This is a genomic window from Bifidobacterium sp. KRGSERBCFTRI (assembly GCF_025908335.1).
Window position 1 is genome coordinate 2073295 of the sequence record NZ_CP109653.1, and the last position, 115343, is coordinate 2188637.

Annotated in this window: 96 protein-coding genes, 3 tRNA genes and 3 pseudogenes (2 of these 102 only partly in view); 26 read left to right on the plus strand and 76 right to left on the minus strand. The window is 58.9% G+C overall.

The features are described 5' to 3' along the window. The 7 genes from OGI63_RS09010 to glgA form a co-directional block, all read right to left on the minus strand. Positions 1-2168: the 5' portion of a bifunctional [glutamine synthetase] adenylyltransferase/[glutamine synthetase]-adenylyl-L-tyrosine phosphorylase gene (locus OGI63_RS09010; protein ID WP_004217884.1), read on the minus strand. It extends 967 nt beyond the left edge of the window; 2168 of the gene's 3135 nt are visible here — the first part of the coding sequence; it begins with the start codon at positions 2166-2168; its stop codon lies beyond the left edge, outside the window. 42 nt (positions 2169-2210) lie between these two features. Then, positions 2211-3059 carry a methylenetetrahydrofolate reductase [NAD(P)H] gene (metF, locus tag OGI63_RS09015; RefSeq protein WP_014483164.1) on the minus strand — a complete coding sequence of 283 codons (849 nt, stop codon included), beginning with the start codon at positions 3057-3059 and terminating at the stop codon, positions 2211-2213. 134 nt (positions 3060-3193) lie between these two features. Continuing rightward, the gene (gene metE, locus OGI63_RS09020; RefSeq protein WP_004217882.1) at positions 3194-5497 is read right to left on the minus strand and encodes a 5-methyltetrahydropteroyltriglutamate--homocysteine S-methyltransferase; all 2304 of its coding nucleotides are present in this window, start codon (positions 5495-5497) and stop codon (positions 3194-3196) included. A 146-nt stretch (positions 5498-5643) separates the two neighbouring features. Next, a complete protein-coding gene (locus OGI63_RS09025) occupies positions 5644-6198 on the minus strand; it encodes a SixA phosphatase family protein (protein ID WP_004217881.1) in 555 nt (184 codons plus the stop codon). A gap of 100 nt (positions 6199-6298) precedes the next feature. Further along, positions 6299-7357 (minus strand): tRNA (adenine-N1)-methyltransferase, encoded by a 1059-nt coding sequence (locus OGI63_RS09030; RefSeq protein ID WP_004217880.1) that lies wholly within the window; start codon positions 7355-7357, stop codon positions 6299-6301. A 97-nt stretch (positions 7358-7454) separates the two neighbouring features. Further along, positions 7455-8297, minus strand: coding sequence for an ABC transporter ATP-binding protein (locus OGI63_RS09035; protein WP_004269094.1), 843 nt, complete (start codon positions 8295-8297; stop codon positions 7455-7457). 73 nt (positions 8298-8370) lie between these two features. Further along, positions 8371-9615 (minus strand): glycogen synthase, encoded by a 1245-nt coding sequence (gene glgA / locus OGI63_RS09040; RefSeq protein ID WP_014483165.1) that lies wholly within the window; start codon positions 9613-9615, stop codon positions 8371-8373. A gap of 251 nt (positions 9616-9866) precedes the next feature. On the opposite strand from glgA, the gene OGI63_RS09045 reads away from it, so the two are divergent. Then, on the plus strand, positions 9867-10352 hold the full coding sequence (locus OGI63_RS09045) for a peroxiredoxin (RefSeq protein ID WP_004217876.1): 486 nt from the start codon (positions 9867-9869) through the stop codon (positions 10350-10352). A gap of 83 nt (positions 10353-10435) precedes the next feature. Here OGI63_RS09045 and OGI63_RS09050 read toward each other — a convergent pair whose 3' ends face one another. The 5 genes from OGI63_RS09050 to lepA all read right to left on the minus strand — a co-directional run bounded on the left by OGI63_RS09050 (position 10436) and on the right by lepA (position 20569). Beyond that, on the minus strand, positions 10436-10894 hold the full coding sequence (locus OGI63_RS09050; RefSeq protein ID WP_004217875.1) for a hypothetical protein: 459 nt from the start codon (positions 10892-10894) through the stop codon (positions 10436-10438). 143 nt (positions 10895-11037) lie between these two features. Continuing rightward, positions 11038-12573: a glutamate synthase subunit beta gene (locus tag OGI63_RS09055; protein ID WP_004217873.1), complete on the minus strand. Its 1536-nt coding sequence runs from the start codon at positions 12571-12573 to the stop codon at positions 11038-11040. A 1-nt stretch (position 12574) separates the two neighbouring features. After that, positions 12575-17095, minus strand: coding sequence for a glutamate synthase large subunit (gene gltB, locus OGI63_RS09060; protein WP_004217872.1), 4521 nt, complete (start codon positions 17093-17095; stop codon positions 12575-12577). Positions 17096-17367: 272 nt separating this feature from the next. Continuing rightward, positions 17368-18681 (minus strand): radical SAM family heme chaperone HemW, encoded by a 1314-nt coding sequence (gene hemW, locus OGI63_RS09065; RefSeq protein ID WP_004217870.1) that lies wholly within the window; start codon positions 18679-18681, stop codon positions 17368-17370. Positions 18682-18688: 7 nt separating this feature from the next. After that, a complete protein-coding gene (gene lepA, locus OGI63_RS09070) occupies positions 18689-20569 on the minus strand; it encodes a translation elongation factor 4 (RefSeq protein ID WP_004217869.1) in 1881 nt (626 codons plus the stop codon). A gap of 147 nt (positions 20570-20716) precedes the next feature. Between lepA and rpsT the strand changes: the two genes are divergently transcribed. Next, positions 20717-20977, plus strand: a complete 261-nt coding sequence (gene rpsT, locus OGI63_RS09075; protein WP_004217863.1) for a 30S ribosomal protein S20 — start codon at positions 20717-20719, stop codon at positions 20975-20977. A gap of 90 nt (positions 20978-21067) precedes the next feature. Here rpsT and OGI63_RS09080 read toward each other — a convergent pair whose 3' ends face one another. The 3 genes from OGI63_RS09080 to OGI63_RS09090 all read right to left on the minus strand — a co-directional run bounded on the left by OGI63_RS09080 (position 21068) and on the right by OGI63_RS09090 (position 23940). After that, positions 21068-21853 carry a trimeric intracellular cation channel family protein gene (locus OGI63_RS09080; RefSeq protein ID WP_004217862.1) on the minus strand — a complete coding sequence of 262 codons (786 nt, stop codon included), beginning with the start codon at positions 21851-21853 and terminating at the stop codon, positions 21068-21070. 119 nt (positions 21854-21972) lie between these two features. Then, positions 21973-23100, minus strand: a complete 1128-nt coding sequence (locus OGI63_RS09085; protein ID WP_004217861.1) for a branched-chain amino acid aminotransferase — start codon at positions 23098-23100, stop codon at positions 21973-21975. A 213-nt stretch (positions 23101-23313) separates the two neighbouring features. Further along, positions 23314-23940, minus strand: a complete 627-nt coding sequence (locus OGI63_RS09090) for a 50S ribosomal protein L25/general stress protein Ctc (protein ID WP_004217860.1) — start codon at positions 23938-23940, stop codon at positions 23314-23316. 245 nt (positions 23941-24185) lie between these two features. Here OGI63_RS09090 and OGI63_RS09095 point away from each other — a divergent pair, with 245 nt between their 5' ends. Next, a complete protein-coding gene (locus tag OGI63_RS09095) occupies positions 24186-25187 on the plus strand; it encodes an alpha/beta hydrolase (RefSeq protein ID WP_004217859.1) in 1002 nt (333 codons plus the stop codon). Positions 25188-25296: 109 nt separating this feature from the next. On the opposite strand, the gene OGI63_RS09100 is transcribed toward OGI63_RS09095, so the two are convergent. Genes OGI63_RS09100 through OGI63_RS09110 form a run of 3 tightly spaced genes read right to left on the minus strand, consistent with a single transcriptional unit; the run spans position 25297 to position 28180 of the window. After that, positions 25297-26712: an NAD(P)(+) transhydrogenase (Re/Si-specific) subunit beta gene (locus tag OGI63_RS09100; protein ID WP_004217858.1), complete on the minus strand. Its 1416-nt coding sequence runs from the start codon at positions 26710-26712 to the stop codon at positions 25297-25299. Further along, positions 26712-27023 carry an NAD(P) transhydrogenase subunit alpha gene (locus OGI63_RS09105; RefSeq protein WP_004269096.1) on the minus strand — a complete coding sequence of 104 codons (312 nt, stop codon included), beginning with the start codon at positions 27021-27023 and terminating at the stop codon, positions 26712-26714. The genes OGI63_RS09100 and OGI63_RS09105 overlap by 1 nt, the downstream gene beginning before the upstream one ends. A 2-nt stretch (positions 27024-27025) precedes the next feature. Next, entirely contained in the window at positions 27026-28180 is a 1155-nt protein-coding gene (locus tag OGI63_RS09110) for an NAD(P) transhydrogenase subunit alpha (protein ID WP_004217856.1), read from the minus strand. A 266-nt stretch (positions 28181-28446) separates the two neighbouring features. Here OGI63_RS09110 and OGI63_RS09115 point away from each other — a divergent pair. Then, positions 28447-30506 (plus strand): annotated as a pseudogene (locus tag OGI63_RS09115) (AMP-dependent synthetase/ligase). Between the two features lie 73 nt (positions 30507-30579). On the opposite strand, the gene era reads toward OGI63_RS09115, so the two are convergent. From era to OGI63_RS09145, 6 genes are all read right to left on the minus strand, one after another. Next, positions 30580-31575: a GTPase Era gene (era, locus tag OGI63_RS09120; protein ID WP_004217854.1), complete on the minus strand. Its 996-nt coding sequence runs from the start codon at positions 31573-31575 to the stop codon at positions 30580-30582. Between the two features lies 1 nt (position 31576). After that, the gene (locus OGI63_RS09125) at positions 31577-32965 is read right to left on the minus strand and encodes a hemolysin family protein (RefSeq protein ID WP_004217853.1); all 1389 of its coding nucleotides are present in this window, start codon (positions 32963-32965) and stop codon (positions 31577-31579) included. 17 nt (positions 32966-32982) lie between these two features. Then, a complete protein-coding gene (gene ybeY / locus OGI63_RS09130) occupies positions 32983-33528 on the minus strand; it encodes an rRNA maturation RNase YbeY (RefSeq protein ID WP_004217852.1) in 546 nt (181 codons plus the stop codon). Beyond that, on the minus strand, positions 33518-34681 hold the full coding sequence (locus tag OGI63_RS09135) for a PhoH family protein (protein ID WP_004217851.1): 1164 nt from the start codon (positions 34679-34681) through the stop codon (positions 33518-33520). The genes ybeY and OGI63_RS09135 overlap by 11 nt, the downstream gene beginning before the upstream one ends. Before the next feature lie 54 nt (positions 34682-34735). Then, positions 34736-35071, minus strand: a complete 336-nt coding sequence (locus OGI63_RS09140) for a histidine triad nucleotide-binding protein (protein ID WP_004217848.1) — start codon at positions 35069-35071, stop codon at positions 34736-34738. A gap of 91 nt (positions 35072-35162) precedes the next feature. Then, complete coding sequence (locus tag OGI63_RS09145) at positions 35163-35960, minus strand: 16S rRNA (uracil(1498)-N(3))-methyltransferase (protein ID WP_004217847.1); 798 nt, start codon at positions 35958-35960, stop codon at positions 35163-35165. A gap of 140 nt (positions 35961-36100) precedes the next feature. Between OGI63_RS09145 and OGI63_RS09150 the strand changes: the two genes are divergently transcribed. Further along, positions 36101-36191 (plus strand) — tRNA-Leu (locus tag OGI63_RS09150). Between the two features lie 54 nt (positions 36192-36245). Then, positions 36246-37118, plus strand: coding sequence for a TrmH family RNA methyltransferase (locus OGI63_RS09155; RefSeq protein ID WP_004217846.1), 873 nt, complete (start codon positions 36246-36248; stop codon positions 37116-37118). Between the two features lie 237 nt (positions 37119-37355). Here OGI63_RS09155 and OGI63_RS09160 read toward each other — a convergent pair. Further along, a pseudogene (locus OGI63_RS09160) lies at positions 37356-37704 on the minus strand (IS256 family transposase); the annotation flags it as partial. 437 nt (positions 37705-38141) lie between these two features. Here OGI63_RS09160 and glgC point away from each other — a divergent pair. Beyond that, the gene (gene glgC, locus OGI63_RS09165) at positions 38142-39389 is read left to right on the plus strand and encodes a glucose-1-phosphate adenylyltransferase (RefSeq protein ID WP_004217843.1); all 1248 of its coding nucleotides are present in this window, start codon (positions 38142-38144) and stop codon (positions 39387-39389) included. A gap of 77 nt (positions 39390-39466) precedes the next feature. Here the strand turns inward: glgC and OGI63_RS09170 are convergent, their stop codons facing one another. From OGI63_RS09170 to OGI63_RS09245, 16 genes are all read right to left on the minus strand, one after another. Further along, the gene (locus tag OGI63_RS09170; protein WP_004217842.1) at positions 39467-40039 is read right to left on the minus strand and encodes a metal-sulfur cluster assembly factor; all 573 of its coding nucleotides are present in this window, start codon (positions 40037-40039) and stop codon (positions 39467-39469) included. Between the two features lies 1 nt (position 40040). Next, positions 40041-40616 (minus strand): Fe-S cluster assembly sulfur transfer protein SufU, encoded by a 576-nt coding sequence (sufU, locus tag OGI63_RS09175; RefSeq protein ID WP_004217841.1) that lies wholly within the window; start codon positions 40614-40616, stop codon positions 40041-40043. An 89-nt stretch (positions 40617-40705) separates the two neighbouring features. After that, entirely contained in the window at positions 40706-41977 is a 1272-nt protein-coding gene (locus OGI63_RS09180) for a SufS family cysteine desulfurase (protein WP_004217840.1), read from the minus strand. 30 nt (positions 41978-42007) lie between these two features. Then, a complete protein-coding gene (sufC, locus tag OGI63_RS09185) occupies positions 42008-42787 on the minus strand; it encodes a Fe-S cluster assembly ATPase SufC (protein ID WP_004217839.1) in 780 nt (259 codons plus the stop codon). Further along, the gene (gene sufD, locus OGI63_RS09190; protein WP_004217838.1) at positions 42787-44013 is read right to left on the minus strand and encodes a Fe-S cluster assembly protein SufD; all 1227 of its coding nucleotides are present in this window, start codon (positions 44011-44013) and stop codon (positions 42787-42789) included. Before sufD ends, sufC begins: the two co-directional genes overlap by 1 nt. Positions 44014-44016: 3 nt before the next feature. Beyond that, positions 44017-45471 (minus strand): Fe-S cluster assembly protein SufB, encoded by a 1455-nt coding sequence (sufB, locus tag OGI63_RS09195; RefSeq protein ID WP_174719385.1) that lies wholly within the window; start codon positions 45469-45471, stop codon positions 44017-44019. A gap of 248 nt (positions 45472-45719) precedes the next feature. Then, positions 45720-47387, minus strand: coding sequence for a L,D-transpeptidase family protein (locus OGI63_RS09200; protein WP_004217836.1), 1668 nt, complete (start codon positions 47385-47387; stop codon positions 45720-45722). A 145-nt stretch (positions 47388-47532) separates the two neighbouring features. Further along, entirely contained in the window at positions 47533-49218 is a 1686-nt protein-coding gene (locus OGI63_RS09205) for a CTP synthase (RefSeq protein WP_014482910.1), read from the minus strand. Between the two features lie 127 nt (positions 49219-49345). Continuing rightward, on the minus strand, positions 49346-49894 hold the full coding sequence (locus OGI63_RS09210) for a hypothetical protein (RefSeq protein ID WP_004217833.1): 549 nt from the start codon (positions 49892-49894) through the stop codon (positions 49346-49348). Between the two features lie 45 nt (positions 49895-49939). After that, positions 49940-51055, minus strand: coding sequence for a pullulanase (locus tag OGI63_RS09215; RefSeq protein ID WP_072633049.1), 1116 nt, complete (start codon positions 51053-51055; stop codon positions 49940-49942). Further along, complete coding sequence (locus OGI63_RS09220; protein WP_014482912.1) at positions 50979-51431, minus strand: pullulanase; 453 nt, start codon at positions 51429-51431, stop codon at positions 50979-50981. Before OGI63_RS09220 ends, OGI63_RS09215 begins: the two co-directional genes overlap by 77 nt. Then, on the minus strand, positions 51432-51962 hold the full coding sequence (locus OGI63_RS09225) for an alpha-amylase family glycosyl hydrolase (RefSeq protein ID WP_014482913.1): 531 nt from the start codon (positions 51960-51962) through the stop codon (positions 51432-51434). A 74-nt stretch (positions 51963-52036) separates the two neighbouring features. Further along, the gene (locus OGI63_RS09230) at positions 52037-52201 is read right to left on the minus strand and encodes a hypothetical protein (RefSeq protein ID WP_014483167.1); all 165 of its coding nucleotides are present in this window, start codon (positions 52199-52201) and stop codon (positions 52037-52039) included. Positions 52202-52633: 432 nt separating this feature from the next. Next, positions 52634-53323: a hypothetical protein gene (locus tag OGI63_RS09235; protein WP_004217829.1), complete on the minus strand. Its 690-nt coding sequence runs from the start codon at positions 53321-53323 to the stop codon at positions 52634-52636. Positions 53324-53340: 17 nt separating this feature from the next. After that, positions 53341-54543, minus strand: coding sequence for a hypothetical protein (locus OGI63_RS09240; protein ID WP_004217828.1), 1203 nt, complete (start codon positions 54541-54543; stop codon positions 53341-53343). 34 nt (positions 54544-54577) lie between these two features. After that, complete coding sequence (locus tag OGI63_RS09245; protein ID WP_014482916.1) at positions 54578-55810, minus strand: hypothetical protein; 1233 nt, start codon at positions 55808-55810, stop codon at positions 54578-54580. Positions 55811-55914: 104 nt separating this feature from the next. Here OGI63_RS09245 and OGI63_RS09250 point away from each other — a divergent pair, with 104 nt between their 5' ends. The 3 genes from OGI63_RS09250 to OGI63_RS09260 all read left to right on the plus strand — a co-directional run bounded on the left by OGI63_RS09250 (position 55915) and on the right by OGI63_RS09260 (position 58103). Then, positions 55915-56340 (plus strand): hypothetical protein, encoded by a 426-nt coding sequence (locus OGI63_RS09250; protein WP_004217825.1) that lies wholly within the window; start codon positions 55915-55917, stop codon positions 56338-56340. Positions 56341-56644: 304 nt separating this feature from the next. Next, positions 56645-57097 carry a hypothetical protein gene (locus OGI63_RS09255; RefSeq protein ID WP_004217824.1) on the plus strand — a complete coding sequence of 151 codons (453 nt, stop codon included), beginning with the start codon at positions 56645-56647 and terminating at the stop codon, positions 57095-57097. 40 nt (positions 57098-57137) lie between these two features. Beyond that, a complete protein-coding gene (locus tag OGI63_RS09260; RefSeq protein WP_004217823.1) occupies positions 57138-58103 on the plus strand; it encodes a GIY-YIG nuclease family protein in 966 nt (321 codons plus the stop codon). A 121-nt stretch (positions 58104-58224) separates the two neighbouring features. On the opposite strand, the gene OGI63_RS09265 is transcribed toward OGI63_RS09260, so the two are convergent. The 3 genes from OGI63_RS09265 to aroC form a co-directional block, all read right to left on the minus strand. Continuing rightward, positions 58225-58689 carry a type II 3-dehydroquinate dehydratase gene (locus OGI63_RS09265; RefSeq protein ID WP_004217822.1) on the minus strand — a complete coding sequence of 155 codons (465 nt, stop codon included), beginning with the start codon at positions 58687-58689 and terminating at the stop codon, positions 58225-58227. 125 nt (positions 58690-58814) lie between these two features. Next, the gene (locus tag OGI63_RS09270) at positions 58815-60470 is read right to left on the minus strand and encodes a bifunctional shikimate kinase/3-dehydroquinate synthase (RefSeq protein ID WP_004217820.1); all 1656 of its coding nucleotides are present in this window, start codon (positions 60468-60470) and stop codon (positions 58815-58817) included. A gap of 13 nt (positions 60471-60483) precedes the next feature. Continuing rightward, positions 60484-61674 carry a chorismate synthase gene (gene aroC, locus OGI63_RS09275; protein WP_004217819.1) on the minus strand — a complete coding sequence of 397 codons (1191 nt, stop codon included), beginning with the start codon at positions 61672-61674 and terminating at the stop codon, positions 60484-60486. 44 nt (positions 61675-61718) lie between these two features. Between aroC and OGI63_RS09280 the strand changes: the two genes are divergently transcribed. Then, on the plus strand, positions 61719-62204 hold the full coding sequence (locus OGI63_RS09280) for a prepilin peptidase (RefSeq protein ID WP_014483169.1): 486 nt from the start codon (positions 61719-61721) through the stop codon (positions 62202-62204). A gap of 50 nt (positions 62205-62254) precedes the next feature. Here the strand turns inward: OGI63_RS09280 and mltG are convergent, their stop codons facing one another. The 6 genes from mltG to OGI63_RS09310 form a co-directional block, all read right to left on the minus strand. After that, positions 62255-63436 carry an endolytic transglycosylase MltG gene (mltG, locus tag OGI63_RS09285; protein ID WP_004217817.1) on the minus strand — a complete coding sequence of 394 codons (1182 nt, stop codon included), beginning with the start codon at positions 63434-63436 and terminating at the stop codon, positions 62255-62257. A 1-nt stretch (position 63437) separates the two neighbouring features. Further along, a complete protein-coding gene (gene ruvX / locus OGI63_RS09290; protein WP_004217816.1) occupies positions 63438-63929 on the minus strand; it encodes a Holliday junction resolvase RuvX in 492 nt (163 codons plus the stop codon). After that, entirely contained in the window at positions 63929-66628 is a 2700-nt protein-coding gene (gene alaS, locus OGI63_RS09295) for an alanine--tRNA ligase (protein ID WP_004217815.1), read from the minus strand. Before alaS ends, ruvX begins: the two co-directional genes overlap by 1 nt. Before the next feature lie 55 nt (positions 66629-66683). Continuing rightward, complete coding sequence (locus tag OGI63_RS09300; RefSeq protein WP_004217814.1) at positions 66684-66920, minus strand: hypothetical protein; 237 nt, start codon at positions 66918-66920, stop codon at positions 66684-66686. Further along, positions 66920-67321, minus strand: a complete 402-nt coding sequence (locus OGI63_RS09305) for a DUF948 domain-containing protein (protein ID WP_004217813.1) — start codon at positions 67319-67321, stop codon at positions 66920-66922. The genes OGI63_RS09300 and OGI63_RS09305 overlap by 1 nt, the downstream gene beginning before the upstream one ends. Before the next feature lie 74 nt (positions 67322-67395). After that, complete coding sequence (locus OGI63_RS09310; protein ID WP_004217812.1) at positions 67396-68073, minus strand: histidine phosphatase family protein; 678 nt, start codon at positions 68071-68073, stop codon at positions 67396-67398. Positions 68074-68146: 73 nt separating this feature from the next. Between OGI63_RS09310 and OGI63_RS09315 the strand changes: the two genes are divergently transcribed. Continuing rightward, the gene (locus OGI63_RS09315) at positions 68147-68512 is read left to right on the plus strand and encodes a phage holin family protein (RefSeq protein WP_004217811.1); all 366 of its coding nucleotides are present in this window, start codon (positions 68147-68149) and stop codon (positions 68510-68512) included. A gap of 103 nt (positions 68513-68615) precedes the next feature. Here the strand turns inward: OGI63_RS09315 and rpsD are convergent, their stop codons facing one another. Together rpsD and OGI63_RS09325 are read right to left on the minus strand one after the other, a co-directional pair. Beyond that, positions 68616-69236 (minus strand): 30S ribosomal protein S4, encoded by a 621-nt coding sequence (gene rpsD, locus OGI63_RS09320; RefSeq protein WP_004217809.1) that lies wholly within the window; start codon positions 69234-69236, stop codon positions 68616-68618. A 229-nt stretch (positions 69237-69465) separates the two neighbouring features. Continuing rightward, positions 69466-72189: an ATP-dependent helicase gene (locus OGI63_RS09325; RefSeq protein ID WP_014483170.1), complete on the minus strand. Its 2724-nt coding sequence runs from the start codon at positions 72187-72189 to the stop codon at positions 69466-69468. A gap of 177 nt (positions 72190-72366) precedes the next feature. Between OGI63_RS09325 and OGI63_RS09330 the strand changes: the two genes are divergently transcribed. The 4 genes from OGI63_RS09330 to OGI63_RS09345 all read left to right on the plus strand — a co-directional run bounded on the left by OGI63_RS09330 (position 72367) and on the right by OGI63_RS09345 (position 76832). Further along, a complete protein-coding gene (locus OGI63_RS09330) occupies positions 72367-72948 on the plus strand; it encodes a xanthine phosphoribosyltransferase (RefSeq protein WP_004217806.1) in 582 nt (193 codons plus the stop codon). A gap of 144 nt (positions 72949-73092) precedes the next feature. Then, positions 73093-74562: a nucleobase:cation symporter-2 family protein gene (locus OGI63_RS09335; RefSeq protein ID WP_004217804.1), complete on the plus strand. Its 1470-nt coding sequence runs from the start codon at positions 73093-73095 to the stop codon at positions 74560-74562. A gap of 206 nt (positions 74563-74768) precedes the next feature. Then, on the plus strand, positions 74769-75614 hold the full coding sequence (locus tag OGI63_RS09340; RefSeq protein ID WP_004217803.1) for a DUF3737 family protein: 846 nt from the start codon (positions 74769-74771) through the stop codon (positions 75612-75614). A 105-nt stretch (positions 75615-75719) separates the two neighbouring features. Continuing rightward, entirely contained in the window at positions 75720-76832 is a 1113-nt protein-coding gene (locus OGI63_RS09345; RefSeq protein ID WP_014482931.1) for a MalY/PatB family protein, read from the plus strand. Here the strand turns inward: OGI63_RS09345 and OGI63_RS09350 are convergent. The 7 genes from OGI63_RS09350 to OGI63_RS09380 form a co-directional block, all read right to left on the minus strand. Then, positions 76829-77686, minus strand: coding sequence for a hypothetical protein (locus OGI63_RS09350; protein ID WP_004217799.1), 858 nt, complete (start codon positions 77684-77686; stop codon positions 76829-76831). The two genes, OGI63_RS09345 and OGI63_RS09350, sit on opposite strands and share 4 nt — an antisense overlap. Positions 77687-77927: 241 nt before the next feature. Further along, complete coding sequence (locus OGI63_RS09355; protein WP_004217797.1) at positions 77928-79430, minus strand: alpha-amylase; 1503 nt, start codon at positions 79428-79430, stop codon at positions 77928-77930. A gap of 120 nt (positions 79431-79550) precedes the next feature. Further along, complete coding sequence (locus tag OGI63_RS09360; protein ID WP_014482933.1) at positions 79551-80261, minus strand: gamma-glutamyl-gamma-aminobutyrate hydrolase family protein; 711 nt, start codon at positions 80259-80261, stop codon at positions 79551-79553. Positions 80262-80428: 167 nt separating this feature from the next. Then, the gene (locus tag OGI63_RS09365) at positions 80429-80908 is read right to left on the minus strand and encodes a prolyl-tRNA synthetase associated domain-containing protein (protein ID WP_004217795.1); all 480 of its coding nucleotides are present in this window, start codon (positions 80906-80908) and stop codon (positions 80429-80431) included. A gap of 97 nt (positions 80909-81005) precedes the next feature. After that, the gene (locus OGI63_RS09370; protein ID WP_004217793.1) at positions 81006-81626 is read right to left on the minus strand and encodes an ABC-2 transporter permease; all 621 of its coding nucleotides are present in this window, start codon (positions 81624-81626) and stop codon (positions 81006-81008) included. Next, positions 81623-82501 carry an ATP-binding cassette domain-containing protein gene (locus OGI63_RS09375; protein WP_004217792.1) on the minus strand — a complete coding sequence of 293 codons (879 nt, stop codon included), beginning with the start codon at positions 82499-82501 and terminating at the stop codon, positions 81623-81625. Before OGI63_RS09375 ends, OGI63_RS09370 begins: the two co-directional genes overlap by 4 nt. Further along, a complete protein-coding gene (locus tag OGI63_RS09380; protein ID WP_004217790.1) occupies positions 82498-82917 on the minus strand; it encodes a GntR family transcriptional regulator in 420 nt (139 codons plus the stop codon). Before OGI63_RS09380 ends, OGI63_RS09375 begins: the two co-directional genes overlap by 4 nt. 341 nt (positions 82918-83258) lie before the next feature. Here OGI63_RS09380 and OGI63_RS09385 point away from each other — a divergent pair, with 341 nt between their 5' ends. Then, positions 83259-84266, plus strand: a complete 1008-nt coding sequence (locus tag OGI63_RS09385; RefSeq protein WP_004217789.1) for a helix-turn-helix transcriptional regulator — start codon at positions 83259-83261, stop codon at positions 84264-84266. Positions 84267-84333: 67 nt separating this feature from the next. After that, a complete protein-coding gene (locus tag OGI63_RS09390; protein ID WP_004217788.1) occupies positions 84334-85359 on the plus strand; it encodes an adenosine deaminase in 1026 nt (341 codons plus the stop codon). On the opposite strand, the gene OGI63_RS09395 is transcribed toward OGI63_RS09390, so the two are convergent. Next, on the minus strand, positions 85360-86121 hold the full coding sequence (locus tag OGI63_RS09395; RefSeq protein ID WP_014482938.1) for a hypothetical protein: 762 nt from the start codon (positions 86119-86121) through the stop codon (positions 85360-85362). Between the two features lie 234 nt (positions 86122-86355). Here OGI63_RS09395 and OGI63_RS09400 point away from each other — a divergent pair, with 234 nt between their 5' ends. Both OGI63_RS09400 and OGI63_RS09405 read left to right on the plus strand, forming a co-directional pair. Beyond that, positions 86356-86661, plus strand: a complete 306-nt coding sequence (locus OGI63_RS09400) for a chorismate mutase (protein WP_004217786.1) — start codon at positions 86356-86358, stop codon at positions 86659-86661. A gap of 267 nt (positions 86662-86928) precedes the next feature. Further along, the gene (locus OGI63_RS09405) at positions 86929-87585 is read left to right on the plus strand and encodes a hypothetical protein (protein ID WP_004269100.1); all 657 of its coding nucleotides are present in this window, start codon (positions 86929-86931) and stop codon (positions 87583-87585) included. A gap of 12 nt (positions 87586-87597) precedes the next feature. Here OGI63_RS09405 and OGI63_RS09410 read toward each other — a convergent pair whose 3' ends face one another. Both OGI63_RS09410 and OGI63_RS09415 read right to left on the minus strand, forming a co-directional pair. Further along, a complete protein-coding gene (locus tag OGI63_RS09410; RefSeq protein ID WP_014482940.1) occupies positions 87598-87984 on the minus strand; it encodes a GNAT family N-acetyltransferase in 387 nt (128 codons plus the stop codon). Then, positions 87959-88558, minus strand: a complete 600-nt coding sequence (locus OGI63_RS09415; RefSeq protein WP_014482941.1) for an adenylate kinase — start codon at positions 88556-88558, stop codon at positions 87959-87961. The genes OGI63_RS09410 and OGI63_RS09415 overlap by 26 nt, the downstream gene beginning before the upstream one ends. A gap of 182 nt (positions 88559-88740) precedes the next feature. On the opposite strand from OGI63_RS09415, the gene OGI63_RS09420 reads away from it, so the two are divergent. Continuing rightward, complete coding sequence (locus OGI63_RS09420) at positions 88741-89112, plus strand: DUF4143 domain-containing protein (protein ID WP_014482942.1); 372 nt, start codon at positions 88741-88743, stop codon at positions 89110-89112. 603 nt (positions 89113-89715) lie between these two features. On the opposite strand, the gene tet(W) is transcribed toward OGI63_RS09420, so the two are convergent. Both tet(W) and OGI63_RS09430 read right to left on the minus strand, forming a co-directional pair. Then, on the minus strand, positions 89716-91635 hold the full coding sequence (gene tet(W) / locus OGI63_RS09425; protein WP_004217777.1) for a tetracycline resistance ribosomal protection protein Tet(W): 1920 nt from the start codon (positions 91633-91635) through the stop codon (positions 89716-89718). Between the two features lie 348 nt (positions 91636-91983). After that, a complete protein-coding gene (locus OGI63_RS09430; protein ID WP_004217774.1) occupies positions 91984-92949 on the minus strand; it encodes an IS5-like element ISBian1 family transposase in 966 nt (321 codons plus the stop codon). 69 nt (positions 92950-93018) lie between these two features. On the opposite strand from OGI63_RS09430, the pseudogene OGI63_RS09435 reads away from it, so the two are divergent. Further along, positions 93019-93381, plus strand: a pseudogene (locus tag OGI63_RS09435) (transcriptional regulator); the annotation flags it as partial. A gap of 195 nt (positions 93382-93576) precedes the next feature. Here the strand turns inward: OGI63_RS09435 and guaA are convergent. Then, the gene (gene guaA / locus OGI63_RS09440) at positions 93577-95139 is read right to left on the minus strand and encodes a glutamine-hydrolyzing GMP synthase (protein ID WP_004217770.1); all 1563 of its coding nucleotides are present in this window, start codon (positions 95137-95139) and stop codon (positions 93577-93579) included. Between the two features lie 479 nt (positions 95140-95618). Here guaA and OGI63_RS09445 point away from each other — a divergent pair, with 479 nt between their 5' ends. From OGI63_RS09445 to OGI63_RS09455, 3 genes are all read left to right on the plus strand, one after another. Continuing rightward, positions 95619-98096 (plus strand): phosphoketolase, encoded by a 2478-nt coding sequence (locus OGI63_RS09445; protein WP_012754421.1) that lies wholly within the window; start codon positions 95619-95621, stop codon positions 98094-98096. Between the two features lie 240 nt (positions 98097-98336). Next, positions 98337-100019, plus strand: coding sequence for a phosphate acetyltransferase (gene pta, locus OGI63_RS09450; protein WP_004217766.1), 1683 nt, complete (start codon positions 98337-98339; stop codon positions 100017-100019). Between the two features lie 155 nt (positions 100020-100174). Then, on the plus strand, positions 100175-101407 hold the full coding sequence (locus tag OGI63_RS09455) for an acetate/propionate family kinase (RefSeq protein WP_004269103.1): 1233 nt from the start codon (positions 100175-100177) through the stop codon (positions 101405-101407). A gap of 74 nt (positions 101408-101481) precedes the next feature. On the opposite strand, the gene aroA is transcribed toward OGI63_RS09455, so the two are convergent. Both aroA and OGI63_RS09465 read right to left on the minus strand, forming a co-directional pair. Next, entirely contained in the window at positions 101482-102864 is a 1383-nt protein-coding gene (aroA, locus tag OGI63_RS09460) for a 3-phosphoshikimate 1-carboxyvinyltransferase (protein ID WP_171021306.1), read from the minus strand. Between the two features lie 94 nt (positions 102865-102958). Next, positions 102959-103032, minus strand: a tRNA-Pro gene (locus OGI63_RS09465). A gap of 103 nt (positions 103033-103135) precedes the next feature. Between OGI63_RS09465 and OGI63_RS09470 the strand changes: the two genes are divergently transcribed. Beyond that, positions 103136-104365: a hypothetical protein gene (locus OGI63_RS09470; protein ID WP_004217762.1), complete on the plus strand. Its 1230-nt coding sequence runs from the start codon at positions 103136-103138 to the stop codon at positions 104363-104365. A gap of 62 nt (positions 104366-104427) precedes the next feature. Here the strand turns inward: OGI63_RS09470 and glgX are convergent, their stop codons facing one another. From glgX to OGI63_RS09515, 9 genes are all read right to left on the minus strand, one after another. Continuing rightward, the gene (gene glgX, locus OGI63_RS09475; RefSeq protein WP_004217761.1) at positions 104428-106545 is read right to left on the minus strand and encodes a glycogen debranching protein GlgX; all 2118 of its coding nucleotides are present in this window, start codon (positions 106543-106545) and stop codon (positions 104428-104430) included. A gap of 72 nt (positions 106546-106617) precedes the next feature. Beyond that, positions 106618-107271, minus strand: a complete 654-nt coding sequence (locus OGI63_RS09480) for an NUDIX hydrolase (RefSeq protein WP_004217760.1) — start codon at positions 107269-107271, stop codon at positions 106618-106620. A 3-nt stretch (positions 107272-107274) separates the two neighbouring features. Further along, entirely contained in the window at positions 107275-108210 is a 936-nt protein-coding gene (locus tag OGI63_RS09485; RefSeq protein ID WP_004217759.1) for a Nif3-like dinuclear metal center hexameric protein, read from the minus strand. Positions 108211-108244: 34 nt separating this feature from the next. Beyond that, positions 108245-111127 carry a DNA polymerase I gene (gene polA, locus OGI63_RS09490; RefSeq protein ID WP_004217758.1) on the minus strand — a complete coding sequence of 961 codons (2883 nt, stop codon included), beginning with the start codon at positions 111125-111127 and terminating at the stop codon, positions 108245-108247. Positions 111128-111206: 79 nt separating this feature from the next. Continuing rightward, the gene (locus OGI63_RS09495) at positions 111207-111965 is read right to left on the minus strand and encodes an ANTAR domain-containing response regulator (RefSeq protein ID WP_004217756.1); all 759 of its coding nucleotides are present in this window, start codon (positions 111963-111965) and stop codon (positions 111207-111209) included. A gap of 132 nt (positions 111966-112097) precedes the next feature. Then, entirely contained in the window at positions 112098-112727 is a 630-nt protein-coding gene (locus OGI63_RS09500) for an NUDIX domain-containing protein (protein WP_004217753.1), read from the minus strand. Positions 112728-112862: 135 nt separating this feature from the next. Then, a tRNA-Leu gene (locus OGI63_RS09505) sits at positions 112863-112936 on the minus strand. 147 nt (positions 112937-113083) lie between these two features. Then, complete coding sequence (gene pyk, locus OGI63_RS09510) at positions 113084-114526, minus strand: pyruvate kinase (RefSeq protein WP_004269104.1); 1443 nt, start codon at positions 114524-114526, stop codon at positions 113084-113086. A gap of 167 nt (positions 114527-114693) precedes the next feature. Next, positions 114694-115343 carry the 3' portion of a TerC family protein gene (locus OGI63_RS09515; RefSeq protein WP_014482953.1) on the minus strand. 364 nt of this gene lie beyond the right edge of the window, so the window shows 650 of its 1014 coding nt (coding positions 365-1014); its start codon lies beyond the right edge, outside the window; its stop codon occupies positions 114694-114696.

Consider the following 115343-nt stretch of genomic DNA (forward strand, 5'->3'; position numbering starts at 1 on the left):
ATACCATTCAGGGCCTGCGCCGAATCGATCACATCGGTCATCCAGCCGATCCCGATGCGCTCGATCTCATGGCGGCGCAGTGCACGCAGCATGTTCGCCGCGTCGGCCAGTGAATCATCATATCGTGTGATGATCGCCTGACAGCCCACATCCAACGATTCACGTGTGCGCGCATGCAATTGGTCGTCATCGCCGAGCCAGCGGATCGACTCCTGCGACTTGTTGAGCGCGTCGCCGAGGAATCTGGAATTCGACAGCACGTGACACAACCGCTGTGCGGCCGACTGCGAGTCGCGCAGGAACCCCAGGTAGTCGCTGCCGGAACCGAACCGTTCCTCGAGGTTGCTCCAGCCCAGCAGTCCCATGTCGGGGTTCTGCCCTTCACCGAGCCAGCGCAGCACCGCGGGGAGCAGTATGCCATTGATCTTCGCGGCACGGGTGATGCCGGCGGTGAGCGCCTGCACATGCCGCAGCGCCGCCTGCGGGTCGGCGAAACCGATGGCGGCGTAACGATCCATCACCGCCTGCTCGCTCAGTTCCACGCGTTCGTCGCCCGAGACCGCGCTGATCGGCAGCATCGGCCGGTAGTAGATTTCGTTGTGGAGCCGACGGATCTGCCTGCGTGTCTCGTCGAAATTGTCCACCAGCTCCTCGTTGTGCCAGCCGAACACGCGGGCGAGCCTGTGCAGTTCGGCATTGCGCGAGAGCTCCTCCACATTGACCGTGCGCTTCTTCTCCAATCCGCCGGCGTTCGCATTGCCCATGTCGGGGAACAGATGGGTGCGTTTGAGCTGCCACATCTGCTGGCGGTGTTCAAGCACCCGTTCGAAACGGTAGTCGTGGGAGAGCACGCGGGCATGGCGGCGCGAGACATAGCCGCCATCGGAAAGCGCCTGCAACGCCTGCAACGTGGAGCGAACATGCAGGGTCTCATCGGCGCGGCCGTGCACCAGCTGCAGCATCTGCACGGTGAACTCCACGTCGCGAAGACCTCCGCGGCCCAGCTTGATCTCACGGTCGCGCAATGGCACTGGGATGAGGCTCTCCACACGTTCGCGCATGCGCTGGCAGTCGGAGACGAAGTTCTCGCGCCGCGAGGCCTGCCAGACGAATTCGGATGCCATCTGCATGTATGCCTCGCCAAGAGGCACGTCACCGGCCACAGCCCTTGCCTTGAGCAGTGCCTGGAACTCCCAGCTCTCCGCCCACTGCCGGTAGTAGGCCTTATGCGAGTCCAGACGGCGCACCAGCGGACCGTCCTTGCCTTCGGGTCTCAATGCCCCATCGATCTGCCACAGTGCGGGCTCCATCACATTGGGCATCACCGATTGGCAGATCTTCTGCATGAGCATGGCGATCTTCGAACCGACCTTGACCAGCTGCGGTTGCGACATGGTCTCGGCCATCGGCTCCACCACGTAGATGAGATCGACATCGGAGACGTAGTTGAGCTCCTGTGCGCCGAGCTTGCCCATGCCAATGATTGTGAAGCGCAGGAGTTCGGACTCCTCCGTGTTGCTCTGCGCAATGGCCAGCGCGCTTTCCAGGGCGGCGTCCGCCAGATCCGACAACGCGCGGGACACCGCCGGTTGAATCGCGATCGGGTCGTCGTGCGAAACATCGTAGGCCATGATCGCAGCCAGTTGTTCGTAATAGTTCCGTCGTAACCTATTGGTCGCCTCCGCCAACGGCACGTCGGTGATCAGGCGCCGGAACGAGGAGTCCGAAGAGTCCGCGGCGCCGAGCTGCTCTTCATGGGCATCGATCGCCGCCAACATGGTCGCACGTCTCGCCTCGCCGTCAAACCCCGCGCTGTGGAGGGAATCGACAGCCGCCGCCTCGACGAGTTCGGGTCGCGACCGCATGAGCACGCCAAGTTGCCGGCTGGCACCGAGCACCTGCAGCAATGTGCGCGGAGACCTACCGTGCAGCAGTCCGTGCAGTTTTCCGGGACGGTCGGCAAAGCTGATGATCAGTTCATGCAATGCGTCCAATGCCACGTCCGGATCCGCGCAATGCGCCAGTTCGCCGAGCAGTTCCCGCTGGGTGAGTTCGAGATCCCCCGCCGAGCACACCTCGCTGAGCAGTTCCTTCGCACGGCCGAGATTCTCGAATCCGGCATGAATGATGTCTCGTGTGCTTGGGGTGGTGTTCTCGTCGATCTCCATGCCTGTCAATCTAGCGTGTTTTTGTTGCGCTGGGAAATTGGGTCACGCTTTTTCGAACAGATTGCCCACGTTCTGCCATATTCTGCGCGAGACCGACGGATGGTTCATCGTGTACAGGTGCACGCCATCGACTCCCTGAGCCACGAGGTCGCTGATCTGCTCGCTCGCATAGATGATGCCCGCCTCGCGTAGCGTCCTGGGATCGTCTCCCCACTTTTCGAGCATGCGTTCGAGCTTGCGCGGGACCCGGGATGAGCACATGTTCGTCATGCGCCGCACCGATTTCGCATTGGTGACCGGCATGATGCCCGCCTCTATGGGCACATCGATGCCCGCGGCCCGTGCTTTGCCGAGGAATGCGATGAAATCGTCGTCGTCGTAGAACAGTTGGGAGATCAGATGCGAGGCGCCTGCATCCACCTTGGCTTTGAGATTCGCCACATCCTCGTCGAGCGTGGCCGCCTGCGGGTGCTTCTCCGGATAGCAGGCGCCATAGATCTTCAGATTCGGCCTACGTTCGCGAATGTAACACACCAGATCACTGGCATGGGTGAACACGCCGGCCGGTTCGCGCTCGCTGTTGCGGTCTCCGCGCAATGCGAGCACGCCGCTCACTTTCGCCTCATCGAACATGGCGAGCGCCTCGTCGACATCCCGGGCGGTGAGGTACTGTGCGGTCAGGTGGGCGACCGCGTCTATGCCGTATTCCGAGTGTATGGTGTGCGCGATGCGTGCGGTGGCCGTGCGGTCCGCTGATTTGCCGGTGCCGTAGGTGACCGAGATGAAGTCGGGTTTCATGTCGTTCAGCCCGTCGAGGGTGTCGTAGATCGTGCCGACCGGCGATGTGCGTTTGGGTGGGAATACTTCAAGGGAGAACATTGGCGTGTGCATTTGCTGGGTCTCGTGCTGTGTGATGCGTGCATTCTGATGGGATACGCAGTATGTATGCCACAGTGGGCGGATATGCCGCCATGGCATGCATACTGCGATTATGGTGTCCTGCGGACTGTTTGGAGGAGCCCGAATCAGTCGAGGTTGGCGCGCATGGCTTTCGCCGCCTGGACCATGTGCGTCAGACTCGGCCAGGTTTCGTCATTGCCTCGGGTCTTGAGGCCGCAATCGGGATTGATCCACACCTTGTTCACATCCATCTTCGCAAGAATCTCGCCGATGCGCTCCTCGGTCTCTTCGACCGAGGGGATGCGCGGGGAATGGATGTCGTACACACCCGGACCGGCCTCGGTTTCGAAGTGGGCGTCGTGGATGGCGTCGAGCACCACCAGATCGCCGCGGGAGGCTTCGAATGAGATGACATCGGCATCCATGGCGTCGATGTCCGAGATGATGTCGTTGAACTCCGAATAGCACATATGCGTGTGGATCTGCGTGCTTGGCTGCACGGCGGAATGCACGAGACGGAATGCGGGAATCGCCCAGTCGAGGTATTCACGATGCCAGTCGGATTCACGCAGCGGCAGTTTCTCACGCAAGGCGGCCTCGTCGATCTGGATGATCCTGATGCCGGCTTTCTCGAGGTCAAGGACCTCGTCCCGAATCGCCAGGGCCAACTGCTTGGTCTGCTCCTCATGGGTGATGTCCTCACGGGGCCACGACCAGTTGAGAATGGTGACAGGGCCGGTGAGCATGCCCTTCATCGGCTTGGCGGTGCGCGATTGGGCATAGGAGCTCCATGCCACGGTGATCGGCTGGGCACGGCTCACATCGCCCCAGATGATCGGAGGCTTGACGCAGCGGGTGCCGTAGGACTGCACCCAGGCGTTCTTCGTGAACAGGAAACCGTTGAGGTTCTGACCGAAGTATTCGACCATGTCGTTGCGCTCAAACTCCCCATGCACCAGCACGTCGAGTCCGATCTGCTCCTGCTTGGCCACCACATCGTCGATCTGACGTCGAATGAATTCGTCGTATTGCCCCTGGGAGATCTCACCCTTGCGAAGGCGGGCGCGTTCGGCACGCACCTGCTTGGTCTGCGGGAAAGAGCCTATCGTCGTAGTGGGCAGCAACGGCAGGCCAAGCGCCTCACGCTGGAGCCGCTGGCGTTCGCCACGCTCGGGTCGGCGCACATAGTCCGCATCGGCAAGGGCGGCGATGCGGGCGCGCACAACTTCGTCGGCGACCACACGGCTGCCATCGAACAGCGCCTGGTTGGCGGCGAGCGCAGTGGACTGACGCTTCGCATCGTCGTCGAGCTGCATGAGGTCTGCGATCTCGCGAACCTCCTCGAGTTTCTCCACAGCGAAGGCGAAATGGCGCAGCACCTTGTCGCCAAGCTGTTCCTCCCCCTTGGTGCTGAACGGCACATGGAGCAGCGAACAGGCCGAAGCGACTGCGACGTTGGCGGTCACCTGCTGGAGTGCCTCCACCAGTGCGATGCTTTCCGCATAGTTGTTGCGCCAGATGTTGCGGCCATTGACCACGCCTGCGAAGAGCGTGGTGCGTGCTGCTACACCATGGTGTTCGACGGCCTTGAGGTTCTCGTCACGCCCTTCGATGAGGTCGAGTCCCACCCCGTCGAATTCGAAGAGCTTCACTGTTTCGTAAATATCGGCTATGTTGCCGAAATACGTGTTGAGCAGCACCCTGACACCGCTGTCCCGCGCCGGCAGCAGACGCGAATAGAGCGATTTGAACAGCGAGACGTCACCCTCGTGCTTGTCGAGCACCAGATATGGTTCGTCGAGCTGCACCCATTGCGCGCCCAGCTTGGCGAAGCGCCGGAGAACCTCGGCGTACACGTCGGCCACGGCATCCACGAGCCCCTCGTCGATGGTGAGCTCCTGGGCCTCGGCATCGCGGGAGAGTTTGAGGAAGGTGTATGGGCCGATGAGCACCGGCTTCGTCTCTATGCCCAGCGACTTCGCCTCCAAGTACTCATCGAACGGTTTCGTGCCGTTGAGCCGCACCTCGGTGGAGGAGTCGAATTCGGGCACCAGGTAATGGTAGTTCGTGGTGAACCATTTCTTCATGGGCAATGCGGTCACATCGCCACGCTCACCCTGGTACCCGCGGGCCATGGCGAACAGTGTCTCCTCAGGGTTGTCAAAACCAAGACGACGGTATCGGGCCGGAATCACATTGAGCAGGACCGCGGTGTCGAGCATCTGGTCGTACAGTGAGAAATCGTTACTCGGGATCAGATCAATGCCTGCGTCCTTTTCCAACCTCCAATGCCGAACACGAAGCTCGCGGCCGGTCTCACGCACATCGTCGAGCGTGGCATTGCCTTTCCAATAGGCTTCGATGGCCTTCTTGAGTTCACGGTCGCGTCCGATGCGGGGGAAACCCGAGATGGATGTGGGAATGGTCATGGATCCTCCAGTCGTGTCGATGCAATGGAGACCACGTTAGCAAACTGGAACCGGTGCAAGCCCGAAATTCTTAAAAACGGCGCATAGGAGTTTTCTTTCAAAGGCTATAAGGCACACTTATAGCCTGCCGTCGACGCCTGCGCCTGCTACTTTTCGAACTCCTTCGGCGTGAGCACCGCAATGAGATTCGCCTCATGGGTCCCCCATTTTCTGAACGGCGCATTCGAACCGAATATCGCCACGCCGGCAGTCGACATGCCAAGGTTCAGCAGATCGAGCTGGCCCGGATCACTTTGTTCGCCTGCCAGCCACTGGCTCGCCAGCGAGACGGTGGGCTCATGGCCGAGCACCAGCAGCGCATGGCGTTTGTCCTTGCAGGCAGCGAGCATGTCGAACACCGCCTGCATACCTTTCGCATAGAGATCCTGGTAGTAGTCGACTTTCGGAGCGTCGCCGAACACCTTGAGCATGCGCTCGCATGTCTGCATCGCCCGGGTGGCGCTTGAACAGTCGATCTGATCCGGCACCAATCCCATGTCGCGCAGACCCTTCGCCACGCGCTTGGCCTGCTTGAGTCCTTTGTCGGTGAGCACACGCTCAAAATCGCCCTTCGCGTTGAAGGCCTCCGTCTTCGCATGGCGCATGATGATGAGCACGTGCTTGTATTCCTTGGCCCTCTTCGCCACTTTCTTCAGATTCACGCTTCCTCCATGCATCCCGCCGGGCCTGACCGACCCGCACCCTTCCCATTCTAATTCCAGCCATGCTGTAGTGCATCGTGTCGCGCCCGGCGATAATCGGTCATTGAGAATCCAAATGACTGCGTTGTTCGTCCAGATCCCTGAGCACCTTGCGCAGCTTGCGGTCGGAGATGTCACGAAGCTCAAGCTCCTCGAGCGATGCCTCGCGCTCCTCTACGGAGAGTGAGTCGATATCCGTCGTCGTGTCCTTCGTGGCACGGTCACGCTTGCGCAACGCATCGTATCCGGGAGCCATCGCCCGGGAGACGATGAGGAAACCGGTGTGGCCGATCATCTGATGGTCGGGACGCACTGCAAGACCCTGCGCTTTCCAATTGCGCTCCATGGTCTCCTGGATCTGCGGTGCGGTCCAATGCTCACTCTCCCGCAGCGCTTCGGCCATACGGCTCATCTGCGTGGTCGTCGTCACATAGGCGACGAGCACGCCACCTGGCGCGATCACCCGATACGCCTGTTCCAGTCGGTTCCAGGGATCGAGCATGTCGAGCATGATGCGGTCGAATCCTTGTTCCGGCAACGTGGAGGCCACCGAATCGAAATCGCCGACCAGAAGATTCCACCAATCCGGTCGGCGCCCGTAATACAATGTGGCGTTCGCCTCGGCGATCCTCGCGAAATCAGGGCGCATCTCGATCGTGGTCAGGCAGCCGCCCTCACCCACCGCGTCGAGCAGGTGCAGGCTCATCGCACCCGAACCGGCCCCGGATTCCAGCACGCGGGCGCCCGAACGTATGTCGCCGAGCTCAATCACCTGCGCGATGTCCTTCGGATACATGATCTGTGCGCCACGCGGCATCGACAGAACATAGTCGGCCATGCGCGGCCGCATCACCGCGAACTGCCAGCCGCCGATTGCGCGCGCAGCCTTCCATGGTTTCGCCGTATCGCGTTCCGGGTGCTCCCTGTTGAATTGGTCCTCACGCTTGGCGGTGACGGTGGTGACCACGCTGCCCTCGTTCCTGCCGATCACATCGTCATGCAGGATGATGCCATGTGAGGTCTGTGTGACGCCGCCCGCAACCAATTGGTCGGTGATCTTGTTCGACTTGCGGTCGGTGAACTGCACTTTCTCACCGGATTGCAACGGACCTCTGCGCATACGCTCTCGACTCCATGCTCTGCTTGCTCATTGGACGTAAATCCACTGTAGCCAAGCTCGTCTACACCATCCGTCGGCCTTCCCGTCGCCGACATGCTCATATTCGGGCGAAGGCGCTCCATCGGTCGTCGATGTGGTGCACGTCGAGCGGCATGCCGAACAGTCGGCTCAGCCGTTCGGCGGTCAACCCGTGTTCGAGGTCACCCGCATATTCGATCGTTCCCGGTGCTGGATCGGCAGGGTCGGGTTGCGACGTGACGGTTGACTGGCGTCCCATGATCGCAATATGGTCAAAACCCTGAGGGATCTCCTCGAGATGATGCGTGACGACGATAATCGTACGTGGGTCGTCATGCAGCGACGACAACGCGCGAATCGTGATCTCGCGCGCGCCGAGATCGAGTCCGGTTGTCGGCTCGTCGAGAATGAGCAGTTCGGATTGGGCCATGAGCGCACGACAGATCAGTGTGCGTGTCCGCTCCCCCTCGGAGAGTCGACCGAACTGCTTGCCGGCAAGGTATGCGATGCCGAAATCTTCCATGAGTCTGCGCGCGCGGGCGTATTCGTCGGATGTATAGGTGTCCTTCCAACGGCCGGTCGTCGCGCTGAGCGCGGTGACCACGACGTCAAGCGGGTCTTCGAACGGCGGAAACGCGCGCGACAGCTCCGCCGAGCTCAGTCCGATCAGGTGGCGGTACGAGAACACGTCGACCTTGCCAAGGCGCCGTCCGAGCACGTCGATGTCGCCGGATGTGGGGAACGCGCGTGTGCTCATCATCGAGATCAGGCTCGATTTGCCAATGCCGTTCGGCCCGAACAGAATCCATTTCTCGCCGCGTCCGATCTCCAGATTCACGTCATCCACGATCACACGGCCATACCGTCGCAGATGCACGTTGTGCATGGCCAACGCCCGTGTTTCGCAGTCCAGTCCTTCCATTGCACCCCCATATGAGAGCTGGATCCCGTTGCATGGGATCCAGCCCGCTTCCTCTTGCTTGCCGTGCCGCGAATTATTCGTGCTGCGCCGCACGCTCCTCGAGCACACTGCGGTACACGGCGACGGTCTGGTCCGCGATCGACTCCCAGCTGAACTTGTCGCGTGCGCGTTCGCGCCCACGTTCACCCATGTCCTTGGCCCGCTGCGGGTCGGCGAACATCTCATTGATCGCATCCGCCAGATCGTGCACGAACCGTTCGGGATTCGTCGGCGTGCCGGTGCCGTCGTGCTTCTGTTCGATGGGCACGAGATACCCGGTCACCCCGTCGACGACGACCTCAGGAATGCCACCCGTCGCGGTGGCGACCACCGGCAGACCGCAAGCCATCGCCTCGAGGTTCACAATGCCGAGCGGCTCGTAGATGCTCGGGCAGATGAACGCATCGCAGCCGTGTTCGAGCGCGTTGAGCTCGTGCTTCGGCAGCATCTCCTCGATCCAGATGATGTTGCCGCGCTCCTCATTGAGCCTAGCCACCGCCTCCTTGACCTCCTTGCCGATTTCCGGGGTGTCGGGCGCGCCCGCGCATAGCACCACCTGGATGTCCGGGTCGACGAAATGCAATGCCTGCAGCAGGTACGGCAGCCCCTTCTGCCGGGTGATGCGCCCGACGAACAGCAGGGTCGGCTTGTCGCGGTCGATGTGGTAGCGGTCGAACACCGCCCAGCCGGCATCATCGGGGGCCGGCGTCTCGAAATCGGCAAGCGTGATGCCGTTGTGCACCACGACCACCTTGTTCGGGTCCACATTCGGGTAGGCGGCGAGAATGTCCTCACGCATGCCGCCGGACACGGCGATGATGCGGTCGGCATGCTCATAGGCGTCACGTTCGGCCCAGGAGCTCAGATTGTAGCCGCCGCCGAGCTGCTCGCGCTTCCATGGGCGGAATGGTTCCAGCGAATGGGCCGTGATCACGAGCGGGATGTCATGCAGCAGCTGCGCCATGCGCCCGGCAAGGCATGTGTACCAGGTGTGGGCGTGGACGAGTTCACTGTCGACGTCGTTGGCCATCTGCAGATCCACACCGAAGGTTCGGATGGCCGCGTTGTCGCCATCCAGCTCCGTCGGCACATCATAGCCTATCACACGCAACGAGCCGCGTCCGTCGTGCTGCGCCGCCTCGGATTCGCGCGGTCCGTCGAATGCGCGCACCGTCACGTCGATGCGTTCGGCCAACACCTTCGCCAGCTCCTCCACATGTACGCCGGCGCCGCCATAGACATGCGGCGGGTATTCGCGGGTGAGAATGTCAACTTTCATAATCGCCTCTTCCATGAGTTCCATGCATACGACTGCATACACCACAATACGGCCTTCGGAGGCGAGAAACACAATGGATTGTGTATATTGGAACGATCCGTTCCGCCGGCGTCGCGAACCGCACACCGAAGCAGATGGTCAACACGTCGCTTTTTGCGTAATTGATTCATGGGCGTTCCCCCAACGCGCGAAAACTACTCTATTCGCGTATTTGCCTATACAGACACCGGGTTCGGGTCTAGGTTGGAGACATGAGTGAAAACAACATTGTACGCCTGAACAAAGGCGATAAGGCACCGAATTTCGAACTCGAATCGGACGAATACAAGCACTATGCGCTTGCGGACTTCAAGCACCAGAACGTCGTGCTCTACTTCTACCCGAAGGCGGGCACGTCGGTGTGCACGCGTGAGGCCAAGGACTTCCGCGACAACCTCGAGCGTTTCCAGGCCGAAGGATATGCCGTCATCGGCATCTCCCCCGACGATGTGAAGGCGCTGCAGGAGTTTCGCAAGAGCAACGACCTCAACTTCATCCTGCTCTCCGACCCGGAGTTCACCGTGCACAAGCTGTACGGCGCCGCCAAGGAGCACGAGAAGGACGGCAAGGAAACCTACGAGACCATTCGTTCCACTTTCGTGCTCGACGGAGACGACACGATTCGCTTCGCCGGCTACGACGTGAACGTCAACGGCCAGATCGACGAACTGCTCGAGCAGATCGAGAAGATCAAGTAAGGCATATTCGTTCCCGGAAGGGGTCGCGCTCATCGCCGCGGCCCCTTCCTTTTGCCCCAGCCATCGCCCCTGCATGCGTCTGATCAGACGGCGGTTCCATTCTGATCGAGGTTCGGGTTGTTCTTCGAATCACCGGCCGTGAAGAACAGGCTGATCACACCGCAGGCGAAGACTGCACACACCGTGATGATCACCCACATCGGCAGGTTAGGCACCCACATGACCACGAAGAACGAGATGGCGGACACCACGATGACGATCCAGCTGAACAGACGCGCCCATTGGCGCCCGGAATGTGGGGCACGAAGCACCTGTGGCGGGTCGTAGTTGTCTGGATCCGTGTCGAGCGCGATCTCCTCGTACTTCTCAAGTTCGCTGCTCGATGGCTTCCACGGGCCCTTCTTGCCCTCCTTCAGCCGACGGGAACGCTCCTGCAACTGCGACTCGTCGATCATGCCACTGCGACCACGACCCTGTGTCGAGTCATACTGCGAGGGCATTCCCCCGTTGTTTTTCGAACGACGTTGCGCACGATTGGCCATGTCTTCTCCTTCGTAAAAGTCCAACACCCATACTCTAGCGCACCGAGGGCATGAACCAGCGCCGTCCGTCGTGACTTAGCCCGTAGAAGCGAAGGCGGTCCCGACCCGGGACCGCCTTCGCTTCGGGGGCTTGCTCCTCTTGATCAGCGGCGAGGCAGCGCCATCGGGCGCTCCGAGGCGACAATGGGGGCCGGAAGCTCGGTGCATCCGGTCAGATACCTGTCGACGGCCGCAGCGCAGGAACGGCCCTCGGCGATCGCCCATACCACCAGGCTCTGGCCGCGTCCGGCATCACCGCACGAGAACACGCCATCCTGCGAGGTCTGGAATGCGTCGTCACGGGCGACGTTGCCACGACCATCGAGGTCGACCGGCAACTGCGCCTGCAGGGTTTCGGTATCTGGGTGCAGGAAGCCGACCGAGATGAGCACCAAGTCGGCGGGGATCACACGTTCGGTGCCCGGCTGGCGGGTGAACGGGCCATCCTTGCCGGGGGCCACCGACACGACCTTGAGGCCGGTGACATGACCGTTTCCATCGGAGATGAAGCCCTCGGTCTGTGTATTGTCGCTCACCGTGATCTTGGCGGCGTCCTCCTCGGAACCCACGAAGTTCACTGAATCGGTGCTGTAGACGTATTCGCCGCCCTCCTCCATGGAGGAGGTCTTCTGGTAGAGGCGGGCGAAGGTCGGCCAAGGCTGGTTGTCCGGGCGCTTCGTCGGTTCCTGCGGCATGATCTGCAACACCGTCACATCCTTGGCCCCCTGGCGAATCGAAGTGCCCAGGCAGTCGGAACCGGTATCGCCGCCGCCGATGATCACCACATGCTTGTCCTTGGCCGTGATGTCATGGATCGGCTGCTTGCCGAACACACGACGGGTCGCGTCGGGCAGGAACTCCATGGCGAAATGGATGCCATCGAGATCGCGGCCCGGAATGCTCATATCGCGCGGAACGGTTGATCCGATGGCCACCACTACGGCGTCGAACTGGCTGCGCAGATCGTCCCAGCCGAGGTCCTTGCCGATCTCGGTGTTCGTGCGGAAGCGGGTGCCTTCGGCCTCCATCTGTTTGACTCGACGGTCAAGGAGCCCCTTTTCGAGCTTGAAATTGGGGATGCCGTAGCGCATGAGGCCACCGACCTCGTCGTCGCGTTCGAACACGACGACGGTGTGCCCGGCACGGGTGAGCTGCTGTGCACAGGCGAGGCCGGCCGGCCCCGAGCCGACGACGGCGACGGTCTGGTCACTCAGACGTTCGGGCGGCAGCGGCTTGACGTATTCGAGATCCCACGCCTGGTCGATGATGGTGACCTCGTCGTTCTTGATCATCGTCGGCGGCTGGTGGATGCCGAGCACGCACGCCGATTCGCACAGCGCCGGGCATATGCGCCCGGTGACCTCCGGGAAGTTGTTCGTCATGGACAGGCGATGGTAGGCGTCCTCCCATTGTCCCTGCCGCACCAGATCGTTCCATTCGGGGATGATGTTGCCCAGCGGGCAGCCCGACATACAGAACGGGGTGCCGCAATCCATGCATCGGGCGGCCTGTTCCTGCGTCCAGTCCTGCAGACCGGATTCCGCATGAACATCAAGCCAATCCTTGATGCGTTCCTCAACGGGGCGTTCGGCCGGTTCCCTACGGGACCTCACCTTCAGGAATCCACGTGGATCACCCATGTCAGCGCGCTCCTTCCATCACGTGCTCGTAAGTTTCCTCCCACACACCGGGCTCGTTGAAATCGATGTGTTCCGCCTTGGCCTTGTCCATGGCGGCGGTCATGGCGACGAACTGCTTCGGCACGAGGTGCGTGAAGCGCTTCGCCGACTCACTCCAGTGCTCCAGCAGCTCCTTGGCGAACACGGAGCCGGTCTCGGCGGCATGGCGCTCGACCAATTCGCGAACAACAGCCGAGGCATGCTCATCAAGCGGTTCGATCTGCAGCGCGCCGGAGGCGGCCTGGGGGTTGAGCTTGTCCCTGTCAAGGTCAAGCACATACACATGGCCCCCGGAGAAGCCGGCGCCGAGATTGCGCCCAGTGGAACCGAGGATCACCACGGTGCCGCCGGTCATGTACTCGCAGCCATGGTCGCCGACCCCTTCCACCACGAAGGTGGCGCCACCGTTGCGCACGCCGAAGCGTTCGCCGGCACGGCCGGCCACGAACATCTCGCCCGAAGTGGCGCCGAATCCCAGCACATTACCTGCGATCACATTCGTATGCGGATCGAAGGTGATCGCGTCGGTCGGCCTGATCACCATGCGGCCGCCGGACAGGCCCTTGCCCGCATAGTCGTTCGTCTCCCCGACGATGCGAATCGTCTCGCCACGCGGAATGAACGCGCCGATGGATTGGCCGCCGGTGCCGTTGAGCGTCAGGTCGATTGTGTTGTCGGGCAGACCATCCTCGCCGTATCGCCGGGTGATCTCGTACCCGAGCATTGTGCCCACCGTACGGTTGACGTTGCGAATGTCGGCGGTGATACGCACTGGCGTGCCGTTCTCGAGGGCGTCGTGCGCCTGTTCGATGAGCACGTTGTCGAGGGCCGTGTCAAGCTCATGGTTCTGTTCGATCGTCTGGTGGAGCACCGTGCCGGGAACCGGACCGCTCTGCATGAGCACATGGCTCAAGTCGATGCCCGCGGACTTCCAGCGCTCTATGGCGTCGTTCTGGTCCAGGCACTCCACATGCCCCACCGCTTCCTCGAGCGTGCGGAAACCGAGCTGTGCGAGCAGTTCACGCACTTCCTCGGCAATGAACATCATGAAGTTCACCACATGTTCGGGTTTGCCGGTGAAGCGTGCCCTGAGCTCCGGATCCTGCGTGGCGATACCCTGTGGACAGGTGTTCTTCTGGCATGCGCGCATCATCACGCAGCCCTCCACCATAAGAGCGGTGGTGGCGAAGCCGAACTCCTCCGCTCCCAGCAGCGCCGCGATCACCACGTCACGGCCGGTCTTCAGTTCGCCGTCGCACTGGACGACGATGCGCGAGCGAAGACCATTGAGAATCAACGTCTGCTGGGTTTCCGACAGACCGATCTCCCATGGCGTGCCGGCATGGCGGATGGCATTGAGCGGGGCCGCACCAGTACCGCCGTCATAGCCGGAAATGAGCACCACGTCGGCATGGCACTTGGCCACACCGGCCGCAATGGTGCCCACACCGAATTCGGACACAAGCTTGACATGCACGCGAGCCTTCGGATTGGCCATCTTCGCATCGTTGATGAGCTGCTTGAGATCCTCGATGGAGTAGATGTCATGATGCGGAGGCGGCGAGATGAGCTCCACACCAGGTGTTGCATGGCGCACCTTGGCGATCCACGGCGGCACTTTGGCCCCCGGCAGATGGCCGCCCTCGCCGGGTTTGGCTCCCTGCGCCAGTTTGATTTGCAGATCGGTGGCATGCACCAGGTAATCGCTCGTCACACCGAAACGGGCGGAGGCGATCTGCTTGATCTTGCTGCACAGTTTCGGATCGTTGAGCCGTTCCGTTGATTCGCCACCCTCGCCGGAATTGGAGCGTGCGCCAATCGAATTCATTGCGATGGCGAGCGTCTCGTGGGCTTCCTTCGAGATGGAGCCATAGCTCATGGCACCCGTGGAGAATCGCTTGACGATCTCGGTGGCCGGCTCGACCTCACTGATGTCGATCGGTTTGCGCACCGCGTTGAACTTCATGAGTCCACGCAGTGTCATCAGACGGTTCGATGTGTCGTTGATATGCGCGGAATAGCGTTTGAACATGTCGTAGTCGCCGCGTTGGGTGGACTGCTGGAGCAGGAAGATCGCCTCGGGGTCGTTGAGATGCTCCTCACCGGTGCGGCGCCACTTGTATTCGCCGCCGGTGCGCAGCACACGGTGCGGTGTCGCCGTCCATTGGTTCGGATATGCCTCGCGGTGGCGGATCGCCACCTCCTCGGCCAGGTCGTCGAGCCCGCAGCCCTCGACACGGGATACCGTGCCGGTGAAGTACTTGTCGATCACGGCGCTGTCGAGGCCGACGGCTTCGAACAGCTGGGCACCACGGTAGCTCATGATCGTGGAGACGCCCATCTTGCTCATGATCTTGAGCACGCCGGTGGAAAGCGCATTGCGCAGATTCTCGATTGCGGTCTCGGGGTCGACCGTCACATAGCCGGTGCGGGAAAGCTCCTCCACTGACTCAAATGCCAGGTACGGATTCACTGCGGCCGCGCCGTAGGCGATGAGCAGCGCCACATGGTGAATCTCACGCACATCGCCGGCCTCCACCACCATGGAGATCTGGGTCCTCGTATGCTTGCGAAGCAGATGATGCTGTACAGCCGAAGTGAGCAGCAGCGACGGGATCGGAGCCATCATATGGTTGGAGTCGCGGTCGGAGAGCACGAGGAAATTGCTGCCGTCGGCGATGGCCTGGTCGATTTCGGCGAAGATCTCCTCCAGACGGGTCTCCAAGGCATTGCCACCGCCGGTGACCTGATACAGTCCCCTGATCACATACGGCTTGTAATAGCCTCCGAGCTGTGAGGCGCGATCCAAGCGCTTGAGCTGGGCCATCTCGTCGGAGGTGAGCACCGGCTGCGGGATGATCACCTTCTTGGCATGCAGTGCACAGTCTTCGAGCAGATTCGGTTCGGGCCCGATCGCCGAGGCGATCGAGGTGACGATCTTCTCGCGTTCCCAGTCAAGCGGCGGGTTCGTGACCTGTGCGAACTTCTGCATGAAGTAGTCGAACAGCATGCGGCTGCGGCTGGAGAGTACGGAAAGCGGAATGTCGTTGCCCATCGAACCGAGCGGCTCCTTGCCGGTATTGGCCATGGGAGTCAGCACCATCTTGAGCTCTTCCTGCGTGTAGCCGAAGGCACGCTGGCGCCGGTGTACGGAACGGCCGGAATAATTGATGTGCTGACGCTGCGGCAGCTCCTTCATCTCCACCGTGTTGTCTTCCACCCATTCCCTATAGGGATGCGCAGTTGCCAGTTCATGCTTGATCACGTCGTCTTCGATGACCTCGCCACGCGCGGTGTCGATGAGGAACATCTTGCCGGGCTCAAGACGTCCCTTGCGCACAATGTGCTCCTCACCCACCTGGGGCAGCACGCCGCTTTCCGAGGCAAGCACCACATAACCGTCATCGGTGATCTGCCAACGGCCCGGACGGAAGCCGTTGCGGTCAAGCAACGCCCCCACAAGCTCGCCGTCGGTGAAGACGATGTCGGCTGGGCCATCCCATGGTTCAATGAGCGTGTTGTTGTATTCGTAGAATGCACGGACGTCCGGATCGAGCTCCTTGTTGTTCTCCCACGCCGGGGGCACCATCATCAAGATGGCATGTGGCAGGGAACGACCTGCAAGGTGCAATAGTTCAAGCACCTCATCGAAGGTGCCCGAATCGGAATACCCCGGCGTGAGAATAGGCAGCAGTTCCTTCATGTCGCCGAGCAGCTTGGAGCTCAGGCGCCCCTCACGAGCTGAGAACCAGTTGCGGTTGCCCTGGATCGTGTTGATCTCACCATTATGGGCGATGAGGCGGAAGGGCTGTGCCAACGGCCAGCTCGGGAAGGTGTTCGTGGAGAAGCGCGAATGGACTATCGCAATCGTGGCCTTCATGCGCTCGTCGAACAAGTCCGGGAAGAATGGCTTCAGCTGCATCGTCGTGAGCATGCCCTTGTAGGTGATGGTCATCGACGAGAGCGATGCGAAATAGACGCCCACCTCGTGTTCGGCGCGCTTGCGCACACGGTAGACCTTGCGATCGAGATCCACGCCCGCCAAAGCCGATTGCGGATCCGCCAGGACCAGCATCTTGAACGATGGCATACTGGCCAGTGCCTGCAGTCCCAGACCATCAGGATTGGTGGGCACCACACGCCACGCCAGCACCTCAAGCCCCTCCTCGGTGGCGATCTTGGCAATGGCCTGCTCCTGCTGGCCGCTGGTGGCGATGTCACGGTCCAGGAACGCGATGCCAGCCGCATAGTGCTTCGGATCCGGCAGCGGCGCATCGATGACGGCACGCATGAACTCATCGGGCATGCTCATCAGAATGCCGGCACCATCACCGGTGTTCTCCTCCGCTCCGACGGCCCCACGATGGTTGAGGTTGATCAGCACCTCGATGGCATCGTCCACGATCTTGCGTTCCGGCCTCGTGTTGAGGGTGGTGACCATACCGACACCGCAGGCATCATGCTCGGCAGCGGGATCATACATCCCCTCCGGGCGATGAATCGTCAAATCTAGCGGGCTCGCAAAAGTCACCGCAATCACCTCTCCTTCATGGCAATCCATGGGCAGTTGTCCAACTTAGGTTAGCGGGCGTCGGCCCGTTGCCGCCACTTGAGTCCACATACCGAAGAACGCACTGGATGTCAATGGGCGAATTTCACGCTCCGGGAATCTAAGCTCCATGCATTCTATTTCCCGCATCATTACGGGAGTATGTCATGCCGTCACACGGCGAACATACGCCCGAATGATGAGATTCAGTGATGGAAGGCGGCATCCATGAGGCGCTCGATCACCAGATCGTTGAGCAGTCTGCCCCGCAATGTCGCAATCAGCGCGTCGTCCGAACGGGTGAGCAATCCCTCGTTCACCAATGTGTCGATTGCCGTGGAAGGAATCTTCATGCCGGTCCGTTCGGCGAAGGCGGAGACATTGAGACCTTCCCGCAGACGAACACCGAGCATGAGCAGCTCCTCGGCGTTCTCATCGCAGTCGATGAGTTCGAAGTCCTGCCATGGCACACGATTGTGCTGAAGAGCCACCGCCCAGACTCGCGGATGCGGTATGTCCCATGCGCGCATGGACGTCCACGTATCACGCGCCGGATAACCCTGCCCGTTGGCACCTACCGGTATGCCCGCCTTGGGATCATGGCCGATTCCCATATCCATGCGGCGTACCGCATTGTAGTGGCTATGCGCCCCCGGTCCGATCCCGGCCCAATCCACGTTGCGCCAGTACCCCAGGTTGTGCCGGCTCTCGTGCCCGGGGCGCGCCCAATTGGATATCTCATACCATTCAAGCCCCGCAGCGCTCAGCAGCTGGTCGGCAAGCTCATATTTGGTGGCCTCGTCATCATCATCCGGAGCCTCGATCTCACCGGCGGCGATGCGTCTGCCCATCTTCGTATGGGGTTCGACCGTCAATGCGTAAGCGGAGATATGGTGCACGCCCAGATCAATGGCCGATCGCACGCTGTCGCACCAGTCCTCGATACTCTCCCCCGGCGCTCCGTAGATCAGATCGACACTCGTCTCCAACCCGAGCCTGTGTGCAGCCTCGACATCCGCAGCCACATTCGACGGATTGTGGGTGCGATCCAACGTGCGCAGCACATGCGGCACACTCGACTGCATGCCGAATGAGATTCGGGTGAACCCACCGTCCCTCAGTAGGCGCAGATACCCGGGATCGACCGAGTCGGGATTCGCCTCGGTTGTGATCTCGGCATCCTCACGAATGCCCCATATCTCGCGCACGGCGTCCAGCATCGCCACCAGATCGCCGGCAGGTAGCAACGTCGGCGTGCCCCCGCCGAAGAAAACGGTGGATGCAGGCGGCTCCACCACACCATGTGCCAACTGCCATTCATGCACGACCCGCATCTCGCGAATGGCCAACGTCGCATAGTTTGCGCGCGAAGCGCCCTCCCCGAGGTCGAGTGCCGTGTAGGTGTTGAAATCACAGTAGCCGCAGCGGCGAATGCAGAACGGCACATGCACATACACCTCGAATGGCATGGAGGCCGAAGCTGGCGGATGCGCCGTGAGCGGCGCTGCTGCATCGCACATGGCCCGATCAGCCTTCGCTCTTCTGCGCGGCGCGGATCTTGTCTTTCGTATCGCGGTCGTTGCCGCCTTCGCCGGTCGACAACGCGGCGACGAAAGCCTCCTGCGGCACCTCGACATGACCAAGCATCTTCATGCGCTTCTTGCCCGCCTTCTGCTTTTCGAGCAGCTTGCGTTTACGGGTGATATCACCGCCATAGCATTTCGCCAGAACATCCTTGCGCAGCGCACGTATGTTCTCACGCGCGATGATGCGGGAGCCGATTGCGGCCTGGATGGGAATCTCGAACTGCTGGCGCGGAATGAGCTCCCGCAGTTTCTTCGTCATCATCACGCCATAGCTATAGGCCTTGTCGCGGTGCACGATTGCGGAGAAAGCATCGATCTTCTCCCCCTGGATCAGAATATCCACCTTCACCAGATCGGCCGCCTCCTCGCCATCGTCGTGGTAGTCGAGCGACGCATAGCCTTTCGTCCGGCTCTTCAACTGGTCGAAGAAATCGAACACGATCTCGGCGAGCGGTATGCGGTAATGCATCTCCACGCGGTCGGTGGAGATGTATTCCATGGTGCTCATCGTGCCACGATGTTCCTGGCACAGGTCCATCACCGCTCCAATGAACTCCTTGGGGGTGATGATGTCGGCGGCCACCATCGGTTCGACGATTCTTTTGATCTTGCCGTCCGGGAACTCGCTCGGATTGGTCACACGATGCACGGTGCCGTCTTCGGCGGTCACCTCGTACGGCACGTTCGGGGCCGTAGAGATGAGATCGAGACCGAATTCGCGGCTCAGCCGCTCGGAGACGATCTCCATGTGGAGCAGACCGAGGAAGCCGCAGCGGAAGCCGAATCCCAACGCCACCGATGTCTCCGGTTCGTAGATGAGGGCGGCATCGTTGAGCTTGAGCTTGTCAAGGGCCTCACGAAGCTCGGGGAACTGGGCGTTGTCGATCGGGAACAACCCCGCGTAGACCATTGGCTGCGGGTCACGGTAGCCGGGAAGCGGCTCGGTGGCGGGATGGGCTGTGGATGTGATCGTGTCGCCCACCTTTGACTGGCTCACATCCTTGGCGCCGGTGATCACGTAGCCCACCTCGCCGGCACCCAACGCGCGCGTCGGCATCATATCGGGACTGATCACACCGATCTCAATCGGGTCGTAGGTGGTGCCCACACCCATCATATGAAGTTTCTCACGTGATCTGAGCTCTCCGTCTACCATGCGGATATAGGTGACGATGCCGCGGTAGGAATCGTAGACGGAATCGAAGATGAGCGCACGGGCGTCCGCATCGGGATCACCGGTGGGTGCCGGCACGTCGACGACGATGCGGTCGAGCAGCTCGCGCACACCTTCCCCCGTCTTTCCGGAGACGCGCAGCACGTCGCTCGGCTCGCAGCCGATGAGACTGGCGATCTCCTCGGCGTGTTTGTCGGGTTCGGCGCTGGGCAGATCGATCTTGTTGAGCACGGGGATGATGGTGAGGTCGTGGTCGATGGCCATGTACAGATTGCTCAGTGTCTGCGCCTCGATTCCCTGCGTGGCGTCCACGAGCAGCACAGCCCCCTCGCATGCCGCCAAGGCTCGCGAGACCTCGTACGTGAAATCGACGTGTCCGGGGGTGTCGATCATGCCGAGGGTGTACTCCTGACCGTCATAGGACCATGGCACACGCACGGCCTGCGATTTGATCGTGATGCCCCTCTCCTGCTCGATGTCCATGCGGTCGAGGAACCGGTCGCGCATCTCGCGTTCGGGTACGATTCCCGAAAGCTGGAGGATGCGGTCTGCAACGGTTGATTTGCCATGATCAATATGCGCGATGATGCAGAAATTACGGATCAACGACTGATCGGTGAATCCCGGCTGGTTATGCTGCTCGCTCACGAACCCTCCTATACGTTGGTAACTGTATGATTCTACCCATACGCCACGGCAAGCCCACGGAATCCGACACCTTCCGTTTATCCCCGCATCATGGTATTCTTCTCATTTGTATGTCCTTATAGAAACACTTCGTTTGGAGAATAGATAGTGGCAAACATCAAGTCGCAGAAGAAGCGCGTTCGCACGAACGAGAAGGCGCATCAGCGCAACGTTGCGGTCAAGTCCGCTCTGAAGACCTACATCCGTCGCACCCGCGAAGCCATCGCTTCCGGCGACAAGGCCGCCGCTGAGGCCGCCTTCGCTATCGCTGGCCGCAAGCTCGACCAGGCTGCAGGCAAGGGCGTCATCGCCAAGAACCAGGCTGCGAACCGTAAATCCAGCCTCGCTCTGCAGATCAACGCCATGTGATTCGTTCGCATATGCAAAGGCCCCGGTCCAACCGCCGGGGTCTTTTCTTTTGCGTATGCGGATATCTGGAAGGAGCGAGCGTTCGTCCGATCAGCTTGACGCCGGATCACCGCGCCGGGGTCCCGGAGCATCCTTGGAATCCGGTGCGGCTTTCCGACGCTGCCCGTCGGTGTCCGTCTGCGCCCTCTCTCCCCTCAGCAGCGTGGCCGGCAGATGCACACGGTGTCGTTGCACCGCGCCCGGCAGTCGAATGTTGAATTTCACCGAGCAGATGCGCAGCACAATCACCACAAGCACAATCACCACATCGAGGAGCATCTCCGTATTGTCCCCGATCAGCCGGCCAGTATGAGCGCGCCATACCCATACGGTGAAGATGCTGCCAAGCACCGCCGGCACCACATAGAGATGGGGATCGCGCACCACCATCGGCACCTCATTGACGAGCATATCGCGAATCACCCCGCCGCCCATCGCCGTGAACGTACCCAGAAACACTGCGGTCATGCCCGAGGTGTTGTACAGGAGGGCCTTACTCGTGCCGTTCACCGCGAACAGGCCAAGTGCCAGCGCATCGATGGTGATCATGGACCATTTGAGTTTGTCGACCTCCGGATGCACCACGGCCGTAACCGCCCCGGCGGCGAACGCAGTAAGCACCGACCCCATGTCGGAGATTCCCACCGGTGGTAACGCCCCGAGCAGCACATCACGTATGATTCCGCCTCCAAGCGCGGTGATCCATGCGATGATGATGATCGATGAGACGTCATAGCGCTTGCGTACCGCCGTCAGTCCCCCGGCCATGCCGCAAGAGAAGATCGCAAGGTACTCGACCGCCTGGAAGAACGGTGTGCTCTGCAACGCTATTTCCATGAATCAGACTTCCTGTTCCGCCAGTGCGTATACTGCACATTCAAGACTACAACGGAAAAGGGCGATGCCGTGAAGCATCGTCCTTGCACACCGCATATGCGGTTGCCACTGGTGTCGGCTCAGCACACCTTCCACATCCAGTCGTGCGGATCGGCGATCTCACCGAGCTGGATGCCCAGCAACTGATTGCGAATCGCCATCGTGAGCTCGCCCGGTTCGCCGTCGCCGACGGTGACATCGAACTTCTCGGACTTGAAACGGCCGATCGGGGTGACGATCGCCGCGGTGCCGCAGGCGAAGACCTCGGTGACCTTGCCGGACTTGATGTCGTCGAGCAGCTGGTCCAAGGCGATCATCGTCTCGACGACGTCATGGCCATCGTCCTCAAGCAGCTGGATAATCGAACGACGGGTGACACCAGGGAGGATGTTGCCGGTTAGGCTCGGGGTCTCCACATGGCCATCCTTGTACACGACCATCATGTTCATGCCACCGAGTTCCTCAAGATAGGTCTTCGTCGCGGCATCGACGAAGCAGACCTGTTCGCAGCCCTCGGAGATGCCACGGTACTCGCCGAGCAACGATGCGGCATAATTGCCACCGCACTTGGCGAAACCGGTGCCACCGGGACCGGTGCGGAACCACTTGTCCTCCACCCAGATGCTCACCGGCTTCACACCACCCGGGAAATACGGACCGGACGGGGAAGCGATCACGCAATACTCGACCTCCTCGGGCGCACGCACACCGAGGAACGCCTCGGAGGCGAAAATGAACGGACGCAGGTAGAGCGTGTATTCACGGCGGCTCGGCACCCACTTCACATCCTGTTCGACAAGCGCGGCGCAGGAACCCAGGAAATCATCGATGGGCACTTCAGGCAGATACAGGCGCTTGGCGGAATTCTGCAGACGTTCCGCATTGCAGTCAGGGCGGAACAGCCAAGTGGAACCGTCGGCATGGCGATATGCCTTGAGCCCCTCGAAACACTCCTGCGCATAATGGAGCACCGAGGCGCCCGGATCCATCTTCAGCGGCGCATACGGCTCGATGCGGCGGTCGTTCCAGCCTTCGCCCTTGGTCCAGGTCATGTGGGCCATGCTGTCGGAGAACACCTGGCCGAATGCCGGCCTATCGATGAGCTCCTCTCGTTTCGCATCGGATGCCGGGTTCGGATTGGGCAGAACAGTCCAGTCCTCGGCGAGCTTGTCGAGGGCTTCTGGATTGTGATGAGAATCGTTGGTCATTTTCTCGCTTCTTTGAATCATTCTTGGAATATGTTGGCTTTTGCAGCGCTTGTGGCACCGATTTGTCTGTTACTGTAAACACACCCCGTTACGAATGCGCAAAGCCGGTTCATATTTTGAAATATCTCACCGTCAGCGAACGGACATCTTGATTCCATATGCGTAAAGGACCCGCCGAAGACGACGGGTCCTTTACACGGATTCGCGAACGGCTCAGGCCTCTGCGCCTGCGTCCTTCTCATCTTCCGCCGGAACGGCATCTGCCGGCTCAGCGGTCTCGAAATCGGCAGGATCCTCCTGCGGGATCTCGATGGTGACCACGGATTCCTCCGGATCGGCGATATCGAGCTCGACACCCTCCGGCAGCTCGAGATCCCTGGCGAAGATGTTGTCGCCATCCTGCAGGCCCTCGACGGAGACGACGATGCGCTCCGGGAGGTTGGAGACATCTGCGCGGACCTTGAGCTCCTGCGCATCAACCACTGCGATGGCGCCACCCTTCGGGGTGCCTTCGACGAAGACCGGAACCTCGACTTCGATCTTCTCGCCGGCCTTGACCTCATAGAAGTCGATGTGCTCGATGATGCGCTTGACCGGGTTGCGCTGCACATCCTTGACGACAGCGAGCTTGGAGTCGGCGCCGAACTTGATGGTGAACAGTGCGTTGGTGTGGCGCAGGGCCAGCGACGTCTCACGCATCGGCAGCTTCACATACACCGGCTGGTCGCCACCTGCGTAGATGGTCGCCGGGATCTCCTTGGCAACGCGCATGCGGCGGGCAGGGCCCTTGCCAAACTCGGTGCGCAGTTCGCCTTCGAGAACAATGCTATTGTTAGCCATGTTGCATTCCTCCTTGTTTCCACTTGACGCATCAACGAGCCAAAGCGGCCCCAAGGAGCCCACTTTTTGCCGAGTCGATGACGGAGGCCGACCGGCCTCCCTCGCCAAAGCAACTCCTCAACACTACCGGCAGGCCGCGACATGACGGAGAGCAATACCATATATATTCGTTATGCAGTACCATGCAATCAGAACGCCGCGGCTCCGGTATGACAACGGAACGACTTGCGGGTGTGGAGGCAGACATGACGAAACGAATATCGAGCGCATGGCCATATATGGGAGCCGCAGCCGGAACGATGCTGGCCTGTGGCATGATCCTCGCCGCCGGGGAGACGATCTTTTCCGTCACCTTCGATTCGCAATCCAACCGTTCGTTGTTCCGCAACAAGTCACGCAGCGCTTTCGCCCAGCACGACCCGGCGCATCGGGCAGCGGAGGATACGCAGGCGCAGCTGTGGTTCGAACAGACCAGACATGCCGAGCAGATACGCAGCTATGACGGGCTAAAACTGCATGCATGGCGTTTCGATGCGAACACGGCCGCGCCACTGCCCCATACCCATGCCATTTGCATGCATGGCTACACCGGAGGTCCCGAGGAGATGGCACCTTGGGCATACCATTACGCCAATCTCGGCATGAGGGTGCTGGTGCCGGCGCAACGTGCCCATGAACTGAGCGAGGGCCGCTTCGTCGGCATGGGCTGGCTGGAGCGTGAGGACCTGCTGCGCTGGGTCAACTCGATTGTGGCCCGTGACCCTGACGCCCGCATACTGCTGCATGGCAATTCGATGGGCGCCGCCACGATACTCGACGTCTGTGCCGACCCGCGTCTGGCTCGCAACGTGGTGTGCGCCGTCGTCGACAGTGGGTTCTCTAGCGAATACGACCAGATGCTCGATTCGGTCTCCGCAATGCTTCACCTGCCCAAATGGATGGCCAAGCCGATGGTGGATTGCGCCAGTCTGGTGAACAGGCTCAGTCTCGGCTTCGGATTCCGTCAGGCGAATGCGATCGAACAGCTGCATCGCACCACGTTGCCGATACTGTTCATTCAAGGGGACCAGGACGACATCGTCAGCCCGCATATGCTGGGCAGACTATATACCGCATGCGCCAGCCCCGTGAAGGCGAGATTGCAGGTGCATGGCGCAGGTCATATACTCGGCCTGACCACCGATAGGAATCTGTATTGGAGCACGGTGGACGCCTTCCTACGCCGCTGCCTGCACATGGCAGACTGATCGCCGATTCCATCCCCAATAGCGATGGATGGGGGCAGGGTCCCGCCACAGCGGGACCCTGCCCCCATCCATCTATTCAATACTTCAATCCATGGAAATGGCCGCGGACTCAGCCGAGCAGCTCCTTGACAGCCGCGATGACGGACTGCAGGCTCTGCTTGGCATCGCCGAACAGCATCTGCGTGTTGTCTTCGTAGTACAGCTCGTTCTCGATGCCGGCGTAGCCCTTGCCACGGCCACGCTTCATCACGACGACGTTCTGCGACTTGTCGACGTCGAGGATGGGCATGCCCGAGACCGGCGTACCGGGTCTGCGTGCGGCCGGGTTCGTCACATCGTTCGCGCCGACGACCAATGAGACATTGGCGGCCGGGAACTGCGGATTGATGTCGTCGAGATCGACGAGCTCGTCGTAGGGCACGTTCGCCTCTGCGAGGAGCACGTTCATATGACCGGGCATACGACCGGCCACTGGATGGATCGCATATTCGACCTCAACGCCATGCTCCTTGAGCAGTTCGCCCAGATCGGCGAGTTCACGCTGCGCCTGCGCCTGCGCCAGACCGAATCCAGGTACGAAGATGACCTTGTCGGCATAGACGAGCTGCACCGCGAGATCGTCTGCCGACGTTTCCTTCATCGTGCCTTCCGGCCCCTCGCCATCACCGGCGGATGCATTGGAACCGCCGAAGCCGCCGGCAAGCACCGACATGAGCGGACGGTTCATGGCCTTCGACATGAGCACGGAGAGCGTCACGCCGGCAGAACCGACGAGGGCGCCAGCGATGATGAGCGCCACATTGTCAATGGCCAAGCCGGACATTGCGACGGCAGTGCCGGTGCACGCATTGAGCACCGAGATGACCACCGGCATGTCGGCACCGCCGATCGGAATGACGAACACCAGGCCGTAGCACAAGGCGAACACGGTGGTGAGGATCGCCCACAGGAGGCGCTGCTGCGGGAACACGCACAACAGCACGAATGAGGCGACCATGAGCACGATGAACAGGATGTTCCAAAAGCTCTTGCCGGGCAGCGAGAGGTTCCTCACCCATTTGACGCCCTGCAGCTTGCCGGCGGCGATAAGCGAACCGGTGAAGGTTACCGAACCGATCATGACGCCCAGACCAGCGGTGATGAGCACGACGATGCTCGGAGTGCCCTCCCCGGCGAGGATGTCATTGAGCGCGACAAGGGCCGCCGCACCGCCGCCCACGGTGTTGAACACGGAGACGAGCTGCGGCATGTCGGTCATCTTGACCCTCTTCGCCGAGGCGACGCCGGCGACGGCACCTATGATGATGCCTGCGATCAGCAGCCAGATGGCGATTGCATTCTCGAATCCGGTGATGAACAGTTTGACGAAGGCCATGACCACGGCGACCACCATGCCGGCCGCCGAGATGAAGTTGCCCTTACGCGCCGTCTTCGGGGAATTCATGTAATGAAGACCCATGACGAACATCACGGCGGACAGCAGGTATGCGAACCATGCGATAATATCGATTGGCGTGGTGTTCATTACTTGTCGCCTCCCTTCCCCTTGGCGTCATCTTTGTTACTCTTGAACATCTCGAGCATGCGGTCGGTGACCACATAGCCACCCACGACGTTCATTGTTCCCAGCACCGCCGCGAGGAAGATGAACACATAGGAGAGCCAGTTGTTGGCCTCGGCGGCCACGATGACGACACCGACGATGACGATGCCGTGGATGGAGTTCGCACCTGACATCAATGGCGTGTGCAGCGTCGCCGGCACTTTTCCGATGACCTCTATGCCAATGATCAGTGCGAGGATGAACAGGGTGATCGATACGACCAGATCTGGCATCGTCACTCCCCTTTCTTCTTGTCGTCGTTGCTGTCGGCATGCGTGTGGGCGACCACCATCGCATCGTCGAGCTCTTCGCCCTGCCTCACTTCGAGTCTGCCGTTCACCAGGAAGTGGGCGAGGACATCCGCCACGTTGCGGCTGAGCAGATTGGAGGCGGTGGTGCTCACCTCGCTGGCCAGATACGGGGCGCCGATGACGGTCACACCGCCGTCAGTCACCTGCGTTCCTATTTGCGAGCCCTCCACGTTGCCGCCCAGCTCGCTGGCCGCGCAATCGACAATGACACTGCCGCGGTGCAGACCACCCACACCGGCCTTGGTGAGCAGCATGGGGGGTTTACGGCCGGGAACCTTGGCGGTGGTGATGATGATGTCGAATTCCGCGGCCTTTCGGTCCACGGCCGCCTGCTGCTGCGCCTGCTCCTCGGCACTCAACGCACGGGCGTAACCGCCCTCGCCCTGTCCACGGGACAGGTCGATACCGAGGTCGAGGAACTTGGCACCAAGCGATTCCACCTCGGACTTCGAGGCGGGACGAACATCGTACGCCGTCACCACGGCACCGAGTCTTCTGGCGGTGCCAATGGCCTGCAGGCCGGCGATTCCGGCGCCGAGAATGAGCATCTTAGCCGGACGGATGGTGCCTGCAGCCGTGGTCATCATCGGCAGGAAGGAACCGTAGGCGTTGGCGGCCACCAGCACCGCCTTGTAGCCCATCACCGAATTCTGCGAGGTCATCTCGTCCATCGACTGGGCTGAGCTGAGCTGGCGTGGCAGACGTTCGATGGCGACGGCGGTTATGCCGGCGCTTGCCAGCGCCGCCACATAGTCCTCGTCGGTGAATGAGCTCAGCATGCCTATGACCCAGGTGCCCGGCTTGATGCGACCGATCATCTGCTCGGATGGCCGATCGACGAAGCCGAGGGCATCGGCCTTGGCGAGTATATCGTCGGCAGTGCAAACGGTGGCGCCGACCTTGGCGTAATCCTCGTCGGTGTAGGCGGCTGCGTTCCCGGCGCCCTGCTCAATCATGCATGTGACCCCCGCCTTGCGCAGGCGGGTCACGGTATCCGGCGTCAACGCGACGCGGGATTCATGGTCTGACGTCTCATTGAAAACGCCGAAGACCACGTTGGCTTCTGGTGTTTGAGCCATATGAACCCTTTCTATGCATCCCCGGATGGGAATGGTGAACATACAGCGCCCAGTCTAACGAAACATGCATGTAACACCATGGAAAAGTCCATGTATCGAATACTTTTGCCGACCGCTCTACCACAGCAGGGCCACCGACTCCCCCTCATTCGTCCAAGGCGTGACTAATTACGCCAGAAGTCATCATTACGAAAGCGTAAGGTGACGGCGGACGATTTTACGGCTAGACTTCGCGTAGAAGGTTTTATCAAACGATGAGGAGTGCCATGTCCGTTTTCTCGAAGGTCAAGAAGTCTGCGTCCGATGCGACGCAGAAGCTGCTGCAATTGGGTGGTGATTTCTCGCACCCGATCAACGCCAATGGCGACACCCCGGACTATATCGATCCGCAGATCACTCCACAGCATCATAACTACGAGGACCTGCCACATGTCGACTTCTGGGGTCCGGACAGGCCGACCACCACGTTCATCGATGCCGACTCTGATTTCATCACGGCCAACACCGAAGGCAACAAGCCATTACCGGAGAACTTCAGCATCTACAACATCTATGAAAGCCGTGCCGAACGTATGCCTGACGAGGGTCTGTACACGTTCAAGCAGGGCGATGAATGGGTCACCAAGACTGCACGCGAGACCTTGGACGACATCCGTCAGGTGGCCAAGGGCCTCATGCATCAGGGGCTCAGGAGGGCGACGGGGTGGCGTTCATGTGCCACACCTCCTATGAATGGGATGTCTTCGATGGCGCGGTGCTCTCCATCGGCGGTGTGATCGCCACGATCTACGACACCGATTCCGCCGAGCAGATCCGCAACATCGTCGACAATTCCGACGCGAAGCTCCTTGTGGTCGAAACCAAGGACATGATGAAGAAGACGGATCTGGCGAAGGAGGACTGCCCGACGCTCAAGGACGTCATGTGCCTGGAGAACGGGGCGCTCGATGAGTTGAAGGCCTACGGCTCGTCCATCTCCGACGAGAAGCTCGACGAGCGCATTCGCAGCGTGAAGAAGACCGATCTGTGTTCCATCGTGTACACCTCGGGCTCCACGGCTGCGCCGAAGGGCGTCGAGATGACGCAGGCCCATTACTGCTCCACCGCCACGAACCTGCCGGATTATATGCCCGATTTGCTGCATAACAAGCGCAACCGCGTGCTCCTGTTCCTGCCGCAGGCACATTCGTTCGCCCGTGCCATCAACTACATCTGCGTCGCCAGTGACATCCATATCTATATCGCCCGTGGCATCAAGACCCTGACCGCCGACCTCAAAGTGGCACGTCCGCACATCATGATCGTGGTGCCGCGTGTGCTCGAGAAGGTCTACAACGCCGCCTCGCAGAAGGCCGGCAACGGCCCGAAGGGCCGCGTCTTTGCCGCCTCGGTGGTCGCCGCTCAGAAGTACATGCAGGAGGTGAGCGAGAAGGGCAAGGCGAGCCGCTTCGTCACCGCACGACGCAACATGTTCGACCCGATGGTCTACTCTTCGATTCGCGACGCCCTCGGCGGCTGCGCAAAATGGATTGTGACCGGCGGCGCACCGCTCGACCCCGATCTCATGGCGTTCTTCCGCGGCGCCGGCATTCCCGTGTACGAGGGATACGGACTTACCGAAACCACCGCCCCTTGCGCCTTCAACCCGCTGACTGTGCCATACCACCAAGGTTCGGTTGGCATCCCGTTCCCGGGCTTCCAGGTGCGCATCGGAGACGGCAACGAGATTCAGGTCAAGGGCGTCCCGGTGTTCAAGCGCTATCACAAGAACGAGGAGGAAACCGAGCTGAGCTTCACCGACGATGGCTGGTATCGCACCGGCGATCTTGGGCGGCTCGATGACGACGGCTTCCTGTTCATCATCGGACGCAAGAAGGACCTTATCATCACCGCCGGCGGCAAGAACGTCTCTCCGGGCCCCATGGAGGAAGTGATCAAGCGCTGCCCGTTCGTTTCCCAGGCGTTGGTGCTCGGTGATAAGCGTCCGTTCATCTCCGCGCTCATCACCTTGGATGAGGACTCGCTGCGCCCATGGCTTGCCAAGCAGGGCCTCGATTCGGGCATGACCATGGAGGACGCCGCACAGAACGCCGCCGTGCGCGCGGAAGTGCAGAAGTGGGTCGATCAGGCCAACGAAGGCGTCTCCCGGGCGGAATCGGTGCGCAAGTTCATCATTCTTCCCGAGGAATTCACGCAGGAGAACGGCCTGATGACCGCCTCCATGAAGATCATTCGCCCGAAGGTGCTCAAGCGCTACAACACGCTGCTCAACACGCAGATGTACACCAAGCGCAAGCCCGCTTCCGAGGATTCTCAACGAGGCTGATACCGCTGCATCCATTGATATGGGAAGGCTCCCGTCATATGTCATATGACGGGAGCCTTCCCATATCAATGGATTAGAAGCCCAATCTGTCGAGTTTCTTGGGGTCGGACTGCCAGTTCTTCGCCACCTTGACATGGAGGTCAAGATTCGCCTTGCGTCCCACAAGACGATTGACGGGGGTGCGCAATCGCTTCTTGATGCGCACAAGATGCTCGGCGTGCCTGCCGATGATGATCGGCTTCTGCGAATCGCGTTCCACGTAGATGGACACCATCACACGTGCTTTGCCATGCATGGCCTGCGCATCGTCCTCATCCATGTCTTCCGGCATGTCGATGGAATCGACCACGACGGCGAGGGAATGGGGCAATTCATCGTCGAGCTCCTCGAGCAGCACCCCGCGCACCAGCTCGGCGATGGCATCCTCCGGGCGTTCCTCGGTCACCTGATCCGTCGGGTACATCTGCGGCCCCTCCGGCAGATGCTCGATGAGCACCGTGCGCACCTCCTGCAGATTGTCGTCCCCGAGCGCACTCACCGGCACGATGTCGGCGAAATCCGCGAATTCATTGATCTCGATGAGCTTGTTGACGAGTTCGGTGCGGTTCAGACGGTCGATCTTCGTCACGATGGCGATAAGCGGCACCTTCCATTTGAAGGTACCGTCATCGTTCTTCGTGGCGAACTGGGAACGCAGTCTGCTCAGGATGCGCCGGTCACCGGGACCGATCTCCTGATCCGCCGGCAGCAGGAATGCGATTTCGTCGCTGTCCGCCAATGATTCGTCCACCACATCGTTGAGACGTTGGCCAAGCAGCGTGCGGGGCCTGTGTATGCCCGGCGTGTCGACGAGCACGATCTGGGCGTTGTCGGTGGTGAGCACGCCGCGAATCGCCTTGCGGGTCGTCTCCGGCCGTGATGACGCAATGGCGATCTGCATGCCGATGAGCGCGTTGATCAGCGTCGATTTGCCGACATTCGGGCGTCCCACGACGGCAACGAAGCCGGAACGGTAAGGAGTGACGCCGGAAACAGCGTCGACCCCCTTGGTATGTGTCTGGTCAGCCATATCAATCCTGTTCTTTCTTGGTGGAGTTCGAGTCCGGGGAATCAGCGTCGGATTCCAAGGTAGTCTGATCGACATCGGACTCCGGTTCGACAACAATGGTGGAGGCTTTCTTGCGGCGCCCCGCGGAATCCACTGCGGTGAGACGCAGACCGCGCGTGACGGCACTCGACCCCACGATCGGCACACGTCCCAGCAGTTTGGTGAGCAATCCGTACACGGTATCCACGTCATCTTCGTCGAGATCGATCTCGAAGATGTCTTCCAATTCGGCAATCGGAGTGCGCGCCGGCATGCTCCACTTATGTTCGCCTATCTGACGCGGCTCGCCATGCTGGGTGTGATCATGCTCGTCCTGCAGCTCCCCCACGATCTGCTCGAGCGCATCCTCTATGGTGACCATGCCCGCGATACCGCCGTACTCATCGACGACGACGGCAACATGGTGGCAGGTCTGCTGCATCTCATGGAACAGATCGTCGGCCGGCTTCAGCTCGGGCACGAGCATGGGCTTGCGCATAATCGATTCGATGGGCCGGCTCAACGCGGCATTGTTGAAGATCGTCGCACGCACGGCATCCTTCATGTATGCGATGCCGAGCAGGTCGTCTATGTCATTGCCAATCACCGGAATGCGCGAATAGCCGGAACGCGAGCACAGTTTGAGGAAGTCCTCCAGCGTGTCGTCCTTTTCAATGCAGATCATGTCGGTGCGAGGCACCATGATCTCGCGCGTGAGGGAATCGGATAGCGCCAGCACATTGTGCAGCATTTCGGAGACCTCTGGGTCGAACCGGTTCGTCTCCAGCACACGATTGATGGCGGCGCGCCCCTGCTCAAGATGAATCTCCTCGAGCTCCTCGTTCTCCGAGAGCTCGGTCTTGCGCGCGCTCTTCGACTTGCGCGGGTGCAGGAACGGCGCACAGGCATAGGCAAATGAGGCCAAATGGGAGTATGCCAGCAAAATCTCCAGCGGCTTGTCGGAACCCACGGAACGCGGTCTGGCCAACACCGACACGAACGCGACCACCAGAGCGGCAAGCACGCCATAGATGAGTTGCAGCCATACCGGACTGGCGAATATGGCCGCAATGCATACCACACAGGCCCCGATGAGCACATTGCTCAGAATACGCAGAAAAGCGCAGGCCGAAGACGTGGCATGCCGGTTTGCAACGAGATGCTGCACGCGATGGATCTTCGCGATCTTCTTCTGCCGGGTGAACTGGCTCAATTCGGAATCGGTCTGCGCCTCGATCATCAGGTTGTTCAGATTCGCCCTGGTCACCCGCACAATGGCGCTTTCAAGCGACGCCATGAGCAGTGATTGCCAGAACAGTACGATGGCCACGACAACCAGCGCCACCACCGTGACGATTCTCAGTTCGTCCACTTCAATGCCCCCTACGTTCAGTGTCCAAGCTCACGGTTCGTGCCGTATTTGCGTTCGTACACCTCGAGTTCGTTCACCGATCCGGAGGGAAGCGTCGCCGACCAGGCTGTGCCATGGTGCAATGCGAAGAACGTGAGCAGCAGCTGGCGCTGCAGCCCGAACATCTGCCGTTCCTGCTCCCGTGTGTGATGGTCATACCCCAGCAGGTGCAGCACACCATGAATGGTGAGCAGCATCATCTCCTCCATCGTGCTGTGACCGGCCGCCTGAGCCTGTTGCTGCGCCACCCACGGGCAGATCACGATGTCGCCGAGCATCCCCTCTGGTTCGTTCCGCTCGTCCCCCGGGCGCAGTTCATCCATCGGGAAGCTCATCACGTCGGTTGGCCCCTGAAGGTCCATCCAACGTTCATGCAGCTCTGCGATCGGTTCCGGGTCCACGAAGGTGATGGTGAGCTCGGACTGCGTGCTCACCCGCATCTGGTGCATGACCCACAGGCCGAGTTCCGAGAACACTTTGGGATCCAACTGCCATTCCGTCTCATTGGCGACTTCAACGCTCATCGTCCACCACCATCGCATTCCTGTCATCATCGTCACCGCGACCAGGTGCCGCCGTGTGCGTTATTCTCGCATCTTTGCCGCCTTTGCGCCTCCGTGCCGCGTCATCATGCGACTCGTATGCGGCCACAATCCTGCCCACCAACGCATGACGCACCACGTCCGAAGCCCCCAGATGCACGAACGCGATGTCGTCTATGCCCCCGAGAATCGATTCGATCGAGGCAAGCCCGGAACGCGGCACATCGAGGTCGACCTGTGTGATATCGCCGGTGATCACCATCTTCGTGTTGAACCCGAGTCTGGTGAGGAACATCTTCATCTGCTGACTCGTCGTGTTCTGCGCCTCGTCGAGAATCACGAACGCATCATTCAGCGTTCGGCCACGCATATACGCCAGCGGAGCCACCTCAATGGTCCCGTCGTCGAGATACCGCTTCATCCGTTCAGCACCGAGCATGTCGGAGAGCGCGTCGTACAGCGGCCGCAGATATGGATCCACCTTCTCGTTGAGCGTGCCCGGCAGGAAGCCGAGGTTCTCCCCCGCCTCGACGGCGGGACGGGTGAGGATGATGCGCCTGACACGCCCCTCCTCGAAGTCGCTTACGGCCTTGGCCACGGCCAGATATGTCTTGCCGGTACCAGCAGGGCCAATGCCGAATGTGATTGTATTCGACTCTATGGCGTTCACATAGGCGATCTGACCGGAGGTCTTCGGCCGCACCGGATACCCGGCGGCATAGGTGATGGTCCCTGGCACACTCGGCTTGCGATGAACGGACTCAATCTGTCGCGCCTGCGTGCGCTCATGCTCCTTGAACCTGCGCAGCTTCTGCACGGTCGGACCATGGCCGGGCACCTCGTCGCGTACATCGTTATGCAACACCTGCTGTTCCAGCATACGGCGAACCGTGGCTGCGTCGAGCGGACTGGTGTAAGCCGCATCGATGAGTGCGCGAATGAGCTCCTGCGCCTGCGACGCCTCGCGCTCGCCTTGCCGCGAGGTGGAGGTGATGGTGATGCGATTGCCGCGCACATGCACGGTAATCTCCTTGTATTCGCGTTCGATCTCGCGAATCACCTCATCGTACACTCCGAGTACTTTCACGGAATCCAGCTGTTCGGGAATATCGACCGTTCGTGTTGTAGTCGCCAACTGCTCCTCTTCTACATGTTCTATACGTCTGTGGTGTCTTGGAGAGATATCGTGTCATTCTTCCATGGGCTCGCCGGTGAGCACATGCGCATGCACGTGGAACACCGTCTGCCCGGCGTCCTCTCCGGTGTTGAAGATCAGGCGGTACGAGCCGTTATATGCGTCATCGGCAATGCCCTGGGCCACTTCGACCATATGCGCCAACAATGCCGGGTCGGCCTGCGCCAATGCGTCGACGTTGCGGTAATGGTCGCGAGGCACCACCAGCACATGCACCTTGGCCTTTGGATTGATGTCTTTGAACGCATACACCTGCGCATCTTCGAACACCTTCTCACTCGGCACCTCGCAGTCAATGATCTTGCAGAACAGGCAATCCGCGTCTTTCATACCGTCTCACTCCTTGGCGTGATGGATTTTTCCTCTGCCCATACTACCAATCCGCGCGCATATTCATTCCATGAAGGAACGCGTCGTCCGCTCAACAGTACCTGCCTATCGCACGGCTCAGCAGCCCAAGCGCCACGGGGCCTGCAGCCGAGGCGCGCAGGATGTTGCGCCCCAGCACGCAGACCAACGCGCCCGCCTCGGCGAAGACTTCGACCTCCTGATCGCTGATGCCGCCTTCAGGACCCACAACCACGCTGACCGTCCGTTCCTTGCCGTCATCCAGGCATTTCGCAGCAAGCTCCTCAACCTGGCGTTCGACGTCCGACCATGTGGCGTTCGCGTCCTGATGGAGCACGATGACCAGATTGCCATGCACCATGTCACGCCGAATCATGGCAAGAACCTGCTTGCTTGTTGCCATGCCGTGCAGTTCGGGAATGAATGCGCGCCGAGATTGCTCGGTGGCCGCACGCAGCGTCTGCATCCATTTGCGATCGGTGCGCCCCGCTTTGAATCTTGCGATGGAACGGTCCGCCTGCCAGGGTGTCACCTCGTCCACCCCAATCTGCGTGGCCATATCGATCGCCTGCTCATCGTGCCCATTCTTGGCCAGAGCCTGAATGAGGCCCAATCTGACCACAGGGCGTTCCTCCTTGGTGAATCCGAGCACCCTGACGATGCCCGACTTGGGATCGTCCACCACAGCCTGAATGCGCAACCCCGTGCCGTCGGAAAGCTGCAGCTCATCGCCTTCCTTCAGGCGCATGGAGCCGATGGCATGTCGCCTCACCTCCTCGGGCAATCGCAGGGTCCACCCTGTCTGCAGTTCATCACTGCTCAGCGGAGCATCGTCACTGGTCGTATCCACCACAAACATTGCGTCGGTCATAGTTGTACCCTAGCGCATATGGGTAACCGTTTTCCCTTGAATTCCAACCCCTTGGCGTCGGCCTCAAAACACGACACGCCGAATTTGCATTGATCCGTATATTCGCGTATATTTTCTTTCTGTTGCGCTGCAACGCACCTGTCCGGGTGGCGGAATGGTAGACGCGCTAGCTTGAGGTGCTAGTGCCTATTTTATACAGGCGTGCGGGTTCAAGTCCCGCTCCGGACACCAGCTACCGGCTCCTTTGGGAGCCGGTTTTTTATTTCCCCATTCGGAAAGGCAATCATGCAGCTGGTGCATCTCGAGTCCATCGATGACCCTCAGGTGGAGGCATACACGAATCTCACCGAACTTCAGCTACGCAATCGGCTTGAACCAAGCAAAGGCATATTCATAGCGGAATCACCCAAGGTGATCACGCGCGCATTGGCCGCAGGACGCCAACCGATTTCCTTGCTGGTGGAGGAACCATGGATCGAGGGCATGGCCGACATCTTCGCGTTCATCGATGAACACTGGGGCGACGACATTCCCGTCTACGTCGCCTCTCCCGAACAGCTCAGGCGCATCACCGGCTACCGGCTGCACCGCGGGGCGTTGGCTGCCATGCATCGTTGGGAGCTTCCCACTGTGGCGGAGGTATGTGCGAATGCCACGCGCATCGCCGTGCTGGAGAACATAGTGGACCACACCAACGTCGGAGCCATCATGCGTTCGGCAGCGGCGTTGGATGTCGATGCGGTGCTGGTCACGCCCTCATGCTCAGACCCCCTGTATCGCCGCGCCATCCGTGTGTCGATGGGCACTGTTTTCCAAGTGCCATGGACGCGCATAGGGGGCGATGACGTGCACTACTGGCCATGGCAGGGTCTGGAGGAACTGCATGGGCTCGGCTTCACCACCGCGGCGATGGCGCTATCCGATGACTCAATCTCGCTTGACGACCTCGTGTGGCGTCTCCACGCCAACGACAACACGCATATCGACAAGCTGGCACTGATCTTCGGCACGGAAGGCGACGGACTGTCACGACATACGATCGCGAATGCCGATCTCACCGTGAAGATTCCCATGAGCCATGACGTGGACTCCCTCAACGTCGCCGCATCGAGCGCCGTCGCATTTTATAGCACGCGCGATCTGAAGCATGCCCGCTGATTCGGAGCGTGGGACACATCCTCCGAAAACGGTTCCATATTATGAAACATTTTGAGCTTTCGGCATATAGGTCAAAATGTGTTGATTTAGACTTTTAGTCGGTGGTGTCTGGGTATCGGGTGGCGGTGTGGAATTCGTTCCAGTCGATGCCGGTGCCGAGGGTGGGTTGGCTCATGGGTTCGTCGTTGTTGTCGTGGTTGGTGCCGGTCTTAGTGTTCTGGTCGTGTTGTTTGAGGATGTGGGCGGGATCGGGTTTGGCGCTATGCATATAGCAGTGCCATTCGCAGGCGCGGCGCATGTGTGCCTCGGGCAGGCCGCGGTGGTTGACGAGCATGCGTTTGAGCGCGGCGTTGAGCCCTCCCTCGAGGCGGTCGCTGTCGCGTGGCACGGGGCTGTGTGCGCTCAGTGTGGGGTCGAAGAGACAGAAGAGCGTGCCGTCGTTGAAGAGGCGTTCAAGCCTGAAATAGGCGCGGCGTAACGGTAAATGGGTCCACCACCATCCGCTCCTGCTCGTGGCGGCCTTGGGATCGTCGGGATGGTCCTTGGCGTACGTGCGTTCGGCGAGCATGCCCTTCCAGCGCTCGTGCTCTCCCGGGCGCACCACTGCCGCGCGCCCCCTTGCCTCGGCAGAGGCGGTCGTCGTCGCCTTGCAGGCGTCGCACTGCCAACGCTGCCGGCCGTTTCGGTCGTGCCCGTTCTTGCGCATCGGCAGCCAGCAGATCGGATATCTGCGGGCCCGCTTCGATCGTGTTCTCATGACACAATCCAACGGCCCCGAACCGGCGCGAAACGCGGTTATTTACGGGAAAACCGAAAATGACACCCCGACACGCCTACTGCCACAACGGCAAACCCACAGCATAATCAACACATTTTGACCTATATGCCAGCTTTTCTTGCAAAAACGACGGCGTTTTGGGCGATTCGGTTTTACCTCACAGCGAATCTATGCAATTATTGAGGTGTCTTCAATGATGAATGCTGAACAGATTAGGTTCTGTGGATCCGTAGGAAGGAGCTGCTATGGCGAAGAAGAACCCCAAGATTCTTTCCATCGTCCTCGCAGGCGGCGAAGGAACACGTCTCATGCCGTTGACCAGGGATCGCGCGAAGCCCGCCGTCCCATTTGGTGGCGTATACCGACTCATCGATTTCCCGTTGAGCAATCTGGTGAATTCCGGGTATAGCCAGGTGATTGTGCTCACCCAGTACAAGTCGCACTCACTTGACCGCCATATCTCGCAGCTGTGGCGCTTCTCCACATTGCTGGGCAACTATGTCTCCCCCGTCCCCGCACAGCAGCGGCTCGGCAAGCACTGGTATCTGGGGTCAGCGGACGCCGTGTACCAGACGATCAACATCATCGAAGATGTCCAACCTGACATCGTGGTGATTGTCGGGGCTGATCACGTCTATCGCATGGACTTCGAGCAGATGGTGAACCAGCACATCGAATCGGGCGCCGAGTTCACTGTGGCCGGCATTCGCCAGCCGATCGAGCAGTCCAGCCAGTTCGGTGTGATCGAGGTGGATCCCGAGCACCCGAATATGATCAAAAGCTTCCAAGAGAAGCCGAAGGAGACGACGGGGCTGCCAGACAACCCGAATGAGATCCTCGCCTCCATGGGCAATTATGTTGCGAACACCGACGCGTTGTTCAACGCGCTCTCCATCGACAGCAAGGCCGAGAACACGAAACACGATATGGGTGGCGACATCGCCCCGTTCTTCGCCGAACGCAACGAGGCCGGCGTCTACGACTTCAGCAGGAACGAGATTCCAGGGGCCACCACCACGGATCATGCCTACTGGCGCGACGTGGGCACAATCAGGCAGTTCTACGATGCGCATATGGATCTCATCTCCTACATCCCCGAATTCAACCTTTACAATATGGAATGGCCGATTTATACGAGTTCGGGCAATCTTCCGCCGGCCAAGTTCGTGCATGCGGCCGGCGACCGCATCGGACACGCCACCGATTCCATCGTCTCCCCTGGCGTCATCGTATCGGGTGGCGAGATTCACCATTCAGTGATCTCACCGAATGTACGAGTGCATTCCTGGTCGCAGGTCAATGATTCGATCCTGTTCGACAATGTGGAGATCAACCGCAGGGCCCGTGTGAACCGTGCCATTCTCGACAAGAATGTGGTGCTCACCGAGAATTCGACTGTTGGTCTTGACGTCGAACACGACTTGGCACGTGGCTTCACCGTGACCTCCGACGGCATCACCGTGGTGCCGAAGGGAACGGTGGTCGACGACTAGCCGCCTGTGACGAGTTGTGGTATGTGGAAGGGGCCGCCTCCAATATATTGGAGGCGGCCCCTTCCACATACCACAACTCAGTATCGTGGCATATTGTCGAGGTTGAAGCCCAATGCCGCAAGCTGGTCACGGCCTTCCGGCGTGATCTTGTCGACGGTCCAACGAGGTGTCCAAGTCCAGTCGATGCGGAACTCCTCTACCAAGCCGGCCAAGGTGCTGGCGCATTCGTCTTCAATCAGGTCGGTCAATGGGCATGCAGGCGTCGTCAGCGTCATCGTGATGATCGCGCGGCCGAGCTCATCGATCTCAATGCCGTAGACCAAACCCAGATCGATCACATCGATGCCCAGTTCCGGATCGATCACCTGATGCAGGGCCTCCTTCACATCCGCCGCAGTGGCACGGCCGATCTCATCGACACCTTTAAGCTCGATGCCATCCGATCGGCATGCGCATTCATGGTCTTGCGACTGGACGCCATGGCCGCCACAGCACTCCGACTTGACGGCAGATGCGTCGTCGTTGCCCAGAATGTCCTTCGCCAACGATGGATTCGCAATGATCGCCTGGGCCTCATCCTCATTGCCGACGACGGCATTGACCGCATCGAAGATGGTGGATTGCGGTTCGGGAACCAGATTGTCGCTCATATCAGTCCTCCTTCATCTCGTCATGCTCGGTTGCCTCGGAGTGCTGGGATGCGAGGGCCTTCGCCAATGAGTCCCTGAGCCCCTCCCAGCCGAGCAATGCGCATTTGATGCGCATCGGGTATTTGGAAACCCCTTGGAATACGGCGGCATCACCCAACGCATCCTCTGCCTGTTCGTCATCGAGACCGGCGCCTCGCGATTCCATCAGCTTATGGAACTGGCCGAACAGCTCCATGGCCTCATCGACGGTCTTTCCTTCCACGAGATTGACCATGATCGACAGGCTTGCCTGTGAAATCGAGCATCCTTGACCATCCCAGACGACACTTTCGATGCGGTGGGGTTCACTATCGCTCACTTCGACATGCACAGTGACCTCATCGCCGCAGGTCGGATTGAATTGGTGCGACCGTGCTGCGGAGCAGGACTCATGCACAGCGGTGACTGTCGCCTCGCCTCCGATTGCCGCGGGATCGCCCTCCGATGTCAGTGTGCCCCTGCCATGTGGATGACGCGAGGCATCGAGAATCACTTCCTGGTACATCTGCTCGAGTTCCTGGCTTCCCAAATCTGCCATCCCGCTCCTTTCCTTCATTCCTACACAAGCAACATATATCGTTCGGGACTATTCCCCGCCGGTCAGATAGACGGAAGACACCTACGCCTTCACTGCAGGAAGAACCGGCGCACACCTTCCACCGCCTCAACCAACGCCTGTGCATCCTCGGGTGTGTTGTATATGCCTGAAGACGCGCGGTTCGAAGCGAATACACCGAAATGCCTGTGGATGGGCTGGGCGCAATGATGTCCTACACGTATCGCGATACCTTGGGCGTCGATGTACTGCCCCACATCGTGCGGATGCACCCCATCCACTTCAAAGGCCACCGTGCCGATGCGGTTCGTTCCGTCCTGGGGGCCCAGAATGCGAACTCCATCGACTTCGGCAAGCCGGAGCAGTTCTTCGGTGATGATGCGTTCATGGCCGGCAATCGTCTCTATGCCGATGCCCATCATCCATTCCGCCGCCACACCCGCTGCGACCACTTGGGCCACCGGCTGCGTCCCGGCCTCGAACCGTGCCGGAGGCGCCATGTACTGGGCAGGCCTGTCCACGAAGGCCAGCTCGACCATGGAACCGCCGAACTTGGCCGGAGGCAATGCCTCCAACAAATCGCGCTTGCCGTACAGGAAGCCCACGCCAGTGGGACCGTACATCTTGTGGGCACTGAACACCGCGAAATCCACGTCCAACGCATGGAAGTCGACCGGAATGTGTGGAACCGATTGGCACGCGTCCAGAATGAAGACGCCTCCGACCTCATGGGTTCGTTTGATAATCGGGGCAATATCGGTTATGGCACCGGTGACATTGCCCACATGGGTCACGGCCACCACCTTGGTCCGTTCCGTGATGACCTCGTCTGCGGTGTTGGAGAGGATGCGACCGTCGTCATCCAGATCGAACCATTTGAGGGTGGCGCCGGTGCGCGAGGCAAGTTCTTGGAATGGCAGCAGTACGGAATGGTGTTCCGCGCGGGAGACGACGATCTCGTCGCCCGGTTTCAAGGCGAAACGCTCAGCGACCTTGCCACCACGCCCCAATGAGGCGTTGCCGAACGCCGTGGCCAGCGTGTTGAGGCCGTCGGTGGCGCCCATGGTCACCACAAGCTCCTCGTTGCCTTCCTCAGCTGAGGCGCCCACGAGTGTGGCCACCTTGGCACGGGCCTGTTCGAAGGCGACGGTGGACAGACCGGCCAAGGTATGGGCTCCGCGATGCACGCCGGCGTTGACCGTCTCGTAGAAACGAGATTCGGCGTCAATGACACACTGCGGCTTCTGCGCTGTGGCGCCACTGTCGAGATACACCAGCGGATGGCCATTGATCTGCTGGTCGAGAATGGGGAATTGATCGCGAATCGCAGTGATATCCGTCATCACAACACCTTACGAATAGTCATGGGTCATTCATGCCAAAGCGGATTCGGAATCTGAACCTTCCGGCAGGTACATGTCGTAACCGGTCTCCTCCAGCTCGTCGGCCAACTCCGGGCCTCCCGTCTTCACGAAGTGACCCTGTGCGAACACATGCACGACGTCGGGCTTGATGTACTTGAGAATACGCGTGTAATGGGTGACCATGAGGATGCCGAAGTCGTTGCTCTCCTTGGCATGATTCACTCCTTCAGACACGACGCGCAGCGCATCGACGTCAAGTCCAGAATCCGTCTCGTCGAGAATAGCGAACTTCGGCTTGAGCATCTCGAGCTGCAATACCTCGGCCCGCTTCTTTTCACCCCCGGAGAACCCTTCGTTGACGGAGCGCGAAGCGAATTTCGGATCCATCTTGAGGTCCTTCATCGCGCTGGAAAGCTCCTTCGCCCACGTACGGATCGCCGGCGCCTTGCCGGTGACCTCGGTGACGGCGGTGCGCAGGAAGTTCGTCATGGAGACGCCGGGAACCTCGACCGGGTACTGCATCGCCAGGAACAGGCCCGCCTTGGCGCGCTCATCCGGCGTCATCTTGAGAATGTCCTCGCCGTCCAGCAGCACCTCACCCGAATCCACCTCGTATTTCGGGTGGCCTGCCAGAGTGTAGGCCAGCGTCGACTTTCCCGAACCGTTCGGTCCCATGATCGCATGGGTCTCGCCGGAGTTCACCGTGAGATTGACACCGCGCAGAATCTGCTTGCGGCCTTCCTTCGTCTCCACCGATGCGTAGAGATCCCTGATTTCCAACGTCGACATTACTTCTCCTCCAAAACGTTCGTCATTGCTTCGTTCTCACCGCGCACCAGGCGACGGTCGATGGCCTGCATGAGATGCGTGGCGATCTCATCGATGCCGATCTCCTCGACGAGCTCACCGAAGAAACCGCGCACCACGAGCTTTCGAGCCTCTTTCTCGGGGATGCCGCGCGATTCCAGGTAGAACAGTTCCTCGTCGTCGAAACGGCCGACCGAGCTGGCATGCCCCGCGCCCACTATGTTGCCGTTCTCGATCTCCAGATTCGGTTCGGAGTCGGCAACGGCTCCCGGCGTGAGCACCAGATTGCGGTTGAGTTCGTAGGAGTCGGTTCCCGGTGCGGTGGGCTGGATCAGTGCATTGCCTACCCATGTGGAATGGGCGCCCTTGCCGCTCAGCGCACCCTTGTAGACCACACGGGACTTGCATTCGGGTTCGTTGTGCACGACCATCGTACGATGTTCGATATGCTCGCCCGGATCGACGAAGTAAATGCCGAGCATGTTGAGCTCGCCATGCTCGCCGCCGAAATCCTGATCCATGCGGATGCGTACCACGTCGCCACCGAGCGTGACCTGCGAATGACGCAGCGATGCCTCCTTGCCCACATGGATGCGATGGTTGCCCACATGCTTGGAGCCACGATCCCATTCCTGAATGAAGGTCGTGCTGATGTGGGAGTCCTCGCCGGTGACGATCTCCACGCCTTCGGCGAGTCTGGCATTGCCATAGTGCTCGACGACGACATCGGCATGGACGCGAGCGTCGGCTGCGATGACCAGATGCAGGGCATCCAGAGCGTCATCGGTTCCGAACACCTTGACCAGCACGGGATGCTCGAGATCCTGCTTGAGTTCGATGATTGTGGATTCCCTGGCACTGTTCCATTCGACGCAGGAGACACGGTCATTCGGCATACTCACGGTTCCGCTCAGGTCTTCGCCCATGTTCACCGTGCGCACATCGACCTTGGACCCGTCCACTGCGGAGCCATCGATCATCGTCACGCTCACCTGCGTTCGGCCGCTGGGTTCGAACACATCGAAGAATTCACTGAGGCGGTCGACGGGTGTGAATCGCCAATCCTCCTGCTTGCGCGTGGGCACTGGGAACGTCTCCACCTCGAATGAGCGTGGCGCCGTGTCGGCACTCGACGGCATGGCGGCGGGAATCGCATACGGGTCATTTGGATCCGCCACCGGGATGTTGATTTCCTTTGGGTCTGCCATAGGTCAGCCCACCGATCCTTCCATCTGCAATTCAACCAAACGGTTGAGTTCGAGCGCGTATTCCATGGGCAGCTCGCGGCTGATTGGCTCGACGAATCCACGCACGATCATCGCCATGGCCTCCTTCTCCTCAATGCCGCGGCTCATCAGGTAGAAGAGCTGGTCCTCCGAGACCTTCGACACGGTGGCCTCATGGGCCATCGAAACGTCGTCCTCGCGCACATCCACATGGGGGTAGGTGTCGGAGCGTGAGAAGTCATCGACCAACAGCGCATCACACACCACATTGGAGCTCGACCCTTCGGCGCCGTCGACGATCTTGACAAGTCCTCGATAGGCGGAACGCCCACCTCCTCGCGATATGGACTTCGCGACGATGGTGGAAGAGGTATGGGGGGCCAAGTGAATCATCTTCGCACCGGTGTCCTGGTACTGCCCCTTGCCTGCGAAACCCAGCGACATCGTGGAGGCGCTGGCGTAGGGTTCGGCAAGGATGCAGGCGGGGTATTTCATGGTGGCCTTCGAGCCGATGTTGCCGTCGACCCATTCCATTGTGGCGCCCTCGCGCACATAGGCGCGTTGCGTGACGAGATTGTACACGTTGTTCGACCAGTTCTGCACGGTGGTGTACCGGACGCGGGCGTTCTTCTCCACGATGATCTCGACGATCGCGGCGTGCAGCGAGTCGGTCGAGTAGATCGGCGCCGTGCACCCCTCCACATAATGCACGTATGAACCTTCGTCGGCTATGATCAGCGTGCGTTCGAACTGTCCCATGTTCGGGGTGTTGATGCGGAAGTAGGCCTGCAACGGAATGTCCACATGCACGCCCTTGGGCACATACACGAACGAGCCGCCCGACCATGCCGCCGTGTTCAGGGCCCCGAATTTGTTGTCTTCAGGGGGGACGACCGTTCCGAAGTATTTCTGCACCAGCTCCGGGTACTCACGTACGGCTGTGTCGGTATCGACGAAGATGACGCCCTGCTTGGAAAGATCATCCTGAATGGAGTTGTAGATGACCTCGGATTCGTACTGGGCCGCAACACCGGAAACCAGGCGGCTCTTCTCGGCTTCGGGTATGCCCAGCCTGTCGTAGGTGGTTCGGATATCCTCAGGGAGATCCTCCCAGCTTGCAGCCTGCTTGCCGACGGGCTTGACATAGTACTTGAAATCCTGCGCGTGGAATCCCGAAAGATCCACACCCCATTTCGGCATCGGTTGCTCTATGAACGCCCGGTAACCGCGCAGACGCATGTCGAGCATCCACTCAGGTTCGTGCTTGTCCGCCGAGATCTCACGGACCACGTTCTCATCGATGCCTTTTTTCGCCGCTTCTCCTGCGGCGTCGGAATCATGCCATCCGTAGCCGTATTCGCCGAACTGCTCGATGATCTCGTCGTCCTGTCGCAGCTTGTCTTCATTGACGCGACCGCGATCGGCGATGTACTGATTCATCTCCACATCCCGTGCGGCATGGGGCGCCTGGTTATCTGCCACTTGCGCTGCCTCCTATCAAATTCGTTCCTGTCCTAACCTAACAGAAGGAATGACAAAAATCTAGGTTTTTCATCACTTTTCTCCCGTAATGTTCATCACGTCCGCAAGACTCGACGACGATGGCAGCCGCCCCATGTGGCACGCATTCGGATAACGAAGGCCCGGCGAGTTCTAGAACTCGCCGGGCCTTCTAGTTTTGTTGCCCCTTATTGCTGGACGTGCACGCTGGTGCCATCCACGCACCAGTTGTAGAACCATTCCGCCATGTCCCAGCCGATGCCGACGCAACCGTGGGAGGTGTTCTCACCCAGGGCCTGAATCTGCGCATCAGTGTATGGGGTCTGCGTGGCAATGCGATGGATGGCGCAGCCGCTCTTCGAGAAATAGTTGACGAAGCCGACGTTCTTGACGTCCCACGTCTCCTTCTTGCCGTCCGAAAGCGTCAATGTGCCCGACATGTTCTGAGACGGGTATTTGAGCCAGATCTCGAAATCACCTTCCGGCGTGCACATGTCGCCCGAGGCCTGGCATTTGCCGGTGGCATAGTCGTTGCCTTGGCCTGCGGACATATGCATCGTCTTCACCGCGTTGCCGTTCTCCAAAGCGGTCACGGTGTGATCCGAGAGATCGACCACAACGTGCCGTTTTGTCTCCTTCACCTTCATCGGGTCGAGTTTGCCGGAAACGGACACGGTCCCGTTCCCCTTGCCAAACGCATCGATCGCCTTGGTGCCGATGTTGGCGTCTGCACCATCGTCGAGTGTCACACCGTCATGGCCTTCCTTGATCACTTCGATCTCGGTGCCGTTGTTGTTGACGATGACCTCGCGATCTTCCTTGGTGGACTTGATGTTCGGCTTGATCTGCTCGTCATATGCCTTCTGCAGGGCAGTCGCATCGTAGACGACGTTGCCGTTGCGGATCTGGCCTTGCGGCAGCGTGCCGTTGCCGTTCGGGTCGATCGTCGTCGCGGCGAGGATCATAGACGGTGTGAATGCGGCGAACCGTTCCTTGCCAATGTACACGCCCGGCTTCTGTGCCATCAGTTTGTCCAACGTGGATTTGGCCTTGTTCGCCTCATCGGTGGTGATCGCCGGCGAGATGGTCTTGAGCTGCACCTCCACGGTCTTCGGTTCCTGCGCTCCCAGGGACTGCACGACACGCACCGCCTCGTTGGCGGTCTCGGTCGGATCGGCCCCGTGACCCTCAGTGCCTTCGATGACCGCGATGGTGCTGCCATCATCGCCCACCTGCAGCTTGGCGTCGACGGGTTTGACGCTGTTGGTGCCCAGCTGCTCATCGAGGGCTTCCGGATTCGCATCCTTGGCATCGATGGCCGGGTTCACGTCATGCTTCGCCCATGGTGCATATCGGGCGAATACGTTCTCATGGCGTTTCGCATCCACTGCCTCCTGGGCGATTTGCTGTGCATCGACCTTGACGCCGAGGTCCGCCAGCGTGACCGACCCGGTTTTGCCCTCGTAGCTGACCGGAATCTTGGTGCCATCCACCTCGTTGGAAATGGCCTGGGCAATCTGCTGCTGCGTCTTTCCGGACACGTCAACTCCCCAGAGCGTGGTGCCAGGCAGCGCGCGGGTATTGAAGAACGCCACAAGACCGGCACAGGCACCTGCCAGCACGACGACCAGCGCCAGCACGATCCATGGCCATACATGGTGCCTCTTTCCTGCGGCAGGCCCATTCATGCCTGCATTGGAATCGTGCTGCTGTGGGAGCTGTGGAGGCAGTGGCACATCCTGCATCGGCGTGAACACCTGCGTCGACTCGAAATCACGCATGTCGCTGGCATCCGATGGCACCTGATTGCTGGCTCCGTTCGAAGAGAACCCACCATTGCCGGATGGAAAAGTCATATTGCTCCTTGAAAACACTCCCCAAAGAAATCCCAAAAGGAATTGGGCCTGTCCATATTATGCAACATGGTCATGAACAGCAAGCGGTTCATGACCATGTTTCGTGCATTCTTCACAAAGCCGCCTCACCGACGGCACCTAAGCCCTATTCGGCAGTGGCCTTCTTGGTGTCACGCGCCTCCTGATGGTCCAACGCAGCCTTCACCAAACCGGCAAACAACGGGTGCGGCTTGGTCGGGCGCGATTTGAACTCCGGATGCGCCTGGGTGGCGACATAGAACGGATGCACATCCTGCGGCAGTTCCACGAATTCGGTGAGCTCCCCGTCGGGGCTCTGGCCGGAGATGACCAGACCGCCCTCGCGCAGACGATCCTTGTATGCCACGTTCACTTCGTAACGATGACGATGGCGTTCAGTCACATGGGTGGTCCCATAGAGCTTGGCGACCAGCGAATCTTCGAGCAGTTCCGCCGGATAGGAGCCCAGACGCATCGTATGGCCCATGTCGCCATTGCCGGCGACGATGTCCTTCTGCTCCTCCATCGTGGCAATGACGGGATTCGCGCACTCCGGGTCGAACTCCGAGGAATTCGCATCCTTGATGTCGAGCACGTCACGGGCATATTCGATCACCATCGACTGCAGCCCCAGGCACAGTCCAAGTGCCGGAAGCTTGTGCTCGCGTGCGAAGCGCAGGGCGCCGATCTTGCCGTCGATGCCACGAATGCCGAAGCCGCCCGGAATCACGATGCCGTCGACATTGTTGAGGGCCGCAGCCGCACCGGCCTCCGTCTCGCACAGATCAGCGGCGACCCATTTCACGTTGACCTTGGCCCAGTTGGCGAAACCGCCTGCCTTGATGGCCTCGGTGACCGAAAGATAGGCATCGGGAAGGTCGATGTACTTGCCGACGATGGCGATGTTCACCTCATGCTTGGGGTGGTGCACGCGTTCAAGAAGGTCCTCCCACTCGTCCCAATCTACGTCGTGGAACGGCAGGCCGAGCTCTCGGACCACATAGGCGTCGAGACCTTCGTCGAACAGCACCTTAGGCACATCGTAGATGCTGTTGGCGTCCACACAGTTCACCACGCCCTCGGAGTCGACGTCGCACATGAGCGAGATCTTGTCTTTGATGGACTGGTTGAGCGGACGGTCGCTGCGCAGTACGAGTGCATCCGGCGAGATGCCGAGCTGTCGCAGCATCATCACGGAATGCTGCGTCGGCTTCGTCTTGAGCTCATGGGCGGCGGCGATGTAGGGCACAAGCGATACATGGATGAACATGCAGTTCCCGGGACCGAGATCACGACGCACCTCACGTGCGGCCTCCATGAACGGCTGCGATTCGATGTCACCCACTGTGCCGCCGATCTCGGTGATGATCACGTCGACGTCATCGGAGGCCTGCGCACGCATACGGGATTTGATCTCGTTCGTGATATGCGGGATCACCTGCACGCACTGGCCGAGGTACTCACCAGCGCGTTCCTTGCGAAGGACCTCCTGATAGATCTGGCCGGTGGTGACGTTCGCCTTCTGTGAAAGGAAGACGTCCAGGAAACGCTCGTAGTGGCCGATGTCGAGATCGGTTTCCGCGCCATCCTCGGTCACATAGACCTCGCCATGCTGGAACGGGTTCATGGTGCCGGGATCGACATTGATGTACGGGTCGAGTTTCTGCTGCAGCACACGCAGTCCCCGGCTGCGCAGCAGACGTCCGAGAGAGGAAGCGGTAAGACCCTTGCCAAGGGAGGAAACAACGCCGCCAGTGACGAAAATATGCTTGGTGACGTGTTCTTGAGCATTGCCATGTTGTCTTCTAACCATGGGTCTTCATGGTATCGCTCCGGCATGACATGCACAAAGGGACTTTGCTCGACACTGCGTTGCATCATCCTCGCTCCATCAACAAGAGGGCGCACCTTGTGAACACGCCCTCTTGTATTTCGCCTATTCAGGCACTTGTCTCTTGCCGGTTCAATGTTCGCTCATGGGGAGAGTGAATCCTGAGTAACATGCCGGAGCCGGCGATGAGCAGCACAATGACCATCGCAATGATGACTGCAATCGACGAGCCAGTGGACGCCGTACCGCCATGTGAGGCTGACGCGTTGTTCGCACCATTGGCCGCATTGTTGGCGCCATTATGTGCGTTGTCGCCACTTGGCTTGTCAGGCTGATCCGAATTATCTGGGTTATCCGGATTATTCGGGTTATCCGGATTGTCCGGCTCACTCATCACCGCGGTTGGGCCGAGCAGCAGGGCGCTCCTGGCAGGAACCGCGATGGCATCGCCGCCCGCGATTTGCACAGTGCTGCCTGCCTTCGAGACATCCTTGCCGGTATCCGCTGGTGCGGCAACAGCTGCAGCTGCCGTCGTATCGGAGACTGCTGGATGCAGATAGGTCTTGCCATTGGAGACCAGCACGCCGTATTTGCCTGCGGTGACACCATTGAGATCAGTTGGCTGATCATTGTGGTTGAGCACAACCACGTAGTTCACGCCGTTGTCATCCTTGACCTCGTATGCGACGAGGCCCTCGGCGGACTACACCACCTTCGCGTTCTTGTTGATCGTGCCATAGGCGCCGACACGGAGCACAGCGTTGCGCTTACGAATCTTGATCAGACCGCGCATGTACTGCGCGTTGTCCGCGTACTCGGCGTCGTTGGGGCGATCCCAGTCGAGCTTGTTGGTGTCATCGCCAGCATTGTAGCTGTTCTCGTCGCCGCCCTTCGTGCGCAGCATCTCCTGGCCCACCTGGAATTCGGAGACGCCATGAGCAAGGAAGACCGCTGAATCATCAAGCTTCGAAACCGTGATCTTCTCGGTCTTCTGCGCTGCGTCAAGCTCATCGTCGGTCTTCTTGCCGAATAGCGAGACATTGAGCTTGTCGTTGAGCGTCAGATTGTCATGGATCTCAACATAGTTGACGATCTGCCCTGCATTGCCGTATTTCACGTTCGCGTTGCCGTTCGTGCAGAATGAGCCTTTCGAGATGCCTTCCGGATTCTGGCAGCCGAGCATGTTGTTCAGGATCAGACCCTCGGTGTTCGGCTTGCTGCTTGCGAAACCGGTGTCTTCCGTTGAGAACACGAAACCCTTCAGACCGTCGCGAATCGAATCGTTGAAGAACGCGACCGTGGAGTTGTGGATGTCGAGCTCGTAAGCATTCGGCTGGATCTGCACATGCGTGACGCCGAGTTCCTTCAGGTAGTCGACGCCAGTCGCTTTGCCTTTGGAGTTCTTCGTCCCGTGCTTAATCATGCCGAAATACTTGCCGCGGTGCGCTTCGAAAATGCCGGCGTCGGTGTTTTTCGTGAATGGGGCCATTCGCCTGAAATCCTTGACGGTCGTCACTGCGTTGGACAGAATGACGGAACGGCGTCCATTGACTACGGATGCGCGTGCATACGGGTCTGCGGAATCGTTCGTCGTGCCGTCCGCGAAAGACACACGGTAGATGTAGGCGGCGCTGGAAGGAACCTTTTCGGTAGCGTTCCACACGCCCTTCTCACCAAGTCTCATTTCCACGACAGCGGCCTCTTCAGCGTCCGCGGAATCAGCGGACCTGAAAGTGACGAGCTCAACCTTCTGTGCCGTCGGAGCCCACAGTTTGAAGGCGGTGCCATTCTCTTCGTATGTCGCGCCAAGGTCGTTTATAGTCGGAGAGCAGACGCGGCGTGCCGTAGTCGTAGGCGAGCATGAACGCGTTCGCGAGCGCGTACATCGAACCGTTCTTGTACGTGATCGCGCCGTCGTTGCGGGCGGTGTCCCAGTTCGGCACGAAGACGTTCGCATCCTTGGATTCAACCGCGTTCGGGTTTTGCGATAGGTCGCCGATGCGCATGGAAAGGTCTTTGAGTCCGGCGATCTTGCCTTTGAATTTGGCGTTGAGGTCCGACTTGTAGTCGAACTGTGTGACGGTGCCTGTTCCAAGATAGTTGCGCGGCTGGATGCCGGGCGCCTCGTTCGCGTTGCCGATGACCTCCTGAATCCAGTAGATGTCGTCGGCACTCTTGCCGATCTTCCTGGCCATCTAGTCCTTGATGGCCTTCATATCCTCGTTGTTGACGTGCTTGACCTCATCCATGCGGAAGCCCTGTACGCCCATGTTGTAGAGTTTGGTCAGGTAATCCGACTGGATCTGCCGCACCTTCTCGCTCGACGTGTCGAAGTCCCACATCGAGCTCAAACGGCCTTCCTGCACCTCCTGCTGGTTCTTGTAGTCGGAGATGTTCGCACCGTTGTCGTAGTCGTGGAAGTCGGCGGCGGTCACGCCGTCGGGGTACCGGTTGCTCTCGCCGGTGAATCCTGGGTAGTCGCCGGTCGTACCGTTGTATCTGGTGCCCACGACGCCTGTTTGCTCACCTGCGGCGACGTCCGACCCGGTCGTCTGGTTGAGCACGACGTCGGCGATGATGCCGACGCCTGCCGCATTGCACTGTTCCACCATGGCCTTGAACTCGGCTTCGGTGCCGAGTTTCGAATCGAGCCGATAGCTGACCGGCTGGTAGGAGGTCCGCCACTGGGTGCCTCGGATCGATTCCTGGGGAGGAGACACCTCCACATACCGAATCCCCTAGGGCCCATAGGTGCGCCCGCATTCTTCCGCGATGGTATTTCATGTTTGCTGGAATGCGATCATCTGTATGCCCGTGGCCTTCGGCAGCCGGGACTGCCGGTGTCGGCTGGCGCCGCATTCGCCGCATTCGGTGCCGCGATCACCACATCGGCGCACAGCGTGGCCAATGCCACGCCGATGCCTGCGGTCCGGCGAAACGCGGTGTGCATGTGCTGAATAACCATGTCGTTCCTGTCCTTCTAATCCAGTGGCGACGCAATGCAACTGCGCATATGCAATCGCCTCTTTCCTGACGTATGCATCTTGCGCGCGGCCATGCGCGGATTCCACAGGTCTTCGACAATGAGCGCATGCATACGTTTGCATGGAATCTCCATCAGTGTATGACGTTTTCCGATTGCGTGCATCCTCCGACGCATTTTCGTCGCTTTGCCCTGCGTGTTTGAAGTCCCCCCGCCGCGCATTGCACGCATGACACATGGTTTGCCGTACCGGAGTCCGCAACCGATTGCATTCGGATGTCGCGTCATTGCAGGCATCCGGAAACCATATGATCGATGCCATCAGGCATCATGCGCACGTTTGCACGAAAAATCCCCGCCGCGGATGCGACGGGGATGCTGGTTGCCAACCGAATTAATTATCTGGTTAGCTCTTCACCAACCATGTTCATTGACAAACGCTTCAAACAGTTTATTTTGCCGCTCAAGATCAAGCTCCTGCGCATGCGAGGATTCCGTGTCACCGCGCAATGTCGCGACTTGGCCAACCACAGACTGATATTCCCGTGCGGCATCATCAGCTTGTCGGCCCAGCTGCTCCAAGGCAGCGCGCTCGTTCTGCTCGAGCCGCCTGTTGAGGGCGTAGTTCTTGGTACATGGCTCCACTTCCTGTTCCGTTGCCGCCTGTCCGGTGAACAGCGCTCGCACGGTATCGGCATCATTCTGGGATTGTCCCGCCCTATCGGGATCATCGCCGACCCGTGAACGTGCAAGTACAGCCGCTTTTGACAATTCAATCACAGCACGGTTTACTACAGCACCGCGCAAGAGCAACAGCACGGCACTGATGAGCGCGAAACCGCAGACGACCACGCCGACGCATGCGATTGCATACATCCACATGGCATAGACTCGTCCGACGATGACAGCCACCGTCAGCAGAGATAGACCCGCAATCGTCAACGTCGCGAAATCGATTGTCTGGCGGCGTCGTTCTTCAAGGTATGCAAGCTCCGGAGCACGTCGACGCTGCATATTGGCTACTGCATTGGCTTTTCGCTGCCTGTCCATTAACTGCTCGGCCCGTGCTCGCGTCAGCTGTAATTCATGTACCCTCACGTCCATTGTTCGTTCCCTCGTTTCTAGTTGTGCCCGAGCTTTTCCAATATGGTGTCCGGCTCCAATCCACGCCTCTGAATGGCAAGCCGCAACTCGTCATTGCGTTGACGCACCGACTGTGTGCGGGCTTCCTGCGCGTCGAACTCATTCCAGGCGTCCGACAGATCCGTCTGCCTGATGGTCTCGGCATCTTGTTCATATCGGGCTCGCAGATCGGACTGTTCTCCTTGCCGCGTGTGCAACTGTTCCATCTTGTACTGATGCAGCAGCGCATCCCATTGCGTCGTAGCTTGCGCGAAATCGGGAGTCGCAGGACTCGTAAGCAGCTCGATGATGGCGCCAATCTGAGTCCCATCGCGGTATTCCTGCGGAATCATTCTCAAAATCGGCTCGATCTTCAGCTCCTGGGCATACGTGAAATTCTCCTGCACGCCTTGCGCCGCCAACGCTGCCAGCAATGTTGAGCGGCTTTTCCTCGCCAACCTGCCTTCCCGTATGGCCGAGGTGATCAGAACGCCGAAAACAATGGCCATGAGCAGTGTGATGATCCCACGAAGGCGCCCAGCCGTCTCCACGTCGGCTCGACATGCCGCTATCGCAAAATACGCACCTGGGATGATCGCCACACACCACACCGCCCATACAAGTCGCTTGCGCAATACAGCACAGGCGTTTTCAAAGGCCTGCCGTGCGGTTGCGACTTCATCGGCCGCTTTTTCACGCGCCCCGTCAGTGAATTCAAGCGTCTTCTGTGCTCTGGCAAGCAGATCAAGGCGACGCCGCGGCGGATAATCATCCAAACGCCACGCATCCGCAGACAGCACCTGATCAAGAGGCTCGTTTGATATGAAGTCGGAAATCAGCTTGGATGACGCATCATCAGACTCCGTACCGTCACCGCAGTCAACACCGATGTCCCGGAACGCCTGAACCATGTCCACGCCATAGAATGTCGACGGCAGGAGGCATCCGTTGACGCCGACGATCGATATATGCTCAGGGTCGTCATTGAGCCAGATGAAACCCACCGCCGGTTCGACCTTGTCTTCGACCATCGTCAGCCCAGCAACATATTGGAGCCTGAAGGCGGGTACGCCGGGGCCGCCTATCCCCTGTGTGATCTTCGGATCCTCGGATCGATCCGTCACGATCGCAATCGCGTTGAGATCCGAGTAATCAACGATGACGACATCGTGTTCCCTCATTGTGCGCCGTGCCATGATCATCCTTTCCTTAACGTAAGCGTTCCAGTAGCGTCCACTAGTATGACCTCCAATAGAACACCGTGTCGTCAGATACCGAATCAGCGGCCCGTCCCCCATAAGGCTCAACAACAAGGTACACTGCTCGCGTAGGCGGGTTCGAGTCATCCAAGCCTTCGATAGGTGAATCACTTGTTGAAATCACTCGTGTTACTGAAAGTGGTCTCTGTACGAATTTAATACCTGACCGAGGTACGTCTGGCAATGACATGTCTACCGTGTGCACCGCCTCACCGTCGCACGCCACATTGTTGTAATACTGCGCCCAAACCTCGCAATCGATGCGATAAGTATACTGTGTGATCAATTGCTGCGCGCCAGAGGAAGTATTGGGATTATCTTGATGGACATACCCCAATGGGATTGTCGTCTGGCCGTTCGGCAGTGGGTTGAGGTCCCCCATCCGCGACGTATCCAACACGAGAGGAGAGGTATTGCCTTCGGTCTGCGGCGTGATCTTGACGCAGGTCACGCCATCGCTTCTGCACCATGTGCCCCTGATGTTGTCGGGATCGAATCCCGAATTCCCCGCAGTGGCGCCACTATCGTCCGCACTGTCCGCGGTATTCGTATCCGACTGTGCGGACCCTTCATTCGAATCTTCCTGTGTCCAGCCGGAACTTTCATCGTAATAGTACGGATTATCAGCACCAGAGCCCGGGATCCCAGCATCCCCACCATCGATTGACGACTCTGCGGAAACGGACTGCTGCATCGGAAGCCGCGTCTGTTCTCGGTTGCGCACGAACACCAACGACAACACGATGCTGAGCACGCAGACGACAGACACCGCGGCCAGACGTACCATCGGCATCCGCATCGACGCGTCGTGCGGCGCAGGCAAGCCGATGAACTCGTTGTCGCCCTTACAGAGCCTTGCGACATTCCTGCCCATGAAACGCTTTGGCATGGTATAACCCTGCACTCCGTCGATGCGAATGCGCTTCGGATCATCATTCAACCATGACTCACCGCGCGCACCCATCGTGGTGCCGTGCTGCAGATTCTTGCCAAGCACCCATCGGATCAGATATGCTGTTCTTCCAGCCGCTCCCACACCACCCGTCTTTTCTGGGTCATCGGAGGATGCGACGACGAATCCTATCCCTTTGCACCCATTATCATTGACGGCCACGGCATCGCCGACTTCCATGTCCCTGCGCCCCATCGCCACTCCTATCTTTATATCTTTTATAAAAGATATGGTTTCAAACCAGCCTAATTTGTCCACAGCGCCCTGTCAAACCGACATGCAAAGCTCGCAACGGTCACGACATGCCCGAATGTTGCTCCATCTTGGTACAAAGATAACGAAGTACTTTGCACGGAAGGGCGATGATGGCCGAAATCGTCACCATGAAAATCGGACCGCGGAAAATCCTGGACTACGACGAGAAAGATCCTGACAACAACACAATCGCCGCCATCGGCTGGCACGACGGGCTCAGCCAGAAAGAGGTCTGGAGCTGCAGCGCCGGATGGTGGAAGCTGGAACCAGGCCGTGCCGTGCGATGCGACATCGGCATTGTCCTCAATCCGGACAACGTCGTCGTCTGCGTCGCCAAGATCAAAGGCATCGTCAAGCGCGAGGACATGCGTATGTGGTTCCTCGGAGACCTCGCCGGAGAGCGTTATGAACCTTGGATTGGCAAGACATTCGAGCGCAATGACTCAAAGAACCCGATCGCCTACTTCGACGAGCACGCAATCATCCCGCCTGAATCTGTCACCAACAAGATGACAATCCTCAACAGCCGGTAGACAGGCCGAAACACGCAAAGGAGCGTGTCTGCCATCATTTTATCTTTTATATAAGTTATCATGATGCAAAGTTACTGTCCGCGCATCGAAGAAGGCACCTATGACCACGCTTGGGTTCCGTTATCGCATTCGCCAGAACACCGGTGTTCCACGCCCACTACGTGCAAAATAACTTGAACAGGCAGTCACAGGTTGGCTGTCCACGCTCGCGTGGTCGGATTGGACGGTCACTTCGCCATCGGACGACAGAGCCGAAACCGTACCGATTCCGTTCACATCCATCGCACGCCTGCAATGCGTGGGCATGCCAGACGGCGAATTCCGCGAACTGAACATCATGGCGTTCGACGACAAACCGTTCTATCGAGAGCTCATCGACGACGAACATGGCACAAACATCTATGACGAGGCCATAGACCGACTATGGCAGACGGTGCAGCTGCTCGAAATCACCATAACCGCCGCGAACACACATATTGCCTTCATCGACCTTGACAGCGAACTCATTGCCTTTGATGAAGAGGACCCGAAAACACTCCCCTCACTGTGCCTTGGCCAGATTCCGCGATTGACGGGTTCCCTGTCCGTTTTCCGACGACACCCGCAGGCCGCGGAACCGGCTGATCTTGTGTTATTCGAAACAGCGAGCTTCACCATTGGCGAGGAATGGTTCGACATGATGATCCATGGGGCGAATGCGCTGGATGTGGCCTATCGACATGCGCGTCGCCGATTGCGAACGTCTCGTGATGTGTAGCGGAAACAGCAAACCATACGATACAGAAAAGGAACATATCATGGAAAACAACAATCCACCAATTAGGTTCTTTGAAATGCTCGGCCTCAGCGAAGAGGAGCTTTCGGAGTATGCAATCAGATTGAACCAAAGTAGCGGCGCGTGGTTCGATGCAATGACGATGTATTACGAGCATCACGACGAGCTCATGGATTGGGTGTTCACACGCCGCTGGAACGGCAGCAAGGCCGGAGGAAACATACGGCAGCCCAAGGTGCTGCAATTCATCCAGCTCGATGGACGGGAGAAACCCGCGATCCATTGGTTGTTCATCGGAGGCTATGAGGTCGGCGAAACGGTGATGCAGGGGAATGACGAAGTCTACCAGCGCAAGCCAATCGAACGTTTCCTCCCATTCGAGGCGCGCACCGTCGTCGTGTACCGTAAGAGGCGCGGCGCGACGCAGATGGTGAACGGCATGGCCGATGCCGGATTGCGTTCTCGCTTCTTCGATACGATGCTCGTCGAGAAGATTGCGCAGTCGCCGGTCTCGGCAATGCCATTCCCTGGCTACGACAACGTGCGGCTATCGTTCTCCGAGCTTGTAGCCGCTGTGCATAACGACGAATGGCGTGGCGCGCTAGGAGCCGTCAACGCCGTGTATCTGCAGACCGACACGCGTACCGGTTGGCACTACGTCGGATCAGCATACAGCCGCCATGGCGGAGCACAAGGTCTGCTCTCCCGATGGGAGGAATACGCGAACGGAGACCACACTGGCGGCAATGCGCTGCTCAAGGACCTTGTCGCAAAACACGGCGTGGAATACATCGAGCAGTATTTCCAGTACTCCATCCTCGACATCTTTGACCCACGCGTGCCCGACCGCACAGTCATCGAACGTGAGCACTGGTGGATGGATGCCCTCAGCTCTGTACGTGACGACAGAGCGTCATCACCGCATGGGTACAATTCCAAACTCCAATGGAATCGTACCAGCGAAGGAAGGGAAGCCGGACTGAGCTGATTGATCTGAGGATCTGGTGATGAATGGCACGGGGACGGCAGAGTGTACTCTGCCGTCCCCGTGCCATTCATCACCTTGAGGTGTCACACGGATAGCGGAAGCTTCCCGCGCCGCGTTCATCTCAGCTCTTGGTCAGTTCTGCGACGGCCTCGAGTGCGAGCTTGTATCCCAGGTAACCCAGTCCCGTGATCGTGCCGGTGGCCACCGGGCTGATCACCGAACGCTTGCGGAACTCATCGCGTGCGGCTGGATTCGAGATGTGCACCTCCATGAGCGGCAGGTCCGCGTCGAGCACCATGTGCGCGGCGTCGGCCAACGCATAGGAGTAATGGGTGAAGGCGGCGGGGTTCATCACCACGGCGATGCGCCGGTCCGCGGCCTCGTGCATCCAATGCACCATCTGCGCTTCGTCATCGGTTTGGCGCACATCGACGTCAAGGCCGTATTCGACCCCCCACCGGGTGCAGAGTCGACGCAGCTCCTCGAGATCCTGCGAACCGTACACATCCGGCTGACGCACTCCGAGCCGCCCCAGATTCGGCCCATTGACCACCATGACCTTGATCGGCTGTGACTTCGTTGCCATTGTCCCTCCAATTCGTTGCCGTTGGCTGCTCTCCACTATAGCGAGGCCGGAGCGTGTATGGGTGGTCGGCTCCCACTTTGCATTCTGGGCGTATATTCACCTCGCACCTGCCGGACCGATTCCATTCACGGGTTCTGCACACGGTGGAAGGCCTCCTCTACGGCCTCCGAATCGGGGTCGTTCAGATGGAACGGCTCCCCCACCTGTTCAAGGCCCACGAACCGCAGCGTGTTGCCACGGGCTTTCTTGTCACGATGCATCAATGCGAGGACCTCATCGAAGCCGGCGCCGTTCCACGATGTCGGCAGACCGAGGCTGGTGAGCAGAGACCTTGTGTAGTCCACCGTGTCACGGTCAAGGTGCCCGGTCAGGCTCGACAGCTCGGCGGCATAGACCATGCCAACGGCCACGGCGTTGCCGTGACGCCAGCGGAAATGCTCGAGCTGTTCGATTGCATGACCGAAGGTGTGGCCGTAGTTGAGGAATTCACGCAATCCGGCCTCCCGGAGATCTGCGCTCACATGATGGGCCTTCACACGGACGGTGCGCTCGATGAGCTCACTGACCACATCCTCCAGAGGCGTGCCCAGGAATGTCTCGCCACTGAACGCGCGCAGTTCGGCGGCATGGTCCTCGAGGATGCGCAGGATCTGCGGATCCATGATGAACCCGGATTTCGCCACCTCGCCCAGCCCTTCGATGAAGATGTCGTTGGGCAGCGTGGTCAACGTGCGGAGGTCCGCCAGCACGCCGGCCGGCGTGTAGAACGAACCGACCAGGTTCTTGCCTTGAGGGGTGTTGATGCCGGTCTTGCCACCGGTGGAGGCGTCCACCATGGCGAGCAGCGACGTAGGGCAGTTCACGTAGCGGATGCCGCGCATCCACGTGGCTGCCACGAATCCTGCCAAATCCGTGCAGGCCCCACCGCCGATGCCCACAATGGCATCCGAACGGGTGAAGCCCTCCGTGCCCAGCCGTTGCCAGATCCCATTGGCCACCTCGATGGTCTTGCCGGCCTCGGCGTCAGGAATCACAATGTCCGATACCTCATAACCTGCCTGACGCAGCAGTCCGCGAGCACGGTCGCTATGGCGCTGCACGGACTGCGTGTGAATGAGCGCCACGCGCACGGGCTGCTTGCCCAGCACTTCAGGCAGGTGGCTCAACGCTCCTTCCCCAATGCGCACATCGTAGGGTTCGATTCCCCTGCCATCAACATGTACAGTGTGCTCTGCAACCATTTCTATCATCCTTTTCGCCGCGGCTTTGGGCGTCATACCCCGCGTTGGCACGACCAGATTCGCCACCTGACGGTATACGGGGTCGCGTTGTCTGAACAGCGACATCCAGCGTTTCTCGGCATCGCCTGTGAGCATGGGGCGACCGCCTCCCCGGTTGGCACGTTCCATGGCTTCATGTGGGTCGGCCTTCAAATACACCACCTTGCCGCCCCGGGCCACATACTGTGCCAGGCGCCGACGTATGGCCTTCGTCATCGGCGCTCCGCCTCCCAGGGAAAAGATGCCGCCGAAGGAATCCAGGATATCGCACACCACATCACGCTCCACCTCGCGAAATGCCGGTTCCCCATATTGTGCGAAATAGTCCGGTATGCTCATGCCGATCTCGCGTTCGATCTCCACGTCGGCGTCGAGAAATGGCAGACCGCGCATCTGCGCCATCTCCTTGCCGAGTCGAGTCTTTCCCGCACCCATCATGCCGATGATCACGGCCTGCGGTTGCCTGCGGGGTTTGCCCGCGTGCCTGTGGTTATGTGCCATGCCCTGCAACCGCCTAACGCATGTGCTCCGGCCACGAGGCCAGATAGCCTTCGATGTTGCGGCGCGTCTCTTCGATGCTGTCGCCTCCGAATTTCTCCAGCAGGTGCTGGGCCAGTGTCAGACGCACCATGGCCTCCGCCACCACGGCGGCAGCCGGGACTGCGGTGCTGTCAGAGCGCTGATTGATGGCCTGGGCGGCCTCTCCGGTGGTGATGTCCACGGTGCGCAGGGCGCGCGGTATGGAGGGAATCGGTTTCATGGCCGCGCGCACCCGAATCGGCTGCCCGTTGGACATACCGCCCTCGATGCCGCCGGCACGATTCGACAAGCGTGCAATGCAGCCATCATCGCCTGGCACCATCTCATCATGTGCCATGGAACCGGGGCGGCCAGCCTCCAGGAATCCATCGCCGATCTCCACACCCTTGATTGCCTGGATGCCCATGACCGCGGCGGCCAGGGCGGCGTCCAGCCGACGATCCGATTCCACGTACGTGCCGATGCCTGCCGGCACACCGTATGCGATGACTTCAATCACACCACCCAACGTGTCGGCCTTCGCCTTGGCCTCATCGATGCGGGCCACCATGCGCTCCTCAGCGTCCTTGTCCAGTGTGCGCACCGGAGAGGCATCGAGGGCCGCCACGTCATCAGGGCCCGGCAGCGGCGTGTTGTCACTCTCCACACCGGCACCGCCAATCGAGATCACATGGCTCACGGTTCGAATGCCCGCCACCTGCTCCAGGAACAGCGCGGCCACTTCGCCGAGCGCCACGCGCGATGCCGTCTCGCGGGCGCTGGACCGTTCGAGCACCGGACGAGCATCGTCGAAACCGTATTTGCGCATGCCGGTCAGATCGGCATGCCCCGGTCGCGGACGGCTCAACGGCGCATTGCGTCCCTCGCGCGCAAGTTCATGGTCAAGTGGGTCTGCGCTCATCACCTCGGTCCATTTCGGCCATTCGGTGTTGCCTATCTCGATGGCGATCGGAGACCCCAACGTGCTGCCGAATCGCACACCGGTCAGCAGGCGCACCTGATCCTGCTCGAACTTCATCCGAGCCCCACGGCCATACCCCAGACGGCGTCGCGCCAATGCATCGCGAATGTCCTGCGATGTCACGCGCACACCTGAGGGCATCCCCTCGATCATCGCCACCAACGCCTCGCCATGGGACTCGCCTGCGGTCTGCCAACGCAACATGCCTACTCCTTTTGTTCTACGTCAATCCCGACTATCTTAACCATATGTATTGGCTAATCACTATACCGAGCTTGGTCTGTGGACTCGCGATCTCGGTCACCGACCTGAGGCGCCGCATTGTGCCGCGCCCATGGGTCATGGCAGGTGTGGCCGTGCAATGCGTGGTCTTCTTGACAGCGGGGATTCGCTCGCACGACCTGTGGCCCTTCGTCTGCGCCTGCTTCGGGCTGGTGGGTGCAGTCGGGGTGCAGCTTTCGCTCGCCATGGCGATCCCCCGCCATGCGCTTGGTCTTGGTGATGTCACTGCCAGTGGCATGGCGGGATTTGCCACGGGGTATTTCGGACTCGAATGCTATCTGTGGTTCTGGCTGTGCATGGGCGTGCTCGGTGTAGGTTGGGTGCCCGCCTATTCCGTGTATTCCCGGGTACGTTCGCGTGGACGCACCGGTGATGGGGTGGGACGTCTGCGGGTGCCGTTCGTCCCGGTGATAGCAACGGCGGCTGCACTTGCCGTCATGTGTTGTGCATGACGGGGCGCAGCCGCCGTGGACAGCTGAAATTCAGGTTCCGCATCCGCTCGTCAGTTCGCGTCGGGGTTGTTCCTCCGGTACTCCTGCACAAGCTGTTGGAACTGTTCGTCGGTGTCGGCGAATTTTGTCTCGCCGGTCTTCAGATCGGTGGTCACGAAGTACAGCCAATTGCCGTCGGCAGGATGCATGGCCGCTTCGATGGCGTCATCACCCGGATTGCTGATCGGTGTCGGCGGCAGACCGCGATTCACACGGGTGTTGTAGGGATTCGAGGTGTCTTGCAACTGGTCGTTGGTCAGTTGCATGCCGTTGATGCTGGCACCATAGGCCACGGTGCTGTCCATGCCGAGCGTCATGTCTTTGTCGAGACGATTGTAGATCACTCGGCTCACCTTGCTGTAGTAGTCCGATGAGTTCACCTCCGCCTCCACAATGGAAGCGATGATGAGCATGCGCTCGCGTTCCGCGCCTTGGGGAACGCCCATCTCGTCGAGTTTGCGAATGCGCGCGTCCACCATCTCTTTGAGCAGCCGCTCGGGAGCGGTCGCGACATCACCCACAGTATAGGTGCCAGGCTCCAGCCAGCCTTCGAAGTTGCCGTTCGCCTCTGCGGGAAGGATCTTCGACGCCTCGTCCCTGTTGTTGACAATCGCTTCGAACCGTGTCTTGTCGATGTCGTTATCTGCGCAGATCCGTTCGATCACGGTGGACACTCGTTCGCCCTGCCGCACCTCCGCGAAGCCTTTCGCGTTGCCTTGGTCGGAGAGTATGTCCGCCGCCTGTGACGCCTTCATATGCGTCTTCAATGCATAGGTCCCCGGGTACAATGTCTTGTCGTTCGAGGAAACATAGGTGGCGAAGGTGTCTGCCGACTTGACGATCTGCTGTTGCACCAGATTGGCACCCACCTCCATGATGCCCTCGCCCTGCTTGACGGTGAAGGCGACATCGGTGTCTCCCGGTCCCGGATAATCCTCGACGAGGGATTCATGGGCCATGTTCGTACGACGCCAGTTCCGTGCGGCCCGGTATGCGAACACCCCGCCGACCGAGATGAGGGCGAGGGCGATGACGACGATGATGCAGATGATGAGATTCCTGCGTTTCCTCATCGCGCGTTGGCGTCGCATCTCGCGCCTGCTATGGGGAGGGGCGGGTGGCATGGCCGCCGGTTCGGCGCCATCGTCCCAGGATTCGTCGGCATTGAAGAAATCATGCAGGTCGTCGGACACTTCAAAACTCCTCTGTGTTATCGCGTGCACGATCAAGAGCCGTCTGGAGGATCTCAACCGCCGACTGCTGGTCGACGACGGCTCGGTGTTGCTTGCTGCTGACATTCGCGTCGAACAGACGACGGTGTGCGTCGACGGTTGTCAATCGTTCATCGATGAATATGATATCCGGCATCACGCCGATGTGAGAGTCCTGGTCTTCCATTTCGGACTCGAGTCTTCTGCGCAACGATTTCGCCCACCGCTGCGCCTTTTTGGCGCTGCTTCCCGCGGAACCGTCCATCTGCAGCGGCAATCCTATGGCGATGGCCGTCACGGGTGTGCCTTCTTCGGCCTTGTCTTCTATAAGGTCCAGTACATCGTCGAAAACCTGGAAATAGTCGCCGTATACGCGAATGTTGCCCTCGGGGTATGCGAAGGAACGCTCGGGGTTGGAGGCAGCAACCCCCACCCGAGCGTTCCCGAGATCAAGTCCCAGCCAGATTCCCGGCATCAGGCGCGCATCGCCTCTTGCGTCAGGGCTTCCAGCGCGGCATCGATCTTCGAGGCATCGGCACCGCCGCCTTGGGCGAAATCGGGCTTGCCGCCGCCACCGCCGCCAAGCATCTTGGAAGCGCCGCGAACCAGGTCGCCGGCCTTCACCCCCGCCTTGCGGGCTGCTTCATTGGTGGCCACGGCAATCACAGGCTTGTCGTCCTCATTCACGCCGGCGAGGGCGACAATCACCGGTTTGTCGTCACCCAACCGTCCGCGAATGTCCATGACGGTCTTGCGCAGCACATCGAACGATCCGAAGTGGCCGACGTTCTTCGAGACCACCACCACCGGGGCGGTCGAATTGGCGGCGGCCTCAACGAGTTCCGGCACCGACGACGCCAGCTGAGCCTCGTACATCGAGGCAAGGCGGCGATCGGAGTCTTTGAGCTTGGCTAGCAATGTGTTGATGCGATCGGCCAGCTCATCGGGACGTGCGTTCAACGTGTCGGAGAGCTGGGAAACCAGTGCATGCTCGCGGGCGTTGAAATCATAGGCGCTCTGCCCCACCAGTGCATCGACGCGTCGCACACCGGAGCCTACGGATGCCTCGGAGAGAATGTTCACCTGACCGATCTTGCCTGCAAAGTCCACATGCGTGCCGCCACACAGCTCACGGCTCCAGCCATCGTCGCCAATGGTGACCACACGCACCACATCGCCGTACTTCTCACCGAACAGATGCATGGCGCCGAGCGCAATGGCGTCGTCGAATTTCATCTCCTCGGTGCTCACATGCAGGTTGTCGCGCAAGCGGTCGTTCACGCGGGCCTCGACAGCGCTCATGAGCTCCTTGGTGGGTGCCGTCGACCATTGGAAGTCGAATCGCAAGCGGTTGGGGGCATCCTCCGAGCCACGCTGGGTGGCCTGAGGTCCAAGCTCCTCGCGCAGGGCCTTGTGCACGATATGTGTGGCGGTATGCGAACGGGCGATGGCACCACGACGTTCGACGTCGATGGTTGCCGTGGCTTCGGCTCCCACCACGAGCGTGCCTTCGATCAAACGGCACTGCTGCACAATGAGGTCCTTGATTGGCTTCTGCACATCGTCCACCTCAAGCACGGCGCCATCATCGGAGATGATCTCACCCTGATCGGCAAGCTGTCCGCCGGCCTCGGCATAGAACGGCGTGCGGTCGAGAATGACCTCCACGGTTGCCGGCGCACTCACAGCCGGCACCGAACCGACACCCTCAAGCATGATGCCAAGCACGCGGCTGCGGGTGGAGACCTCCGTGTATCCGAGGAACTCGATTGGCTGATGCAGCTTGTTCTTGAAGTCGTCGTATTCGCTCAAATCGACATTGTGACGCTTCTTCAGGGCATCCTGACGGGCTCGGGACTTCTGCTCGTTCATGAGCTCGCGGAACTTCGCTTCGTCGACCTTGACCCCCTGCTCCTGCGCCATCTCCAGCGTCAGTTCGATCGGGAAGCCATAGGTGTCGTGCAGGGTGAACGCGGCATCGCCGGAAACAACCGGGGTGGTCTCCCCCTTGGCTTCCTCGGCCGTGCTCTTCGCCTTCGCGACGGCCATGTCGAAGATCTCCAGACCGTTGGTAAGTGTGCGCCGGAACGCGTCTTCCTCGCCGTATGCCGCCTCCGACACATCGTGGAAGGTGTTGGCGAGCTCCGGATAGTTCGGTTCCATGGCCTGTTCCGACACTGGCAGAAGCTGGGGCATGACCGGATCGGTCACACCGAGCACACGCATGGCTTCGATGGTGCGGCGGATCAGGCGGCGCAGCACATAGCCGCGTCCCGCATTGCTCGGACGCACGCCGTCGCTCATGATCATGAGCGCGGAACGAACATGGTCGGCCACGACGCGCATTCTGACGTCGGCCTCCTTGTTCTCGCCGTACTTGATGCCGGTGATCTTCTCGGCCGCCTCGATGACGGGGTACACCTCATCGGTCTCGTAGATGTTGTTCTTGCCCTGCAGCAGGTATGCCAGACGCTCCAGACCGGCACCGGTGTCGATGTTCTTGTGCTTGAGCTCACCGGCGATGTGCAGGTCTGTTTTCGACTTGACGTTGTCCACCATGTAGTTCTCGAACACGAGGTCCCAGATCTCGATATACCGGCTTTCGTCGGCGATGGGGCCGCCTTCCTTGCCGTATTCGGGTCCACGGTCCACGTAGATTTCCGAGCAGGGGCCGCCGGGGCCGGGGCCGCCGGTCGTCCAGAAGTTGTCTTCCATGCCGAGGATCTGGATGTGTTCCGGATCCACCCCTTCGTTGCGCCACATGGCACGGGCCTCATCATCGTCCGTGTAGGTGGTCATCCATAGCTTCTCTGGGTCGAATCCGAAGCCGCCGTCTTCGCGCGGCGAGGTCAGCAGGTCGTATGCGTAATGGATGGCCTCCTCTTTGAAGTAATCGCCGAAGGAGAAGTTTCCGAGCATCTGGAAGAAGGTGCCATGACGCGTGGTCTTTCCCACCTCCTCGATGTCGAGGGTGCGCACGCACTTCTGGTTGCTGGCCATGCGGCGGCTTGGCGGGGTCTGCTCCCCCATGAGATACGGGATGAACGGGACCATGCCGGCAATGGTGAACAACGTGGTCGGATTGGGCGAGATCAGCGATGCGGACGGCACCACCAGATGATCCTGCTTTTTGAAGTAATTGAGATAACGCTGTGCGATTTCAGCGGTGCGCATGTGATGCGTCTCCTTGTATTGGTGTTCTACTGACGATATTGGCTTCGCGTGTTTTTCAACTCAGCTTTGCGGTGTATTGCCGGTTGAGCTCCTCTTCACGTGCCTGCTGGGCCTGCCTGAACTGATCGATGAGGCCCTGCAGTGTACGCATCCCCACATTCTCCTGATCCGGCCCCAGGAGGAACTGCCTGGCTTTGTCCGGGGTGTTGGCCCTGACGTATGCGGTGGCCTTGGAAACGGCGAGTACGCCTAGCACCACACCGGCGGCGACCCAAAACACTCGTTTGAACATCACTCGCCCTTGCCTTTCTGCTCCGCCGATGCGGGCTGGTTTTTCTTCCCTTTGTTCATGAACGACGCCGCTGTCACCTTGACCGCGTAGAAGGTGGATGCCAGCTTGATGATCGGCTTGCCCAGGAAGGAACCGTATAGATTCATCAGGGCGCCGAGGTTGTTCATCGTACTCGAGGCCGCCCCGGAGATCTCATTGACGTCACCCAGTGACTTGTTGACCTGCTTGACGGTGGTCACACCCTCGTCCAATGCGGGGAGAGCATGGTCGCCGGTCTGTTTCACCGTTTCGGCGATCTGATCGAACATCTTGCCCAAGCGGATCAGCGGGTAGATCAGAAAACCGGCAAGAATCGCAAATGCAATCGCCGCAATCAGTCCCGCAATTTCTCCAGCACCCATGGCGCCCTCTTTCCTAGCAGTTTGCGTCTACACTTATACGCGTTTAGCCTATCCAATCACCCAGACCTAAACGGCTAGCGTCGATTATACGATATGACCTCAATGGCATCGTCCAGTGACTTGACGGTATCGAAGTCAATCATGGTCACGGAGCCGTTGGCCGGTCGTTCGCTCAGGTCGTACCCCGCAGGAGCGAAGCGCTGCATCAACGACAACAGCGTATTGCCGTGCGAGATCATGAGCACATCGTCGCCGTCCCTAAGGTCCGCGTTAGCTGCAATGAGGGCGAAGGCGCCATCGACTCTCCGCCAGTACTCCTCGTCGGACTCGGCGTCGTGGAACGGGTCCGCCTCCTTGAGGAAGTCCCGGGTGGCACCCAGTCCGAACTGCTCGACTATGGCATGGTAGGTGGGAGCACCGTGCGGGCCCCCGGCTGCGAGCCAGGCCGCTCCCATGTCCTGCCCTTCGAAATAGCCGTAGAACTGCTCACGGAAGTGCATGTCGGCATGAATCACCGGCACGTCATGCCCATTGGCTGCATTGATATCGAGAATCGTCTGTGCCGTCACCTGTGCTCTGGTGGTGTCCGAGCAATACGCTGCGGCGAAGGTGATGTCTTTCAATGCATTGCCCGCATGGATGGCATCGTCGAGTCCGGCTTGCGTCAATGGTGAGTTCGACCAGCCTTGGAGACGGTTGTAGCGGTTGAAGAATGTCTGTCCGTGACGGACGAGATGAACATGCACGATCATGCTTCGATTATGGCACGGCGTGACGCCCGGACGTCGTATTTCGCCTGTGGACGTCTTCGGGCATAATGGGGTGATGGGCAATTTTCTCATTCGATGGTTCATTCTCACCATAGCGGCGGCCGTGATGGTGGTGCTGCTTCCAGGAATGCACGTGGTGGGTCATCCCCCTATTCTCGGCATTGCCGCCTTCTCACTATTCATGGCTCTGTTCAACGCCTCGCTCAAACCCGTGGTGCAGATGCTGGCGCTGCCGTTCAGCGTGCTCACCTTCGGCCTGCTGGCTTTGGTGATCAATTGGCTGTTCATGGAGCTGGCCTCCTGGCTTGCCATCAATCTGTTCGACGTAGGCGTGACGATTGGCGGATTCTGGTGGGCGGTGCTCGGCTCGCTCATCATGTCGCTGGTCAGCGGAATCGTGAGCGCCGCAGTCGGCCAATGAGACGCCGGCTTGCGAATACGAAGAGGCCCGCGGGCAAATGCCGCGGGCCTCTTCGTGTATGTATGTCCTTATACCGTATGTTCCTACAGTATGTTGATCCAGATCAGCGGGCGTAGAATTCGACCACGTACTGGATGTTCACCTGAACCGGAATCTCCTCCGGCTCCGGCTTGCGGGTCAGCGTCGCCTTGAGGGAGGCGAGGTTCACATCGAGATAGCCCGGCACCGGCGGCAGGACGTCGCGGTGGGTGCCTTCGGCTGCAATCTGGAACGGAACCATCGTCTGGCTCTTCGGCTTGACCTGGATGGTCTGGCCGGGCTTGACGCGGTAGGACGGGCGATCGACGATGTTGCCGTCGACGAGGATGTGACGGTGCACCACGAACTGGCGGGCCTGTGCGGTGGTGCGGGCGATGCCGGCACGCAGCACGAGGGCATCGAGGCGGGTCTCCAGATCGGTGAGCATTGCGTTGCCGGTCTGGCCTGCGGTGTGGGTGCCCTTTTCATAGGCGGCGCGGAGCTGCTTCTCCGAGATGCCATACTGAGCGCGCAGACGCTGCTTCTCGCGCAGGCGGACCGCGTAATCGGACTCGGCGCGGCGGCGGGTACGGCCATGCTCACCCGGAGCATACGGACGTTTTTCGAAGATGCGCTGTGCCTTCGGGGTCAGCGCGATGCCGAGGGCGCGGGAAAGACGCACCTGACGGCGGGAACGATTCGACATGATGTTTCCTTCGTTGTTCTGTCGTTGTCTGAACGGAATCCGGCAACCATATGGCGTCGGACTGAGCCAGCCTCTCCAGTGCTTCCTCGTGCCAAGCACGAACAGTCTTGCGACTGCCGACCCACTGATGGGCTAAGACTCCCAGACAGTGCCCCATTGCATAAGGCACCAAATGGGCATTATACCGTGAAGGTGTAGACTTCGGCGCTCCGATGCCAGATCATCAGGGCTACAGCTTCTCGATGGGTGCCAGACGAAGCATAAGTCGCTTGACACCTGTGGAGCCGAAATCTACAGTGATCACCGAGTTCTTGCCCTTGTCCTGCGTCTGAACCACCTTGCCCAATCCGAAACGGTCATGGGTGATCCTGTCTCCCACATGGAAATCCGCGATATTAAGATCATTGTCGGCGGCAATCTGCGAAATGGGCATTCCCTGTGATTGAGGTGTCTTTGCAGTGGTGTGCCTGGTATGCACGGCACCCGAACGGGAAGCCGAGGAACGGGATGATGAGGAACCTCCATGCGACCGGTGGGCTCCATATGCACCCGTAGAGGATCCGGAGCCTCGCGAGCGGCCCGAGGAATACGATCCCGAACCATATGCAGTCTGGCCCGAACTCGATTTGAACGTCGCGGCGCTCCCCCACCCGGTGCCTGCAGCGGCATTCGACGCCGTACCCGAGGAACCGTAGGCGTGGGAACCGAAAGCCGACCCCGAGGAAGTGCGGGAGCGGCCCGAGGACCCATAGCTCGAGCGCCCATAGGAGCCTGCACCATAATCAGAATCCCCGTCATCCCATCCGCCGAATTCGTCGGAGAAGCCGTCGTCGAAACCATCGTTGCGCCAGCCGGAACGCATACGCTCCATACCGGCTTCGCGACGCTTCCAGTCGATGAGGGAATCCGGGATCTCGTCGAGGAACTGGCTCGGCATCATTTCGCTCTGACGCCCCCACTGCGCGCGCACGGCTGCGCGTGTCAGGTACAGCCTGCGCTTTGCACGCGTGATGCCAACGTAGGCGAGCCTGCGTTCCTCGGAGAGCTCATCCATGTTCTCCATGGCGCGCGAATGTGGGAAGGTGCCCTGCTCCATGCCCGTGAGGAACACAATCGGGTATTCCAGGCCCTTGGCTGTATGCAGTGTCATCAGCGTCACCTTGCCGCTGTCATGGCCCTCCCCCGGCAACTGGTCCGAATCAGCGACCAGCGCGGTGGTCTCAAGGAAGCCTGCAAGGGTGGTATCCGGCGTGTTCTGCTCGAACTCCGCGGCCACCGACTGCAGCTGGGAAAGGTTCTCCACACGCGATTCATCCTGCGGATCCTCGGATTTGCGCAGCAGCTCCAGCATATGCGACTGCTCGAGCACCTGCGCCACAATCTCGCTGGGCTTGGAGTCATGCTCTCCGGCGAATGTCCGCAGCGACGTCATGAGTTCACGGAAGGCGCGCACCGCATTCGCCGTACGGGCACTCATGCCCTCGATGTCCTCAAGCTGCTCGATCGCCCACCAGAACGTTTGGTTGTGCTCGTTCGCGAACAGCGTGAGTTGTGATTCCGCACGCGTGCCAAGGCCTCGCTTGGGCACGTTGAGGATGCGGCGCATGTTGATGTCATCCGCCGGGTTCACGATTGCCTGCAGGTAGGCAATGGCGTCCTTGACCTCACGACGCTCATAGAACTTCGTGCCTCCGATGAGCTGGTACGGAATATGCGCCTGAATGAGCCCCTCCTCAAGGGAACGGGACTGGGCATTCGCTCGATACATGATTGCCATGTCGCTGTAAGGCAATCCCTTCTCCTCATGCAGGTGGAGAATCTGTTGGGCTATCCAATGCGCCTCGAGTTGTGCGGTGTCGGCCGCGTACCCGATGATCTTGTCGCCTTCGCCGAGTGCGGTCCACAGTTTTTTCGGCTTGCGCGCACTGTTGTGGGCGATCACGGCATTCGCGGCATCGAGAATCGTCTGCGTGGAACGGTAGTTCTGTTCGAGCATGATCGTGCGCGCATCCGGGAAGTCCTTCTCGAAATCCTGGATGTTGCGTATGTCTGCTCCGCGGAATGCGTAGATCGACTGGTCGGAATCACCCACCACAGTGACCCACGCCGGCCCGCTCTTTCCGGCCTCTGTGGCCATGGGATCACTTGGTTCATGGGCATCCACACCCGCAAGCTCACGCACGAGCACATATTGGGCATGGTTCGTGTCCTGGTATTCGTCGACGAGAATATAGCGGAATTTATGGCGGTAGTATTCGGCGACATGCGGCTGGGTTCGCAGCAGCTCCACCGTGCGCACGATCAGATCGTCGAAATCCACGGCGTTCGCCAGGGCGAGACGATACTGGTATTCGGCATAGACCACTGCATACACCGGCTCCGGATCGCCTATCTGGCCGAAGGAATAGTGACGCATGCCGGGTTTGAAATCGGGAGCATACTGAGCCAAGGCCGTGCTCGCATCGGTGAGCTGGTTCTTGTAGTCGCTGATTCTGGCGAGGATGGATCGCGGGGTGAAGCGTTTGATGTCGATATTGAAGTCAGCGCAGACGAGCTTGATGAGACGCTCGCAATCCGCGGTGTCGTAGATGGTGAAGCCAGATTTGAGACCGATCTGCTCACCGTCCCGACGCAGGATGCGCACGCACGCAGAGTGGAACGTGGAGACCCACATGCGATCGGCCACGCCGCCGATCAATGCGCCAAGACGTTCGCGCATTTCGGCTGCCGCCTTGTTCGTGAAGGTGATGGCCAGCACTTGGCTTGGCCATGCCCCGAATTGGGTGAGGATCCACGCGATGCGTCTCGTGAGTACGCGCGTCTTTCCCGATCCCGCGCCGGCGCCGATCAGCAGAGCGGGCCCACGGTACTGCACCGCCTGGGCCTGCTGCTCGTTCAGATCGCCGATGAGCTCTTGGGGTGGACGGGCGATGAAATCAACGTCCTGTGGCAACGCATGTCCTTTCTCCACATCACGAATTCGGCTTTCAGTTGTACCACAGTCCATGTTCAACACAACGCCATGGCCCACCCGTATGCGCATGGTCATTTGGGCGGCGTATGCTATGCGCCATACGGACGCCATGTCATGGCGTGTTTCACGGTCAGAACAGCAGAGCAAAGGGTCGACATGCAGGAACTTGAAGAACGTATTCGAGAACAGGGCGTAGTGAAACCGGGCAATGTGCTCAAGGTGGACGCCTTCCTCAACCATCAGTGCGATGTGCGGCTGTTCGACCATATGGGTGCCGCCTGGGCCGAGCATTTCAACAACAAGCACATCACGAAGATCCTCACCATTGAGGCATCGGGAATCGGCATCGCCTGCGTCGCCGCCACCCATTTCGACGACGTCCCGGTCGTGTTCGCCAAGAAGGCGCAGTCCATCAATCTCGACGGCGAACAGTATGTGACCCACGTCTACTCCTTCACCAAGCAGAAGGAGTTCCCGGTGATCGTCTCGAAGAAGTACCTCAATGCAGGCGACCGCGTTCTACTCATCGACGATTTCCTCGCCAATGGCAAGGCCCTCAACGGGCTCATCGAACTGTGCGAATCGGCGGGCGCGATCGTGGAGGGTATTGGCATCGCCATCGAGAAAGGATTCCAAGGTGGTGGCGACGCCCTGCGTGAGGCCGGCTATGATCTGGATTCACTGGCCATCGTGGAATCGATGGATGCCGAGACCGGGGCGATCGAATTCCGCCACTGACAGAACGCAACATACCGGCTGTAGCCTGTTACCTGTTCCGCAACGAATACACGCATATCGACGTCGATCACGCTGGTATGCGTGTATTCGTTTTGGTATCGAAGAACACAGAGAGCAATAGAAGAAAAGAGAAACGGCAGAGGAATGAGCAACAACGCCAACCCCACCGCATCCGACGCCAACATGCGCTCGGATGAAGATCAGGAACGCACATTCGTCACCCCCGAGCTGAAGCGCGACGAGCGTGAATCCAAGGCGGAAGTCGCCGAGGAAAAGAGGAAGGGGTCCATCTCCTTCGAAGCGCTGTCCAGTCTCGACGCGCCCGTCTCGTTCTGGAAGGGCATCCCGTTCGGCCTGCAGCATGTGCTTGCCATGTTCGTGGCGAATCTGGCACCGATCTTCCTGGTCGCAGCCGCCGGGCATATGAGCCCGCAGGACTCCGCCAAGATCATTCAGGCCGGCCTGCTCGTCGCAGGTCTGGGCACATGCCTGCAGCTATACGGCATCTGGCTGTTCGGCTCCAGATTGCCAATGGTCACCGGCATCTCCTTCACCTACGTCGCCGCCGCCATCTCCATTGTGAGCCACAAGGGCTACGGTGCCGTGGTCGGCGCCGTCATGGTCGGCGGTCTGCTCGAGGTGGTGCTCGGTCTGACCGCCAGGTACTGGCAGCGTTTTGTGCCACCCATCGTCTCGGCTATCGTGGTCACTTCGATCGGATTCTCATTGTTGTCGGTGGGAGCCGAGAGCTTCGGCGGCGGAGCGGGTGCCGAGGATTTCGGCAGCTGGCAGAATCTCACTCTCGGCCTCATCTCACTGGTGGCATGTCTGGCGTTCCAACTGTTCATGAAGGGAACCGCCAAGCAGCTTTCGGTGCTGTTCGGACTGGTGGTCGGCTATATCGTGGCCATCTTCTTCGGCAAGGTCGACTTCTCCGGCTTCTCGCACCTGCAGGCGGTCAACGTACCCACATTCATGCCGTTCAGGCCTGAGTTCGACTGGGGCTCCATCATCTCGATCGGGTTGCTGTACATCGTTTCCTCAGTGGAGGTGCTCGGAGACACGGCAGCCCTGACCAAGGTCGGGCTCGACCGCAAGCCGACTGCAAAGGAGACATCCGGCGCGATTGCGGGCGATGGCCTCATCTCGTCCGTCTCCGGTCTCTTCGGCTGCCTGCCGCTCACCTCCTTCGCACAGAACATCGGTCTCGTGGCAATGACGAAAGTGGTCAACCGCAAGGTGATTCTTTCCGGCGGCCTGCTCCTCGTACTCGCCAGCTTCGTGCCAGCCATATCCGAGGTGTTCAATTCCATGCCGCAGGCGGTGCTCGGCGGGTGCACGATCATGATGTTCGGCAACATCATTCTCTCCGGCTTCCAAATGATCTCCGATGCCGGATACACCCAGCGCAACATCACGATCGCCGCGCTCTCCCTCACCATAGGCATCGGTTTCACGCAGGTCTCCAGCATCTTCGTGCATTTCCCGCCGCTGTTCCAGTCGATCTTCGCGCAGAACTGCATCGCCGTGGCATTTGTGGTGGCTGTGGTGCTCAATCTCGTCCTCCCGAGCGAGGACCGTTTCCTGGCTACTCCTGCGACCAACCGGAAGTGAACGGAATCGGGAAGAATCCGGATGAATGCGAGGGGCCGACGGTGTAATGCCGTCGGCCCCTCGCATTTCACACGGCGGAAGATTGCATATGCCATTCCCCACACGCATGCCGATGATGCCAACTTCGAATGAGGCGACGACGAAATCGAGGAATCCGCAAGTGCCGCACGCGTATTGTATGAGATACACGAGTCTGAAAAGATGCTATGCAAGCGATTACGCAACAGCTGCTCAGTGGTGAACGCGCACTGTTCCAAGGTCGTGATCTTCAGATCACGGATTGCGTGTTCGAGGACGGCGAGTCGCCGCTCAAGGAATCACGCAACATCGTGGTCAGGGATTCGGTGTTCCGCTGGAAGTATCCGCTGTGGTACAGCGAGGGCGTCGAGGTGGAGCACAGTCTGTTCGAATTCAATGCCCACGCGGCGTTCTGGTACTCGAAGAACATGACGTTCCACGACTGCACCATCCAGGCACCCAAGGAATTCCGTCGCAATGAGCATGTGACCGTGGAGCGCACCGCATTCACTGATGCCGCGGAGACCTTCTGGGAATGCAGGAAGGTCACATTGCGCGAAGTGAGCGCCGCCGGCGACTACTTTGCCATGAACAGTGAGAATCTGGACATACGCGATTTTCAGCTCACCGGCAATTACTGTTTCGACGGCGCACGGAACGTGACGGTGGATCATGCCCGTCTGATTTCGAAGGATGCCTTCTGGAACTGCGAGAATGTCACGGTGCGCAACTCGTTCATCAGCGGGGAGTATTTGGCATGGAACACGAAGAACATCACATTCGAGAACTGCACCATCGAATCGCTGCAGGGACTGTGCTACATTGACGGGCTGACGATGCGAGACTGCCGTCTGATCAACACGACGCGCTCGTTCGAATACTGTTCCGACATCGACGCCGACGTCACCACACGCATCGACAGCGTGGTCAACCCGATTTCCGGCGTGATTCGCGCTGCCGCATTCGGCGACGTCCTGCAGAACGACCCCGCGATAGACACGACGAAGATCCAGCTCATCAGCACAGACCTATGATTCACGGAGCAGCGAGGCACAACATGGACATTGACGAGCGCATTGCACAATTCGACTCCCCTGTCGACCGCACGGGCATCTTCTCGATGAAATGGGACGTGGCCGATGGGGAGTTGCCGATGTGGGTGGCGGACATGGATTTCCGCACGGCTCCGGCGATCAGCGAGGCATTGGCTGAACGCGTGGGCAACGGCACCTTCGGCGGATGTTCCCCGGGAATGGACCGAAGCGGTCGCGGATTGGTCGCTACGCCAGTATGGCGTGACGGTGGATTCTGAGCATGTGGTGTTCACCACCGGTGTGATTCCGGCGATCTCCTCGCTGGTGCGCTCGCTGACGAATGTGGCTGAGAAGGTCGTGCTCCAACCGCCGGTCTATAACATCTTCACGAATTCGCTAGTGAACAACGTACGTCGTGTACTGAACAATCCGCTGCGATACGAGCATGGTGTGTGCTCGATGGATTTCGAAGATCTCGGACGCAAGCTCGCCGATCCGCTCACCCGTCTGATGATTCTGCGCAATCCGCAGAATCCGAGTGGCAACGTGTGGAGCGACAGCGATCTGGCGCGCGTAGGGGAACTGTGTGCAAAGCACCATGTGACGGTTGTTCCCGATGAGGTGCATGGCGACATCGTGCGCCCGGGCGTCACCCATATGCCATTCGCCGCGGTCAACGAGCTGAACCGTTCAATCTGCGTGACCTGCTCGTCGCCATCGAAGGCCTTCAATGTGGCCGGACTGCAGTCCGCATATTTCATCTGCGACGATGACGGTCTCCGGGCACGTGCCGTGCGCGGCGTGAACACCGACGAGGTGGCCGGGCCGAACGATTTCGCCGTGTTCTCCACAATCGCCGCCTATGCAGATGGAGGCGCATGGCTCGACGATCTGTGCCGTGTCCTGCAGCGCAACAAGGACTACGTGTCGACGCAACTTGACGAGCATGCACATGACATGCTGCATATGGTGGCCTCGGATTCCACGTATCTGGCATGGATCGACTGCTCGGGCCTTCTTGATCGTGTGGGTGACGCCAATGCTGAGCGCTTCTGCGGTTTTCTGCGCTCACATACCGGTCTTGTGCTCTCGTATGGCGGCATCTATGGCGAAAACGGATCCCGGTTCGTACGCATGAATCTCGGCACCCGCGCCGATCTGGTCATCGGCGGCACGGCGCGCCTGCTCGCCGGCGCCGCGGCGTATATGGGAAACTAATCGAAATCAGGTTCGTACCGCCGCCGCGCATAGCGGATCACGAACCACCGCATGCACAAAGCGATGCCGATCATCACAACGAGTGGAAGCCAGAAGTACTGTGAACGGAAGGTGGGCAGGAAGTAAAGCCCCAGCGCTCCGAGCACACCGATGGCCACGGTGAAGTTGGTGAGCGACGACGATAAGTCGCATAGCCTCTTCTCTCCGAGTCTCATCTCACGGCGCGCATCGCTTTCGCTTTTCCCCAGCTCGTAGACGTTGACTTGGCGCAACGCACGGAAATTATAGAGGAACAGATCGGTGCGCGTTGCGTACAGACCCCCATACACATAACACCACACCCCCGCCGCGATGCTGGTCTGCGCAATGCCGGCGGCGATGCCGTCACCCATGCCATGACCGTAAGCCAGCAGCAGGCCATGGGTGACGAGAATCACCACGGTGCCCAGAACCACCAGAACCCCGCAGCGAATCCACCCCCGGCGCCTCTGCGACACTGTGTAGAACTGCTCGATCCGATTGAATGCGGCGTCGTATTCCCGGCTGTCCTCATGCGCATGCTTGAGAATCGTGTAACCGATCAGGATTCCAACGATTTCCGCAATGAACGATTCCGGATGCCGCTGGATATGCGGCAGCTCCACCAATTCCTTGGTCATGAGGCCAATCAGCCGATCGAGCCCTTTGACCACCTCCTGCACGTCGGCGGTGTTGCGTTCCGGCAATGCCTGCAGGAAGCTTCCAAGGGCGAATCCGAGAATGATGACGGTCACACCATTTGCGATGCTCAGGGCCCGGTTGGTCGCATGCCTGTCATAGCCGAAGCGGTCATCCTCCTCGGCTATCGCCTGCATCCGGTGGACTTGTGCGCGTATTGCCGCATTGTGGGCGTGTGCTGCCAAACCATCCTGTGCCCTGGTTCCGCTTCCTGGATTCTGCGTATCGGGAGACACTGGTGAATCTGCACCGCCCTTGTGTTGCTTCGTCATTGTCTCCCTCTCCTCCCCGGTGTCAACCTCTACAGACATTAGCGCATAGCTGGCCGGTTATTCTTAGTCTAGAGGCATAGACTCCGCTTGTGGCGCACCTATGCTCTCAGGCGCATACAGTCCCAGCTGCGGGCGTGCCGGACAACGCTTCCAACATCACCCCATAATCGTCCGCATCAATATAGATGGCGCATGACCGCGGAGGGCATCGCATCATGCCCTGCCCCTGCGTGTCAGTCGTCGCCGGGGCATCAGGATGGCATACGTCGATAAGCGTGTGCGAGGCGAGCGCCGCATTGCGAACCTGTCGATGGACCTCGCTGCTCCCGGTGTTGAGCACCACGCACACCGGGTGATTTCCTTCCACCACCCAGCACAGCGAATGGGCGGTATCGCCTGGCTGCGCCTCCACCTGATCCCCCAGCAGATGCGCGCGGATCCACACCATGTGCGGCAGGAACCTCATTGGCGGGATGAGATCGTGGGGTACGCCGTAGTAATCGCCGAAGAACACGCAAGGCAACACGTTGTCGCGTAGCAGAATGCATGCGTACGCCAACGGTTTGAACCATGGTTGCACCCAGGATTCGAGCGCCTGACCGGGTTGTGTGTCATGGTTGTCCACGAAGGTGCATGCATACGTCGGTTCACGCTCATACAGCGTGTCTGCGGCAAGTCCCCGCAGATCGAATCCCTCTGGGTTCTTTGAGGCCTGTTCGAAGCGGAAATGGAGCGCGACATCGAACAGCATCATGCAATGGTTGCAATCATGCAGGTACGAGGTCAGCTCGCTCGCGTCACCCGACCAGTACTCACCCACGGCAATGCCGGGATGATTGCCGTATCGTTGCATCGTGCGCAACCATGGCGCGAAGAATCCGGCGTCGATGCTTTTCACCGCATCGAGCCGGAAGCCGTCCACTCCTGTGGTCGTCGTATACCATATGCCCCAATCCGTAAGCTCTCTGGCGACCTCAGGTTCGTTGACATCGACGTCATCTCCCATGATGTAATCGAAGTTGCCGCGTTCATGGCTCACATTGTCGCTCCACTGCTTGCCGTCGAAACGCATGATGCCCGTCGTGCCATCATCGGTCGTGTAATCGGTGCCGGTGAAATCGCTCCAGTTCCATTTGAATGTCGAATACACGCCGCCGCGTTCGGGGAAATCGTATACGGTGTTCAAGGTGCGTTCGACCACGGTGGAGTCGCTTCTCGTGCGGTCGTCCACATTCACTTCATGTGTGCGCACGGGTTCCGTTCCATCGGCACCCATGCGGTGGTTGAACACGATGTCCGCGAATACACGAACACCATTGCCCTGCATCGCGCGAATCGCCTGAAGGTACTCCATGCGGGAGCCGTATTTGGTGGGAACAGAGCCTTTGGCATCGAACTCTCCAAGATCGTACATGTCATAGACGCCATATCCCACGTCTGAATCGCCGGCCTGCCCCTTGTACGCAGGTGGAAGCCAAGCTGTGGTGAATCCGGCATGGGCCACGCTCGGCGCCTGCGATGAGAGCCATCTCCATAGGTTGTGGCTTTCGGGCAGGTACCATTCGAAGCATTGCAACATGGTCTCATGGTTTGGTTTGTCTATCGCCATATCCGTTCGCGTCCGTAGGTGTCGTCAGTTGCCGTGTCCTGTTGCCTCCATGCTAACGACATTTACATCCAATACGCCCGTAGCTTGTGGCATATTGGATTGGCCCGCGCACTGCCACATTCAATCTCGGAGTGTGCAGGCGTTCACGAAGGAGCGGAATATGCACCTGTTTGGTTCGTCTACTTTATATAGATGTTCAGGATGCCATTGCACAGCACGATAGAATGCACTTCGAGGCCTGTAGATCGCTTCCACGAGACCATCCTCGCTGATCGCCATCGGATCCAACCCCTCGCCCAGCTTGCAGATGGCCTGATGATGCCGGCTGTTGACCGCAAGGTCGGTGTCGTGTAAATCTTCTCGCAGGGGCGTCCTGCTTAGAATGTGCACATGGTGGGCCGGCCGACCATAGGGTGGGTGCTGATGATGATCGACGTCGCTGGGATGTTCGCTCGGCAGATCCTGATACAGCGTCCCTCCGCAGAAGATGTTCATGATCTGCAGACCACGGCATATGCCGAGCACCGGTTTGTCGCTTGCAACGGCACGTTCAAGCAACGCGAGTTCCATCTCATCCCGCGCATCGCAGCAGTGCAGATTGCCGTATCGGTCCGATTCACCGTAGCATGCCGGATTCACGTCATGCCCACCAGTCATCACAAGGCCGTCGCACATGCCGAAGATCTGCCCGATCTCCTGTCGATCGGTCGTCAATGCAGGCATGAACGGCACTGCACCGGCCTCACGCAATGCATTCATGTACCCGGGAAGCATCCATAGGCTCTCCCGTTCGTCATCCACCAACGGCATCACCGCGACTACTGGCCTCATATGCCCTCCGTTCCCTCATCGTCATGCAGACATGGACATGAGCACGATAGCCAAGAGAGGAACATTCTCTGTGACATGACGATTACGAATCCATTTCAGCATCGAGGTGCGTGGATGCCAACCCGGTCGTAATCCGCATACCTGGCAGCTCCGAAGAATTGCGCGGCTTAGATGAACCTGTAACCGTGGCCCGTGTGCCCAATGAACCTGAGCAGATCCCCGTATTCGGGACTCATCGCCTTCGTGTTCGTATTCGGATGCATGAGCAGACGCTGTCCTGCGAGCGCAGTATCGACCAGCACCTCGACCTGTTGGTCGGCATCGTTGATGAGTGCGAGCGGAGTCACCGATCCGGGTTCGAGGTTCAATACGCGCCGCAGATCGTCGGCATTCGCAAATGAGAGCCGGCCCGTACCGATGATCTGTGCGAGAGCCTTGAGATCCGCTCGCCGATCCTCGCTCATCAGCACGAGATAGTAGTTTCCTTTTCGATTGGTGAGGAATAGATTCTTGATCGGGGTGCCGTCGATGAGCGTTCTGACGAATTGTGCGGCCTCCATTGTCGTAACCGCGGGGTGTGTGACTTCGGTGTAGTCGATGCCGAGTTCGTCGAGAGTATTGTAGAGCGTCACAGTGGTGCCGAGCATACCCAAGCCGCCTCCCAGGCATGCCCCATGCCATGATAAGCCCCTCATGCCCCTGTGTGCATGATGGTGTCTGCATCACAACCACAGTCTCCGACAATCACCATTCGGCTCTGCTGAGTAGGCGATGGGATATCGACCCTGATGCGGCCGTGCACACCAAGCAGACAACACCGCCAATCAGCATCAGCAGGCCGTCCGGAATGGAGGTCAGGGCGACAAGGATGTCCTGATTGTTTGTGACGGAAACGACGAGTACGCATATCGTAAAGATGACGGCCATCGCCACGATGCGCATCACCGCGGCACGGTCACGGAAGGCGAGAATGATAGGGATTTCAACCGCCACCGTCACCGACACCGTCGCCAGGACCATCACCAAGGCAACAGGCACCTGATTCCATGCCATCTGCGGGCTCAATGTGCCAAGGGCCATGAGCACAAGCGACAGGAGCATCGGAGGGATGATGGCGCCACAGTATTTCTCGATGAGATAATCACGGGTATTAAATGGCATCGTGAAGAACATGCGCCGACATGCCCGTGACACGTCGTTCTGCACTGTCCTGCATACCAGCATTGCCAGCATGAGCGGCAGGAATGCCACACCGAATGCATGGAGGTCGGAGAATAGGTAGAACACGGTCAACGCCAGCATGCACACCAGCAGCATGCGTTGCTTGCCAAGCCAGATTGCGTCTCTGACGAACAGACCTTTCATTGCATTGTCCTTTCCTGCATCGTTGTGGTTCGCGGGTCGGCACTCATCAGCGTGATGATCTCATCGATGCTCGCCCCACAGATCCCCACTCCGGGCAAGTTCTCCTCATAGAATCCGCGTTCGTCGGTAATGGCTTTCCAGCCGCCGGCCGTGCGCTGTTTGACGAGTATGTACCGTGGGTCTGCAGCTGACATCTGATCGTCGGTGAGCGTGAGCACCGCATATTCATCGTGCAATGCATCGATGGTCTCGTGCATGCGGATTCGGCCGCGGTCAATGAGGTAGAGGTCGTCGCACAGATTCTCCAGGTCGGTGGCGACGTGCGAGCTGATGAGCATTGAACGGCCTGGGATCTCCATGTATTCGCGGAGCAGGTCGAGCACTTCGTTACGGGCGATGACGTCCAGACCGGCCGTCGGCTCATCGAGGATCAGTGGTTCGGGGTGATGTGCCATTGCCATGATCGTTTTGCATTCGGCAAGCATGCCCGCGGAGAATTCCTGAATCTGCTGGTTCAGCGGAAGCGTGAACCTCTGCAGCTGTGCCCTGCACCATTGTTCGTCGAATGTCGTATAGAAGCGTTTGCGTTCGGCGATCTCATCGTTCAGCGTGAAGGTCGGCACGAACGTGCTGTCGCCGAAGGTGACGCCGGTGCGCGATTTCGCGTTCACCCACACCCGGCGGATGGGATCACCGAGAATGATCCCCTCCCCTCCAGCCGGCCTCGCAAGTCCGAGCATGAGCCTGAATGTGGTGGTCTTGCCGGAGCCGTTGGTACCGATGAGAGCGGTGATGGTGTCGTCCGGCACCTCCATCGTCACGTCGAGGTCGAAATCCGGGTAGTGCTTCGTCACATGGTCAAGTGCAATCTTCATGATGCTCCTTCAGTCCCTTCGGGGGCGTCGCCCGAATCCGCGGAGGTGTCTTCAAGCAGCATGACGACAAGCTCGAGGATCTCCTCGCGGGTCAGCCCAAGCCGCCGGGCTTTGGCGATAGCCTGCGCGAATTGCTCCTCGACCTGGCGGTTGAGCTCCTCGGCGACGATGTTCGGCGAGATCTGCGCGACAAAGCTGCCCTTGCCCTGAACGGTGACGACGAGTCCCTCCCGTTCAAGCACGTCGTACGCTTTCTTCACCGTCAGTGCGGAGATTCTGCAGGTACGAGCGAGGGAGCGAACCGAATCCAGCGGCTCCCCTGCCTTGAGTCTCCCCTCTTTGATGAGTGCACGAATCTGATCGACAATCTGTTCATAGATTGGCGTCATCGACGTGGTACTGATCAGAAGCTGCATCTCCCCTCCTTTCGAACGCGAGAATACAATGTGTCCAAGCTCGATATATAACAGTATATAACAGATAGAACAGTGCATATCTCTGTCGTGTTGGCTCACAGGCATGTTCACAGACATATTGCGCGACATTCCATATGACGAGATGTGGACACGATGATGAAAGACGTGAACAATCATTGGAATTCCAGCAATGCAACCGCAAGTTGACATCAGATCGCCGGTTGTCGGAGCAAATGCAACCGCAAGTTGGTGGCGCGCTTTCCGCATTTCGGGCATAGTAGGGGCATCGGCACCCGCGACGGTTGCCGAAACGAGTAGGCGCGAAGGAAAAGGACAGGACCATGGGCTTCAAAGACAATCTGCAGTATCTGCGTGGATCGCACAATATGACGCAGGAGCAGCTGGCAATGCTGATTGGCGTGTCACGACAATCCGTGAGCAAGTGGGAAAGCGAGAAGGCGTACCCCGAAATGGACAAGCTGCTCATGCTATGCGATATGTTCGGCGTGAGTCTCGATGATCTGGTCATGGGTGACGTGCGCAATGGAATTGCCATGTCGGCGAATCATGTCGAGGATGGGCTCCCAAAAGCACCGATGCCTGAGATGGAAGGGTCGGCGTTGCCTCAGGACATCACCGGCTACGAGGAGCACATGCGCAAATTCGACCTGATGATTCCCACGGGAGTGTCAGCCATCATCTTCGGCGTCAGCATCGGCAACCTGTTCGATTCGGACAATTCGATTCTGGGCAACAGCGATGCGAATGAGGTGGCGATGTTCCTGTGCATCGCCATAGGCACGCTCGTCGGTCTCGCCCTGCTCATTCCCGCCGGTCTGGCACACAGCGCGTTCAAACGTCAGCATCCCTATGTTGAGGACTTCTATACCGAGTCGGACCGTGCCGCCGCCCGCAAGGTGCTCGCGATCGCACTGATCGCAGGCATCGCGCTCATCATGGCCGGCATCGCCGTCAACGTATGGGCCGATGAGACGCTCCACGTAGACGAGGGCTGGCCCAGTACGGCGCTCCTCATGTTCGTCGCGGTCGGCGTGTGGTGCATCGTATTCGGCGGCATGCAGTATGGGCGGCTCGACATCGCCGACTACAACAAGGAATCGGAGGAGCAACACGTGCAGGAGAATGGGACGGAGTCAATCTACGACAAGGGGAACGGAGCGGTATGCGGCATCATCATGATCACGGCCCCCATAGTCGGCCTCACGTTGCTGTTCTGCTTTGACGGTGGACCGCACGGCATGTTCTGGATGTCCTGGGTGATCGGCGGTTTCCTCTGCGCAATCGCCTCGATTGTCACAGGACTCATCAAATCCACCAAATCCGTCTGAACGGCGCCCCGGCACAACATGGAGTGGGTAGAATATTGGAAACCGATATCGCAATGGAACGAGGAACATGGTGGACGGGAAAATCAGGCAGGCACTGGAGACGATGCCGAAAAGCGAACTGCATCTGCATATCGAGGGAACGCTCGAACCGGAGCTTGCACTGACGCTGGCGGACCGCAATGGAGTGACATTGCCGTGGACGGATATCGACGGCCTGCGAGCGCAGTATGAATTCGAGAATCTGCAGTCGTTCCTCGAGCTCTACTATGCGCTGATGAAGACGCTGAAGACCAAGGACGATTTTAAGGATCTCATGCTCGCCTATCTCACACGGGCGAATGCGAACGGGGTAAGGCATGCGGAGATCTTCTTCGATCCGCAAGTGCATGTGTGCACGAACGGATTGGATTTCGACATGGTGCTCGACGGCCTTCTTGAGGGATTGGAAATCGGACGGGAGCGCTTCGACATCAGCGGCGGTCTGATTCTGAGCATCGTACGCGACATGGATATCGATTCGGCGAACCGGATCCTCGACATGGCGGCGCCGCGAAAAACCGAGATTCTCGGCATCGGGCTCGATTCGGCGGAAGTCGGCTACCCACCGGCCGAATTCATCGATCAGTTCGCGCGGGCAAGGGACTTTGGCTGGCATTGCGTGGCGCACGCCGGCGAGGAGGGCCCGGCGGCGTATATCCGCGATGCGCTCAATCTGCTGCACGCCGAGCGCATCGACCACGGCATCCACATTCAAGACGACCGCGAGCTGCTCGAGCGCGTCGCACGCGACGGCGTTCCGCTCACCTGCTGCCCGTTGTCCAACCTCAGGCTGCAGGTCGTACACGACATGCGCGAGCATCCGATTCCCAGATTCCTGCATGAAGGGGTCGTATGCACGATCAACTCGGATGACCCCGCATATTTCGGAGGCTATGCCGCGGCGAACTATGCCGCGCTCGCCGACATCGGTATGTCGATGGAGGAATTGGCATCGCTCGCCAAGAACTCCATCGACGCATCGTTCGCCTCGGATGACCGCAAGACACAGCTCCATGCGCAGCTTGCCACATGGCGGACACAACATGGGCTCTAATCATTCCGCTACATCCACATCAATGAACAATCGCATGTGATGCATCAATGAATCAGTGATGATTCCGCGCAGCGCATCGCCATATTGTCTGCTGAGATTCAACACCAGATCCTGCTGTACGTCGTTCCAAGCATCGTAAGGCAGCTTGACGCCACTGCCGGTGATGAAATCACAGTAATAATATCCGTGTTCATCGAATCCCGCATGCACGGTCACCACGCCGCCCATGTAGACGTCCACGTCATCATATTCAACCGGTCGTGGAGGATGGCTCTCATTGCACAGTTCCTCTGCCCTGTCATACACGGACAATGGGAACAGTTCGATCTCCCCGACCACCGTGATTTTCCTGTCGTGATTCGTCAAAGAAGGAAGGCCCTTGCGCAGATAATCCCCGTGACTGCCACATGTGGGCATATCAGTGGCAGCCTCAAGACGTTGCCTATATTCCTTGCCAAACCAATGCATATACAGTTTGCTCAGCACCATCATGCATACCGGGTATTGTTCATTGCCCACAATCACTGCATCGACGCCACAATACGGGCACAACGCAGTGTCCTCGCCGTCGTCCTCCTGCAGCCATTGTGCAACTTCGTTCCCTGCGAATATGCCACCGCAGTGGAAACAACCGCAGCGCGCGGAATACTCGACCATGGCTCGGTTATGCGCGGTCTGGCTGTTCAGCTCGTTTTCATCGTCGGATTCCATGGGAGGAATGCACAACGACGGATCATCAGGAAGAATGCTTGGACTAGTCATGATTCAGCACCATAGTATGGGTTGCCGGTTTCCAAGGATGCGCGCAGTAACCGCCGCAAGGAGCATGCCATACCGCGCGCACATTCATCGCGTGTGAGCCGAATGAACTGTTCCCCAGAGCATCGAAGCGTCTCTGCTTGTGCTCGTTGCATAAGGTTATGGTATCGAATAGCAATCCATATCGGCATGTTTTGTTGTATCTTCCGTAATCCCCACTTATAAGAGGAGACCGCCGTGCAGTGCAACAGTCTGGACGAAGTGCGTTCGCACATCGACGCCATCGATGACCAGACCATCGCATTGATCGGTGGACGAGGCCAATATGCCGTGCAAGCATCGGCATTCAAGAAAGATGAGGAAGGCGTACGTGACACCAACCGTATGGAGCGGGTCATCGCGAAGGTGCGAGGTAAGGCCGAGCGTTGCGGCGCGAATCCGGATGTGGTTGAGGCGATCTATCGCGAGATAATCAGCAGATTCATCAATATGGAGATGCGGGAGTTCCATGACCATCCATCACCGACACCCGCTGAGGCGTAAGAAGCGGCATACGGCATATCATTCACCGGCCTCATATGTTCGACGCGCACCAGCACATGCGCTTGAGCGCATCGACCATCCATGGACTCAAAACAACGATTCCTCCAGATCTATCATGAATTCATAAAAGACGACAACATGCTCCCGAGCGAGTTGTATATCGTTTCATTTCGATATATCACTATATATCACCTTATATTCGGTTATATCACCCTATATACATGGACATCTGCACATCCCACATATCCTTCGCCGTACCATGACATCATGAGCACATATGAGATGCGAACCCGTCTGATCATCGTCGAAGGGCTGCCAGATAGCGGGAAAAGCACGACGGCTGCGATGGTTGCCGCCGAATTGGAAGCGCGCGGAAGGAACGTCGTCTGCGTCGAAGAAGGAGCCGCAGACCATCCCGCCGATGTCGGCGACCACGACTTCCCTGATTTCGCAAGTGAACGCGCCACGATACTCGATACTTGGCGCGCGTTCGCAGCCCACGCCGAACCTGATACGACCTATGTATTCAATTGCGTCCTGCTGCAGAATCCGATGTGCGAGACGATGATGCGGTTCGGCATGAGCGAGGACGAGTCACGACGGTACATCAGCGATATTGCGGCGATCATCGCGCCACTGCATCCCGTCGTCATCTACATTGACGAACCGGGCGCGAAATCGGCGATTGACGGTGTCCTCGACGAACGCGGTGATGGTTGGCTCAATGCCGTCATCGACTACCACACAGCACAAGGGTACGGTGAAGCGCATGGGTTGCGCGGATATGAGGGGTATATCGCGTGCCTTGAAGAGCGCAGAGAGCGGGAGCTGCGCATCCTACGTTCACTTCCGGTTGACAGCCACATCATCCCGCCGTCGAGCGATGCCAAACGGATATCGACGGTGGTGGATGCGATACCGTGACACGGACGCGCCCTACAGCCACTGGATGAACGCGGTCTTGTCGGTGCTGCTGTAGCCGGCGTGGCGGTAGAAATCGAGTGTCTTCGGATCATGGGAGCCGGTGAGCAGCATCATCTTGTAGCAGCCGGCCTGCTGCGCGAGCGCCTTCGCATGGTTCAGACATGCGGTAGCATAACCATGCCCACGCGCATCGGCGCGCGTCACGACGTTCTCGACGAACGCGTATGGCCGCACACCCCGCGTCAGATTCGGGATGATGACGCATACACATGAGGAGACGATGGTGCCCTCGCGCTCGCATACGATGAGACGACGGAGGATGGAGCTGACGGGAATCCACTTTTGTAAGTTCCTCCCCCACCAAGCAGTTCGTTCACCGTGATGCCCAGTATGTCGCATAACGGTACATGATGAACGTCAGACATGCTCTGGCCCGCCCCACTTCAAGACCACTCAAAACATCAGCGAGCGCTTGCACCAGCTCTGCCTTGGATGTGGTATGGACACGCACACCGCGGCGCGCGGCGGCGTCTTCAAGCGCGTCAACCATCTGCGGACGCCGCTCAGCGGGAAAGTCGATGATGTACTGACGGAACTCCTCATCGAATTCGTGTTCGACCCACGGCATGTCTTCGCGCTTCATACCGCTACATCCCTCGACGCCCTCAAGACATACGTCGGTCGGGAAGTCGAGGAAGAACACGGTGTCGCAATATTCCAGTCGTTTCGGCAGCGTCCGCGCGAAATTGCCGTCGAGGATCCAGGCATCCTCCTCGAGGATCCTTTGCAACCGCTCATCGAATTCGGCCCGTGTGACAGTCGTCCGGTCCGGATTGTGCCACAGCATGTCCAGATAATGCAGCGGCAGTCCGGCCGCATCCCGCAACCTGCGCGCGAACGTGCTTTTGCCTGCACCCGGACATCCGATGACAAGCACACGGCGCATACCACTGTATCCCGTAACCGCATCCATGGTTGTCGATCATCACACCCCATTCACTCGCTTCCTGCAACCGTATACCCCATATCCTCTATATCCACTTACCGGCTGCACTTTCTTACGGGATGCACCCTCAAACAGATCCGTCAGTTATACCCGACAAACCATCTTGAAATCCGAGAAATGTCAGTTATACCTGACACCTTCAGCGGTTTGTGACACATCGCAAGTTCCACGCCGAAGACCCCGGACTATGCAACATCGCAAATGGTTTCTCCTCACAAAACTACGGATTCCAATTGGAGAACGTCGTCGCGAACGAGCTGCGCAGACGCGGGTACAACGTGCATGTCGGCAGTCTGCGTGGAGGTGAAATCGATTTCGTCGCTCAACGATTCGACAGGAGAATCTACATTCAGGTCACCGGGACGATGCTCGAAGAATCCACCCGCGCGAGGGAACTCGCGCCTTTGCAATCGTTATCGGATGCATTCCCGAAAATCGTGCTCACACTCGACAGATTCCGTCTCGGCACGACCTCTGACGGCATTGAGATACGCAATATCGTCGACTGGCTGCTCGGCTGATACCATATCGAGCCCATTGCCGACAATCGGATTATGTCACTTTCCGGTGCCGGTCACATGTTCATGATTTGCCCTATCGACTGCGGGCGCGCTTCTAGCGGATACGGATCGCATTCCCCCCTCCCCTTGGGAGGCGTCCCGGTTCGGGTCTTCGGATGGATTCGACGTCATGGCGTCCCACCTTGAAGCCCGCATCCAAATCGATGTCCACGTCGTAATCGTCGTCCGGGGCACCTTCCATGAGAAGAAACTGGATACTGGATAGCAGAACGACGACAGGTGGCGCCCGCCGAAGATAGGCTTCGGCGGGCGCCACCTGCAAAGAAAGACGCTATGGGAGCGATGGTCGCATGATCGGCGGGGTCACTCCCATTCGCAAAATGAAACTTAATTCTAAACGCTTTTGTTTGGGAGATTTGATATCATTTGATTTTTCCTGATACCTATTATCCTTATCCTATGGGCTTGCCGAACTTTTGCTATCATTTGGCTATCAAGGAAATGGCTATCAACGGTAAAATTAGATTGGTTTCTCTGGTGGTTTACAACTACATTTTACCACGAAAGACAGGGAAATGCAATAACCTTCCTCGCTGTGGTGTATCAAGTGATCTTACTGAACATATGGCGCACCTTGTCCAGGCGGCTGTTTGGACGGCGGGGCTGGATGACTGGCTTGCCGACAGCGGCCTGATACCCTTTCAGTTCTGTAAGGCATACGCTCTGCCCGTTGGTGTAAAAGGCCAGATCAGTACGGTATGCCTGTATACAGCGGGCGGGAATCTCGCCAGTAAAGACAACTTCATCCTTTTTTACCTGGACCGTTTCGATGGTGGCACAGTATTTCGGTGCATCATGATAAGCCCTGGAAAGATATTCCCGGGGCGCATAGAGGGTGAAGGAGAGATAAGGTTCCAGCAGTTGCGTCCCTGATTCCTTCAATGCCTGTTCCAATACAATCGGGGCCAATGAGCGGAAGTCCGCCGGCGTGCTGACCGGACTGTAATAAAGCCCGTATTCAAAGCAAATCTTACAGTCCGTTACGTTCCAGCCGAACAAGCCCTGCTCCAGCCCGTAACGGATACCATCCCTGACAGCGTTTTGAAAACTCTGGTTCAAGTATCCCAGCGAAACCCGGCTCTTGTATTGTACACCGGAGCCAAGCGGGAGTGGTGTAACAGACAGTCCGATGGATGCCCAAAACGGGTTGGGCGGCACCTCGATATGGATGGTGTGGCTGGCTGCTTTGAGCGGCCGCTCCATATAAATGACGGTGGGTTCCTTTACCACTGTTTCAAGCTTGTATTTTTCCGACAGCAAAGCGGAAACAACCTCCAACTGCACCCGGCCCAAAAAAGAAAGAATGATCTCATGGGTGATGGAATCCACCTCGCAGCGCAAAAGCGGGTCAGTATCCGCAAGTTGCGTAAGAGCGTCCAGCAGCCGTTCTCTTTGCGCTGCCGTTTTCGGCGCAATCGACGTCCGCAGCATGGGGAGGGGGTCCTCACGCCACCTTTTACGAGGGAGCCGGGTTGGGTCCCCTAATACATCGTTTAACCTCACGCTGTCGCTGGGAAGGATAACAATTTCACCCGGATAAGCGGTGTCTGTCCGAACAATTTCCCCTTTGGATGGAATACGCATCTCTGTGATTTTCAGCTTTTCTCTCCCGGCCAGGGCCACCGTATCCCGCAGGCGCAGCGTTCCGCTGTATAGCCGTAGATAGACACGCCGCTGGCCGCAATCTGTATACTCCACCTTGAAAACGCTGCCGCATAGGGCGGCGCTCCCCTGTTCCCCAATCGGTTGGAACAGCCCTGTCACCGCATCCATCAACGGTTGAATGCCAAGGCCCTTTTTGGCGCTGCCATAATAGACCGGGAACAGGGAGGCGTCTTGAACCCGCCGCTGTTCCTCCCGCACAAGTTTTTCCCGGCTGATTGGTTCTCCTGCGATATACTTTTCCAATAATTTATCGTTATTTTCGATGACCGCATCCCATGCTTCTATGTCGGTATTTTCCTCCAGGACTATTTCCGGGGACAGCGACACCGTCTGCTTGATGATAATATCGGCGGAGAGCTTATCCCGAACAGACTGAACCACGCTCTGCAAATCAACGCCAGCCTGGTCGATCTTGTTGATAAAGATAACGGTGGGAATGTTCATTTTCCGCAGGGCATGGAACAGAATACGGGTCTGGGCCTGCACGCCATCTTTAGCGGAGATCACCAAGATGGCCCCATCTAAAACAGCCAAAGAGCGGTACACCTCCGCCAAAAAATCCATGTGGCCGGGCGTATCCACAATGTTGACTTTACATCTGTGCCACTGGAAGGAAGTGACTGCCGCTTGAATGGTAATCCCACGCTGCCGCTCCAAAAGCATGGTGTCCGTCCTCGTTGTCCCTTTTTCGACGCTCCCCGGTTCTGAAATGGCTCCGCTGGCATATAGCAGGCTCTCCGTCAAGGTCGTCTTTCCAGCGTCTACATGGGCAAGAATTCCAATATTGATTATTTTCATGTGATTGTCCTCCCTTTACTGCCCCGAAGGGCATAAAAATCCCCAGCAGTAAAATACTTTTACCACTGGGGATGATAATTTGCGGACATACACATATACAGCATACACCTGTTTGTGAGTGCTGTTTTTGGGGATATGTCAAAATTGATAAGGCAAAAGTATTCTTAAATTGGGTACAAAAAACTAAGCCCCTACAAAAGGGACTATCATAATCCTTTGTTCCCACTATTTGATTATAGTTTTATTTAAGGCAACACCGCACAAATGCCACAATCCGCATTATACAGCAGGTGCCGAATAAAAACTGTGGATAACCTCCGAATTTTTTGTCCGCAAAGGCGCACTGACTCAAGCTGCCAGACAGGGTCTGTCAGCCAGAATCAGATTTGCCAACGCAAACATGATATTGAATTTGGCTTGTTGCTTTTCAAGCCCTCGGTATCGCGTTTTTCGGAAGCGCAGCTGCTTCTTAACGACACCGAATACATGCTCTACTTTTGCTCGCACTGAGGATTTCGCCCGTTCCGCTTTCTTTGCTGCGTACTGCCCGCTTTTGCTCAGTTTCTTCATCTGCGATGGACGACGATTGATCTTGTACTTGATTTTCCGGCCAGCTTTGTTTCGGACTACGGCATCTTCGCGCTTACCTGCGCCGAGATAACCGCTGTCTCCATAGACTGTTTCTTCCTCTCCCGTCAATAATTTCGGCACTTCCGCAACGTCGTGGACATTTGCCGGTGTAGCTTCCACTGTGTGAACCAGTCCGCTGTCCTTGTCCACGCCGATATGCGCTTTGTACCCAAAGTGCCAGGTGTTGCCCTTCTTGACTTGGTGGGCATCCGGATCCCGTTTCTTTTCCTTATTCTTGGTAGAAGAGGGGGCGGAAATGATGGTGGAATCTACAATGGTGCCCTTTTTCAGAATGAGGCCACGTTCCATGAGCGCTGCTACCACCTGAGCGAACAGCTTCTCCTGCAGTCCGTTCTTGATCAGCAAGTTCCGGAACCGGCCAAGAGTATCCCCGTTCGGAACCTGGTTGCTGGAATCGACGCCGCAGAACTCCGAAAATGCGCGGCTGTCGATGGCTTCTGCCACCGTGGCCTCGTCACTCAGGTCATAGAGGTTTTGCAGCAGATACAGTCGGAGCATGATCTCCAGCGGATAGGGTTTGTTGCCGCGCTCTCCTTTGTAATAGCACGGCTGAATCATGGCAAGCCATTCCTTCCACGGGACGATCCGTTCAATCTGGTCGAGAAATGCTTTTTTCTTCGTCCGCACCTGTGCCAGTTCGTCGCTGAATGCGGAAATCGTCATCTGTTTATCCATAAGTTTGTTATATCACACTTGGCGATATATGGCACTTTTTTTCTGTGCGGTATTGCCTTAGATGTATCGCCCCAGGCGTTGAGCGTCCCGGACATAGACAACTACATAGGTTTGGCCCATACGCTGTTCGCCTTGGAGGATGTTTACAGTCTGAAAGTGGTAGAGGCGGATGGACGTGCCTGCCTGCAAGCAGATATTTTTCAGGGAGGCCGTCAAGCCAGTGAGCTGAACAAAATCTTGATTGCGTGGCGGGAACAGGCGGCGAAGTTGGAGGCCGGGGAGATCACCAAGGAGGACTATGACCGCTGGCGCTACAACTACCCGAAGTACGACACCACCCAGCGGTGGGCCAAAGTCCCCTCGAAGGAATTAAGCGATGCTCTGATAAAAGGATTGAAGAAACAGAGAAAAGACAAATAACAAAAAAGGTCTTGCCGACTGGTGAAAGTCAGCAAGACCTTTTTCTTAGGATATGGAGGATTTACCCGCAAGCCACCCGTTATACGGGAGTGAACAAAGTAAATCCGGTTTTGGTATCTGCTATCAATTTGCTATCAAATGCCCCGTTTCCGCTTTAAGACCCCAGTGTTTTCAAGGCTTTGCGGGTTTTGTCAGTTATTCCCACTCGATTGTCGCCGGTGGCTTCGACGTGCAGTCGAGCACAACGCGGTTGATCTGACGGCATTCGTTCGTGATGCGAGTCGAGATGGTGGCGAGCACGTCGTACGGCACACGCGACCAGTCGGCAGTCATCGCGTCCTCAGAGCTGACCGGCCGCAGCACGATCGGCGAACCGTAGGTGCGTTCGTCGCCCTGCACGCCGACGGAGTGCACGTCGGCGAGCAGCACGACCGGGCACTGCCAGATGTCGCGGTCGAGACCGGCCTTCGAGAGCTCCTCGCGGGCAATCGCATCGGCATCACGCAGCAAGTCGAGACGTTCCTTCGTGATCTCACCGATGATGCGGATGCCCAGACCCGGCCCGGGGAACGGTTGACGCCAGACAATCTCGTCCGGCAAGCCGAGTTCGGTGCCGATGGCGCGCACCTCGTCTTTGAACAGCGAACGGAGCGGCTCAATCAGTTCGAACTTGATGTCGTCAGGCAAACCACCGACGTTATGATGCGACTTGATGTTCGAGGCGCCGTCGCCGCCACCGGATTCGACGACGTCCGGGTAAAGCGTGCCCTGCACGAGGAACTTGACCTCCTTGCCCTGGGCACCGGCCTCCTCTATCACCTGGCGCTGCGCCTTCTCGAAAGTGCGGATGAATTTTTCGCCGATGATCTTGCGCTTCGTCTCAGGATCGGAGACGCCCTTGAGTGCATCGAGGAAATCCTTGGAGGCATCGACGGCGATGAGCTTGATGCCGGTCGCCGCGACGAAATCATGTTTGACCTGCTCGGCCTCGCCCTTGCGTAGCAGACCGTGATCCACGAACACGCAGGTGAGCTGGTCACCGATCGCGCGGTGCACGAGCGCTGCAGCCACGGCCGAATCGACTCCACCAGACAGACCACAGATGACCCGTGCGTCACCGACCTTCTCACGAATCGCAGCGACCTGCTCGTCGATGATGTTCCTTGCGTTCCAATCGGCTTCGATGCCGGCGCAATCATGCAGGAAATTCTCGATCAGATCCTGTCCCAACGGCGTGTGCTTGACCTCAGGATGCCACTGCACGCCGTAGAGTTTGCGTGAGGGATCCTCCATCGCAGCCACCGGCGCCCCTTCGGTATGCGCGGTGACTTCGAATCCGGCGGGTGCCTTGTTCACGGCGACACCATGGCTCATCCAAGTGGTCTGCAGGGATGGCGAACTGTCGAGAATGCCCGTGGCATCGTCCACCACCGCCTCCGTCTTGCCGTACTCGCCGAGCGCCGCCTTGTCGACGTCGCCGCCGAGCTCATGGGCCATCACCTGGAAGCCATAGCAGATGCCAAGCACCGGCACTCCGGCCGTGAAGATGCTCTTGTCAATGGTGGGAGCACCGGGTTCGTACACCGACGCCGGGCCGCCTGACAGTATGATCGCGGACGGCTTCTTGGCCAGCATCTCCTCGACCGGCATCGAATGAGGCACCAATTCGGAATACACGTTCGCCTCGCGCACGCGGCGCGCGATGAGCTGCGCGTACTGCGCTCCGAAATCAACGACAAGGACAGGACCTGCTGCCATTACGCTCCCCTTATATATAGGTTCATTACTCGGGCATTACAACACATCTATTGTGCGCAGGCAAGTAGACATTGAAATTCGCACATGCCACGGGTCGCATCGGTGTCGTCTTAAGCGCTCAAGCACTGCAATCACAAGGATTTTCCAGATTGTTCGCTTGTTTTCAACACGCCGCGCAATATCCTCACAAACCGCACGCGACAACGACGGCGAAAACGCTTGCATTCGTTGGTATTTCAACGTTTCTCGCCTTTATTCACTGATTTTCCATTTTCACAAATCGCCCGAGCAATCTCCCAAATTCGCAAATTATGCGCACAGATTCGCTCACACTGTTTCAAAAACTGCAAAAAGGTCAGCGTATTCGCGTAACATAATCAGCGATCGGGCACGGAGACCGGCCTGCAGGACAGCGCCGAAGCCCGTGCCCAACGGAATAAACAAATCGCACATTTATGTGCAGGAGTACAGGAGCACACATGACTAATCCTGTTATTGGTACCCCATGGCAGAAGCTGGATCGTCCGGTTTCCGAAGAGGCCATCGAAGGCATGGACAAGTACTGGCGCGTCGCCAACTACATGTCTATCGGCCAGATCTACCTGCGTAGCAACCCGCTGATGAAGGAGCCCTTCACCCGCGATGACGTGAAGCACCGTCTGGTCGGCCACTGGGGCACCACCCCGGGCCTGAACTTCCTTCTCGCCCACATCAACCGCCTGATCGCCGATCACCAGCAGAACACCGTGTTCATCATGGGTCCTGGCCACGGCGGCCCTGCAGGTACCGCTCAGTCCTACATCGACGGCACCTACACCGAGTACTACCCGAACATCACCAAGGACGAAGCTGGCCTGCAGAAGTTCTTCCGCCAGTTCTCCTACCCGGGTGGCATTCCTTCCCACTTCGCTCCGGAGACGCCGGGCTCCATCCACGAAGGCGGCGAGCTGGGCTACGCCCTGTCGCACGCCTACGGCGCGATCATGGACAACCCGAGCCTCTTCGTCCCGTGCATCATCGGTGACGGCGAAGCCGAGACCGGCCCTCTGGCCACCGGCTGGCAGTCCAACAAGCTCGTCAACCCGCGCACCGACGGCATCGTCCTGCCGATCCTGCACCTCAACGGCTACAAGATCGCCAACCCGACGATCCTCGCCCGCATCTCCGACGAGGAGCTGCACGACTTCTTCCGCGGCATGGGTTACCACCCGTACGAGTTCGTCGCCGGCTTCGACAACGAGGATCACCTGTCGATCCACCGTCGCTTCGCCGAGCTCTTCGAGACCATCTTCGACGAGATCTGCGATATCAAGGCTGCGGCTCAGACCGACGACATGACCCGTCCGTTCTACCCGATGCTCATCTTCCGCACCCCGAAGGGCTGGACCTGCCCGAAGTTCATCGACGGCAAGAAGACCGAAGGCTCCTGGCGTGCACACCAGGTCCCGCTGGCTTCCGCCCGCGACACCGAGGCCCACTTCGAAGTCCTCAAGGGCTGGATGGAATCCTACAAGCCGGAGGAGCTCTTCAACGCCGACGGCTCCATCAAGGAGGACGTCACCGCATTCATGCCTAAGGGCGAACTGCGCATCGGCGCCAACCCGAATGCCAACGGCGGCCGCATCCGCGAGGATCTGAAGCTCCCTGAGCTCGATCAGTACGAGATCACCGGCGTCAAGGAATACGGCCACGGTTGGGGCCAGGTCGAGGCTCCGCGTTCCCTCGGCGCGTACTGCCGCGACATCATCAAGAACAACCCGGATTCGTTCCGCGTCTTCGGACCTGACGAGACCGCGTCCAACCGTCTGAACGCGACCTACGAGGTCACCAAGAAGCAGTGGGACAACGGATACCTCTCGGCTCTCGTCGACGAGAACATGGCCGTCACCGGCCAGGTTGTCGAGCAGCTCTCCGAGCATCAGTGCGAAGGCTTCCTCGAGGCCTACCTGCTCACCGGCCGTCACGGCATCTGGAGCTCCTACGAGTCCTTCGTGCACGTGATCGACTCCATGCTGAACCAGCATGCGAAGTGGCTCGAGGCCACCGTCCGCGAGATCCCGTGGCGTAAGCCGATCTCCTCGGTGAACCTCCTGGTCTCCTCGCACGTGTGGCGTCAGGATCACAACGGCTTCTCGCACCAGGATCCGGGTGTGACCTCCGTCCTGCTGAACAAGACGTTCAACAACGACCACGTGACGAACATCTACTTCGCGACCGATGCCAACATGCTGCTGGCCATCGCCGAGAAGTGCTTCAAGTCCACCAACAAGATCAACGCAATCTTCGCCGGCAAGCAGCCGGCCGCGACGTGGATCACCCTCGACGAGGTACGCGCCGAGCTCGAGGCTGGTGCCGCCGAGTGGAAGTGGGCTTCCAACGCCAAGAGCAACGACGAGGTCCAGGTTGTCCTCGCCGCCGCCGGCGACGTCCCGACCCAGGAGATCATGGCCGCTTCCGATGCCCTCAACAAGATGGGCATCAAGTTCAAGGTCGTCAACGTCGTGGACCTCATCAAGCTGCAGTCCTCGAAGGAGAACGACGAGGCCATGTCTGACGAGGACTTCGCCGACCTGTTCACCGCGGACAAGCCGGTCCTCTTCGCCTACCACTCCTATGCCCAGGACGTTCGTGGCCTCATCTACGACCGCCCGAACCACGACAACTTCACCGTTGTCGGATACAAGGAGCAGGGCTCCACGACGACGCCGTTCGACATGGTGCGTGTCAACGACATGGATCGCTACGCCCTTCAGGCCAAGGCCCTCGAGCTCATCGACGCCGACAAGTATGCCGACAAGATCAACGAGCTCAACGAGTTCCGCAAGACCGCGTTCCAGTTCGCCGTCGACAATGGCTATGACATTCCTGAGTTCACCGATTGGGTGTACCCGGATGTCAAGGTCGACGAGACCTCCATGCTCTCCGCCACCGCCGCGACCGCCGGCGACAACGAGTGAGCATAGTCTCATCGCTTAGCCGATGAAAGGCCCGGGTGTCAGCACCCGGGCCTTTTGCTATCCATTTGCTATCCATCACACAACGCCGAATATCCCATACCCATACAGAATGTGACCTGCGTCACATTCTCGTGGCAATTGCAAAATAACCGGTCTGCCACGCCCCCTTCCCAGTTACAATGGTCTGCGTGCACAACGCAGTCGCACGTCAGGCAGATCATCGATTTCAAAGGAGTCATCGTGAGCCTCAAAAACGTGAGCATCATCAGTCCCGAACCTGGAGACGGCCGGAACGTGGTGGCATTGGGTGTGGTGGATATGCTCGCCCACACCGCGAAGACCAGCATATTCCGACCGGCGGTGCAGGCAGACGAAAATCTCACCGATGCACTCCTCTCGGTGGTGAGCGTGCTGCAGACGCGCGAACAGGCCGTCGGCGTCACACTGCATGACGCACGTCTTGACAAAGACAATGCCCGCCAGCAGATCGTCTCCAAATTCATCGACACGAATGCCGAGATCAATCCGCAGATCCGAGTGATCGTCGGATCAGACCGCACCAATGTGGGCGATCCCGAACGGTTCACCTTCAATGCGGACGTCTCCGCCGACCTGCAGTCTCCGGTGCTGCTCTCAGTGAGCTCGATGGGACGCACGCCGGACGAGATTCGTGAGACGATAGACGCATGCCGCGAGGTGGTCGCCAACGCAGGCACCCAAGTGATCGGCGTGTTCATCACCGACTGCACGAATTCGGCGCTGCCCACACTCACCGACGAATTCGTGAGCTACGACCTGCCGACGTGGCCGCTTCCCCTCGTGGAACTCGGTTCCGCTGACACGAATGTCAAGGCCGCGCTCGATGCCTTCGACGAGCATGTCGACAAGGAATCACTCCTCAACGTGCTTGACACACCTTTCGTACCGCCGACCACACCATTCGCGTTCCAGTACGATCTGCTCGCACGTGCGAAGAAAGACAAGAAGACGATTGTGCTACCGGAAGGAGAGGACGACCGCATCATCACCGCCGCGAACTACCTGCTGCAGTCGAATGTGGTCGATCTGGTCATCATCGGCGACCGCAACGAGATTCTTGCCCGGGGTGAAAAACTCGGCCTCAAGGCGCTTGATCAGGCGAAGTTCGTCTCCATCGACGACAAGCATCTGCTCGACACCATGGTGCCCAAACTGTGCGAATTGCGCGCCAAGAAGGGCATGACCCCCGATGTGGCTCTGAAGACACTCAGGGACACGAACTACTTCGGCACCATGCTCATCGTGCTCGGCATGGCCGATGGTCTGGTCTCAGGTGCCATCAGCTCCACCGCCAACACCGTGCGCCCCGCGCTCCAGCTCATCAAGACGAAACCCGGTGTCTCCTCCGTATCGGGTGCCTTCCTCATGTGTCTCAAGGACCATGTGTCGGTATTTGCCGATTGTGCCATCAACCTCGATCCCGATCCGCAGCAGCTGGCCGACATCGCCATCCAGTCGGCCGAGACCGCCAAGGCATTCTCCATCGATCCCAAAATCGGTTTGCTCTCCTACTCCACCTTGGGTTCCGGTAAGGGACCGGATGTCGATCTGGTAGTCGAGGCCACTTCGATCGCCCAGAACAAACGACCGGACCTACCCATCGTCGGTCCCATCCAGTTCGATGCCGCTTGGTCGAAGACGGTTGCCAGGGTCAAGGCCTTCGGCAACCCGATTGCCGGCAATGTCACCGTGTTCGTGTTCCCGGACCTCGATGCGGGGAACATCTGCTACAAGGCAGTGCAGCGCACCTCCGGCGCCGTGGCGATCGGACCGGTGCTTCAGGGGCTCAACCGGCCTGTCAACGACCTGAGCCGAGGCGCCTTGGTGCAGGACATCATCAATACCATCGCCTTGACCGCCATCGAAGCGCAAAGTAACGAATAGTCCACACCATCTCGCGAATTCATGACGTGGATGGGTGCTTTTTCGAAATATAGAACGAGAGGGCACCCATTCACCGTTTTGTAGCAAACATTGAGTAATCTTGTGTGTTGGAAAGCCGCATAGCGGCAGAGCAATCACCAATGGAGGATGCCACAATGGCGAAAACCGTCCTTGTTATCAATTCGGGTTCTAGCTCGATCAAGTACCAGCTGGTAGATCTCGAGTCCGGCGAAGGAATCGCATCGGGTATCGTCGAGAAGATCGGCGAACCGATTGACGGCCACTACAAGTACGAATACAACGGCGAAAAGCACGAGCTCGACGAGAAGGTCGAAAACCATGAGCAGGGCCTCAAGCGCGTGCTCGGGTTCTTCGAGGAATACGGCCCGAGCCTTGAAGAGACCGGCATCATCGCCGTCGGGCACCGAGTTGTCCAGGGCGGCGACACCTTCCCGAACCCTGCCTTGGTGACCCCCGACACCACTGCCAAGGTCGAGGAGCTGGCTGTGCTCGCTCCGCTGCACAACGGCCCGGAGGCCAAGGGGGCGCGAGTCATGCGCGAGCTGCTCCCTGAGATTCCGCAGGTTTATGTCTTCGACTCCTCCTTCTTCCAGCAGCTGCCGAAGGCATCGAGCACCTATGCGTTGAACAAGGAAGTCGCCGACAAGTACAAGATCAAGCGTTACGGCGCACACGGCACCTCGCACTGGTTCGTCTCCTCCCAGATTCCAGAGTTCCTCGGCATTGACGCCGAGGCCGCCAAGGGCCTCAAGCAGATCGTGCTGCACATCGGCAACGGCGCCTCCGCCTCCGCGGAACTCGGCGGCCGCCCCATCGAGACCTCCATGGGCCTCACCCCGCTCGAAGGCCTCGTCATGGGCTCCCGAACGGGCGACATCGATCCAGCCGCCGTGTTCCACCTGATGCGCAATGCCGATATGAATGTCGATGAGCTCGACGACCTGTTCAACAAGAAGTCCGGCATGATGGGCATGACCGGCTTCGGCGACATGCGCGAAGTGCACCGCCTCGTTGCGGAAGGCGACGAGAACGCCAAGCTCGCCCTCGACATCTACGTGCACCGCATCGTCAGCTACATCGGCGCCTACACCGCACAGCTCGGCGGCCTCGATGTGCTCACCTTCACCGCCGGTGTCGGCGAGAACGACGAAATCGTTCGCCGCATGGTGTGTGAGAAGCTGGCACCGTTCGGTGTCAAGCTCGACAACGACAAGAACGACACCCGTTCGAAGGAACCGCGCATTATCTCCACGCCGGATTCCACTGTCACCGTCGTCGTCTACCCCACCAATGAGGAGCTCGCCATCGCACAGCGCGCCAACGAGATCGTCACCGCCGGGGAAGACACCTACGGCAACAAGATCTGATTCTCCACAAAAAATGTGAGGGGCTGCAAGACCGTTCGTCTTGCAGCCCCTCACATTTTTCCGGGCGCCTACTGTCACTTGCCGCGCAACATGCCATTCCACATACCCACGAAATCCGGAATCGTCTTGCGCGTGGTCTCCACATTCGTTACTTCAATGCCATCAATCGCCAATCCGAGCATCGCGGCGAAGGTGGCCATACGGTGGTCGGCATAGGTCTCCATCACTGCACCGTGCATCAGGTCCCGTGCAACCGGTGCTATGGAGAGGCCCTCCGCCTCCTCCTGAGCGTCGGATCCCACACGATTGATCTCGGTAGCCAACGCCTCCAGACGATTCGTCTCATGACCTCTCAGGTGACCGATGCCCACCAGCACACTCGGTGCGTTCGCGAATACGGCTATGGCGGCAATACTCGGCGTTATTTCACCGATTGCCGAAAGGTCGCACTCCCCCAAACCTTCGATTACACCATCGCTGCTCACTTCCAAAATGCCGTTGTAATCATCGGGGAAGCATTCGCAATCGTTCACCTCATTGAACGGTTCACCCCCCAAAGTGATGGAGGCACCGAACCGATGCAGAATGTGCGGCAGGAAACCACCTGGCTGCGTGGTGTGTGCCGGCCAGTTCGGAATACGCACCGAGCCGGATGCGATCAATGCCGCACCCAGGAATGGTGCTGCATTCGATAGGTCCGGCTCCACCACCACATGAGCCGCCATCTGCAATTCGGCATGGTCCACAATCCATCTGCCCCGTTGTGGCATTTCGATATGGCCTCCGGCTGCATCCACGTCTTCCATCGTCATACGAATATGGGGCATGCTTGGCAATTGCACACCGGTATGCTCAAGAATCAAGCCATCAGGCAGCCGCGATCCAATGAGCAGGAGTCCCGAAATGAACTGAGAGGAAGCCGATGAATCGATACGCACCTTCTGTGGCTTGCCTTTGAGATTGCCCAGTTGCACAGGCGGCGTCACCGTAAATGGTAGATGCCCCTCCTCACCTTCGAACTCTATGCGAGCGCCCAGCTGCCGCATACCCTCAAGCACCGGGCCCATGGGGCGTGCGTAGGCCTGCTCGTCACCATCGAAACGCACCGGTCCCTTGGCGAATAATGTCAACGGCGGCACGAATCGCATCACGGTGCCCGCAAGGCCGCAAAACACCTCGGTATTGCCAGTGAACCCTTCGGCGGGGGGTATCACCGTAACAGTGGTGGGTTCCGTCGCGTCTTCCTGGAAGGCCACGCCCAAGGCCTTCAATGCCCCCATCATCAGTTCAGTGTCACGCGATCGGAGCAGACCCTCGATGCGCACTGGCTTGCGAGATAGTGCCGCCAGAATGAGGAATCGGTTCGACAGCGACTTGGATCCGGGAATGGTCACCGTGGCGTCGATAGGCGCGGTCGCCACAGGTGCCTTCCATATGGTTGTGTTCTGTTCACTCATACTCATATCGTATCGTTACCAGTGAAATACCGTGTGAAAATGCTCCTAAGAGGGGGACATATGGAAAACTCACGGCGACTGCAGGAGTTCTAGGTCGGGCTGACAGGATTTGAACCTGCGACATTCTGCTCCCAAAGCAGACGCGCTACCAAGCTGCGCCACAGCCCGAATGTGCCTTCTCGGGGCGTAGAAGCCCGTCAAGCACAGGAAATAACTATAACACAGGGTCTGACATTGTGCATACAATGGGGTGTCGGAAGATCGAGGTGATATGGGACGTCATCAACGGGCAGAGGCCTCGGGCCTCATCTCATTCGTGATTTGCGCCATCATAGGCGGATTCGGCATGTATTGGTACATGCAGGCAGCTTCAGCCTTCTGGCAGATCTCACAGCGCCGGTTCATGGTCTGCGCCGGAATCGTGGCGGCATGCGGTGTGGCCTCGTTCATCGCCGGATACCTGCGGCGCAGGAGTTACAACACGTTCCGTGGCATTTGGATGTTCCATCTGCGCCGCATATTCGAGGTGCTCGCCCTTTCCATCGTCTACGCCTCCACGCTCTTCCTCACCTCGTACATGCTGTTCAACGTGATGAACGGTGCCATGGGCAAAACCGTATTCAGCACCTATATTCCGGCCATATGTGCGGCTTTCGCCGGGGTATCCGGTTACCTCACCTTTGTGCAGGCGGAATTGATGGATGCCAAGACACTGGCGTCACTGCTGCCCTTCTTCATTATTTCAGGCGTCTGCACTGCAAGTTTCACCACCAACGACCCCTATTGGTTCAATAACAATTTCTCGCAACTGGGTGACCGTACCACTTTTGCTGCCCGTATGTTCAACTCGACGCTCATTCTGGGCGGTATCTGCATCATCATCATCAGTTACTTCGCGGTTTCCGAGCTCATCGCCACCTACCGAGTGAGGGGTCCTCATGGCACCGTGCACATGCGCAATCCGCATTTCTCATACCATGTGCCGAAGTTCAGGGCGCGCATCATCGCCTTGTCCATACTGCTGGTGCTGTGTGGCGTGTGCTTCATCGGCATCGGCTGCTTCCGCTATACCCCTCATCCGATTCTGCATAATGTGTTCGCCCGTGGCATGCCGTGCGTGATGTTCGTCATGCTCATAGGACTGCCTTGGCTGGCGCCGCAGCTGTCGAGATCGTTCTTCGTCATTTCCGATCTCGCCTTGGTGGTCTGCGCCGTGGAGGGTGTCATGTGGCTCAAAGGTCACAATACGCTGACGAATGTGGAGGCGCTGGCCGCCATGCTGTTCCTTGGCTGGTTCATCGTCTTCTCCCGGCAGATCGCCTCCATTGAGGCCGACCGCATCCAGCAGCAGTTGCTGCTCAGGCAGACCGTCTCGCTCGATGAGCTCGATGCGAATGAGGTTTTGGATGACGCCGCGGAGACGGAATTCCAGACCGTGCTTGACGAGGATCCCGGCATTGTGGGCAACGATTCGAAGGGTGTACCGGCCCAACGGTCATAATGACCTTATATCGACGCGTGTTGCGTATGCGAATGGTTTTTCGCTCGCATACGCAACATATCTCAACGCTGGTTATGATCCGCTTTACGGTCGCTCATGAGCATGAGGAACGATCTTGACTGGGCCGTGATGGCGAATCCCGCCTCGTAATTGAGCTCGGGTCCCTTTGGATTGTGTGTGTCGACGATGAGCCGCCATTTGCGCCCATACTGCTCGCTTGGCAACGTGAACATGATCGGCTCGTAATGGGCATTGAAAATCAGAATGAAATCATTGTCCACCATGCGGTTGCCGTACCAATCCGTCTCCGGCATTCCGCCGCCGTTGAGGAACACCATGATGGACGAGGCATGCGTATTCGACCAAGCCTCGGCATCCATTATCTTGCCATTATGCTCGAACCATTCCACCTGAGGCACTGCATCCTGCGGCATATCGCTGCTGCGCCCGGTGAAGAAGCGCCGGCGATGCAGCACAGGATGCTCGAGTCGTATATGGATGAGCTTCGTGACGAAGTCCAGCATGTCCTGCTGGTAGTCTTTGAGGTCCCAATGGGTCCAAGACAATTCGTTGTCCTGGCAGTACGCATTGTTGTTGCCCAACTGCGTGCGGCACACCTCGTCGCCGCCGCAGATCATGGGTATGCCTTGCGAAAGCAGCAACGTGGCGAACATGTTGCGCATCTGGCGATGCCTCAATTCGTTCACGTCGCGAATGGTGGTGGGTCCTTCCACACCACAGTTCCAGGAACGGTTGTTGTTCTCGCCGTCACGATTGCCCTCATCGTTGGCTTCGTTGTGCTTCTCGTTATAGCTGACGAGATCGTTCATGGTGAAACCATCGTGCGCCGTGACGAAGTTGATCGAGGCGACGGGCTTTCGGCCGTTCTTCTGATAAAGATCGGAGGAACCCATGAGACGACTGGCGAGCTCGGGCAGCGTGGATGGCTGCGAGCGCCAGAAATCGCGCACACAGTCACGGAAATGACCGTTCCATTCCGACCAATTCGGGGGGAATCCACCCACCTGATATCCACCGGAACCCAGATCCCATGGTTCCGCGATGAGTTTGACCCGTGAGATCACCGGATCCTGCTGTACGATGTCGAAGAATGCGGAGAGCTTGTCGACCTCCTGGAACTGGCGTGCGAGGGTCGCAGCCAAATCGAAGCGGAAGCCGTCGACATGCATCTCCTCCACCCAGTAGCGCAAGGAATCGGTGATGACCTGCAAAGCGTGAGGCGAGCGCATCAGCAGCGAGTTGCCAGTGCCGGTGGTGTCGAAGTAGTGCAACGGGTCGTTGTCGACCAAACGGTAATACGCCTGATTGTCAATGCCCTTGAAGCTGAGCGTTGGCCCCATGTGGTTGCCCTCCGCAGTGTGGTTGTACACCACATCGAGGATTACCTCGATGCCGTTGCGGTGAAACTCCTTGACCATGGCGCGGAATTCGTTCACCTGTTCGCCGCGCTGGCCTTGGCTTGCGTAGGCATTATGCGGCGCGAAGAATCCTATGGTGTTGTATCCCCAGTAGTTGTTCAGGCCTTTCTCCTGAAGGAACGGGTCATTGACGAACTGGTGTATCGGCATGAGCTCTATCGCGTTCACCCTGAGTTTTTTCAGGTATTCGATGACGTTTGGGTGTGCGAGGCCTGCATAGGTGCCTCGGATCTCCGGAGGCACCTGTTTGTTCAGATTGGTCATGCCACGCACATGGGCTTCGTAGATCACGCAATCCGAATATGGGATGTACGGGTGCTGGTCACTGCCCCAATCGAAGAACGGGTTGATCACGGCGGCCTTCATCATATGCGCCGCGGAATCGAGATCGTTCATGTTGTCGGGGTTGTTCGGGTCGTTGAACCAATATGAGAACAGACTTTCGTCACCGTCGATGTTGCCTTCTATGGCCTTCGCGTACGGGTCGAGCAACAGCTTGTTCGGGTTGCACCACTGCCCCTGCTCCGGATTGTACGGCCCGTGGATGCGATAGCCATAGCGTTGCCCTGGCTGGATTCCGGGCAGATACGTATGCCAGACATACGAATTCTGTTCGGTGAGTTCGATGCGGCTTTCGTTGTCCTGATCATCGAACAGGCAGAGTTCCACCCGTTCGGCCACTTGGGAGAAGAGCGCGAAGTTGACGCCGGCGCCATCGTAGCTGGCTCCTAACGGATACATTGAACCTGGTCGTGCTTGCATGTATCCCAGTATGGCACATTCCACGGTGGCACGTGCGATTTTGCTTCTCGGCTATTTAACCTGCAATTCACGTAATCGGCGTATCCGTTCATGCTGAATCGCGATGATCGAGTTCGATGCGGTAACCGGCAACGTGAGCAGATCGTCCCAACCGACCCACGTCGACTCAACATGCTCGTCACCATCGAACTCGGTGTGTGTGGCATGCCAGGCATGCAGATGGAGCACGAAGATATGCGCAAGCTCATCGGTCATGCCCTCCGAGGAGTAGTAATCGCCGACGATATCGAAATGCACGTCACCGTCGGTGTCCGCAACCACACCCGTCTCCTCGCGTAGCTCACGCAACGCGGCGGTATGCGGGTCCTCGTCATGGTCGATCAGCCCAGCGGGGAGCCCGTAGGTGAACCGTCCAATCCCCGCACGGTACTCTCGTTCAATCAGGTAGGTGTCGCGCACGCAATCATGCACGAGCATGACCACACAGGGCGCATGCACCAGCACCTGCCGGCGGATGACAATCTGGTCGCCGTTGTTCCGCGTCAATGCGATTCTACGATCATCGACATGGAATATAGCACCCCTGTACTTGGTCTCACTGTCCAGTACTCGCGCGGGGATGTCCATGTTCACGCCATCTGAACTGCGGTCGAGCATGGCATCGATGATCTCAGATTCCACATTCCGCTCACTGTCGCAGCCCATGGGTCACCTACCGGCTTCTGGCGATGGATCGGGATGGCCGCAGACGCCCGGAAGGACCAGATCCCATGGGTCGGTGCTCGTCGTGTTCCAACGCACGTCGATAATGTCTCCCGTAACTTCCTGCACCATCCGCGGAACGTCTTCGAGCGCATAGTTGAACCACATGCTCTCTATGGCGCTGTGCGGGGTGTTGATGAGTGCGGGGCGCATGTGGGGGCAATCGGACGGCCCTCCCAATCCGATCCCCTCCCTGCGCATGGAGGCTTCGTAGTACGATTCCTGAAGCTCATCGGTGGCAGGGTGGTGGCGTAGGTCGCTGGTCACATACACATCGGCGTGCAATGCATGCACATTCGCGAACATGGAATCGCCGGAACCAGGAAGCACCGCCACCGTGCGAATCGGCATGTCGAGCGGACCAGCCACCTGTATGCCGTATTTCGTGAATGGCAACACCTGAGCCACAAGGGTGGCGAAACGCTCCAATGTCGTCGGCGTACCGAGCCTGCCGAAACGGCCAATGCCCACCGTATGGGAGGAAGTCGGATCGTCAATCGGCACTATCGGCGCCTGATTCTCAAGCCCGAACGCATCAGCGGCTGCTTGCGCAACGCCACGGTAGGCGGCATCGGCATTCGTGTGTCCTACCCACAGCGCGCAGTCGTGCTTGGCAAGCAGGTTGACTATGCGCCCGCGGAATGTGCGGCCTGAAACCTCGTGCACGGCGCGGAAGAACAGCGGGTGGTGCGTCACCAGCATGTCGGCTCCACTCGCGATGGCGTCTTCGACCACTTCCATGGTCGGATCAGCCGCGAACACGATGTTGTTCACCGTATTGCGCAGATCACCCACAATGAGTCCAGGATGGTCCCAATCCTCCGCATATCGCAATGGGTACAGCGTTTCCAGCGCACCCATCACATCGTATACCGTGGCCATATTCACTCCTTATCCCACGCCGCCCAGAACTTGCTCAGTGGGCGGCCTGCTGCCAATCGGACCCCACACCGGTGGACACATCAAGCGGCACGGCGATGTTGACCGCATGCTCCATCGCATCACGCACCAACTCGGTCACACGCTTCTCCTCGCCGGGAGCCAGTTCCACCACGAGTTCATCGTGGATCTGCAGCACGATGCGGCTGTTCAGGTTGCCGTCCCGCAAAGCGCGATCCACGCGGATCATCGCGATCTTCATGATGTCTGCGGCAGTGCCCTGAATCGGGGCGTTCAGTGCACCCCGTTCCGCGGCATCTCGTGCCACCCGGTTGGCCGATGTCAAGGCGGGGAAATAACGCCGTCGACCAAACATCGTTTGCGTATAGCCGGTATTGCGGGCATTGGATACCAGCGACTCCAGATAATCATGCACTTTGCCGAAGGTCTGGAAATACCGCGATCGCAGTGCAGCCGCCTCCTTCGACGGGATGCCCAGCTGCTGCGAGAGCCCATAGGTGCTCAACCCGTAGGCCAGCCCATAGCTCATTGCCTTCACGTGGTTGCGTTGGTCGGGCGTCACCTCGTCGACCGGGATGCCGTACACCATACTGGCCACATACCGGTGGAAGTCCGCCCCTGACTTGAATGCCTTGATGAGCGCCTCGTCGCCCGACAGATCCGCCATGATGCGCAGCTCCACCTGCGAATAGTCGGCGCTGAGCAGGTCTGCGAACCCCTCACCAGGTACGAAGGCTGAGCGGATGTCACGGCCGGTGGCATTGCGGTTCGGAATGTTCTGCAGATTCGGATCCACGGAACTCAGACGTCCCGTTGCGGCGACCGTCTGCGTGAACGTCGTATGAATACGCCCATCGCGCGGATTGATGGCGTCGATGAGCGTCTGCACGATCTGACGCAGCTTGTTCACCTCACGATGCCGCAGCAATGCTCCGAGGAACTCGTTGGGGCGGCTCCCCTCCTCGGAGGTCGCGTACAAGGTGGTGAGCGCCTTGGCATTGGTTGAGTATGAGCCTCTTTTCGTCTTCTTGGTGGGATTGAGCCCCATCTCTTCGAACAGCACCACACCGAGTTGCTTGGGACTTTGCAGATTCACCTCATGGCCGGCAGCCTCATAACAGATCTGTTCCATGCGGTTGGATTCGTCGGTGAACATCTCCAGCAATTCATCGAGACGGGCACGGTCCACGCTGGCTCCGGTGTGCTCCATATGGAACAACGCCACCGAGGTGGGCAATTCGATATCACGCAACAGGCTGTACTGGCAGCGTTGTTCAAGCTGCCGAGCCAACGTTCGGGCCAGCAGGCTCACAATGGCAGCATTACGCACCACCTTTCGGTCACGTTCGGCGCGTTCGTCATCCATTCCGATATCGAGGGTGCCCTGTTCCGTCTCCGTCACCTCCTCGGCGTGCCGATGCAGGAAGTGATCGGCACAATCCTGCAGCGATCCCCCTTGGAAATCCGGGTCTATGAGATATCCGGCAAGATTGGTGTCGAACAGCACCATCGGCAATCGCAGATTCACGGCACCAAGCATGTGCAGATGCTCCTTGTACCCATGGACGCTCAGTGTGGCGGCATAGGTGTCAAGAATACGCTGCAGAGCCATATGGTACTGCTCGTCATGCGGGTCGACCACCACCGCATGACCGTCGGCCATCAACGCCAGTCCCGAGATCGAGGATCGTCCCGGCTTGGGGCTTCCCGATGCGAACAGACTCCAGGAACCTTCCACGGCTTCGACGCATTGCTGGCTTTGCGCGTCATATTCGCCCACCACATCCAATGTGGTTGACGAGATGCTCTTGCCCGAGGCGATGGGACAGTGTTGCTGGGCCCATGCCTCAAGCGACGCGGGGGCGTCGATTTCATCCACCACAGGTTCCTGCACCCTCACTGATTCGGGGGTGTCGAACGACCCATCGTCAAACTCCCCTTCGAACTCGAACCGTTCAGCGTCAGAGGCCTTTTTCGCGACCGGCTGGCCCGGGTCCCCCGCATTGAATGTTTTGAGGAGTTTGCTTCGAATGCGTGCGCCGAAGTTGAGCTGGTTGAACAGCTCCTCCGCCTTGGCGGGATCCACTTTGCCGAAGGTGAGGTCGGCGATGTCAACACCTAGATCCAGATCACGCACCAAGGCGTTCACCTTGCGATTGAGCCTGATCTGTTCAATGCTCTCACGCAGTGCGTCGCCTTTCTTGCCCTTGATCTCGTCGGCATGCTCGATCACACCGTCCAAACCACCGTATTGGTTGATCCACTTGGCGGCGAAACCGTCACCCACACCCGGCACACCCGGTATGTTATCGGCGGTCTCACCGCGCAATGCGGCCAGATCGGGGTATTGGCGCGGGGTGACATGGTATTTGTCCTCCACGGCCTGCGGGGTCATGGCCTTGAGTTCCTTGAAATGATAGCCCGGGTACAGCACCGTGATGTCGTCATCGATGAGCTGGAATGCATCACGATCTCCGGACAGCACATAGGTGCGGTAATCCGCATGCTCCCCCATCGTGGCCAGTGTGGCGATCACATCGTCGCCCTCGTATCCCTGCTTGGTCACATAGGTCACACCGAACGCCTCAAGCATGTCCTGGATGAGCGGAATCTGCGAGATGAGTTCTTCGGGGGCTGCTTCACGTGTGCCTTTGTACTGGGTGAGCATCTTGTTGCGGAAGGTGCCCCCCTTCACGTCGAAGGCCACGCCGAGCAGATCGGGCTTCTGCGATGCGATGACCTGCGAAAGCATCGTGAAGAAGCCGTAGACCGCATTGGTGGCCTGACCGTCTTTGGCCGAGAAATTCTCCGCTGGCAGTGCGTAGAACGCACGGAATGCCAGCGAATGGCCATCAATCACCAGCAACGTTCCCCTGGTGCCCTGTTCATTCGTTTCCATTACCCACCCGTTCCGTTGATTTGTCACCATATGAAAACGTGACGTGCAATGCCTTGCACGTCACGTTGAGCGCCATAGGTCACTCCCCATCGTTCGGCTTGTCGCTGTATTTCTCGATGATGGCCTGTGCAAGGCGTTTCTTCGGAATGCGCTGGTCCATCGAGGTCTTCTGGATCCAACGGAACGCCCCGGATTCCGAGAAGTTCGCTTTATCCATGAGCAACCCCTTGGCACGGTCTATGAGCTTACGTTCCTCGAGCGTCTCCTTGGTCTTGCGCAGTTCCTCCTCGGCGTCCCTCAACTGCTCCTGGGTGGTGCGCAATTCGCTTTCGTTGCGTTCCACGCTGTCAAGCAGATCGTTGATCTCGGCGAAACGGCCCATGGCCACCGCCAAGGCAGGCAGCAGCTTGGATTCCTCATAGGGCTTGGTCACATAGGCCATGGCTCCGGCACCAATGGCCTCCTTCACCAGATCGGCCTGAGAGAATGCCGTGAGCATGACCACAGGGGCCAGATTCTCATCGCAGATCACGCCCGCCGCGGTGATTCCATCCATATGCGGCATCTTGACATCCATGCACACGACATCTGGCCTCTTCTCGCGCGTGAGTTCGATGGCCTCCTCACCATTGGCAGCCTCACCCACCACCTCATATCCGTTGTCTTCGAGCATGGCCACCAGATCCATGCGGTTCACCGACTCGTCTTCGGCCACGACCACGGTGGGATTGCGCTTGGCCTCCTTCTTGGCGACCTGTGCGTCAGCCACCTCGATCGCATCGGCGGCGTTGTCAACCGTTGGTTCCTCGGTGATGCTCTCTTGCTCTTCGTTGGACATACAAGCTCTCCATTCATTATTTCATGCCCGCGCTCCATATACGCATACACATGCGGGCTATGACATATTCCTGTCGGACGTATTCAGTGCTCCAACAGCACAGTGTAGCGCACTTATGCGCTAACATGCGTGTCAGTCTCGTGCCGGAGCCCCATCGTACGGGGAAACACCGATCATATGGTTCGGCGCCATGTACAGGCGCTGGATGGCGATGATGGACTTGGCATCGAGAATCGTGCCGTTGAGCACCAGCTCATAGCACTCCTGCGGGGTGAGGAAGCGAACCTGGGCACGTGCCTCGTTGGCGTACTGTTCCCGTTCGTCGATCGGTTCGAGATCATATGCGAAGTAGAGGGCGGTGTGCTGCGTGGAGTAGCTCGGCGTATTGATGAAGCGGCAGAACTGCGTCATCACCCCCGCCTTGTACCCGACTTCCTCCGCAAGCTTGCGATGCGCCACGTCGATCGGCCTTTCGCCCTTGTCGACCGCATGCCCTGCGGGAATCTCCAATGTCCAACGGTGCACTGGTATGCGGTACTGTTCGATGAGCGGGACCCTGCCGTCTTTCGTCAGTCCTATCACGCCAACTGAATCGCCGTTGTTCTTGTGCAGGATGAGACGTTCGAAATGCCCCACCGTCGGGGAGGTTAACGATACGCGGTCGATGTTGAAGTAGTGGCCGCCGACTATGGTTTCGCGCGCCTCCTCTTGGATGGGGGTACTGCGCCATGGATCGAAGCGACGATAGGTTTGCTTGCTCATGCCAGTCCTTTCTGGTTGTCTGCGGCTCATCTGTCTGTTTCCCATTGTATACAGCACGAACCGCGATGTTCCGTTAACAGCGGATAACATGCGATGAAAAAGGCTCGCCATGAATGTTCACGGCGAGCCTGTCGGTGCCCCCGGTGGGACTCGAACCCACACTGTACAGATTTTGAGGCTGTCTCCTCTACCAATTGGGATACAGGGGCGAAAGCAACCTATGTGAATATAGCACATACCTCGGCTTTTGCCAATTCAGACACTCCGAGATGACAACATGGGGTGTGCATCCGCGGATGCACACCCCATGAGCGTCCTGCCCGTCATGCGCTTAGGACGCTGACGGGTATATGCGATCAGTCGCAGGCACCCACGGTGTGAACGTAGATCGAATCGGTGCGGCCGGGCAGATGCTCACCCTGGGCGGAGCTCAGCACAACGATCTTGTCGCCATTGGCGACCTTGCCGTTCTTGCGCAGCACCTCGTCGGTGAAGGTCATCAGATCCTTGCGGGACATGTCGTGGTAATCCTCATCGAGCTTGATGCCCTCGGTGCCCCAGCTCAGCGCGAGCCAGTGGTAGGTGTGCTCGTTGGTCGTCAGGCCGTAGATCGGGGTGGCCGGGCGCTCACGGGAGACGCGGTGCACGGTGGAACCGGTCTGCGTGTAGGCGACGATGGCCTTGGCATTGAGCTTCTCTGCCAGATCAGCGGCTGCGGACGACACTGCGCCGGTGCTCGACATGTCGAGATCCTTGAGGTGAGGGATGCGATCGAAGCCGTGCTCGGTGGCATAGCCGGAGATGCGGGCCATCGTCTTGACGGTCTCGACCGGATACTCGCCGACGGCGGTCTCGTTGGAGGTCATCGTCGCATCGGCGCCGTCAAGCACGGCATTGGCGCAATCGGAGGCCTCTGCACGCGACGGAACCGGCGAATGCACCATGGAGCCGAGAACCTCGGTCGCCACGATGACCGGCTTGGCGTACTGGCGGGACAGCTCGATGCAGCGCTTGGTGACCAGCGGCACCTCTTCGAACGGCATTTCCACAGCCATGTCACCACGGGCGACCATGATGCCGTCGAACACTTTGACGATATCCTCGAGGTTCTCCACGGCCTGCGGCTTTTCGATCTTGGCCACGATCGGGATGCGGCGCCCTTCTTCGTCCATGATCTCATGGGCGCGGTCGATGTCGGTCGCGAAACGCACGAACGACATGGCGATGATGTCAGCGCCGGTCTGGATGGCCCAACGCAGGTCGTTCTCATCCTTCTCGGTCAGCGCAGGCAGCGACACCGCGACACCCGGGAGGTTGATGCCCTTGTGGCTCGAGACCGGGCCGGCGACAACGACCTTGGTGTGCACGTTGTTTCCTTCGACCTTGGTCACCTCGAGACGGACCTTGCCATCGTCGATGAGGATCGGGTCCCCCGGATGGCAATCGCCCGGCAGGCCCTTGAACGTCGTGGAGGTGATGTGTTCATCGCCTTCGACGTCATCGGTCGTGATGATGAACTCCTGGCCTTCCTTGAGCTGCACCTTGTCTTCGCCTTCGGCGTTCTTCTTGAACCAGCCGCAGCGGATCTTGGGACCCTGCAGATCGACGAGGACCGCCACGTTGCGGCCGGTGGTCTTGGATGCTTCGCGCACGTTGTTGTACACGCGCAGATGGTCTTCCGGAGTGCCGTGCGAGCGGTTGAGACGGGCCACGTCCATCCCCGCTTCGACGAGCGCGGTGAGGTTTTCGAGAGATTCAGTAGCTGGACCGATGGTATCTACGATCTTTGCTTTACGCATGAATGCCTACCTATTCTTTGACGGTTGTGCTCCTTGGAGAGCACATTCAACATTGCTCTAGCTTACTCCTTTTTCGCTTTAGCCTGTCGCAAATAGCGAAGAAGTCTGTGAGCGCTCACAACCATTGTGCCGCAAGTACACACCATATGGCTCTCCGGCATGTCGCCTCAGGGGCGCTCCTGCGAATCCGAAGGTGCCGCGGCCTGCTTCGCGTCGATCGACTTCATCTTGATGACACTGGCTAATGCCGAACCGCCAATGCAGACGATGATGACAACCAGCGAAAGCCACGTGGGCACTTCCGGCACCATGCCCAACGGTTGGCCATGGTTGATGAACGGAAGCGTGTTGCCGTGCAACGCCTCGAGAATGAGTTTGACACCAATGAACCCGAGGACAAGCGACAGGCCGACCGGCAGATACACGAGCTTGTCGAGCAGGCGGCCCAGCAGGAAGTACAGCTGCTGAAGGCCGAGCAATGCGAACACATTGGAGGTGAACACGATGAACGGATCCTTGGTGAGACCGAATATCGCCGGAATCGAGTCGAAAGCGAACATGACGTCGGTGGTGCCGATCGTGATGAACACGATGAGCATGGGGGTCCAATACTTCCTGCCGTCGATGGTGGTGCGCAGCCTCTCGCCGTCGTATTCATTCGTGATATGGGAGAATCGCCGCATGAGGCGAATCAGTCCGTTCTCATGGAACTCCTCATCGTCGTCCTCCCCTATCGCCACTTTGACGGCCGTATAGATGAGGAAGGCGCCGAAAATGAAGAACACCCAGGTGAAACGCGAGACCAGAGCGGCACCGA

Bases quoted from the DNA above. Each gene is read 5' to 3' on its own strand.
- metF (WP_014483164.1), bottom strand. From the start codon at position 3,059: ATGCACACGCCAATGTTCTCCCTTGAAGTATTCCCACCCAAACGCACA.
- metE (WP_004217882.1), bottom strand. From the start codon at position 5,497: ATGACCATTCCCACATCCATCTCGGGTTTCCCCCGCATCGGACGCGAC.
- OGI63_RS09030 (WP_004217880.1), bottom strand. From the start codon at position 7,357: ATGCGCAGAGGTCCGTTGCAATCCGGTGAGAAAGTGCAGTTCACCGAC.
- OGI63_RS09035 (WP_004269094.1), bottom strand. From the start codon at position 8,297: ATGGAAGGACTGGACTGCGAAACACGGGCGTTGGCCATGCACAACGTG.
- glgA (WP_014483165.1), bottom strand. From the start codon at position 9,615: ATGAAAGTTGACATTCTCACCCGCGAATACCCGCCGCATGTCTATGGC.
- OGI63_RS09045 (WP_004217876.1), top strand. From the start codon at position 9,867: ATGAGTGAAAACAACATTGTACGCCTGAACAAAGGCGATAAGGCACCG.
- OGI63_RS09050 (WP_004217875.1), bottom strand. From the start codon at position 10,894: ATGGCCAATCGTGCGCAACGTCGTTCGAAAAACAACGGGGGAATGCCC.
- OGI63_RS09055 (WP_004217873.1), bottom strand. From the start codon at position 12,573: ATGGGTGATCCACGTGGATTCCTGAAGGTGAGGTCCCGTAGGGAACCG.
- gltB (WP_004217872.1), bottom strand. From the start codon at position 17,095: ATGTATGATCCCGCTGCCGAGCATGATGCCTGCGGTGTCGGTATGGTC.
- hemW (WP_004217870.1), bottom strand. From the start codon at position 18,681: ATGTGCGATGCAGCAGCGCCGCTCACGGCGCATCCGCCAGCTTCGGCC.
- OGI63_RS09080 (WP_004217862.1), bottom strand. From the start codon at position 21,853: ATGGAAATAGCGTTGCAGAGCACACCGTTCTTCCAGGCGGTCGAGTAC.
- OGI63_RS09085 (WP_004217861.1), bottom strand. From the start codon at position 23,100: ATGACCAACGATTCTCATCACAATCCAGAAGCCCTCGACAAGCTCGCC.
- OGI63_RS09090 (WP_004217860.1), bottom strand. From the start codon at position 23,940: ATGGCTAACAATAGCATTGTTCTCGAAGGCGAACTGCGCACCGAGTTT.
- OGI63_RS09095 (WP_004217859.1), top strand. From the start codon at position 24,186: ATGACGAAACGAATATCGAGCGCATGGCCATATATGGGAGCCGCAGCC.
- OGI63_RS09100 (WP_004217858.1), bottom strand. From the start codon at position 26,712: ATGAACACCACGCCAATCGATATTATCGCATGGTTCGCATACCTGCTG.
- OGI63_RS09105 (WP_004269096.1), bottom strand. From the start codon at position 27,023: ATGCCAGATCTGGTCGTATCGATCACCCTGTTCATCCTCGCACTGATC.
- OGI63_RS09110 (WP_004217856.1), bottom strand. From the start codon at position 28,180: ATGGCTCAAACACCAGAAGCCAACGTGGTCTTCGGCGTTTTCAATGAG.
- era (WP_004217854.1), bottom strand. From the start codon at position 31,575: ATGGCTGACCAGACACATACCAAGGGGGTCGACGCTGTTTCCGGCGTC.
- ybeY (WP_004217852.1), bottom strand. From the start codon at position 33,528: ATGAGCGTTGAAGTCGCCAATGAGACGGAATGGCAGTTGGATCCCAAA.
- OGI63_RS09140 (WP_004217848.1), bottom strand. From the start codon at position 35,071: ATGAAAGACGCGGATTGCCTGTTCTGCAAGATCATTGACTGCGAGGTG.
- OGI63_RS09145 (WP_004217847.1), bottom strand. From the start codon at position 35,960: ATGACCGACGCAATGTTTGTGGTGGATACGACCAGTGACGATGCTCCG.
- OGI63_RS09155 (WP_004217846.1), top strand. From the start codon at position 36,246: ATGCAGCTGGTGCATCTCGAGTCCATCGATGACCCTCAGGTGGAGGCA.
- glgC (WP_004217843.1), top strand. From the start codon at position 38,142: ATGGCGAAGAAGAACCCCAAGATTCTTTCCATCGTCCTCGCAGGCGGC.
- OGI63_RS09170 (WP_004217842.1), bottom strand. From the start codon at position 40,039: ATGAGCGACAATCTGGTTCCCGAACCGCAATCCACCATCTTCGATGCG.
- sufU (WP_004217841.1), bottom strand. From the start codon at position 40,616: ATGGCAGATTTGGGAAGCCAGGAACTCGAGCAGATGTACCAGGAAGTG.
- OGI63_RS09180 (WP_004217840.1), bottom strand. From the start codon at position 41,977: ATGACGGATATCACTGCGATTCGCGATCAATTCCCCATTCTCGACCAG.
- sufC (WP_004217839.1), bottom strand. From the start codon at position 42,787: ATGTCGACGTTGGAAATCAGGGATCTCTACGCATCGGTGGAGACGAAG.
- sufD (WP_004217838.1), bottom strand. From the start codon at position 44,013: ATGGCAGACCCAAAGGAAATCAACATCCCGGTGGCGGATCCAAATGAC.
- sufB (WP_174719385.1), bottom strand. From the start codon at position 45,471: ATGAATCAGTACATCGCCGATCGCGGTCGCGTCAATGAAGACAAGCTG.
- OGI63_RS09200 (WP_004217836.1), bottom strand. From the start codon at position 47,387: ATGACTTTTCCATCCGGCAATGGTGGGTTCTCTTCGAACGGAGCCAGC.
- OGI63_RS09205 (WP_014482910.1), bottom strand. From the start codon at position 49,218: ATGGTTAGAAGACAACATGGCAATGCTCAAGAACACGTCACCAAGCAT.
- OGI63_RS09220 (WP_014482912.1), bottom strand. From the start codon at position 51,431: ATGGCCAGGAAGATCGGCAAGAGTGCCGACGACATCTACTGGATTCAG.
- OGI63_RS09230 (WP_014483167.1), bottom strand. From the start codon at position 52,201: ATGGTTATTCAGCACATGCACACCGCGTTTCGCCGGACCGCAGGCATC.
- OGI63_RS09235 (WP_004217829.1), bottom strand. From the start codon at position 53,323: ATGGACGTGAGGGTACATGAATTACAGCTGACGCGAGCACGGGCCGAG.
- OGI63_RS09240 (WP_004217828.1), bottom strand. From the start codon at position 54,543: ATGATCATGGCACGGCGCACAATGAGGGAACACGATGTCGTCATCGTT.
- OGI63_RS09250 (WP_004217825.1), top strand. From the start codon at position 55,915: ATGATGGCCGAAATCGTCACCATGAAAATCGGACCGCGGAAAATCCTG.
- OGI63_RS09255 (WP_004217824.1), top strand. From the start codon at position 56,645: ATGCCAGACGGCGAATTCCGCGAACTGAACATCATGGCGTTCGACGAC.
- OGI63_RS09260 (WP_004217823.1), top strand. From the start codon at position 57,138: ATGGAAAACAACAATCCACCAATTAGGTTCTTTGAAATGCTCGGCCTC.
- OGI63_RS09265 (WP_004217822.1), bottom strand. From the start codon at position 58,689: ATGGCAACGAAGTCACAGCCGATCAAGGTCATGGTGGTCAATGGGCCG.
- OGI63_RS09270 (WP_004217820.1), bottom strand. From the start codon at position 60,470: ATGGCACATAACCACAGGCACGCGGGCAAACCCCGCAGGCAACCGCAG.
- aroC (WP_004217819.1), bottom strand. From the start codon at position 61,674: ATGTTGCGTTGGCAGACCGCAGGCGAGTCCCATGGCGAGGCGTTGGTG.
- OGI63_RS09280 (WP_014483169.1), top strand. From the start codon at position 61,719: ATGTATTGGCTAATCACTATACCGAGCTTGGTCTGTGGACTCGCGATC.
- ruvX (WP_004217816.1), bottom strand. From the start codon at position 63,929: ATGCCGGGAATCTGGCTGGGACTTGATCTCGGGAACGCTCGGGTGGGG.
- alaS (WP_004217815.1), bottom strand. From the start codon at position 66,628: ATGCGCACCGCTGAAATCGCACAGCGTTATCTCAATTACTTCAAAAAG.
- OGI63_RS09300 (WP_004217814.1), bottom strand. From the start codon at position 66,920: ATGTTCAAACGAGTGTTTTGGGTCGCCGCCGGTGTGGTGCTAGGCGTA.
- OGI63_RS09305 (WP_004217813.1), bottom strand. From the start codon at position 67,321: ATGGGTGCTGGAGAAATTGCGGGACTGATTGCGGCGATTGCATTTGCG.
- OGI63_RS09310 (WP_004217812.1), bottom strand. From the start codon at position 68,073: ATGATCGTGCATGTTCATCTCGTCCGTCACGGACAGACATTCTTCAAC.
- OGI63_RS09315 (WP_004217811.1), top strand. From the start codon at position 68,147: ATGGGCAATTTTCTCATTCGATGGTTCATTCTCACCATAGCGGCGGCC.
- rpsD (WP_004217809.1), bottom strand. From the start codon at position 69,236: ATGTCGAATCGTTCCCGCCGTCAGGTGCGTCTTTCCCGCGCCCTCGGC.
- OGI63_RS09330 (WP_004217806.1), top strand. From the start codon at position 72,367: ATGCAGGAACTTGAAGAACGTATTCGAGAACAGGGCGTAGTGAAACCG.
- OGI63_RS09335 (WP_004217804.1), top strand. From the start codon at position 73,093: ATGAGCAACAACGCCAACCCCACCGCATCCGACGCCAACATGCGCTCG.
- OGI63_RS09340 (WP_004217803.1), top strand. From the start codon at position 74,769: ATGCAAGCGATTACGCAACAGCTGCTCAGTGGTGAACGCGCACTGTTC.
- OGI63_RS09345 (WP_014482931.1), top strand. From the start codon at position 75,720: ATGGGGAGTTGCCGATGTGGGTGGCGGACATGGATTTCCGCACGGCTC.
- OGI63_RS09350 (WP_004217799.1), bottom strand. From the start codon at position 77,686: ATGCAGGCGATAGCCGAGGAGGATGACCGCTTCGGCTATGACAGGCAT.
- OGI63_RS09355 (WP_004217797.1), bottom strand. From the start codon at position 79,430: ATGGCGATAGACAAACCAAACCATGAGACCATGTTGCAATGCTTCGAA.
- OGI63_RS09360 (WP_014482933.1), bottom strand. From the start codon at position 80,261: ATGAGGCCAGTAGTCGCGGTGATGCCGTTGGTGGATGACGAACGGGAG.
- OGI63_RS09365 (WP_004217795.1), bottom strand. From the start codon at position 80,908: ATGCTCGGCACCACTGTGACGCTCTACAATACTCTCGACGAACTCGGC.
- OGI63_RS09370 (WP_004217793.1), bottom strand. From the start codon at position 81,626: ATGAAAGGTCTGTTCGTCAGAGACGCAATCTGGCTTGGCAAGCAACGC.
- OGI63_RS09375 (WP_004217792.1), bottom strand. From the start codon at position 82,501: ATGAAGATTGCACTTGACCATGTGACGAAGCACTACCCGGATTTCGAC.
- OGI63_RS09380 (WP_004217790.1), bottom strand. From the start codon at position 82,917: ATGCAGCTTCTGATCAGTACCACGTCGATGACGCCAATCTATGAACAG.
- OGI63_RS09385 (WP_004217789.1), top strand. From the start codon at position 83,259: ATGGGCTTCAAAGACAATCTGCAGTATCTGCGTGGATCGCACAATATG.
- OGI63_RS09390 (WP_004217788.1), top strand. From the start codon at position 84,334: ATGGTGGACGGGAAAATCAGGCAGGCACTGGAGACGATGCCGAAAAGC.
- OGI63_RS09395 (WP_014482938.1), bottom strand. From the start codon at position 86,121: ATGACTAGTCCAAGCATTCTTCCTGATGATCCGTCGTTGTGCATTCCT.
- OGI63_RS09405 (WP_004269100.1), top strand. From the start codon at position 86,929: ATGAGCACATATGAGATGCGAACCCGTCTGATCATCGTCGAAGGGCTG.
- OGI63_RS09410 (WP_014482940.1), bottom strand. From the start codon at position 87,984: ATGCGACATACTGGGCATCACGGTGAACGAACTGCTTGGTGGGGGAGG.
- OGI63_RS09415 (WP_014482941.1), bottom strand. From the start codon at position 88,558: ATGGATGCGGTTACGGGATACAGTGGTATGCGCCGTGTGCTTGTCATC.
- OGI63_RS09430 (WP_004217774.1), bottom strand. From the start codon at position 92,949: ATGACGATTTCCGCATTCAGCGACGAACTGGCACAGGTGCGGACGAAG.
- guaA (WP_004217770.1), bottom strand. From the start codon at position 95,139: ATGGCAGCAGGTCCTGTCCTTGTCGTTGATTTCGGAGCGCAGTACGCG.
- OGI63_RS09445 (WP_012754421.1), top strand. From the start codon at position 95,619: ATGACTAATCCTGTTATTGGTACCCCATGGCAGAAGCTGGATCGTCCG.
- OGI63_RS09455 (WP_004269103.1), top strand. From the start codon at position 100,175: ATGGCGAAAACCGTCCTTGTTATCAATTCGGGTTCTAGCTCGATCAAG.
- aroA (WP_171021306.1), bottom strand. From the start codon at position 102,864: ATGAGTGAACAGAACACAACCATATGGAAGGCACCTGTGGCGACCGCG.
- OGI63_RS09470 (WP_004217762.1), top strand. From the start codon at position 103,136: ATGGGACGTCATCAACGGGCAGAGGCCTCGGGCCTCATCTCATTCGTG.
- glgX (WP_004217761.1), bottom strand. From the start codon at position 106,545: ATGTATCCGTTAGGAGCCAGCTACGATGGCGCCGGCGTCAACTTCGCG.
- OGI63_RS09480 (WP_004217760.1), bottom strand. From the start codon at position 107,271: ATGGGCTGCGACAGTGAGCGGAATGTGGAATCTGAGATCATCGATGCC.
- OGI63_RS09485 (WP_004217759.1), bottom strand. From the start codon at position 108,210: ATGGCCACGGTATACGATGTGATGGGTGCGCTGGAAACGCTGTACCCA.
- polA (WP_004217758.1), bottom strand. From the start codon at position 111,127: ATGGAAACGAATGAACAGGGCACCAGGGGAACGTTGCTGGTGATTGAT.
- OGI63_RS09495 (WP_004217756.1), bottom strand. From the start codon at position 111,965: ATGTCCAACGAAGAGCAAGAGAGCATCACCGAGGAACCAACGGTTGAC.
- OGI63_RS09500 (WP_004217753.1), bottom strand. From the start codon at position 112,727: ATGAGCAAGCAAACCTATCGTCGCTTCGATCCATGGCGCAGTACCCCC.
- pyk (WP_004269104.1), bottom strand. From the start codon at position 114,526: ATGCGTAAAGCAAAGATCGTAGATACCATCGGTCCAGCTACTGAATCT.